The organism is Limnohabitans sp. Jir61, from assembly GCF_003063545.1.
Taxonomy (GTDB): Bacteria; Pseudomonadota; Gammaproteobacteria; order Burkholderiales; family Burkholderiaceae_C; genus Limnohabitans.
This window is the reverse complement of the sequence record NZ_NESD01000002.1, coordinates 560,624-671,806: the sequence shown is the minus strand read 5'-3', so window position 1 is coordinate 671,806 and position 111,183 is coordinate 560,624. Positions and strand designations below refer to the sequence as shown.

The window sequence follows — 111,183 nt, the reverse complement described above, 5'->3', positions numbered from 1 at the left end:
GATGAGGCGCTTCTAGTAACACTTGTGTGCGGGGCTCGTGTGCAAGCACATCCACAGCGTGTCCACGTTCGGTTGCTTTGGATGGCAAGAAGCCAACAAACACAAAGCCAGACGAATCATGTGCAGGTGTGCCACACGCACTCAGCAACGCAGTCACGCTGCTTGCGCCTGGCAGGGGGACCACGCGCAAGCCTGCACTCTGCACTTGCCAAGTCAAGCGCGCGCCAGGGTCACTCACGGCGGGTGTGCCTGCATCGCTCACGTAGGCAACACGTTGGCCAGCTTGTAGGCGACGAATGACTTCTTCAGCCGCTTCAGCTTCGTTGTGTTGATGCACGGCCAACCAATAGGCTGAAGACTTGTCGATGCCGTAGGCACGCAACAAAGTTTGTGAGTGACGCGTGTCCTCACAAGCCAGCGTGTCGCAAAGACTCAATACATGCAGAGCACGCAAGCTGATGTCGGCCAAGTTACCGATGGGCGTCGCCACCACATACAGCGCACCTGTTGGGTTATTTTGAGAAGCGGCAGCGGCGTGCGCAGCAGATAAAGCGGAATCAAAGTTGGCGTTCATCAAGGAGGTACTGTGAACAAACCTAATGGTCAAACGCAAAAGCAATCAACCACCAAGCAAAAAGGAGATGCGGCTGAAGACCGCGCGTTGCACTATCTACAAGGCAAAGGCTTGCAACTGGTGCAGCGCAATTATCGGACGCCTGGACGGGGTGGGGGCGAAATAGATTTGGTGATGAGGGATACAGATGGGACGTTGCTGTTTGTGGAAGTCCGAAAGCGGCAAAAAGCCTTGCATGGAGGGGCCTTAGCCAGTGTTACCTTAGTCAAGCAACGGCGAATCGTATTTGCCGCCCAGCATTACCTGTTGAAATTGCGCAAGGTTCCCCCATGTAGGTTTGACGTGGTCGCCGTCGAAGGCGATGAATTACAGTGGTTTAAAGCTGCTTTTGACGCCCAATGACCAATAGGCGGGCGAAGCGCACAAAAGGTATCATTCAGCCATGCTTGAGCAACGAATTGAACAACACTTCATCGACTCCGCCGACCTGAAATATCAGGCCGCCCAAGTCTTGTCTAAACCTATCGCCGCAGCTGTATCGGCCGTACTTGCTAGCGTCACCAGTGGCGGCAAAGTGCTGGCTTGCGGTAACGGTGGTTCTGCTGCTGACGCGCAGCATTTTGCGGCCGAATTTGTGGGCCGTTTTGAGCGTGAACGGCCAGAATTGGGTGCAATTGCCCTCACCACCGATAGCTCCATCATCACGGCGATAGCCAATGATTACAGCTACGAACAAATTTTTTCTAAACAGGTGCGGGCGCTCGGTCAATCTGGCGACGTTTTGTTGGCCATCACAACCAGCGGCAGTTCCCCCAACGTGTTGGCCGCGATTCAAGCCGCGCATGAACGTGACATGACCGTGGTAGCCCTTACCGGCAAAGGTGGTGGGAAGATGAGTCAAGCACTGCGTGAAACTGATGTACACATTTGCGTGCCACACGACCGCACGGCCCGTATCCAAGAGGTGCACTTGTTGGCCATCCATTGCATCTGCGATGGTGTGGATCGACAACTCCTAGGCGAACAAGAAGGTAAAGAATGACATCGAAATTTGTAAAGGCTGTCTTGGTCTTATTGGCTGCTTTTCAATTGGCAGCTTGCGCCCCCCTGATGTTTGGCGGCGTTCTTGGTGGCGCGATGGTGGCCAGCGACCGACGTTCAGCTGGTATTCAGCTAGAAGACGAAACCATTGAGCAACGCAGCTCTACGGCAATTCGTGAAAATTTTGGTACCAAAGAGCACATCAACATCACCAGTTACAACCGTCAAGTGTTGATCACGGGTGAAGCCTCTTCAGACACCGTGCGTCGTCAAGTGGAATCACTCATCAGCCGAGTTGAAAACGTCCGCGCTGTGGTGAATGAACTTGCGATTGGTCAGGCATCAAGCCTAAGCGAACGTTCCAACGACGCGTTAGTGGTCGCCAAAGTCAAAGCATCCATGGTGGATACCGAAGATGTGTTCGCCAATGTTTACAAAGTTGTTGGCGAGCGAGGCACTATTTATTTGATGGGCCGTGTCACTCAGCGTGAGGCATTGCGTGCCACGGAAGTGGTGCGCGGCGTGAGCGGTGTGAAGCGTGTTGTTCGTGTCTTCGAGTACATCACAGAAGATGAGTTACGAGCTTTGCAACCCAAGCGCAAGGATGAGCAAGTTCAGCGTACGCCGGTCATGACAGGATCTGGCAGCTCACTCTCAACCAGCCAGCCTGTTGTGACGCCAATCAAATAGAGCTAGCAGATCAACAGTCAAAAAAGCCCCGCTTCGCGGGGCTTTTTGCTGCGCGTTTGGTTTAACGCAAACGCTTGATCAAGCTAGATGTATCCCAGCGCTTGCCGCCCATGTCTTGCACGTCGCCGTAGAACTTGTCGACCATCTGCGTCACAGGCAACACAGCGCCATTGCGCTTGGCTTCGTCAAACACCAGTCCCAAGTCTTTGCGCATCCAATCTACGGCAAAGCCGAAATCAAACTTGTCGGCCACCATGGTCTTGCCACGGTTGTCCATTTGCCAGCTTTGCGCTGCGCCTTTGCCAATCACATCGAGCACGAGGTTCATGTCGAGGCCGGCTTTTTGGCCGAAGGCAATCGCTTCGCTCAAGCCCTGCACCAAGCCTGCGATACAGATTTGGTTGACCATCTTGGTCAGCTGGCCCGCGCCTGGTTCGCCCATCAACGTGAATGCGCGAGAGAAAGCCATGGCCACAGGTTTGACTTGTTCAAACACTGGCGCATCGCCGCCGCACATCACAGTCAGCATGCCGTTTTGTGCGCCACCTTGACCGCCGGATACAGGTGCGTCGATGAAGTGGATGCCTAGGTTTTTGGCGGCGGTGTAAATCTCACGGGCTACGTCAGCGGATGCTGTGGTGTGGTCGACCAACACGGTGCCTGGTTCCATGCCAGCCAGCATGCCGTCAGCACCAAACACCACCGAGCGCAAATCGTCGTCATTGCCCACGCAGCAAAACACAATGCTCGCCCCCTTGGCGGCTTCGCGTGGGGTCAGTGCGCTCTTGGGGGCTTTGCTGTTGGCAAACTCTTTCACCCAAGCTTCGGCTTTGGCGGGTGAACGGTTGTACACCGTCACCGCGTGGCCTGCGGTGGCCAAGTGGCCGGCCATGGGGTAGCCCATTACGCCCATGCCGATGAAGGCAACGTGGGCAGAGGTGGCGGGTTCGTAGGTTTTGGCGTTGATGCTAGACATGTGTGTATCAGAGGAGGGTTGAATTGCGCTGAATCATAGGGGCAGAACAGCGCCCCCACATGTCACGCAGGTAACCTGTGCGCGCCTTGTTAAAGTAGCCCCAACATGAGCAATACAGACACCGCTTTCAGCAACACCCTGCGCGATAAGCTTCACGCCGTGCAAGCCCGCATCACAGCGGCTTGCGTCGCCAGTGGCCGCGCTGCTGATAGCGTGCAGTTGTTAGCCGTGTCCAAAACTTTCAGCGCAGACGATGTGTGCCAAGTCGCTGCCAGCGGCCAACGCGACTTTGGCGAAAACTACATCCAAGAAGGCGTGGACAAGATCACAGCCTTGCAAGACAGCCAGCCCGCACTGGTGTGGCACTGCATTGGCCCCATGCAAAGCAACAAAACCAAACTCGTGGCCGAGCACTTTGACTGGGCGCACACAGTAGACCGCCTCAAAATCGCTCAGCGTCTGAGCGACCAACGCCCTGCGCACTTAGCGCCGCTGAACGTGTGCCTGCAAGTCAACATCGACGGCGGCGAAACCAAATCAGGCATCGCCCCTGCCGACGTGCTGGCGCTGGCCGCCGAAGTGGCCAAACTGCCCCGCTTGGTATTGCGCGGCCTCATGACCATCCCGGACCCAGTGGATGGCTTTGACGCGCAAGTAGCCGTGCACGCCAAAGCACGTGCCTTGTTTGACGAAGTGAAAACTGCGCTAAACCTGCCCCGGTTTGACACCCTGTCGATGGGCATGACGGGTGACCTAGAAGCCGCTGTGCAGGCGGGTAGCACGATGGTGCGGGTGGGGACGGCGATATTTGGGGGGCGTGATTACAGCAAATAGTTCTGTTATCTTTCGTTTGCAAAAATAAACAAAAGAGGCGACTGTGGACAAGAACGTTTTGGCTGAGGTAGAAAAGCTGGGGGTGGAGGGCGTATTGCTTGAGATGGCAAAAGGTGGATTTGGACATCCAGGTTCGCCGCTTCGATTTGATATTGAAAATTGGATCAAGCACGAGCAGGCAAAAAACAATCTCTCAGTGATTTAGTAAGAGATCAAAGGGAGAGAGAAACCTTAGAGATTGCCAAGCAGGCAAATGTAATTGCTACAGAGGCTAGGCAAGTTGCAAAAGACCAAGCTCGCTGGACGTTTTGGTCATTTTTTATCGCAATGATTGCTGCAGCTATCGCTGCAGCAGCTTGGATTTTCCCAAGAAGTAGCGGTTAAAACCTCGGCAAATCCGGATGCTTAATCTGCCCCGCACGCACCAACATCTTGCCGTATTCGGCACAGCGGTGCAGGGTGGGGATGACCTTGCCGGGGTTCAGTAAACCCTTGCTGTCAAAGGCTCGCTTCACGCCAAACATCTGTTCGTTTTCTTCGGCGCTGAACTGCACGCACATGCTGTTCACCTTCTCGATGCCCACGCCGTGCTCGCCCGTCACCGTGCCGCCCATGGCCACGCTGGTTTCCAAAATGTCTGCGCCAAACTGTTCGCAGCGGTGCATTTGGTCGGGGTCGTTTGCATCAAACAGAATCAGTGGGTGCAAGTTGCCGTCGCCTGCATGGAACACGTTCAAGCAGCGCAGTTGGTATTTCTTTTCCATCTCTTGAATGGCTTGCAGGATGTCAGCCAAACGCTTGCGCGGAATGGTGCTGTCCATACACATGTAGTCGGGGCTGATGCGGCCCGAGGCGGGGAACGCGTTTTTGCGGCCGCTCCAAAACTTCATGCGTTGTGCTTCGTCGCGGCTCACAGTGATGGCGGTTGCGCCGCAGCCGCGCAGCACGTCGCTCATGCGGCCAATTTCTTCTTCCACCTCTTCGGGCGTGCCGTCGCTCTCGCACAGCAAAATCGCGGCGGCGCTGAGGTCGTAGTCGGCGTGGACAAAGTCTTCCACGGCGGCGGTCATGGGGCCGTCCATCATTTCCAAGCCGGCGGGAATGATGCCTGCGGCAATCACTGCAGCCACGGCGTCGCCGGCTTTGCGCACATCGTCAAAGCTCGCCATGATGCAGCGGGCCAGTTGTGGCTTGGGCACGAGCTTGACGGTCACTTCTGTAGTCACTGCCAACATACCTTCGCTGCCCACGACGACGGGCAACAGGTCGAGGCCCGGGGTGTCTAGGGCGTCGCTGCCAAATTCAATTGGTTCGCCTTCAATGGTGAAGCCCTTTACTTTGAGCACGTTGTGCACGGTGAGGCCGTATTTCAAACAATGCACGCCCCCTGAGTTTTCGGCCACGTTGCCGCCGATGGTGCAAGCAATTTGGCTGGATGGATCCGGCGCGTAGTACAGCCCGTATTGCGACACCGCTTCGCTGATGGCGAGGTTGCGCACACCGCACTGCACCACCGCAGTTCGTGCAACGGGGTCGATGTTCAGAATTTGGTTGAACTTGGCCAACGACAGAGTCACGCCCATGGTGTGCGGCATCGCGCCACCCGACAGACCGGTGCCTGCGCCGCGTGCGACCACGGGCACGTCTAGCGCGTAACAGGCCTTGAGCACGGCTTGAACTTGGTCCACGGTCTCGGGCAAAGCCACACACATGGGGCGGGCGCGGTAGGCGGTGAGGCCGTCGCACTCGTAAGGCACGGTGTCCTCGGTGGTGTAGAGCAGGGCGTGCTGTGGCAGCACTTGCAGCAGGGCTTGCACCACTTGAGCTTGGCGCTCGGCACGGGCAAGGGTGTTTTGCTGGTCGGAGGTGAGTGGTGCGTTCATGCGTTGCACTTTACGGCAAAACTGGCGGTTGGCGTGTGAAGAAAGTTACAGCGTGCTTTGAAATGGTTTTGCGCCGTTAGATTTCACTCGCTGCCTTACGGGGTGAGCGTTACAAACCGCGGCTTACATCGCTTCGCGACGAATGGCGCCGCAATTTGCACCGCTCACCCCGCAAGGCGGAGGTATTGTGCGCAAAAGGGTATTTCGTCACGTTTTGTCGGGTGTCGTGAATGGGAGGGGTCGGTACCGTCATACGGCGCCATTCGTCGCGCAGCGATGTAAGCCGTGTGGCGGTAACGGCCCCTCACATTCACAGCGAGAACAAGGACTTAAGGAACAGCCTTCTTCAACCAATCCGCAAACGCCGCGCACTCCCACCGGTCCATCGCGCCTGTGCGCCAACACAGGTAATGCCCATGCGGGCTAGGCACTTGACGCGGGAAGATGCGCACCAGTGTGCCGTTCTCTAGCCACGGTGCACCCAGCTTCAAGCGCACTAGGCCCACGCCTAAGCCCTGAGCTGCGGCGTCGCACATCAAGCCAATGTCGTTGAAGCTGCTGCCGTCAATCGGTTCGGGCCAGTCTTGGTCATGCGCGGCAAACCAGGTGCGCCAAGGCTCTAAGGGGCTGCGCAACAATGTGGCGTCAGCCAAGTCTTCGGGGTTATCAAACGGACCGTGTTCGCGAATGTAGGCGGGCGAGGCCAAGGGCGTCACGTCGTCTTTCATCAAGCACATGTGTTCCACATCGGCGTAACGGCCCGTGCCAAAGCGAACGGTCAGGTCGGCGTCTTCGGCCACCACGTCCAACAGCGGGATGCTCACTTGAAGAGTGATGTCGATCTCGGGGTACGCATCAGCAAACTGGCGCAGGCGCGGCATCAGGATGGAGCGAGCAAAGGTGGGCGTCACGGCCAAGCGCAGTTTGCGCTTGCCGGGTGTGGCGCTGCCATCTTTGCCGGGGAAGCGTTCCAGAATGGCCAAGCCTTCGCGCACATGGGCGAGGTATTCGCTGCCTTCTGTGGTGAGCGAAAAATCCGCACGGCCAAACAGCTTGACGCCCAGCAACTGTTCCAACTGCTTCACACGGTGGCTCACCGCGCTGGGTGTCACGCATTGCTCTTCAGCGGCTTGTGTGACCGAGCGCAACCGCGCCAACGCCTCAAACGTGAGCAAGCACTGAATGGGCGGGATGCGGCTGGTCATGTCGCTTTATTTGAAGATGACGGTCTTGTGGCCGTTCAACAGCACGCGGTGTTCGCTGTGCCATTTGACAGCGCGGGCCAGCACTTGGCTTTCGGTGTCGCGGCCTTGGGCGGTGAAGTCTTCCACGGTTTTGCTGTGGTCCACGCGGGCCACGTCTTGCTCAATGATGGGGCCTTCGTCCAAGTCGGCGGTCACGTAGTGGGCGGTAGCGCCAATCAGTTTCACGCCACGGTCATGCGCTTGGTAATAGGGCTTTGCACCCTTGAAGCTGGGCAAAAAGCTGTGGTGAATGTTGATGGCGCGTCCTGACAGTTTCTTGCACAAATCGTCGCTCAAAATTTGCATATAGCGGGCCAGCACCACCAGCTCAGCGCCTTCGGCTTCGATCACCTCAAAAGCTTTGGCTTCGGCTTGTGCCTTGGTCGCTGCGGTGACGGGAATGTGGTGGAACGGCACGTTGTAGCTGGCCGCCAATTGGTAGAACTCGCGGTGGTTGCTGATGATGGCGCGAATGTCCAAAGGCAGCAGGCCGCTTTTGACGCGGAACAACAAGTCGTTCAGGCAATGGCCTTCTTTGCTGACCATCAAAACCGTGCGCATGGGTTGGGTGGTGTCGTGCAGCGTCCATTTCATGCCGAAGGTGTCTGCAAAGGTGGCGAGCTGCGCACGCAAGTCGTCTTGGCCCACGGCATCGCAGGCGAACTGCACGCGCATGAAGAACAAACCCGTGGCGGGGTCGTTGTACTGGGCGGCTTCTTCGATGTTGCCTTTGCGCTCCAGCAAAAAGCCAGACACGGCGTGCACGATGCCCTGGCGATCAGGGCAAGACAAATTCAGGATGTATGCAGTCATGTGCGCAATTGTAGGTAGGACTGGGCATGAAAAAGGGCACCGAAGCGCCCTAGGTGTCTTGTGTGCAGCTGGTTCAGTGCACCACAACTGGGTTTTGGGCCAGTTCGGCGTAGCCAGCCAAGGTGTCTTCCACCTCTTCTTGGCTGGGCGCGTTTTCTTGCCAAGCGCGCAAATGGGCTTGGAACTGTTCGGCCCATGAGCCTTCGAGGTAAATCTCTTTGCCTGAGCGCTTGTCTACGATCTCAAAGCCGTGGCGGGCCAAAGCGGGCACGTCGGGGCGGACAGGCACAGTTGCATCGTCCACCTGTAGGTGCATGACCGAATACGTGTCGGAGTTGTAGAGCATGTCCATGGGGATCTTTCGGCGGAAAACGAATTGCATCTAAGCATATCGGATTCAAAAGCCCAAATTCAAGGGCTGGGCTTTTCGGCTTTGCTTAAAAGTTGGTCCACAAAGTCGCCATTTGCATTGGTAATGCGTAAACGCACGGGCAGATAGCCCAACGTGGGGGCAAACCAGAGCTCAATGTGTTGGTCAAACTCGCGGCGCGGCTTACGGTTGAGTTTGATGGCGCTGATGTCGCCAAAGGGCAGTTGCAGCATTTCTTCTTTTTCAACCAAGAATTGCCAGACCTCGGCCTCACGCTGCGACACGGTTTGGAACGACAACATGGTGCCTGCTGGAAAGCGCGTGGGATCGGCCGCTAACAGGCTGCTGAGCTGCAACACCACGCTCAGGCGATCTTGCGCGCCTTTGAGCAGCGGTGCATCAGGCGAGTTGGCACTGAAGCTGATGATGCCTTTGTCGCGCTGAAAGTGGGCCGCTAGCTCGCTGCGGGTTTTGTCGCCAAAACGGATGGGCATGATGCCTTCGGCCCCGAGCGTGCCTTTGCTCACCTGTACCCGTGAGCCTAATAAAAAGGCGCTCACTTCTAAACGGGCTTCGTATTCTTTGCCGTCTTGTTGCCAGTTGAGCTCGGCCGAGGCCCAGTAGTTAAAGCCTTTGGCTTGGCCTTGCACTTGGTATTTCAGCAGGGCAGAGTCTGGCGCTTTGAATGCGGTGATGTCGGTCAAGCCTTCGCTACCGGCGCGTTTGTAGGGTGGCAAATCCACGCCAGAAGCGCTACGCGCTGGCAGACTGAGTGGGGCGGCGAGGTCGTGGCCGAACTCATCAAACTTCAAGGGCTTGGTGCTTTCGCTCGTCTCAGCGACGGCATCCGGTTGTGACACAGGGGCAGGTTTGGCTGGTGCGGGCTTGATGGGGTTAGGCACTTGAGGCGCGCGAGGTGCAGCCACCTCAATTTGCCGTGTGATCAACGCTTGCGTGCGCAGTGGCTTGCCCGCTTCGGGCGAAAACCACAGCGGCATGCCGGCCAACACCCACAGGTGCAAAAGCAACACGCCAGCTACCAACAGCACCGCATGTTTGCGTTGCAAATGGATGGGGCTTGATGGCAGGGCACGGGCGTGCATGGCGGGCAGCGTTCTTTCATAGAATCGTGGCATGAAATTAGCCACATACAAAGACGGTACACGTGACGGACAACTGGTGGTTGTATCGCGTGACCTGAGCACCGCGCATTATGCGACGGGCATCGCCACCCGCATGCAGCAAGCGCTGGACGACTGGGGCTTCATCGCCCCGCAGCTGCAAGACTTGTATGAAACCCTCAACAACGGCAAAGCGCGTCACGCCTTTCCGTTTGACCCCGCCATGTGCATGGCACCGCTGCCCCGCGCTTTTCAGTGGGTGGATGGTTCGGCCTATTTGAGCCACGTCACCACGGTGCGCTCCGCGCTTGACATTGATTTGCCCAACGACACGCTGGAAACAGACCCCTTAATGAGTCAAGGCAGTGGCGACTGTTTTGTAGGTGCGCAAGCCGACATCCATTGCACCAACGATGCCATGGGGCTCGACTTTGAAGCTGAGCTGGCCGTCATCACAGGTGACGTGCCGATGGGCGCATCTGTCGACGACGCGCTAGAGGCTGTGCGCTTGGTGGTTTTGGTCAACGACGTGTCACTGCGCATGGTGGCGAAAAACGAATTACCCAAAGGCTTGGGCTATGTGCAATCCAAACCCGCTACTGCGTTTGGCCCTGTGGCCGTCACGCTCGACGAGCTGGGCGACGCTTGGGACAACGGTCGCGTGCGATTGACGGTGCAGTCAACCGTGAATGGCCGCAAGGTGGGCATGTGTGACGCGGGTGCAGACATGGCGTTTCACTTTGGCCAGTTGATTGCACACGTCAGCAAAACGCGACCTGTTCGCGCTGGCGCTGTTGTTGGTAGCGGTGCTGTGAGTAACGCACCGATCGAGAACAATGGCAAACAAGAATGGCCCAAGGGTGTGAGCTGCTTGATCGAAAAACGCGCCATTGAAATGTTGCTGGATGGCAAAACCAGCACCGAATACCTCAAGCCGAGCGACAGTGTGCGCATTGAGGTCAAAGGCAAAGATGGTCAAAGCGTCTTTGGCGCGATTGACCAAACAGTTGTTGGGCCGGACGTTTAACTGATCCTCTCAAAGTAAAAAGCCCGCTTGCGAACAAGCGGGCTTTTTTGTGCGTGGCACAAACGCCAAGCAGCTTTATTTGACCAACGCTGGGTCAGCCGCCATGTTGTCAAACTTCTTGAAATATTGACGAGCCATGGCCACCACTTGTGCGTCGGTGGGGTGGTCGCTGGCGATGCTGTCCACTACTGTGACATGGGCGTGGTGCTGTTTGCACCAGTCACGGAACTCGTCGCGTGCCAAGCCTGGGCCGGTCACCAACACCTCGTGTGTGCCTTCTAGCGCTTTGGCAATGTCGGCATACAAATGCGCAACTTCGTTGGGCTTGCCTTGGTGCTTGTGATGGCTGCGTGATTTGACGCGTTGGCTCTCCACGTGCTCACGGTCAAACATCAACACATGGGCTTCTTTATGGTCCATCCAAACAACGGCGTGAAAAGTGGTCATGTTGTTTCTCTTTCTTAGTGGTGGTTGTGTTCGATTTTTTCTTGGCAGCCAATGCAACGAGCTGCTTCGGGTGCGGCGCTCAGGCGTGCTTCGGGAATCGTGGCGTCGCAGTCAATGCAGTGGCCATAAGTGCCTGCGCTCAAACGGGCTAAAGCTTCGTCAATTGCAGCCAGTTCGGCGGTTTCGTGTTCGTTGATGGCGAACTCCAAGTCGCGCGCGGTGTTGACCTGTGCGTCTGAGTCTTCGTTGTGCGCGAAATGTTCGGCAGCCACTTCTGCACGGCTAGCTTTGCCACCGCGTTGCTGTGCAATTTGCGCCAACAAGTTTGCGCGTTGGTGCTCAAGCTTTTGCTTGAAGGTGGTGGCGTGTTGTGCGTCCATCTGAGCTCCTTGGTTTTGTTGAGTTCATGTTGCGCCTATCTGGCGCATGGATCATTGACGGAGGTCAATAAAGCGTCGTATGACGGGCGTTAGCCGGACGCTTCGATTGGTTTTTCATATGCGTCATAATTCCGCGCATGCAACAGCTGCGCCATGCCATCCAACTCACCCGCCTCGTGCTGGTGTGGTTTGCGTTGTCTGTGGGTGTGGCCATTGCATCTCCCGTGCTCAACCCTAAGGGCATGGACATGGTGTGTACCGGCACTGGCGTGATGAAGCTGGTGGTGCAGGGCGACGATGACAGCGCCGCATCGGCCAAAACGATGGACTGCCCTTTGTGCACGCCCATGACCGCGCCGCCGCCCGAGCTCAACACCACGTTGACTCAACCCTCCCCACTGGCCCATGCCTTGCAGCCTCTCGCTGCTGCGCACATTGCGGCCATCACTGCGCCCCCGCTGCCATCGCGTGGGCCGCCAGCACTTTTCCTTTGATCTTTAAAGCGGGCGATCGGCTCTAACGAAGCCGCCGCCCAGTTTGTTGGCTTTGCATCGTCTTTTCACTGACGTGTAGCAGCCGAGATTTGTGGAAAGTCGAATGAGAAAATTAAAACTCACACCAATCGCGCTGATCGCTTTTTCAATTGGTAACCAAGCATTTGCTGACACGGCGATGCAATCTATCGAAGTCATCGCAGATAGAACAGCGGGGCAAAAATATCAGATGCCCAACACGGTGGAAAGCACGACGGCAGAAAAAATTTCTGAAACAGTGAACATCATCGATACGCCAGACGCGTTGAAATACATGCCTAGCTTGATGGTGAGGAAACGTGATTCGGCAGACTTTGGCGGCGCAACGCTTGCAACTCGTATTTGGGGTGTGTCTTACAGCGCCAAAAGTATCGTCATGGTAGATGGCATGCCGATTTCCAGTCAGTTGTACAACGATAACAACTATGGCCCGCCTAAATGGTTTGTGGTGTCACCGGATGAGATTGATCGCATCGATGTGATGTACGGCCCGTTTTCTGCGGCGTACTCGGGTAACGCTATGGGCGCCGTTGTGGACATCACCACGAAACGACCCTCCAGAGAGTTTGAGGGCTCATTCAGTGTGACGGATGCCTTCCAGAACTTCAGTCAATTCAAAACGGATGACACGTACAACACCAAGCAGGCGACAGTTTTGTTGGGTGGTAAAAATGAAGCGATGTCATGGCGTCTCTTGTTCAATCATCAAGATGCCAACACACAGCCACGCGCTTTTGGCACGGGTACCACCGTGACACCGTATCCGTATATCAAAAAAGATGGCACGAACGGCGGTTATTACTTGGGCGCCACCACGTTGCTGCATGGCGTCAGTGACAACGTGAATGCCAAATTAAAGTTGGACCTCAACCAAGACACGCAACTCTCATTGAGCTCAGGCGTGTTCATGGGTAATACAGACTCATCGTCTCAAACATATATGTCGAATGGGTTTTGCGCCACAGGCGCAGGCCCTTGTTCGACGCTTGCCAGTGGCGTTTACGGATACAAGCAAGAGCATTGGGTGAATGGGGTTGGTCTAAAGTCTGATACGCGAGGTGCATGGGACTACGAACTGAACTTGTCCAACGTGCGCTACGTGAACGATGTGCAACGAACGGCAGGTTATTTAAATAGCGATGGTTCTGCAGTTAACAATAATTCAAATTACAAAGGGCAGGTGAGAGACATGTCTGGTACGAACTGGACAAATTTCGATGCCAAGGCTATTTATCGCCCCGCCGAAGCACCAGCACATCAGCTGAGTTTTGGTTATCACCAAGACTTTGCCAAGTTGAACAACGTCACCAACAACGTGACCGACTGGCTTGGTGGCAACACGGGCACCGCTAGCGCGATCGCTCAAGGCATCAGTGAAACAAAAGCGATTTGGGCGCAAGATGCTTACAAGGCCAACGAGCGTGTTCGCTATACCGTGGGTGGCCGGTATGAAACGTGGACGTCGCATGATGGTGGCGTTTATGCAAGTTCAACCTCTGCGTTGAACCAGCCGCTTGTTTCTGTGAATCACTTCTCGCCCAAGTTTGCTGCGCTGTTTGATTTACAGGATGGCGGGCTGCTTAACTTGTCACTGGCCAATGCTTATCGTTTCCCCACCGTGGGCGAGTTGTACAACGTCTCCACTTGCACGGCTGGCACAGGAAGCCCAGCTTGCAGCAGCGGCTCGACGCAGCCCTTTAACATCAGTCCAAACGCCATCAAGCCAGAGAATGTGAATGCATTTGAGGCAGCGTATTCCAAGGTTGTAAACAGCGTGAGTTACAGAGTTTCATTCTTTGCAGAGGACACGAAGGATGCGTTGATTTCTCAGTACGGCTATCCCAACCCAGCCAACCCAACGGGGCTGTATTCCTATTGGCAGAATGTGGCTAAGGTCCGTTCGCGTGGCGTTGAGTTGAGCAGCAACATTGAAAAATTTATTTTCAATCAACTCGATTTGTTCTCAGCCATCACGCGCGTGGATTCAGTGATTGCTGCAGACGACGGGTATGGTTATGGCACGGGATCAGCAAAGTCGGTCGTTGGAAATAAAACCCCAGGTGTTTCGCCTTTGCGCGTGAAGTTTGTTGCCACCTATCGCCCAGACGAAAAACTGTCTATCTCTTTGGGTGGTAGTTATCAGAAACAGTTCTATTCAACCATTGACAACAACGATGTGAATCCAGCCACTTATCAAGGCTTTGAAGGCTACACGTTGTTTGACATTAAGGCCCGTTACAAGGTGGATAAAAACCTAACGGCATCTTTGGGCGTAGATAACTTGAACAACCGCAATTACTTCATGTATCACCCATTTCCGCAACGCACCTTTATTGGTAATTTGAAATACAACTTCTAATTAACGAATCAACCCGAAAGCAATTGACATGCGACACCTACTTTCACTCACGGCAGCGAGCTTGGTGCTAAGCACCTTGGTTACCTGCGCACAAGCGCACGTTGTTTTATCTGAACCTAAAGCAATTGCAGGCAGTTACTACAAAGCCACGCTTCGCGTGGGCCACGGCTGTAACGGCTCGTCAACCCATAGTCTCGTTGTGCAAGTGCCGGCAGGCTTTCAAGGGGCTAAGCCTCAGCCAAAGTTTGGTTGGACTGTCGCGGCACGTAAAGCCAAACTCGCCACCCCCTACAACAGCCACGGCAAAACCGTGATCGATGACGTAGTCGAACTGCGTTGGGTGGCTGTCAGCAAAGAAGCTGCGCTACCCGATGACCAATTTGATGAATTCGCCTTCATGGGCCGCTTGCCAGATGGCGCTGGTCCGATGTGGGTCAAGATATTGCAGACTTGCGAGAGCGGTCAAAATGACTGGTCAGAAATTCCCGCCAATGGCACATCGACGCGCGGCTTGAAATTGCCCGCAGCTTTATTGGATGTGCAGCCAGCACCCGCACACGAACACCACCATTAACCCCAAGGAGTTTTTATGAAGTTTGCCAAACACCTCATCGCCGCCGCACTCACCGCTGTTTGCTCCGTCAGCGCATTCGCGCAAAACGTCACCGTCACTGACGCATGGGCACGTGCCACTGTGCAAGGTCAAAAGGCCACGGGCGCATTCATGAAGATCACCGCCAAAGACAATGCCAAGTTGGTGGCCATCAGCAGCCCTGTTGCTGGCGTGGCCGAGATCCACGAAATGAAAATGGACAAGGACGTCATGAAGATGGCGGCCTTGCCCAATGGCTTAGATCTGCCCGCTGGCAAAGCGGTCGAGCTCAAGCCCGGCGGCTACCACGTGATGTTGATGGATTTGAAAGCGCCTTTGACCAAAGACACTACTGTCCCAATGACGCTCACTTTGCAAGACGCTAAAGGTGTGAAGTCGAATTTCGAGTTGAAGCTGTTGGTGGGCATGCAGCCACCCGCCATGCCTAGCCACGACCACAGCACGCACAATCACAGCGAGCATAGCCACGGCGATCACAAGCACTAAGCTGTCAGCCTAGTGTGGGTTGGGGTTTGGTTTAATGCGACATATACATATAGGAGACAGACATGACCAACCCCGCCGGTTTTGATTTCACCAAGTTCGTTCCGGGCTTCGATTTTTTAAAGAACCTCACGCCCGGAGGTGGAACCACATCGACTGCTGCGCCGGGCTGGGTTGCTCCCACGCTCGACCCTGAAGAGCTGGAGAAGCGCATTCAAGAGCTCAAGACCGTTCAGTTTTGGCTTGAGCAAAACAGCAAAGCCGTGGGAGCCACGATTCAAGCCCTTGAAGTGCAGCGCATGACCCTCAATACCTTGAAGGGCATGAACATGAGCTTCAACGACTTGGCCGACTCGCTCAAGGTCAAGCCCCAAGCGGTAGCGCCTGCTGAGCCAGCTCAGCCTAAGTACACCTTCACGCAAGCTGAGGCGGCGCATGAAGAGCCTGCACACGAAGAAACCGAACATGAAGAGGCCAAGCCCAAAGCCAGCAAGCCTCGCAGTAAAAAAACAGCAGGTGTTGATCCATCTCACTGGTGGGGTGCCCTGACCGATCAGTTTCAGCACATTGCCACACATGCCATGAAAGACATGGCCGACCGTGCGCACGCACATGCATCGACCGAAGCTGGAAAGCCCGCCGCAAAAAAGCCAGCAGCAAAAGCAGCCGTGCGCAAGCCTGCAGCTAAGAAGCCTGCTGCTCGAAAAACAGCTGCGCGTAAAACCCCAGCGCGTAAAACCGCGGCAAAATCGAAGCGATGAAACTCTTCCCCTACGGCCACGCCACCCACCCAAAGTGGGAGATGGCCGCAGGTTTGGTGCTCGCGCAGCTGCGCGCTCACATGGCCTTGGCCGAGTACGCCGATGCGCCGCACCTTGGGCTGATCTACATCACAGACCACTATGCTGCTGATGCTCAGCACATCTTGACGCACCTGAGCGCTGAGCTACCCGAAGTCACCGATTGGGCCGGCACGGTGGGTGTCGGCATTGCTGCTAACAACGTCGAGTACTTTGACGAGCCAGCCCTCAGTGTGATGCTGTGTGACATCTCGCCCGAGCACTACCGCGTGTTCAGTGGTGTGGCCCCGCTGGTGCAAGCGGGGATGAGCGGCAGTTCATTTGTGCCGCACACCGCGCTGTTACATGCCGATGCGCAAACGCCTGATGTACCTGAGCTGATTGCCGAGTTGGCCCATCGCACCGCCAGTGGTTATGTCTTTGGTGGCTTGTCGGCCAGTCGAACAGACGTGGTGCAGTTTGCGCAAAGTGGTGACGGCAACATGGCTGGTCAGGGCAAAGCCACGGGCGTGTTCCATGGTGGCTTGAGTGGTGTGGCCTTTGATGCAGATGTCGCCATGATCTCGCGTGTCACTCAGGGCTGTTTGCCCATTGCCAAAGTGCACACCATCACCAGTGCCGACAACAACGTGGTGCTCACCTTAGATGACGAGCCCGCGCTGCATGTGTTGGAGCGCGACTTGCAAATCAGCCTCGCCAATACCCAACCTGCCATTGCCAAAGTGCGTGCGACCTTGGTGGGCTTGTCCGCAGAGCATGACCCCGCTGTCAAGCGCACAGGCGAGTTTGATGACGAGGTGCTGGTGCGCCACATCATCGGCATCGACCCAGGCCGTGAAGCAGTGGCCGTGGCACAACCTGTAGAAGCGGGCATGCGCTTGACCTTTTGTCAGCGCAACGCAGCAGCTGCGAGAGCCGATCTCACGCGCATTTGCGCCGAAGTGCGCGAAGCCTTAGAGCCCGAGGAAATGACGGCCGATTTGGCAGGTGCATTGAATGCCGATACCAACATCAACCCATACCCTGCGCGTCGAATGGCGGGGGCGATTTACGTGAGTTGTGCCGGTCGAGGCGGCCCGCACTTTGGCGGGGAAAGCGCGGAGTTGCAAATCGTGCGCCGCGCCTTGGGCGATGTGCCCTTGGTGGGCTTCTTTGCCGGTGGCGAAATTGCGCACCAAGCGCTGCATGGCTACACCGGTGTGTTGACGGTGTTCACGACCGAGGCTTAACAAGCGCTAAGCCTCGACTTAGGGTTTAGTGCTTCGCAGCCATGTGCGCTTCTTTTTGGTCGAGGATGACCTCAGGCGCTTCCAATTCTTCAGGCGTTGGGTTATTTAAGCCGTCATGCAAGCGTTGCATGTCTAAGTCGCCCGTCCATTTGGCAACCACCAAAGTCGCCACGCCGTTACCCACCAAGTTGGTGAGCGCACGTGCTTCAGACATGAAGCGGTCAATCCCCAAGATGAGCGCCAAGCCCGCCACAGGCACGCCACCCACGGCTGACAGCGTCGCGGCCAACACAATGAAGCCGCTGCCCGTGATACCTGCTGCGCCCTTAGACGTGAGCAGTAAAACAGCCAGCAAAGTGAGCTGTTGCGTGAGGCTCATGGGGGTGTCGGTGGCTTGCGCAATGAACACCGCAGCCATCGTCAAGTAAATGGATGTGCCATCCAAGTTGAACGAGTAGCCGGTTGGAATGACCAAGCCTACGACAGATTTGCGAGCGCCAAGGTTTTCGAGTTTTTCCATCATGCGTGGCAAGACAGATTCAGACGACGACGTGCCCAACACGATGAGCAACTCTTCTTTGATGTATTTCACAAACTTCCAAATGCTGAAGCCGTGCAACTTGCTGATGATGCCCAGCACCACAAACACGAAGATCAAGCAGGTCAAATAGAACGTGCCCATCAACTTGCCCAGCGAGAACAAGGAAGCCACGCCGTATTTACCAATGGTGAACGCCATCGCGCCAAACGCGCCTATGGGGGCCACTTTCATGATGATGCCCACGATGTCAAACAACACGTGCGATAACTTCTCAATGAAGTCAAACACCATCGTGCCGCGGCCGCCGAACTTGTGCAATGCAAAACCGAACAGCACAGAGAACAACAGCACTTGCAAGATCTCGCCTTTGGCAAACGCATCCACCACTGAAGAGGGGATGACGTTCAGCAAGAAGTCGACCGTGCTTTGCATCTTGCCGGGCGCTGTGTAGGCGGCAATGCTCTTGGTGTCGAGCGTGGATGCATCCACATTCATGCCCACACCAGGTTGCACAAAGTTGACGATGACCAAGCCAATGATGAGGGCCAAAGTGCTGACCACTTCAAAGTACAGCAGCGCCAAGCCGCCGGTTTTGCCCACCTTCTTCATGTCTTCCATGCCGGCGATACCAATCACCACAGTGCAGAAGATGATCGGCGCAATGATCATCTTGATGAGCTTGATGAAGCCATCGCCCAAAGGCTTCATGTCAGTGCCGACTTGTGGGTAGAAGTGGCCAAGCAAAACGCCCACGACCACGGCGAACAGCACCTGGGCGTAAAGCGATTTGTAGATAGGTTTTTTGGTGGATGTAGTGGTCATGAAAAATTTCTAAGAATGAACCTTAGAAATTTAACCCCTCATACCCCTATTCATCATGTGGGTTCCCACATGATTGATCCGTATCAAACCCCGCGGGCGCGGTCTTCTTTGAACTTCGCGCGGAATGCACCAAACTGGCCAGCCTCTAAGGCCTCGCGCACTTCGCGCATGAGGTTGAGGTAGTAGTGCAGGTTGTGCACGGTGGTCAGCATGGGGCCGAGCATTTCGCCGCAGCGGTCCAAGTGGTGCAAGTACGCACGACTAAAGCCGCCGCTGGTTGTGCCGTCGGGGCGTGTGTGGCCCGCGCAGGTGTAGCAGGTGCAGGTGCTGTCGAGCGGGCCGTGGTCTGCCTTGTGGCGTGCGTTGCGCAGTTTCAAGTCGCCATATCGGGTGAAGATGGTTCCGTTGCGCGCATTGCGTGTGGGCATGACGCAGTCAAACATGTCCACGCCGTCAGCCACGCCTTGCACCAAGTCTTCTGGCGTGCCCACGCCCATCAAGTAGCGTGGTTTGTTTTCGGGCAAACGGTGCGGCGTGTGTGCCATGATTTCTAGCATTTGGTCTTTGGGCTCGCCCACGCTCACGCCGCCAATGGCGTAGCCGGGGAAGTTCATGTCTACCAACGCGTCGAGTGACTCTTGGCGCAAGTTGGTGAACATGCCGCCTTGCACGATGCCAAACAAAGCATTCGGGTTTTCTAAGCGTGCAAATTCATCCTTGCTGCGCACGGCCCAGCGGCGGCTCATCTCCATCGACTTGCGGGCTTCCGCCTCTGTGGTGAGGTGACCTTTGGTTTCGTAGGGTGTGCATTCGTCGAGTTGCATGACGATGTCGCTGTTGAGCGTGGTTTGAATCTGCATGCTCACCTCGGGCGACATGAACAGTTTGTCGCCGTTCACGGGCGAGGCAAACGTCACACCTTCTTCTGTGATCTTGCGCATGGCGCCGAGCGACCACACCTGAAAACCGCCGCTGTCTGTGAGGATGGGTTTGTTCCAACGCTCAAAGTCGTGCAGGCCGCCAAAGCTTTGCATCACATCGAGACCGGGACGCATCCAGAGGTGGAAGGTGTTGCCCAGAATGATTTGCGCGCCCATCTCTTCGAGGCTGCGAGGCATCACGCCTTTGACCGTGCCGTAGGTTCCCACGGGCATGAAGATGGGGGTTTGCACCACGCCGTGGTTGAGCGTGAGCGTGCCGCGGCGGGCATGGCTGCCTGCGTAGCTGCCGTCTGCGGCAGGGGTGTCTTTTTTGAGAACGTCAAACTTCAACATGGTCGGTCTTTCAAGCAGTTTTTCTCTCTAACAGCATGGCGTCGCCGTAGCTGAAGAATCGGTATTGGTTGGCAATGGCGTGGCGGTACAGCGCGTGCATGTGATCAAAACCTGCAAACGCACTGACCAACATGAGCAAGGTGCTCTTGGGCAAATGAAAGTTGGTGATCAACACATCCACCACTTGGAACGTGAAGCCAGGCGTGATGAAGATTTGCGTGTCGCCGCTCGTCAGCCCACTTTGCGCCCAGCTCTCCAACGTGCGCACGCTGGTCGTGCCCACCGCCACCACGCGGCCACCGCGCGCGCGGCAGTCGGCAATGGCTTGCACAGTTTCGGGTGGAATGTTGTACCACTCGCTGTGCATGCGGTGCTCGGCCAAGTTCTCGGTTTTGACTGGCTGAAACGTGCCCGCGCCCACATGCAGCGTGACGCTCGCGCGTGACACGCCTTGGGCCTCTAGCCCTTGCAACACGCCTTCGTCAAAGTGCAGCGCCGCGGTGGGCGCTGCGGCCGCACCTGGGTGCTTGGCAAACACGGTTTGGTAACGGCGCTCGTCCTCGGCTTTGTCTTCCTCGGTTTCGTGCTGTGCGTCAGCCGTGTTTTGGTGGCGCTCGATGTAGGGCGGCAGCGGCATATGGCCGTGCGCTTGCATCAGCGTGTGCGGCTCGTCGCTGAACTTGAAGCGAAACAGTTGGCCGTCTTCGTTGGGCCAGCGGCCCAAGAGCGTTGCCGTGTAGCCGCCCACCATCAACAGCTCGGTACCAACGGGTGGCTTTTTGCTCACCTTCATGTGAGCCACCACTTCGTGGTTCGTCAGCACGCGCTCCACCAAAAGTTCTAGCTTGCCGCCAGTGGGCTTCTCGCCAAACAAACGGGCTTTCACCACTTGGGTGTCGTTAAACACCAGCAAGTCGTCGGCTTTCAGCAACGAGGGAAGGTCTTTGAAGGTGCGATTGGCAAATTCAGCACGGCGGCCATCTAGCAAGCGCGAGGCGCTGCGTTCAGATGCGGGGTGCTGGGCAATCAGGGACTCAGGCAGTTCGAAATCGAAATCGCTGAGCGTGTAAGTGTGTGACATGTGCTTGAGGGCCGGACGGGCCCGTTCCAAGTTGAAGGGGATCAGATGACAGAGGCACAATTGTCCCATGACTCGCGCCAAGCCATCCGTGAAGCCTGAAGCCAAAACGGACAACAAACCCCTCTCCGCACCGCAAAAAGCGTTGCGCAAGCTTGGGCTGGACCGCGACATTGATTTGGCCTTGCACCTGCCCCTGCGCTACGAAGACGAAACGCGCATCGTGCGGTTGGCCGACACGCGCGAGGGCGACATGGCGCAAATCGAAGCCACGGTGGTGTCGTGCGACATTGCCTACAAACCACGCCGCCAATTGTTGGTGGTGGTGGACGATGGCTCGGATACGTGCACGCTGCGCTTTTTCAGCTTTTACCCATCCCAACAAAAAGCTTTGGCGGTGGGCAACCGCCTGCGTCTGCGTGGCGAGGTGAAGGGGGGCTTTATGGGCCGCACCATGATGCACCCCAGCTTTCACATGGCGGGTGGCGAGCTGCCCAATGCACTCACGCCGGTCTACCCCACGTCGGCGGGTTTGCCACAGGTGTATTTGCGCAAGGCGGTGCACAGCGGGCTGGTACATGCGGCACGGCATGGCGCGTTTGTCGAGACGATTCCACCTGAGTACATGCCGCGCTCTGCCATGAGCGCTGGCGCGAAGGCTTGGAGTCTTGAGCAGTCGCTGCACTTTTTGCACCACCCCACGCCCGACGTATCGCTGGCGCAGTTGGAAGACCGCACGCACCCCGCGTGGCAACGGTTGAAAGCCGAAGAACTGCTGGCGCAGCAGTTGTCGCAGCTGCAGTCCAAGCGTGCGCGTGACGAGCTGCGTGCGCCGGCTTTGGTTTTGACAAAGGACGGTTTGCACGAGCAGTTGTTGGGCGTGTTGCCATTTGGTTTGACCGGCGCGCAACGCCGCGTGGGCGAAGAGATTGCACAAGACTTGATGCGCCAAGTACCTATGCACCGCTTGCTGCAAGGCGATGTGGGTTCTGGCAAAACCGTGGTGGCGGCATTGGCCGCAGCTGTGGCGATGGATGGCGGCTGGCAATGTGCGCTGATGGCCCCGACCGAAATTCTGGCCGAACAACACTTTCGCAAACTCATTGGCTGGCTAGAGCCGTTGCTCACACCGCTGGGCAAGCGCGTGGCGTGGCTCACGGGTAGCCAAAAGAAAAAAGAACGCACAGAAATGCTAGGCCTCATTGCCAGTGGCGAAGCCGCCTTGGTGGTGGGCACGCATGCGGTGATTCAAGAACAAGTAGTCTTCAAAAACTTGGCGCTAGCCATCATCGACGAGCAGCACCGCTTCGGTGTGGCTCAGCGTTTGGCCCTGCGCGAGAAGATGCTCACGCACGACGGCATGCCACAGCAAGAGCCGCACATGCTGATGATGAGCGCCACGCCCATTCCGCGCACTTTGGCCATGAGCTATTACGCTGACCTTGATGTGTCCACCCTCGACGAGTTGCCGCCGGGCCGCACGCCTGTGGTGACCAAGCTGGTGTCCGAGTCACGCCGTGATGAGCTGATCGAGCGCATTCGCCATCAGCTGGACGAAGGCCGTCAGGTGTATTGGGTGTGCCCGCTGATTGAAGAAAGCGAAGCGCTCGATTTAACCAACGCCACCGAAACACATGCCCTGTTGATGGATGCGCTCAACCAACCCGGTACAAAGCCTGTGCTGGTGGGCTTACTGCATTCGCGCATGCCGCCCGCTGACAAAAAGGCGGTGATGGCGCAGTTTGAGAGCGGTGTAATGGGCGTGCTGGTAAGCACCACCGTGATTGAAGTGGGTGTGGATGTACCCAATGCCTCGCTGATGGTGATTGAGCATGCAGAGCGATTTGGCCTGAGTCAGTTGCACCAGTTGCGCGGGCGTGTGGGGCGCGGTGCGGCCGCATCTGCGTGTGTGCTGATGTATGCCACAGGAGAGAGTGGGCGAGTGAGCGAGACCGCGCGTGAGCGGTTGCGCGCGATGGTGGAAACCTCGGATGGGTTTGAGATCGCAAGGCGTGATTTAGAAATTCGTGGGCCCGGTGAGTTCTTAGGCGCGCGTCAATCGGGCGCTGCGTTGCTGCGTTTTGCGGACTTGGCCGAAGACGGCGAGCTGCTTCAATGGGCCAGAGAATTAGCGCCGCTGATGTTGGACAAATACCCAGAATTGGCCGATCGGCACGTGAGCCGCTGGTTGGGTGGAAAATCAGACTTCTTAAAGGCTTAAGAACATGACCCTCACCGAACTCAAATACATCGTGGCCGTGGCCCGCGAAAAGCATTTTGGCCGTGCGGCGGAGGCATGTTTTGTGTCGCAACCCACGCTGTCGGTGGCTATCAAGAAACTCGAAGAAGAGTTGGATGTGAAGCTGTTTGAGCGCGGCGCCAATGAAGTGGCAGTGACGGCGCTGGGCGAAGAAATCATTCGCCAAGCGCAAAGCGTTTTGGAGCAGGCAGCCAATATCAAAGAAATTGCCAAGCGTGGCAAAGACCCGCTGGCTGGCCCATTGAAGCTGGGGGTCATTTACACCATTGGCCCGTATTTGTTGCCAAGCTTGGTGCGACAAGCCATCTCAAAAACACCGCAAATGCCGCTGATGCTGCAAGAGAACTTCACAGTCAAGTTGCTAGAAATGTTGCGCACGGGCGAGATAGATTGCGCCATCTTGGCAGAGCCTTTCCCAGACACGGGCTTGGCCACCGCGCCCTTGTACGACGAGCCTTTCATGGCGGCCGTGCCCAGCAACCATGCACTGGCCACCTTGAAGCAGGTGAGTGCGGAAGAGCTGAAAAATGAAACCATGTTGTTGCTGGGAAATGGCCATTGTTTCCGCGACCACGTGTTGGAGGTGTGCCCTGAATTCGCACGCTTCTCTAGCAATGCTGAGGGCATACAAAAGAGCTTCGAAGGTTCATCGTTAGAGACCATCAAGCACATGGTGGCGGCTGGCATGGGTGTGACCTTGGTTCCGCGTTTGAGCGTGCCCAAGGAGGCATTGAACACACAAGCCAAACGCAAGAAGAGCGAAGAGACGTATGTGCGCTACTTGCCCATCACAGACGACAAAGGCGGTGAGCCGCCTACGCGTCGCGTGGTGCTGGCTTGGCGTCGCAGCTTCACGCGTTATGAGGCGATTGCTGCTTTGCGCAACGCCATCTATGCCTGCGAGCTGCCAGGCGTGAACCGTTTGTCGTGATGGGTGTGTGAATGCGTGAACGCTTGAACCTGTACTTAGATTTGATTCGTTGGAACCGCCCTGCGGGTTGGTTGTTGTTGTTATGGCCATCACTCTCTGCGTTGTGGGTGGCGGCTGATGGCTGGCCCGGTTGGCATTTGGTGGCGGTGTTTGTGTTGGGCACCATCCTCATGCGCAGCGCGGGTTGCTGCATCAACGACGTGGCCGACCGTGAGTTTGACCGGCATGTCAAACGCACGGCAGAGCGACCTGTGACACGTGGCGCAGTGTCTGTGCGCGAGGCCTTGTGGGTGGGGGCGATGCTGGCGCTGGCTGCTTTTGCCTTGGTGCTGACCACCAACCCTGCCGCCATCGTGTGGTCGTTTGCGGGCTTGGCCGTGACCTTGATTTATCCCTACGCCAAACGCTATGTATCCATGCCGCAAGCGGTGTTGGGCGTGGCGTTTAGCTTTGGCATTCCCTTGGCTTTTGTGGCGGTGGGAAGTGCAAACCTTGAGTGGCAAGACATCAACCTTCAATCCTTGGGCGATGCCGTACCCATACAAGCGTGGGGTTTGATGTTGTTCAATTTATTTTGGGTGTTGGCCTATGACACCGAGTACGCGATGGTCGATCGTGACGACGACATTCGCATTGGCATGAAGACCTCGGCCATTACCTTGGGTCGTCACGACATATCAGCCATCATGGCGTTTTATGCGGTGTATTTGTGCGGCTGGTATGGGTTGCTAGAGCAGGAGAAGTTAAGCGGGCATTGGACGCTTGCTCTGTGCTTGGCTGGGCTGCAAGCGGTGTGGCACTTTTTGCTCATCTTGGATCGTTCGCGGGACGGTTGCTTTAGGGCGTTTCGTTTGAACCATTGGTTGGGTGCGACGGTCTTTGCTGGGATTGCTGCGGGTTACGCCTTGCGTTGATGCTGGATTACGCATGAGCATGAAAAAAGCGCTTGGGCCGATGCCGCAAGCGCTTTGTGTTAAGAAGCTTTAAGCGCTTGGCTTAGTGAGCTTTTGACTTTTTAGATTTCTTCTTTTTCAGTTTCTTTTTCTTGGCTTTCTTAGCTGCTTTCTTCGCGGCAGCAGAGTCAGTGTTGTTCACTGCAGGTGTTGATGCTTGCTCAGGCTGAGCCACTGGTGCTGCAGGCATGGCAGGCGCTTGTGCCAAGGAAGTCAATGGCAAGCCCAACGCGGCTGCCGACAAAAGAGAGATGAGAAGTTTGTTCATGGATGCAAATGTATTAAAAGTCAACAAAGTGATTGTCGCACCAGTTGTATGGCCTATTCTTACGCGCCATATTCATTGCCAAGCTCGTGCGCACGATGCTGCGCCGCTTGTAACGCAATTTGAAATAGCTCGCCCACTTGCGCGCTTTGCATAGAGGTGAGGGCTGCGTATGTGGTGCCGCCTTTAGAGGTCACACGCTCGCGTAAAACAGAGGGGGGCTCGTTGGCAGTCTTGGCCAGTTGCGATGCGCCTTCAAAGGTTCCGATAGCCAGTTGAGTAGCTTGCTCGACGGTGAGCCCCATTTTTACGCCAGCATCGACCATGGCTTCAATAAAGAAAAACACATAAGCAGGGCCAGAGCCGGAGATGGCGGTGACCGCATCAAGAAGAGGCTCGTCTTTGACCCATAGCAGCGCACCTGTGGTGGCCACGACTTGTTCAATCCATGTCTTATCAGCGGCAGTGACGGCCGCACGTGCAAACAGGCCTGTTTGGCCAAGCCCCACGAGGGCTGGCGTATTGGGCATGGCGCGAACAACACGCTCGCTGCCCAACCAGCTCGCAATGCTATCGCTACGAATGCCGGCGGCCACGCTCAGATGTAGAGCGTTAGCGCAGAAATTACATGTTTGCTGGGCTGCTTCTTTGAATGTTTGGGGTTTCACTGCCCAAATGACCAAGCCAGCTTCGGTCAATGTGGCATCGGCTGCAGCCAAGACGCGAACGCCAAATTGGGCCTGCAGGCGCTGGCGCGCTTCTACAAAAGGCTCGACCACCAAGATGCGATCGGCAGGCGTGCCTTGCTTGATCAGGCCGCCAATGATGGCGCTGGCCATATTGCCGCCGCCAATGAATGCAAGGGTTTGAGGGGTGTTGGAGGGTATGGACATACCGGAATTGTCTGCGAAACCAAAAAGAATCGTAAAAATAGTTTGACGCGACCCAAAAAGTTATGGCATAATCTGCGGCTCCGCTAAAAAGCGGGGTTTATCTGCCCCAAGTTGAAGCGTTGCGAGTGGTTCGCGACGTGGATGACGGGCCCAAGACTGATCGGTTTGTTGTGCGGCGAAAGCTGTGTGCAAATTGATGCAAGTTGGGAATATTGAAATGATCCAAACTGAAACACGGTTAGATGTCGCTGACAACACCGGTGCGAAGTCCGTTTTGTGCATTAAGGTGCTCGGCGGTTCTAAGCGTCGCTATGCAAGCGTGGGCGACATCATCAAGGTGAGCATTAAAGAAGCCGCTCCGCGTGGCCGCGTCAAAAAAGGCGAGGTGTATAGCGCTGTTGTGGTCCGTACTGCCAAAGGCATCCGCCGTGGCGACGGTTCGCTCGTTAAATTCGATGGCAACGCAGCTGTGTTGCTCAATGCAAAGTTGGAGCCTATCGGCACCCGTATCTTCGGCCCAGTGACGCGCGAGTTGCGCACTGAGAAGTTCATGAAGATCGTGTCATTGGCTCCTGAAGTTCTGTAAGGACTAAACAATGAACAAGATTCGCAAAGGCGACCAAGTCATCGTCCTTACTGGACGCGACAAAGGTAAACGTGGCGTTGTGTCGCTGCGTAAAGATGACAGCCACTTGGTGGTCGATGGCATTAACTTGGTGAAAAAACACACCAAGCCAAACCCAATGGCTGGCACGCAAGGCGGCATCGTTGATAAAACAATGCCTATCCATCAGTCCAACGTAGCCATTTTCAATGCTGCTACTGGTAAGGCTGATCGTGTTGGCATCAAAGTCCTGGCAGACGGCAGCAAGGTGCGCGTCTACAAGTCCAGCGGCGAAGAAATCAAGGCGGCATAAATATGGCACGACTCCAACAACACTACCGCGAAAAAGTTGCGGCCGAATTGACTGCTAAGTTCGGTTACACATCGCCTATGCAAGTTCCACGTTTGACCAAAATCACGTTGAACATGGGTGTAAGCGAAGCTGTGGCTGATAAGAAAGTCATGGACAACGCTGTGAGCGACCTGACCAAAATCGCCGGCCAAAAGCCAGTGGTGACCAAGGCTAAGAAGGCTATTGCGGGTTTCAAAATCCGTGAAGGCCAGCCAATCGGTTGCATGGTGACTTTGCGTGGCGTTCAGATGTATGAATTCCTGGATCGTTTCGTGACCGTGGCTTTGCCTCGCGTTCGTGACTTCCGTGGTATCTCTGCCCGCGCCTTCGACGGCCGTGGCAACTACAACATCGGCGTTAAAGAGCAAATCATTTTCCCTGAGATCGAATACGACAAAGTTGACGCTTTGCGCGGTTTGAACATCAGCATCACCACGACGGCTAAGACTGACGAAGAGTGCAAGGCGCTTCTCGCTGGTTTCCGTTTCCCATTCAAGACAGAGGTGGCACGTGGCTAAACAAGCATTGATCGAGCGCGAGCTCAAGCGTGACCGTTTGGTTGCAAAGTACGCTGCTAAGCACGCAGAGTTGAAGGCTATCGCCAACGACTTCAAGCGTAGCGATGAAGAGCGCGCAGCTGCCCGTTTGGGTCTGCAAAAGTTGCCTCGCAACGCGAACCCAACACGTCAACGTAACCGTTGCGCAATCACCGGTCGTCCACGTGGCACGTTCCGCCAATTCGGCCTTGGCCGCGCCAAGATTCGTGAATTAGCCTTCCAAGGCAACATTCCCGGCATCACCAAAGCCAGCTGGTAATAGGCAGGGAGATTCAATATGAGCATGAGTGATCCAATCGCCGACTTGCTGACTCGCATCCGCAACGCGCAAATGGTGGCTAAGCCCACTGTGATGGTGCCTTCTTCCAAAGTGAAGATTGCCATTGCGCAAGTGCTGAAAGACGAAGGCTACATCGACGGTTTTCAAATTAAAAAAGACGCTGGCAAGACTGAACTTGAGATTACTCTCAAGTACTACGCAGGTCGCCCAGTGATCGAACGCATTGAACGTGTGAGCCGTCCCGGCCTGCGCGTTTACAAAGGCTGCGGCGCTATCCCCCAAGTCATGAACGGCATGGGTGTGGCAATTGTCACAACACCTCAAGGTGTGATGACTGACCGCAAAGCACGCGCTACCGGTGTCGGTGGCGAAGTGTTGTGCTACGTCGCTTAACCGCAGCCTAAAGGAAAGACTGAAATGTCCCGAGTAGGAAAAATGCCTGTGACCGTCCCCCAAGGTGTGGACGTGTCTATCAATAACACCCAAATCAGTGTCAAGGGTACCGGCGGTACGCTGTCGATTGCCGCTAACGCATTGGTGAAGGTTGTCAACGAAGCTGGTCAAGTGACTTTCACACCAGTTGATGACTCTCGCGAAGCCAACGCCATGAGCGGAACTTTGCGTCAATTGGTCAACAACATGGTGACCGGTGTGACCAAAGGCTTCGAAAAGAAGTTGGTTTTGGTTGGTGTGGGTTACAAAGCTGCTGCACAAGGTTCTAAGTTGAACTTGGCAGTGGGCTACTCTCACCCAGTCAACAAAGACATGCCTGAAGGTATCAAGGTTGAGACTCCAGCTCCAACCGAGATCATCATCAAAGGTGCTGACCGTCAACGCGTCGGTCAAGTGGCCGCTGAGATTCGTGCGATTCGTCCCCCAGAGCCTTACAAAGGCAAGGGCATCCGTTATTCGGATGAGAAGATCACGATCAAAGAGACCAAGAAGAAATAAGGAGCTGCAACATGTTGACCAAAAAAGAGCAGCGACTCCGCCGGGCACGTCAAACACGTATTCGCATCGCCAACCAAGGCGTTGCACGTTTGATGGTGAACCGTACCAACTTGCACATCTACGCTACTGTGGTTTCCGCTTGCGGCACCAAAGTGGTTGCGACAGCATCTTCAGCCGAAGCCGACGTGCGCAAGCAACTCGGCGCAGCAGGCAAAGGCGGCAACGTCAATGCAGCGCAAGTGATTGGCAAGCTGATCGCTGAAAAAGCGAAAAAAGCTGGCGTCGAAAAAGTGGCGTTTGACCGTTCAGGTTTTGCTTACCACGGTCGCGTCAAGGCTTTGGCCGACGCAGCCCGCGAAGCTGGCTTGCAGTTCTAATCGGATTGGAAATTACACATGGCTAAATTTCAAGCTAAAGCGCAGGGTGACGGTCCAGAAGACGGACTCCGCGAAAAAATGATCGCGGTCAACCGCGTCACCAAAGTGGTTAAGGGCGGCCGTATTCTCGGTTTCGCAGCTTTGACTGTGGTGGGTGACGGCGATGGCCGCGTGGGCATGGGCAAAGGCAAGTCGAAAGAAGTGCCAGCTGCTGTTCAAAAAGCGATGGAAGAAGCCCGTCGCAACATGACCAAAGTTACTTTGAAAAACGGCACGATTCACCACACGGTGCACGGTCGTCACGGTGCTGCAAACGTCATGATGATTCCAGCGCCTAAGGGTACCGGCATCATCGCGGGCGGTCCAATGCGCGCTGTGTTCGAAGTGATGGGTATCACTGACATCGTGGCAAAAAGCCACGGTACATCAAACCCATACAACATGGTTCGTGCAACCTTGGATGCTTTGAATAATTCAACTACGCCAGCAGAAGTTGCTGCTAAGCGTGGCAAAAACATCGAAGAAATCTTCGCTTAATCTCGGAGCATTCAATGACTACCCCTCAAACTGTGAAGATCCAATTGGTGCGCAGCCCAATTGGCACCAAAGAATCGCACCGTGCCACCGTTCGTGGCTTGGGCTTGCGCAAACTGAATTCTGTGAGCGAGTTGCAAGACACGCCTGCAGTGCGCGGCATGATTAACAAGATCAGCTATCTGGTCAAAGTGCTGTAAAAGGTTGAAGATGGAACTCAATAACATCACCCACGCACCTGGCGCAAAACACGCCAAGCGTCGCGTTGGTCGCGGTATCGGCTCTGGCCTCGGCAAGACTGCTGGTCGCGGTCACAAAGGTCAAAAGTCTCGTTCAGGCGGCTACCACAAGGTTGGTTTCGAAGGCGGTCAAATGCCTTTGCAACGTCGTTTGCCTAAGCGCGGCTTCAAGTCCACCACTTTGAAGTACAACGACGAAGTGACCTTGGCTGACTTGCAACAACTCGGCGCTGCTGAAGTTGATATGTTGACATTGAAGGCCGCTGGTCTCGTGGCATCTATCGCTCGCGTGGTCAAGGTTGTCAAGACTGGCGAACTCACAAAAGCTGTCAAGCTCAATGGCATCGGCGCGACTGCCGGCGCTAAAGCTGCGATCGAAGCCGCTGGCGGCTCTGTCGCTTAATACTAAGCTTCAACAGGAATAGCACTCCGTGGCAACTACCTCTCCATCGATTGGCAATACCGACAAGTTCGGCGACCTCCGTCGCCGTCTGGTCTTCTTGTTGCTCGCCTTGGTGGTGTACCGCGTGGGTGCGCACATTCCTGTGCCCGGTATCAACCCAGACCAATTGCAACAATTGTTCAAGGGCCAGCAGGGCGGTATTTTGAGCTTGTTCAACATGTTCTCGGGCGGTGCTTTGTCGCGCTTCACCGTGTTCGCGTTGGGCATCATGCCTTACATCTCTGCATCGATCATCATGCAGTTGCTGACTTATGTGTTGCCTTCATTGGAGCAACTCAAAAAAGAAGGCGAAGCAGGTCGTCGCAAGATCACTCAGTACACACGTTTTGGCACTTTGGGCTTGGCTTTGTTTCAGTCCATGGGTATTGCCTTGGCGTTGGAAGCATCAGCCGGTTTGGTCAACGTACCAGGCTTTGGTTTCCGCATGACAGCCATGGTCAGTTTGACCGCAGGCACCATGTTCCTGATGTGGTTGGGTGAGCAAATCACTGAGCGTGGTTTGGGTAACGGTATATCTATTCTGATTTTTGCTGGTATCGCAGCAGGCTTGCCCGGTTCTATCGGTGGCTTGCTTGAACTGGTGCGTACTGGCGCGATGAGCATCTTGGCTGCTATCGTCATCGTGATTGTGGTGGCCTTGGTCACTTACTTCGTGGTGTTCGTTGAGCGCGGTCAACGCAAAATCTTGGTGAACTATGCGCGTCGCCAAGTGGGTAACAAGGTGTATGGCGGTCAATCGTCTCACTTGCCCTTGAAGTTGAACATGGCGGGTGTGATTCCTCCCATCTTCGCTTCTTCCATCATTCTCTTGCCCGCAACTGTGGTGAGCTGGTTCAGCTCAGGTGACAGCATGCGTTGGCTCAAAGATATTTCTGCAGCACTTGCACCCGGACAACCTGTCTATGTGATGTTGTATGCAGCTGCGATTGTGTTTTTCTGCTTCTTTTACACCGCCTTGGTCTTTAACAGCCGAGAAACAGCGGATAATCTGAAGAAGAGCGGTGCTTTTGTTCCCGGTATTCGTCCCGGCGACCACACTGCCAAATACATCGACAAAATTTTGGTTCGACTCACGCTTGCGGGCGCCGTGTACATCACCTTTGTGTGTTTGCTACCTGAGTTCTTGATCTTGAAATACAACGTGCCTTTCTACTTCGGTGGTACTTCGTTGCTGATTATTGTGGTTGTCACCATGGACTTTATGGCCCAAGTACAAAACTACATGATGAGCCAACAGTACGAATCACTGTTGAAGAAGGCAAGTTTCAAAACAACGCTCTAACGGGCCAAGTAAAAAAGTCGTGTTTCATGCCAATGAGGGTGTGAAATGAAATGAGTTTTAGGAGAGTGAAATGAGAGTTTCGGCTTCGGTCAAAAAAATTTGCCGCAACTGCAAAATCATCCGCCGCAAGGGCGTGGTTCGTGTGATCTGTACAGATCCACGCCACAAACAGCGTCAAGGTTGATTGAACTGGTTTAAAGAGGACGCACATGGCACGTATCGCTGGCATTAACATTCCGCCGCACAAACACGCTGAAATCGGTTTGACATCGATTTTCGGTATTGGTCGCACACGCGCTCGCAAAATTTGCGAAGCATGTGGCATTGATTACGCAAAGAAGATCAAAGATCTGACTGACTCGGACCTCGAAAAGATCCGTGACCAGATCGCTGAGTTCACGATTGAAGGTGACTTGCGTCGCGAAACAACAATGAACATCAAGCGTTTGATGGACATCGGTTGCTACCGCGGCTTCCGTCACCGTCGTGGTCTGCCAATGCGTGGTCAACGTACGCGTACCAACGCTCGTACACGCAAGGGTCCGCGTAAAGCAGCCCAGTCGTTGAAGAAATAATAGGACTGAACAATGGCTAAATCTCCAAGCGGCGCAGCTTCACGCGTACGTAAAAAGGTTCGTAAGAACATTGCTGACGGTATCGCGCACGTGCACGCGTCGTTCAACAACACCATCATCACCATCACTGACCGCCAGGGCAATGCTTTGTCATGGGCTTCGTCAGGTGGTCAAGGTTTCAAGGGCTCACGCAAGTCCACGCCTTTCGCAGCTCAAGTGGCTTCGGAAGTCGCTGGCCGCGCAGCCGTTGATCAAGGCATCAAGAATCTTGATGTCGAGATCAAAGGCCCAGGTCCTGGCCGTGAATCTTCAGTGCGCGCTTTGGCCGCATTGGGCATTCGCATCAACTCGATTGCTGACGTGACACCAGTGCCGCACAACGGCTGCCGTCCACAAAAGCGTCGTCGTATCTAAGCGTTCTTCGCTTTTTACTGTTAACCACAAGCCCACCGCCGCTGGCTAACCCCCAGCGGCTCCTCGCTTCTAGCGAGCAGCTGATTAGATAAGGAAATTCAAGTGGCACGTTACCTAGGCCCTAAGGCCAAACTCTCACGCCGTGAAGGCACCGACTTGTTCTTGAAGAGCGCTCGCCGCTCTATCAGCGACAAGTGCAAATTCGACAGCAAACCAGGCCAACACGGCCGCACATCAGGTCAACGTACGTCTGACTTCGGTTTGCAATTGCGCGAAAAACAAAAAGTCAAACGCATGTACGGTGTCTTGGAGCGTCAGTTCCGCCGTTATTTCGCAGCTGCTGACCGCCAAAAAGGCAACACTGGTGCAAACCTGTTGACCATTTTGGAAACACGTTTGGACAACGTGGTGTACCGCATGGGCTTCGGCTCTACACGTGCTGAAGCACGTCAGTTGGTGTCACACAAAGCCATCACTGTGAACGGTCATCAAGTCAACATCGCTTCTTACCTGGTAAAAGCTGGTGACGTGGTGGCTGTGCGCGAAAAGTCTAAAAAACAAGGTCGCGTGTTGGAAGCCCTTGAGTTGGCAAAACAAGTGGGCATGCCTGCTTGGGTTGAAGTCAACCTCGAAAAAGCTGAAGGCGTCTTCAAGAAGACCCCAGACCGTGACGAATTCGCTGCGGACATCAACGAATCTCTGATCGTCGAACTTTACTCGCGTTAATCCTGGTTGAAGTTTTCAACCTAACGCACCCCACGCTGCCTGCTCGCGCAGCGTGGTCCAGACACCCAGCCTTACCGGTGTAACGAACCGGGGGTATTGAGAGGAACTCTGAATGCAAACGAACTTGCTGAAACCAAAAAATATTCACGTCGAGCAATTGGGTCACAACCGTGCCAAGGTTATCTTGGAACCGTTTGAGCGTGGCTATGGCCACACGTTGGGAAACGCCCTGCGTCGCGTATTGTTGTCATCCATGGTTGGCTATGCAGTGACTGAAGTCACCATCGCCGGCGTGGTGCACGAGTACTCGTCTATCGACGGCGTGCAAGAAGACGTGGTCAACATCTTGTTGAACCTCAAAGGCGTTGTGTTCAAAATGCACAACCGCGATGAAGTCACTTTGAGCTTGCGCAAAGACGGCGAAGGCGCTGTGACTGCTGCTGATATTCAAGTGCCTCACGATGTTGAAATCATCAATCCTGAGCACGTCATTGCTAACTTGTCTCAAGGCGGCAAGATCGACATTCAACTCAAAGTTGAAACAGGCCGCGGCTATGTGCCAGGTACTGTGCGTCGTTATGGCGAAGAGCCAAGCAAATCAATCGGCCGTATCGTTTTGGATGCTGCTTTCTCTCCAGTCAGCCGCGTCAGCTACAGCGTTGAAAACGCTCGCGTTGAACAACGTACCGACCTCGACCGCTTGGTCATGGAAATCGAAACAAACGGAGCCATCACTGCGGAAGACGCCGTGCGTGCTTCATCCAAGATTTTGGTTGAGCAATTGGCTGTGTTTGCACAGTTGGAAGGCGACGCCATTAATAGCTTGATGAGCGCTCCAGCTGCAAGCAACCAAACTTTCGACCCCATCTTGTTGCGCCCCGTCGACGAGTTGGAACTGACGGTTCGCTCTGCCAACTGCTTGAAAGCAGAAAATATCTATTACATCGGTGACCTGATTCAGCGCACTGAAAACGAGTTGCTTAAGACACCTAACTTGGGTCGTAAGTCACTCAACGAAATCAAAGAAGTGCTCGCTTCACGCGGCCTGACTTTGGGCATGAAACTCGAAAGCTGGCCACCTGCCGGTTTAGAGCGTCGTTAATTTAAAAAACCCCGACTTTTAAAGTCCCCTGGCCGTACCTGATACGGCGGCCGGCAAAACATCAAAGGAAATCAAAATGCGTCACGGACACGGACTTCGCAAACTCAACCGCACTAGCTCACATCGTTTGGCTATGTTGCGCAACATGATGAACTCGCTCATCGAGCACGAAGCCATCAAAACCACATTGCCAAAAGCCAAAGAATTGCGTCGCGTCATCGAACCGATGATCACTTTGGCCAAAGAGCCTACAGTTGCAAACCGCCGCTTGGCATTTGATCGCTTGCGCGATCGTGACAGCGTTGTGAAATTGTTCAACGAATTGGGCCCACGTTTCAAGACACGTCCAGGTGGTTACACCCGCATCTTGAAAATGGGTTTCCGCGTGGGTGACAACGCACCGATGGCATATGTTGAATTGGTAGACCGCGCAGAAGTTTCTGAGGCTTCTTCTACCGAAACAGCCGCTTAATAGGTTATACTAATCCTCTTGACGCGCGATGGAGCAGCCTGGTAGCTCGTTGGGCTCATAACCCAAAGGTCGTAGGTTCAAATCCTACTCGCGCAACCACTTTAAAACGCCCGCTGAATTTATTCAGTGGGCGTTTTTCTTGGAAAATTCACAAATGGAAATCAGCCGCGTCGAGGCACTGTCACAACGCATCGTGCAAAGTTATGCATGGGGCGATGTCGTGTGGCATGTTTGGGGCTCACAGAAGGTGCTGAAAGCGAGCGCTAAGGTAGGTGGGGCCAATGATGACGGCAGAGCGGTGCTCAGCCCTTTGGTGTTGCTGCATGGCGGTTCTGGCAGCTGGACACATTGGGTGAGAAATGTCGAACATTTCGCCCAGCAAAGAGAAGTGTGGGCGCTAGACATTCCGGGCTTTGGAGATTCAAGTCTGCCCAGTGGCGTCACTGACGCCGATGGCTTGGTGCCCTACATTGCTGACATTCTCAAGCAAACATTTCATGACACCGCAGTTGATGTGATAGGGTTTTCTTTTGGCGGCATGACAGCAGGTTTGGTAGCAGCCGAATATCCAGCACTGATACGCCAGCTGATTTTGGTGGGCGCGCCAGGCTTGGGTCTGTTTGGTAAAGAGTTACCCATGCGTGGCATGATCCCCAGCATGGACAAGGATGCGCAGCGCCAAGTACACAGACACAACCTCAACACAATGATGTTTGTGCATCCAGAGAGCGTGACCGAGGATGTGATTGACCTGCAAGAAGTCAATGTGTCTCGTGACCGTTTGCGCCGCCGACGTATTGCACGTACCAATGTTTTAGCGCAAGTGCAAACACGGTGGACATGCCCTGTGCATGGCGTGTGGGCTGAGTTTGATGCCTTGTATAAAGATTCTTTGCAAGAAATCCCACATGTACTTACAAGCATGGCGTCATTCAACGTCGTGCCCAATGCCGGGCACTGGGTGATGTTTGAGAACCCAGTGGCATTCCATGCAGTTGTAGATTCATTGCTCAAACAGTGAGATAAAACAAAGTTGACGCAGCGCCACATAAGCGCACAATGAAAACATGTTGTACAAATTCAAATCGAAAGCCACGGGCGACCTCATCATGTTAGAGCCCCAAGGTAAACACATACTCAAACTCATTGGTAAAGAGCCGGGCGCCAAAGGCATCATCTTGCCCAATGAAATACTGGCTGCCATTGATGCCTTGAACGCCGCAGTTGTTCAAGAAGAGCTGACCATTCAAGCCGCCAAGGATGCAAGCAAAGGTGAGGGCGAAGATGGAACAGCAGCGCCTAAAACTGAAGGCGCGCGCTCCATCAGTTTGAAGCAACGTGTCGTCCCCTTCATTGACATGCTGCGCCGCGCACACGCCGAAGACAAAGAGGTTGTCTGGGGTGTTTGACAGCGAGACCAAGCACCACGCCTATGAAGCACTGACACCCGATGTGGTGTTAGATGCCCTGTCGAATTTAGGGCTAGAAGTCGATGGCCGACTTACGGCGTTGAGCTCGTATGAAAACCGCGTGTACCAAGCCATGTTGGATGACAACAGCTCGGTGGTCGCCAAGTTTTACAGGCCGGAACGTTGGGCAGATGCGCAAATCCTGGAAGAGCACAGTTTCGCTGCAGAACTGATGGCGGAAGAAGTGCCATTGGTCGGCCCGTTAAATTTGCATGGCAAGACCTTGCATCATGCACATGGCTTTGCATTCAGCGTCAGTCCACGTCGCGGCGGCCGTATGCCAGAGCTAGACGATACAGAAGTATTGGAATGGATCGGCCGCTTCATCGCGCGCATTCACAACGTCGGCGCACAGCAAGACTTCGCGTCGCGCCCACCGTTGGATGTGAATACATTCGCTATTGACTCACGCGACTGGTTGATGGAACACAGCATCATTCCGATGGACCAGCAAACAGAATGGTTGGCCGTATGCAATCAAGCGATTGACATAGCGAAAGATAAATTCGCAGCGCATCCTGCCCATCACATTCGACTGCATGGCGACTGCCACCCAGGCAATATTTTGTGGACACCCACAGACCTGCCCAATGGTGGTCCACACTTTGTAGACCTAGACGATGCGCGCATGGGGCCAGCCATTCAAGACTTGTGGATGTTGCTCAGTGGGGAACGTGCTCAGCGCACACAACAGTTATCGATGTTGTTAGACGGCTATGAGCAAATGCGAGAGCTCAATCGAAATGAACTGGCGTTGATCGAGCCATTACGAACTCTGCGTTTGATCCATTACAGCGCTTGGCTGGCAAGACGCAAAGACGACCCCGCCTTTGTTCAGCACTTCTCGTGGTTTGGCAGCAGTGACTATTGGGCGGGGCAAACGCACATGCTGGTGGAGCAGTGCGAAGCCATGCAAGAAGAGCCGCTGTACGTTTAACAGCCGAGTAGGTCGGCCAGTGCGTGAATGTCACGCGCATGCAAATCGTTGCCCGCTTGAGGCGATACATCTTTTGGCTGAGCTGCACCAAATTCAAAAGGTCGCTCAATGTAGGCCGTGCGCAAGCCACATGCGCGGGCGCCCTCTAAGTCATCGTGGTGCGCGGCGCACAGCGTGACTTGATGCGGTTGTAAATCGAATGTAGAAGCAACACCCAGATAAGTCGCAGGGTCGGGCTTGTAGGCGCGGAACACCTCAGCAGACAACACACAGTCCCAAGGTAAGCCTGCGCGCTTGGCCATGTTGGTGAGTAAGCCAGTGTTGCCGTTTGAAAGTGAGCAAATGGTGAACTTGTTTTTCAATCTCTGTAAGCCCGCCACACTGTCGGGCCATGCGTCTAATCGATGCCACACGCGGTTGAGATGCACGCGCTCGGCCTCACTCAAATACGTTAAACCGAACTTCGGCAGCAAGTCATCCAGTATCAAACGGTGCAACTCATCAATGCGCGTCCAACCCAACTCGCCCGAGCGAACACGTGCCATCGCAGGCTGATAACCAGCACGCCAGGCCAGCGCGAATGCGTTGGCATCCACAGCAGGGTAAAGCGATTGCACTTCGCGCATGATGCTTCCGTGCCAATCGACCACAGTGCCAAAAATATCAAAGGCCAACACTTGCGTGTTGGCCTTCAAGTCGTCTAAAGACGCGGGGTGGGTTGTGTCCATGTAAGTCATGGACTTAGTTTTACACCAAAAGTGCGTTCACCCGTTTCACATAGGCGGCAGGGTCTTCTGGCAATCCACCCTCAGCCAACAAGGCTTGGTCAAACAAGATGTGCGCCAAATCGTTGAAGTGGGGGTTAGCGTCGCCGCTGAGCTTCTTCACCAATGCGTGCTCAGCGTTCACTTCCAAGATGGGTTTCATCTCTGGCGCTTGCTGGCCAGCTTGCTTGAGCATGCGAGCCAGTTGCATGGACATGCCGTGGTCTTTGACCACCAAGCAGGCGGGGGAGTCGACCAAGCGGGTGGTCACGCGCACGTCATCGGCTTTGTCTTTTAAAGCTTCTTTGAGCTTGGCCAACACGGGCTTGAAGTTTTCAGCCGCATCTTCCGCTGCTTTTTTCTCAGCTTCGTCTTGCAGCGAGCCCAAATCCACAGCGCCTTTGGCGACGGATTGCAATGATGTGCCATCAAACTCTTGCACAAAGTTCAATGCCCACTCGTCCACACGGTCGGTCATCAGCAAGACCTCTATGCCCTTTTTGCGGAAGACTTCGAGCTGTGGGCTGTTCTTGGCAGCCGCCAAGGTGTCAGCGGTGATGAAGTAGATGGCCTCTTGGCCTTCTTTCATGCGCGCCTTGTAGTCGGCAAATGACACGCTCACAGTGTCAGTGCTGGTGCTGGCAAAGCGCAGCAACTTGGCGATCTTGTCTTTGTTAGCAAAGTCTTCGCCCAAGCCTTCTTTAAGGACTGCGCCGAACTCGGCGTAGAACTGGCTGTACTTTCCTTGCTTGGCCTTGTCTTCGTCATCCAGCACATCCGTTACACCGTCATCGCAGGCTGCTGGGGCTTTGTCGTGTTTGGCCAAGTCTTCCAACACGGCCAACACGCGGCGGGTGTTGCCTTCGCGAATCGCTTTGACGTCTCGGCTCTCTTGCAGCAACTCACGGCTCACGTTCAGTGGCAAATCGGCCGAGTCCACCACGCCTTTGATAAAGCGCAGGTAAGAGGGCATCAACGCCTCTGCATCGTCCATGATGAACACGCGTTTCACGTACAGCTTCAAGCCCGCTTTTTTGTCGCGGTTGAACAAGTCCATCGGCGCTTTGCCTGGGATGTACAACAGCTGGGTGTACTCGGTGCTACCTTCCACGCGGTTGTGGCTCCAAGCCAAGGGGGCCTCAAAGTCGTGACTGATGTGTTTGTAGAACTCGTTGTGCTGCTCGTCAGTCACGTCCTTCTTCGGACGTGCCCACAGGGCGTTGGCTTGGTTGATGGTTTCCCATTCATCGGTGAGCACCATTTCGCCGGGTTGGTCGTTTTCTCCCTCTTTCCATTCTTCTTTGCGCATGCGGATGGGCAAAGAGATGTGGTCTGAGTATTTGTTGATGACGGACTTGAGCTTCCATGCGCTCAGGTATTCCTCGGCATCGTCGCGCAGGTGCAAGATGATCTTGGTGCCGCGCTCGGCTTGGGTGATGGTCTCCACCTCAAAGTCGCCCGTGCCGGTGCTGCTCCAGCGCACACCCTCGCTGGCCTTCAGGCCAGCACGGCGAGACTCCACTGTGATGCGGTCAGCCACGATGTAGCCTGAGTAAAAGCCCACACCAAACTGTCCAATTAACGCGCCTTGGTCTTTGGCATTGGCTTTGTCATCGCCACTGAGCTTGCCCATGAATTCGCGCGTGCCGCTCTTGGCAATCGTGCCAAGGTGGGCAATGGCTTCTTCTTGGCTCATACCGATTCCGTTGTCGGCAATGGTCAGGGTGCGAGCGTCTTTGTCAAAGCTCACGCGCACTTCGAGGTCTGACTGTCCTTCAAACAAGGCATCGTTGTTCAGGCCTTCGTAGCGCAGCTTGTCGCAGGCGTCAGAGGCGTTAGACACCAACTCGCGCAAGAAGATTTCTTTATTGGAATACAGCGAGTGCGTGACAAGGTGCAGCAGCTGTGAAACTTCGGCTTGGAAGGAATGGGTTTGTTTGGTCATGGTCTTCAAAAACTAAATTACAAAAAACAACGCCCCAAGTTGTGGGGCGCAGGCCTAAATTTCAAGAGGGATAAAACGAGAGAAATTAACGTTACTTAGAAGCGCTCGTGGGCGCCTAGGTAGCGCCACTGCCCCGCAGGCAGCTGCCCCAGTTGGACATGCCCAATGCGGATGCGCTTGAGGCCAACGACCTGAAGGCCGACTTGCTCGCACATGCGGCGAATTTGGCGCTTCTTGCCTTCGGTCAGTACAAAGCGAAGCTGCTCTGGGTTTTGCCATTCCACTTGTGCACGTTTGAGAGGTTTGCCATCCAAGCTCAAGCCGTGGCGTAAACGTTCGAGCTGAGTCTTTGGAAAGACCGATTGGACGTTGTTGGTCACGCGGTCGTGGTCACCAATGGCGCTGAGTTGGTTGGCTCTGCCGCCATAGGTGGCAGATGCAGCGGTGGCCGCGGCGATGTTTTCTTGGCCTGTATAGGTCACGCGCACCAAATATTCTTTTTCCATCTCCGAATCTTCGCCAATTAACTGGCGTGCGACTCGGCCGTCTTGCGTCAAGACCAACAAGCCTGTGGAGTCGATGTCGAGTCGGCCCGAAGGGGCGAGGCTTCGCAACTGTGTAGGCGTGAAGCGTCGCTTGGAAGAGTCGCCCGCCCAATGTGTTCGTGGGTTGATCAGCATGATCGCGGGCTCATGCCCGTCTTCGGCTTGGCCGCTCACATAGCCCATGGGCTTGTGCAGCAGGATAGTGACTTGTGTGTCTTGGTGGCCCTTGGCACGTGGATCAACCTCTACACGGTCATTGGAGCCAACTTTCACGCCCATTTCGGCAGGGCGACCATTCACCAACACCCAACCTTGATCTATCCAAGCATCGGCCTCGCGGCGTGAGCACAGGCCAAGTTCGGCCATGCGTTTGTTGAGGCGGATGAGTTCTGAAGGGGTGTCTGACATAAGGGGCAAATTCTACGTGCCGCTGGCACGCAGGGCGGCAAGGTGAAGCACGCGCATGCCGCCGTACTCAATGCGAATCGCGCCTTGCTCTTCGAGGCGGTTCAATGCCACATTTACGCGCTGACGTGACAAGCCAACCAGATAAGCCAGCTCTTGCTGCGTGATGCGTAACACCTCGCCCACGCCTGGGTAAAGCGTGGGGTTGAAGAGTGTGGCCAAGTTGCGTGCAACGCGCACATCGGGGTCGGTAGATCGGTCAATCTCACGTGCTTCGATGAATTGCGCCAAGCGCTCATTAAGCTGATTCATCACAAAGCGGTTGAAGCCGATCGAGTTGTCGAGCAACCAATGAAACGTGTCCACAGGAATGCCCGCCACCACGCTGTGCCGCAACGCCATGATGTTGTAGCGGTAGGTTTCGCGCTTGATGGCTGTGCCTTCGCCAAACCAACCGCCGGGCGGCACGCCCGTGAAGGTGATGGTGCGACCACTGGCGCTGTCGGTACTCATCTTCAACAAGCCTTCCACCACGCCAAACCAAAAGGTGGCTTGGCGACCCATGCGGCACACATAGTCGCCAGGCATCGGGTCGCTCACCACCACTTGTGATTCGATGCGTTTGCGCTCACTCGGCGTGAGCAATGCAAGCCATGGGATGGCTGCCAATTCTGCGGGCGTTGCGCTTCGGCGGCGTTGGTAAACACTGGGGGCTTGTGCCATAAATACTGATCAAGTCAAAAGTTTTATTGGGGTAATCACTGCTAGGTGACTACCCTAGATTGTCGTCGAAACGACAACTTGACGTCAAATCAGAACCTACGATCGCATCCAACATCAGAAACGCGTCACCTATGCGTCATGATTTTTTGTCGACACATCAAGCAAGGATTAGGAATGCAGACCACGTTCCCACGACTGTTACTCAAGCATGCCAGCGAGCGCCCCGCAGCGCCTGCCATGCGCGAGAAGGAATACGGCATTTGGCAAACCACCACTTGGGCCGACATGGCCAAGATGGTGGAACACATGGCGTGCGGTTTGCACCAAGCAGGCCTCACACGCGGTGAGCACTTGGTGGTGATTGGTTCCAACCGCCCCCGCCTGTACGCCACCATGTTGGCCGCGCAATCATTGGGCGCGATTCCAATTCCTTTGTACCAAGATGCCGCAGCACCCGAGTGCGTGTTCCCACTCAACAATGCCGAAGTGCGTTTTGCGGTGGTAGAGGATCAAGAGCAAGTGGACAAATTGCTCGAAATTCGTGAGCAATGCCCACAAATCGCACACATCTTCTTTGACGATCCTCGTGGTCTGCGTAAGTACGACGAGCCAGGCTTGGCCTCACTCGAAGAGTTGCTCGCTGCGGGCGCCGTATTTGCCAAGCAGCACCCAGATTTCTACTTGGATGAAGTTGAAAAAGCGCACACCGACGATGTGGGTGCGATGTTCTTCACCTCTGGCACCACAGGCAATCCCAAAGGTGTGGTGCACACGCACAACTCCTTGATCAACCGTGCTGAAGCTGGCGCTTTGTTTGACAAGCTCAGTTCGCATGAAGATGTGTTGGCTTATTTGCCACCCGCTTGGATTGGTCAAAACATCTTCAGCTATGCACAGTGGTTGTATTGCGGTTATGTGGTGAACTGCCCCGAGTCGGCCGCAACCGTCACCATCGACTTGAAAGAAGTCGGCCCCACTTACTACTTCGCGCCACCCCGCGTGTTTGAAGGCCTGCTGACCAGCGTGATGATTCGTATGGAAGATGCTGGCGCTCTCAAGCGCGGCATGTTCCATTACTTCATGGATGTGGCTCGCAAATACGGCCCAACCAAGATGGATGGCAAATCCATTGGCTTGGTAGGTGGCTTGCTCTACGCCTTAGGTAACTTCTTTGTGTATGGCCCACTGCGCAACAACCTCGGCATGAGCCGCGTGCGTGTGGCGTACACCGCTGGTGAAGCGATTGGCCCAGATTTGTTCAGCTTCTACCGCGCCATTGGCGTGAACTTGAAGCAGCTTTATGGCTCCACAGAAACCGCTGTGTTCGTCTGCTTGCAGCCCGACCACGAAGCACGCGCAGACACCGTGGGTGTGCCTTGCGCTGGCGTGGAAATCAAAGTCGCTGACAACGGCGAAATCTTGGTCAAGTCGCCAGGCTTGCTCAAAGGCTATTACAAGAACGACGCTGCCACAGCTGAAGTGTTGACCGCCGATGGCTGGTATCACACCAGCGACGCAGGCTTCTTGGATGCGCATGGCCATTTAAAAATCATTGACCGCGTCAAAGACGTGGGCCGCATCAAAGGCGGCACTAACGACGGCGCTATGTTTGCGCCTAAGTATGTGGAGAACAAGCTCAAGTTCTTCCCGCATATCAAAGAAGTGGTGGCCTACGGCGACCAACGCGAAAAAGTGTGCGTGATGATCAACATCGACATGGAAGCTGTGGGTAACTGGGCTGAGCGTCGCAACTTGCCTTACGCAGGCTATACCGATTTGGCGCAAAAGCCTGAGGTGTACCAGCTGATCAAAGAGTGCGTTGAGAAAGTCAACGCAGATTTGGCTGCTGACGAACTCTTGGCCGGTAGCCAAGTGAGCCGCTTCCTCGTGTTGCACAAAGAACTCGATGCAGACGACGGCGAACTCACCCGTACCAACAAAGTGCGTCGCGGCTTCATCGCTGAAAAATACGACGCCTTGGTCACTGCGCTCTACAACGGCGCAACCGAGCAATTCATTGAAACCCAAGTGAAGTTTGAAGACGGCCGTACAGGCAGCGTCAGCGCAACATTGAAACTGTCTGACGCGAAAACCTTCACACCTGTGGGGAAAGCAGCATGAGCAAGAAAATCGGCGACGTCATCCTCGACGTTAAAAACATCAGTTTGCGTTTCGGTGGCGTCAAGGCGCTGACCGATATTTCGTTTAACGTCAAAGAGCACGAAGTGCGCGCCATCATTGGCCCCAACGGCGCGGGCAAAAGCTCGATGCTCAACTGTATTAACGGGGTGTACACGCCGCAAGAAGGCTCCATCACCTTCCGTGGTCAAACCTTTGACCACATGGACAGCCACCAAGTGGCCACCATGGGCATTGCACGCACCTTCCAAAACTTGGCCTTGTTCAAAGGCATGAGCGTGCTCGACAACATCATGACCGGTCGCAACTTGCGCATGAAGAGCAATATCTTCATGCAAGCCTTGCGCATTGGCCCCGCCGAGCAAGAAGAAATTCGCCATCGTGAAAAGGTCGAACGCATCATCGACTTCTTGGAAATTCAAGCTTTTCGCAAAACACCTGTGGGTCAATTGCCTTATGGCTTGCAAAAGCGTGTCGACTTAGGCCGTGCGTTGGCGCTTGAGCCACAAGTGTTGTTGCTCGACGAGCCCATGGCCGGTATGAACGTTGAAGAAAAGCAAGACATGTGTCGTTTCATCTTGGATGTGAACGACGAGTTCGGCACCACCATCGTGTTGATCGAGCACGACATGGGTGTGGTGATGGATATTTCTGATCGCGTGGTCGTGCTCGACTACGGCAAAAAGATCGGCGACGGCACCCCCGATGAGGTGCGCAACAACGAGGAAGTGATCAGCGCTTACCTCGGCACTTCACACTAAGGACAAGAACATGGCATTTTTTCTTGAAACCCTGTTTGGCGGCCTCATGGCCGGCATGCTGTACTCGTTGGTGGCCCTCGGCTTCGTGCTGATTTACAAAGCCTCTGGCGTGTTTAACTTCGCACAAGGTGCAATGGTGTTGTTTGCTGCGCTGGCCATGGCCCGCTTTGGCGAATGGATTCCAGCACTCACAGGCATCGACAACTTCTTCCTCGTCAACTTGCTCGCTTTTGCAGGCGCAGCTGCTGTGATGTTCATCGTGGCTTGGGTGATTGAGTTCTTGGTGTTGCGCCACTTGGTCAACCAAGAAGGCACCACGCTTTTGATGGCAACTCTGGGCATCACATACTTCCTCGACGGTTTGGGTCAATCCATCTTTGGCAGCGACATCTACAAGATTGATGTGGGCATGCCCAAAGAACCATTGATGTTGCTCGAGTCCACCTTTGACGGCGGCATCATGATCAACCAAGAAGACTTGGTGGCAGCTTTCATTGCTGCTGCGCTGGTTGCATTGCTCAGTGTGTTCTTCCAAAAGACCACCACAGGTCGCGCGTTGCGTGCTGTGGCGGATGACCATCAAGCTGCTCAATCCATCGGTATTCCACTCAACCGCATTTGGGTCATCGTGTGGTGCGTGGCCGGTGTGGTGGCTTTGGTGGCCGGCATGATTTGGGGCTCTAAGTTGGGCGTGCAGTTCTCCCTCTCCACTGTTGCGCTTCGCGCTTTGCCTGTGGTGATTTTGGGTGGTTTGACATCCGTGCCTGGCGCCATCATCGGCGGCTTGATCATCGGTGTAGGCGAGAAATTGTCTGAAGTGTTCCTCGGCCCATACGTGGGCGGCGGCATTGAAATTTGGTTTGCTTATGTATTGGCCTTGGGCTTCTTGTTGATTCGTCCACAAGGTCTCTTCGGCGAGAAGATCATCGACCGCGTGTAAGGAAAAGAAACATGTTTTACAGAGAAAACGGTCAATTCAAAACGACATACAAGGAAGACCTGCAAATCTTCCCGATCACGCAAGACCGCATTGGCGTATTGCTGCTCATTGCATTTGCATTCATTGGTGTGCCGATGCTCGCTGACGAATACATGTTGCGTGCGATTTTGATTCCCTTCCTCATCTTGTCACTCGCCGCTTTGGGTGTAAACATCTTGGTGGGCTATTGCGGCCAAATCTCTTTGGGTTCTGGCGCGTTCATGGCGGTGGGTGCCTATGCTGCCTACAACTTCTTTGTGCGCGTTGAAGGCCTGCCTTTGATCGTGTGCCTGCTGATGGGCGGCTTCTTCGCCACATTGGTGGGTATGTTCTTTGGTATTCCTAGCTTGCGAGTGAAGGGGCTTTACTTGGCTGTGGCCACCTTGGCTGCGCAGTTCTTCTGTGACTGGGCTTTCTTGCGTATCAAGTGGTTCACCAATGATTCTGCTTCTGGCACAGCTTCGGTGGCTGATTTGCAAGTGTTTGGTTTCCCCGTCAACACGCCATTCGAGAAGTACATCTTCTGCTTGAGCTTCCTTGTGGTGTTCGGTTTGTTGGCCAAGAATTTGGTTCGCAGTGCCATCGGTCGCGAGTGGATGGCCATCCGCGACATGGATGTGGCTGCTGCTGTGATCGGCATTCGCCCCATGTACGCCAAGCTCAGCGCGTTTGCTGTGAGCTCGTTCATCGTGGGCGTGGCTGGCGCTTTGTGGGCCTTCGTTTACCTCGGCTCTTGGGAGCCTGCAGCGTTCTCCGTCGATCGTTCATTCCAGTTGTTGTTCATGGTCATTTTGGGTGGTATGGGCTCCATCATGGGCAGCTTCTTTGGCGCGGGCTTCATCGTGATTCTGCCCGTCATCATCAACCACGCATTGCCTTGGTTGGGTGACTTGGTGGGCATCCCTGTTAGCACCGCCGCGCTCACTCACGCTGAGCAAATGATCTTCGGTGCTTTGATTGTTTGGTTCTTGATCGTTGAGCCTCACGGTTTGGCCAAGTTGTGGAGCGTGGGTAAGCAAAAGCTGCGTCTGTGGCCTTTCCCTCACTGATTTGTAATTCGTTTTTCTGGTGTTCGTATAAATTTTCTAAGGAGACTTCAAATGAAAATCCGTTCCCTCATGATGGCTGTCGCCGTCGCAGCGACTGGCTTGGCCAGCGCCTTGGTCAGCACCACTGCCCAAGCGCAAGCCAAAGAGCAGTTCTTCCCTGTATTGCCATACCGAACTGGTGCCTATGCACCTAACGGTGTGCCATGGGCTAACGCTTATGTGGACTACCTCAAGCTCATCAATGCACGCGATGGTGGTATCAATGGCGTGAAGATCACTTTTGAAGAGTGCGACACCGCCTACGCCACAGACCGCGGCGTGGAGTGCTACGAGCGCCTGAAAGGCAAATCACAAGGTGCTGTGTTCCAGCCCTTGTCGACTGGTATCACGTTTGCTTTGACAGAAAAAGCCCCTAACGACAAAAACCCATTGATCACTGGCGGCTATGGTCGTTCAGAGTCCAGCGATGGTCAGGTGTTCAAGTGGAACTTCCCATTGCAAGGCACTTATTGGTCTGGCGCTGACATCATCATGCAGCACATCACCAAAAAAGAAGGTGGCAACATCAAGGGCAAGAAGATCGCTTTGGTCTATCACGACAGCCCATTCGGCAAAGAACCCATTCCGCTCTTGCAAGAGCGCGCCAAGATTCAAGGTTTTGACCTGCAACTCTTGCCCGTGACGGCACCTGGCGTGGAACAAAAAGCCACTTGGTTGCAAGTGCGTCAAGCCCGTCCTGACTACGTCTTGTTGTGGGGCTGGGGCGTGATGAACTCTGCCGCTTTGAAAGAAGCTGTGGCCACAGGTTACCCACGCGAAAAAATGTACGGCGTGTGGTGGTCAGCCGCTGAGCCAGACGTCAAAGACGTCGGCGAAGCTGCCAAAGGCTACAACGGCTTGGTCGCTACAGGCGAAGGCGGCAAAGTGATTGCCGACATCAAGGCCCTCATTCATGGCAAGAAGCAAGGTACCGGCCCAATCGAAGAAGTGGGCGGCACGCTCTACAACCGTGGCTTGGTCAGCGCTGCATTGGCTGTGGAAGGTGTGCGTCAAGCGCAATCTCGCTACGGCAAGGGCAAGGTCATGAACGGTGAACAAATCCGTTGGGGTTTGGAAAACTTGGCCCTGGATCAAAAAGCACTCGACAAGCTGGGCTTGGGCACGGTGATGCGCCCACTGAGCACATCTTGCTTGGACCACGAAGGCTCACGTTCAGCACGCATGCACACATGGGACGGCAAGAAGTGGGTGTTCAGCTCTGATTGGATCGAAGCTGATGACACCATCATCAAACCCCTCGTGAAGCAATTTGCTGACAAGTACGCTGCTGAGAAAAAACTCACACGTCGCTCAGCTGCAGATTGCGGCGCATAACAGCGACGCATGAGGTGACGCACATCAGCCCAGAGGGCTGATGATTTGGCGGCTCTCACGAGCCGCCAAACCTCAGAGGCAAACAACCGTTTGCTTTGAGGTTTGGTCCAGTCCAACAACGTTTTTATAGCAAGGTAAGTTATGAGCGCCAACAACATCGTTCTCAACGTCAATGGCATTGAAGTCATTTACAACCACGTCATCCTGGTGCTTAAGGGCGTTTCGCTCAGCGTACCCGAGGGCAGCATTGTGTCTTTGTTGGGCGGCAACGGCGCTGGCAAAACCACCACCTTGCGCGCTATTTCCAACTTGCTCCAAGGCGAGCGTGGTGCCGTGACCAAGGGCAGCATTGAGTTCCGTGGCGAGCGCATTGAAAACCTCACGCCGGCAGACCTCGTCAAGCGCGGCGTGGTGCAAGTCATGGAAGGCCGTCACTGTTTCGCCCACTTGACCATCGAAGAAAACTTGCTCACCGGCAGCTACACACGCACCAGCAAAGGCGAGATTGAAGCCAACTTGGAGAAGGTCTACAACTACTTCCCACGTTTGAAAACCCGTCGCACATCGCAAGCGGCTTACACCTCAGGTGGCGAGCAGCAAATGTGTGCGATTGGTCGCGCCATCATGGCCAACCCCAACATGGTGTTGTTGGATGAGCCTTCGATGGGCTTGGCCCCACAGATCGTGGAAGAGGTGTTCAACATCGTCAAAGATTTGAACGAAAAAGAAAAAGTCACTTTCCTTATCGCCGAGCAAAACACCAACATGGCTTTGAAGTACGCCGACTACGGCTACATCATGGAGTCAGGCCGTATCGTGATGGACGGTGCAGCTTCTGACCTCGCCAACAACGAAGACGTGAAAGAGTTCTATCTCGGCATGGGTGGTGGTGAACGCAAGAGCTTCAAAGACGCCAAGAGCTACAAGCGCCGCAAGCGTTGGTTGGCTTAAGAGGAGCGCTTCATGTCCAATCACTACGACGCGCTCGAAACGCGCAACCCCGTCGAGCGCGAAGCTGCGCTCATGGCTGCGCTGCCTGCGCAGATTGCGCACGCACAAAAAAATTCCCCCGCATTTGCCAAGTCATTGGCAGGTGTGAACGCTGCCAGCGTGACCACTCGCGAAGCGTTGGCCAAGCTGCCCGTGATTCGCAAGTACGAGTTGTTGGCGCAGCAGCAAGAGCAACGCGCCACCAACGTGTTTGGCGGCTTTGCATCCATTGGTTTTGGCAAAGCCATGCCACGCGTGTTTGCCAGCCCCGGCACGATTTACGAGCCTGAAGGTGCTCGATCCGATTACTGGCGCATGGCCCGTGCCATTTACGCTGCGGGCTTTCGCCCCAATGAGTTGATTCACAACTGCTTTAGCTACCACTTCACGCCTGCGGGTTCGATGATGGAAACTGGCGCGCACGCCATTGGTTGCACCGTGTTTGCAGGTGGTACAGGTCAGACCGAGCAGCAAGTGGGAGCGATGGCTGAGCTAAAGCCTGCGGGCTACATCGGCACACCGAGCTTCTTGAAAATCATTGTTGAAAAAGCGGCCGAGATGGGCGTGAAGTTGCCCAGCGTTACCAAGGCCTTGGTGTCGGGTGAGGCTTTTCCTCCCAGCTTGCGCGATTGGTTGGCAGAGCGCGGTGTGGCTGGCTACCAGTGCTACGCTACCGCCGACCTCGGTTTGATTGCCTATGAGACCGAAGCCCGTGAAGGCTTGGTGTTGGACGAAGGCGTGATTGTTGAAATCGTTCGCCCCGGCACGGGCGACCCTGTGCCTGAAGGCGAAGTGGGCGAGCTGGTGGTGACATCACTTAACCCCGACTACCCCCTCATTCGTTTTGGCACGGGCGACTTGTCTGCCGTTCTGCCCAGCCATTGCCCCACAGGGCGAACCAACGTGCGCATCAAGGGTTGGATGGGCCGTGCAGATCAAACCACCAAAGTGCGCGGCATGTTCGTGCACCCAGGTCAAGTGGCTGAAGTGGTCAAGCGTTTCCCCGGAATTAGGCGTGCGCGCTTGGTGGTGACGGGTGAGATGGCCAACGACCAAATGAGCCTCAAAGTCGAAGCTCAAGATGTGGATGGCTTGGTGCAAAAAATTGGTGATGCTGTGCGCGACATCACCAAGCTGCGCGCCGATGTGACCTTGGTTGCAGAGGGTAGTTTGCCCAATGACGGCAAGGTCATTGAGGACGCACGTACCTACCAATAAACGGCTTGGGGCATTTCGATTGACGTGCGTCAAGGAAAGCCCTTACGTGATAACCGAAATGACAGAAATGTCAATAGTGCTTTAGTATGGGGACTTATTTAGAGGAGTCCCCAATGAAACAACTATTCACATTGAGCTTGCTTGCAGTTGCCGCCTTGACAAACGCTAACGCTGCAGATTTCCCAGTCAAAGACAAACCCGTCACCATCGTGGTGCCGTTTACAGCTGGCGGTCCAACGGACCGTGTGGCACGTGATTTGGCTGAAGCTCTGCGCAAACCATTAGGTGCCAATGTGGTCGTTGAAAACGTGGCAGGCGCAGGTGGCACGATTGGCGCCAACAAGGTGGCCAAAGCACCGCAAGACGGACACACTGTGTTGTTGCATCACATTGGCATGGCCACATCGCCAGCGCTTTACCGCAAGATGCCTTACAACACGATGGACGACTTTGAATACTTGGGAATGGTCAACGATGTGCCCATGACATTGATCGGTCGCCCCACATTGCCAGCGACGAACTTCAAAGAGTTGCAAGGTTGGATCAACCAAAGCAAAGGCACGGTGAACTTAGGTAACGCTGGCTTGGGCGCTGCATCCCACCTGTGCGGCTTGTTGTTCCAAAGCGCGTTGAAGACCGACATGACGACCGTGCCCTACAAAGGTACAGCGCCGGCTATGAACGATTTGATGGGCGGCCAGATCGACTTGCTGTGTGATCAAACCACCAACACCACCAGCCAGATTGAAGGCAAGACCGTCAAAGCATTTGCGGTCACCACGCTCAAGCGTTTGAACACGCCCGCTTTGAAGAACTTGCCTACCTTGGATGAGTCAGGTCTCAAAGGTTTTGAAGTCACCATTTGGCACGGTTTGTATGCCCCCAAAGGGACACCCGCTGATGTGACCGCCAAGATCAACAAAGCCTTGAAGGCCGCATTGAAAGACCCAGAGTTCATTAAGAAGCAACAAGGCTTGGGTGCTGTGGTCGTGACCGACAAACGCATCGAACCCGCCGATCACAAAAAGTTCGTGGCATCTGAAATTGCCAAGTGGGGACCCATCATTCAGGAAGCTGGCGTTTACGCTGACTAAAAAAAGCCACCTTCGGGTGGCTTTTTTCATGGGGTAAATACGGACGCATTTCGATGCCGAAGTGACAGTTGCAAACGTGCGTGAATGGCACCATGGACATGTCAAACATCAAGGACCCACCATGCCCCTCCAACGCCGTCGATTCACGCAAGCCTCTTTGCTCAGCATTTTGTTGTTACTAGTCGTTACAGCACAAGCGCAGCAGGCTTGGCCCAGTAAACCCGTGCGAATCGTGGTCCCATTTGCCCCAGGTGGAACGACAGACATCTTGGCGCGCGCCATTGCGCCAGAGTTGACGCGGGCATTTGGGCAAACCTTTTTTGTCGAAAACAAAGCGGGAGCAGGCGGTAATTTAGGCGCCGACATCGTGGCCAAATCTCCCAGCGATGGTTACACGCTGCTCATGGGAACAGTGGGTACGCACGGCATCAACCGTGCTTTGTACAACAAGTTGCCGTTTGACCCGATCAAAGACTTTGCGCCGATCACTGTGGTGGCGGGCGTACCCAATGTGATGGTGATGAATGCCGAGATTGCCAAGAGCCGCAACATCAATTCAGTGGCTGACTTCATTGCGTATGCCAAAGCGAATCCGGGTAAGCTCAACATGGCATCGAGCGGCAATGGCACCTCCATCCATTTGGCGGGTGAGCTGTTTAAAAGTATGAGTGGCACCTACATGGTCCACTTCCCTTACAAAGGCTCTGGTCCTGCCATTCTCGACATGTTGGGTGGCTCGATGGACGTGATGTTTGACAACTTGCCTGCAGCGATGCCGCACATCAAGTCTGGCAAATTCAAAGCGTTGGCCGTCACCAGCGCTCAACGTTCTGAGGCCATGCCTGAGTTGCCAACGATCGAAGAAGCCGGTGGCCCCACATTGAAGGGCTATGAGGCCAGTTCATGGTTTGGTTTGTTAGCGCCTGCAGGCACACCACCTGAGGTGGTGCGTCGCATTCAGCAAGAAACAGCCAAAGCCATAAGTACACCCTCCGTGAAAGAAAAGTTGTTGGCACAAGGTGCGATTCCAGGCGGCAACACGCCTGAAGAATTTGCCAAGTTTATTGATGCCGAACACAAGAAGTGGGCGCAGGTGGTGAAGGTGTCGGGCGCCAAGGTCGACTGAAGCGCTGGTTTAGCCCATCAGGTGTTCAAAGGGCAGCGCTTGCTTGACCAAGATCACGGTGCAAGGTGCATCCATCGCCACCTTGATGGGGACGGTCGCGACAAAGCGTTGCATTTGTAGTCCGTGGGTGGCTGCGCCCATCACGATCATGCTCACGTTGTTGCCTTCGGCGTAACGCACGATGGCGTTGGCCACATCGCTGGCTTCAAGCACGTGGTACGAAGTTTGGTGATCATCCAAATCCAGTGGTTGCGCCCACTGCTGAAGCATGGTTCGGTACTGGCGGTGCAATGTGGTTTCGCTCTTGTCGTGCTCAGACGTGCTGCTGAGGTTGGGCGAGATCACCGTCACCACGGCCAAGCGTGCACCAGGGCGGATGCCCAGCGAACGTGCCACCGCTTGGCGCAGCGAATACAGCGTGGCATCACTCACATCATGGTTGGGCACAGCCACCATCAGAATCGGCACTTCATCAATTTGTTGCGATGGCAGAGGGCTAGGCTGGTAGTGCATACCAGCCGCTTTGAGCCAGCGTTTGAAGTGCGTGAAAAACGGCGTACCTTGCAGCTGCTTACCGCGTTTGGTGACCTTCACTTGCTCGGGGTGCTCAAGGTCAAACGCCAAGTGTGCGGCCGAGGGGTAACGCTTGGCCGCTTCGGGTTCCAAGCAGCGCAACACCACTTCTTGCAACCACTCGGGCAAGTCATCGCGCAAGCGGCGTGGCGGGGAGGGGTCCATCCACAAACGCTGGCGCATACCGCCTTGTGTTTGTGGGTTACCAAAGGGCAGTTCGCCCGTGGCGAGTTCGTACAACAACACGCCAATGGCAAAAATGTCGCTGCGCGGGTCACCGCGCACGCCCACCACTTGTTCGGGTGCAATCCATGCGGGTGAGCCAACGGCTTTGCGTAGCTCTTCGGCCAACAAGTCTGGGTAGTGCGCGTGGCACGACAAACCAAAATCCAACAACACAGCATGGCCGTTGGGGTGTAGCAGCACGTTGGCGGGCTTGATGTCAAGGTGGCAGGTGTTTTGCTGGTGCAAGCTGTGCGCGGCGCGGGCAATGGCTGCACCCAGCCGCGCGATGTCTGTCACTTCTGCAAGGGTGCGGTCATGTGTGTGTGCATCAAGCACTTGTTGCAAGGTCTGACCTTTGACATGCTCCATTACCAAGTAGGGCAGAGTCACCAAGTCGCCCGCCGCTACAAAGCGCGGCACATGTGTGCCGTTCAACACTTGCAAAATTTGGTGCTCGACCTCGAAGCCCACAATGTTTTCAGCGCCGTCACCTGCGGTCATGCGCGGTACTTTCATCACCATGTCAAACGGCGCGGGGCGCTCGTCGGCGTATGTGACTTCGTAGATGTGCGCCATGCCCCCGGCATGCAAGCAAGCGCCGATGCGGAACCCGTCCAGCTCGGTGCCTGCTTCTAGGCGTTTCATTTGCCGGTCTCCAAGCGCTGGGCAAAGAATTCAGGAAAGCCCTCTTCGCGCACGGCACTTGCAGCAGCGCGATGGTCATACGCCACGCGATGAAAGGTGAGCTTGGCTGCAGTGCTATCAAACACCGCATACATGGCGCGCGGGTTGCCATCGCGTGGTTGCCCAACCGATCCGATGGTGGCAATCCACTGGCGGTGTTTGGGGGTGGGAATGGGCACGCCCGAAGTGGGCTTGAAGGGCATCAACTGGCGGCCTGTACCTCGGTAGTACAACGACTGGTGGTGCACATGACCACCGAACACGTAGCGCACATCGGGGTGGCTGCATGCGGCGTCGAGGCTAAGGCCAGCAATGCGTTCGTCTTCTACATAGCGCCAACGCTCGGGTGCATCGGCACTGGCGTGCACGAAAAACATTTGGTCTACACGCTCGGTCAATGGCAAGGTTTCTAGCCAGAAACGTTGCGCTGGTGAAAGTTTGTCGTGTGTCCACTGCGCAGTTTGGCTGCCCAACGACGGGTTGGGTGTGTTGACGTTGTGTGTTTGCACCAGCTCTTCGTGGTTGCCACGAATCACCACAGCGCCTTCATCTTGCAGCGCTTGGCAACGTGCCACTACTTCAGAAGGAAATGCGCCATAGCTCACCATGTCACCCAAGATGGCAAAGCGCTCAACGCCTTGCGTTTGCGCATGTGCCAAGCAAGCGTCAAGCGCATGCAAATTGCTGTGGATGTCAGAGAGCAGGGCGTATTTCATGTCAACGCAAAGCGCTGTGGCTTAGTAGGTGTAAACGCCTTTGCCGGTCTTGCGACCCAACTGGCCTGCGGCCACCATCTCTTTGAGCAATGGGCATGCACGGTATTTGCTGTCGCCAAACTCTTGCAAGTACACGTCCATCACGGCCAAGCACACATCCAAGCCAATCATGTCGGCCAAGGCCAATGGGCCGATGGGTTGGTTGCAACCGAGCTTCATGCCTGCGTCGATGTCTTCGGCGGTAGCCACACCTTCGGCCAACACAAAGAAGGCTTCGTTGATCATGGGCACCAAGATGCGGTTCACTACAAAGCCAGGCGCGTTCTTCACGGTGATGGGGCTCTTGCCCAAGCGTGTGGACAGGTCATGCACCGCAGCATGTGTGGCATCAGAGGTTTGCAAGCCACGGATGATTTCAACCAAGGCCATCATCGGCACGGGGTTGAAAAAGTGCATGCCAATGAAGCGGTCAGCACGTGTGGTGACCGCGGCCAGCTTGGTGATGGAGATAGATGATGTGTTGGATGCGATGATGGCTTCTGGGGCCAACATGCCGTCGAGTTGTTTGACGATCTTGACCTTGAGGTCATAGTTCTCAGTCGCGGCTTCGATGACGAGTTGTGCGCCTTTGAGGTCGTCGTAGCTGGTGCTGGTTTTGATGCGCGACAAGGCGGCTGCTTTGTCGGCTTCGGTGATTTTTTCTTTCTTGATCAAACGGTCCAAGCTGCCCGACACAGTGGCGAGGCCTTTGGCCACAGCTGCGTCAGAGATGTCGACCATCACCACGTTCACGCCAGACACAGCACATGCTTGTGCAATGCCATTGCCCATGGTGCCAGCGCCGATGATGCCTACGGTTTGAATGCTCATTGGGGAATCCTTGTTTTACTGTTAAATCAAAAAAACGATATTAGCGGGGGAAGGGTTGCGTTTGGCTGACGTGCATCAATTTCTTGCGCTCCAGCGAATTGACTTGGGGCGGCTTCCTCATACTGGAGTACCAGAAATCGTCAGCCGCCCCAAGCCAACTCGCTTACGGGAGTTAGGCGCGAAAGCGCTTCTTCGTCAGGTGCAGGGCAATCTTCCAACCTATCAGTGCATATGCCGCCAGCACGCCTAGGTGCAGCGCAGGGTTGGCAGGCCACTGATCTAGAAACAATGGGCGCACGAGGTCGATGGCTTGGGTGAGGGGCAGCCACGCTGAGATGTCGCGCACGATGCCTGGCAGTTGATCGCGCGGGAAGAACACGCCGCTCAAGAACATCATGGGGGTGAGGAACAGCGTGAAGTAGTAGGTGAAGAAATCGTAGCCTTTGGCTAGCGCGTTGAAGATGAGTGCGATGCAGCTGAAGGTGATGCCCACGCACAAGAGGATGGGCCAGGCGGCCAAGAGCTTCCAGCTTTGGGTGATGCCCAGTGCAAACATCACGCCCAAGATGGCGGTGATGGTGAACAGGGCTTTGAAGGCTGCCCACAGCATTTCGGCCAAGAGCACGTCGTCCAAACGCATGGGCGCATTCAAGATGCCGTCCCACGTTTTTTGCACATGCATGCGTGAGAAGGCCGAGTACAGCGCTTCAAACGTGGCGGCGTTCATGGCGCTCATGCAGATGGAGCCGCTGGCCAAGAACAAGATGTAGGGCACTTTTTGTTCATTCAAAGTCACCTCGCCAACTAGCGCGCCTAAGCCATAGCCAAAGGCAACAAGCCACATCAAAGGTTCAGCAATGTTGGCCACGAGGCTAGGAATAGCGAGCTTGCGCCACACCAAAAGGTTGCGCATGAACACGGGCCAGAAGCGGAAATAGGTGTGCATCGCGTTTAGCCTTCCTCACGGATTTGGCGTCCGGTCATTTTCAAAAACAAGTCTTCCAAATTGGCTGGGCGGTGCAGCGTGCGCAGGCCCGTATGAGCGCTGAGCGCTTGCAGCAGTTGGGCTGCGTCTTGGGTGTAGAAGAACACGGTTTCGCCGCTGGTTTCAACGCGTTGTGCCAAGCTGGCGATGTGGCTGTCGACCAACGCTAGCGCGCCATTGCCGTACACCTCCACCACATCGGGTTCTAGGTGCTGCGCAATCAAATCACGCGGTGTGCCTTCGGCAATTTTTTTGCCGTGGTCGAGCACCAACAAACGGTTGCACAAGCGCTCAGCCTCGTCCATGAAGTGGGTGGTCAGCAAAATCGATTTGCCTTGTTGCAGCAGCTGTTGCAAACGCTCCCACATCAGGTGGCGCGCTTGCGGGTCCAGGCCAGTCGTTGGCTCGTCAAGCAGCAGCAAATCTGGGTTGTTGATCAGGGCGCGCGCTAGGCTGAGTCGGCGCTTCATGCCGCCCGACAACTCGCCGGGTTTGGCGTTGGCCTTGTGCGAGAGCGCAGCGAACTCCAGCAGTTGCGGAATACGCGCTTGGATGTCGGCCTTCTTCATGCCGAAGTAGCGGCCAAACACCATCAGGTTTTCGGCGCAAGTGAAGTCGGGGTCGAGCGTGTCGAATTGGCTCACTACCCCTAAGCGCGCTTTGATGGCCAGTGCATCGTCGGGCATGGACAAACCAAACGCGTTGATGCTGCCGCCATCGGGCTGCGCGAGGCCGAGACACATGCGAAGCGTGGTGGTTTTACCCGCGCCATTGGGGCCAATGACGCCCAAGCATTCGCCGGGGGCGATGCTGAACGACACATCGTTCACCACGGTGTTGTCACCGTAGCGTTTGAGAAGGTGGTTGCATTCAAAAAGTGGGGTGCTCATAGGTTTGATTGTGCCTGTGGCACGGCAGTTTCGCTGTGCGGTCTGTCGCTCGGGTGCATGGTGTGAAGCGCCTAAAATCTGCGCAACTTACTTCAAGGCTACGCTGTGTCCGATACTTTATTTGTTCTCTCCCAATATGTGATGCCCAAACAGTTGCTCACGCAGTTTGCGGGCGCTGTGGCGCGTGCGCGTTGCGGCAAATGGACACATGCCCTCATCCAATGGTTTGTGGGCAAGTACCAAGTGAACATGGACGAGGCAGCCCAGCCCGACATCACGCAGTACGAATGTTTCAACGACTTCTTTACACGTGCCCTCAAGCCCGGCGCACGCCCCTTGGCCGATGCCGCGTTTGTGTGCCCGGTGGACGGCGCGATCAGCCAGCTGGGTCACATCGATGGCGACCAAGTGTTTCAAGCCAAAGGCCACAGCTACAGCACGCAAGCGCTGGTGGGCGGTGATGCCACCTTGGCCGCGCAGTTCCAAGACGGCGAATTCGCCACGATTTACCTCAGCCCTAAGGATTACCACCGCATCCACATGCCCAGCGCAGGCCGCCTGCGCCGCATGATTCATGTGCCCGGTGATTTGTTCTCGGTCAACCCAGCCACCGCACGTGGCGTGCCCGGCTTGTTTGCGCGTAACGAGCGTGTGGTGTGCGTGTTTGACATGCCCGCAGCCTCAGGTGAAACACCTCAGCAATACGTGTTGGTGTTGGTCGGTGCGACCATCGTGGGCAGCATGGCCACACCATGGCATGGTGTGGTCAACCCACCTCGCCCAGGCACGGTGCGTGAATGGACCTATGACGACCAAGACCTGAGCCTGAACCAAGGCGACGAAATGGGCCGCTTCTTGTTGGGCTCGACCGTGGTGTTGCTGTGGCCTAAAAACACCATCGCGCTCAACTCTGCTTGGCAAGCCGCACAAGGTGTGCGCTTGGGCGAGAAGATGGGTGATGCAGTGCACGCTTAAAGCAGCGCCCTGCACACGTGAAAACCGCCTCTGTTGAGGCGGTTTCTTTTTGGGCGGTTGATGTGAGGCTTATTGAAACGCAACTTCCGCAAAGCTGCGCAACTTGCGGCTGTGCAGTTGTGCAGGCCCTTGCTGGCGCAGCAGCTCAATCGCGCGCATGCCGATGCGCAAGTGTTGGTCTACACGCTCGCGGTAGAAGTGGTTGGCCATGCCCGGCAGCTTGATTTCGCCGTGCAGCGGTTTGTCGCTCACGCACAGCAGCGTGCCGTAGGGCACACGGAATCGAAAACCGTTCGCGGCAATCGTGGCGCTTTCCATGTCGAGTGCCACAGCGCGGCTTTGGCTAAAGCGGCGTTGCGGTGTGTTGTCTGGCAACAGTTCCCAGTTGCGGTTATCGGTGCTGGCCACGGTGCCTGTGCGCAAGATGCGTTTGAGTTCTGCGCCTTCGCATTGTGTAACATCCTTCACCGCTTGCTCGAGCGCGACTTGAATTTCAGCCAGTGCAGGGATAGGCACCCACAGAGGCAGCTCTTCATCCAACACATGGTCTTCACGCACATAGCCGTGGGCTAGCACGTAGTCGCCCAGTTGCTGCGTGTTGCGCAGGCCTGCGCAGTGGCCCAGCATCAGCCACGCATGTGGGCGCAGCACGGCGATGTGGTCGGTGATGTTTTTGGCGTTGGCAGGACCTACGCCGATGTTCACCATGGTGATGCCCGTGTGGTCTGCGCGCACCAAGTGGTAGCCGGGCATTTGTGGCAAACGTGGTGGCACTTTGCCCAAGGCATCGTTGGCTTCTGCGGTTAGGCCAACGCGGCGCGTCACCACGTTGCCGGGTTCCACAAACGCGATGTATTCGCTCTTAGGGTCTTGCATGGCCTCATGGCCCAAGCGCACAAACTCGTCAATGTAGAACTGGTAGTTGGTGAACAACACATAGTTCTGAAAATGCTCAGGCGATGTGCCGCTGTAGTGGCGCAGGCGCTGTAACGAATAGTCCATGCGCGCAGCGGTGAACAGCGACAAAGGCTGTGGCTCGTTAGGTCTAGCCTCAAACGTGCCATTGGCAATCCCGTCGTCCATCGCAGTGAGGTCGGGCAGGTCAAACACCTCGCGCATGAGCTGGCGACGCTCGGCGCTCATCTCGCCTTCCACATGGTCGTGGTCGGCGAAGGAGAAATGCACAGGGATAGGCTGGTGGCTCATGCCCACCTCTAACGTACCGCCATGGTTTTGCAATAGCAGGCGGAATTGCTCGCGGCAATAAGCAGCAAACAAATCGGGGCGGGTGAGGGTGGTCTCGTAGCGGCCAGGCTCGGCCACAAAGCCGTAGCTCAAGCCTGCGCCTTCGCTGTTGGCTTGTAGCGCGCCGGTTTTGGTGTGGATGCGCACAAACGGGTAGAAGGCCCGCACACGTTGTTCAAACTGCTTGCCAGCCACAAACTCGCGCATGGCTTGGCGAAGGTGGTCAAGACTGGTTTGGTACAGCGCCTGCACTTGGGCAAGGGCGCTGTCGGCGTCGCTGTGACGGGTGGGGGCGGTGAAGGGCGGGCGAATACTCATGCCCCGATGTTACGAGCGCTTTGTGTCACTTTTGAGCGCGCTCGCAACAGCCCTATTACATATTGCGACGGTACTGACCACCCACCTCAAACAAGGCGTTGGTGATCTGGCCCAGTGAACACACACGCACCGCATCCATCAACACCTCAAATACGTTGGCGTTGTCGATCACGGCTTGTTGCAGGCGTGCCAGTTGCACCTCGGCTTCGGCTTTGTGGCGGGTGTGGAAGTCGTTCAAGCGGTTGAGTTGGCTTTGCTTTTCCTCTTCGGTCGAGCGGGCCAATTCCAGCTTGTCCATCACTTGCTCGCCGTGCGGGTTGCGGAAGGTGTTGACGCCGATGATGGGCAGCTCGCCTGTGTGCTTGAGCATTTCGTAGGTCATCGATTCGTCTTGAATCTTGCCGCGTTGGTAGCCGGTTTCCATCGCGCCCAACACACCGCCTCGTTCGGCAATGCGCTCGAACTCGGCCAGCACGGCCTCTTCGACCAACTCGGTGAGTTCTTCGATGATGAACGCACCTTGGTTGGGGTTTTCGTTTTTGGCCAAGCCCCACTCGCGGTTGATGATGAGCTGAATCGCCATGGCGCGACGCACAGAATCTTCGGTGGGCGTGGTGATGGCTTCGTCAAACGCGTTGGTATGCAGGGAGTTGCAGTTGTCGTAAATCGCAATCAGCGCTTGCAGCGTGGTGCGGATGTCGTTGAACTGAATCTCTTGCGCGTGCAATGAACGGCCAGAGGTTTGGATGTGATATTTAAGCTTTTGTGAACGCTCGTTTGCGCCGTACTTCTCTTTCATCGCCACAGCCCAAATGCGACGTGCCACGCGGCCCATCACGGTGTACTCGGGGTCCATGCCGTTGCTGAAGAAGAAGCTCAGGTTAGGTGCGAAGTCGTCAATGTGCATGCCGCGCGCCAAGTAGGCTTCCACAAAGGTGAAGCCGTTGGAGAGCGTGAACGCCAATTGAGAAATGGGGTTCGCACCCGCTTCTGCAATGTGATAACCGCTGATCGACACGCTATAGAAGTTGCGCACTTGGTTGTGCACAAAGTACTGCGCGATGTCGCCCATCACCTTCAGTGAAAACTCGGTGCTGAACAAGCACGTGTTTTGGCCTTGGTCTTCTTTCAAGATGTCAGCTTGCACCGTGCCGCGCACGTTTTGCATGACCCACTCTTTGATCTTGGCGGTCTCAGTTTCGGTCGGGTCGCGGCCGTTGTCCTTTTTGAACTTCTCAATGTTTTGGTCGATGGCGGTGTTCATGAACATCGCCAAGATGGAGGGCGCTGGGCCGTTGATGGTCATCGACACGCTGGTGGTGGGATTGCACAGGTCAAACCCGTCGTACAACACCTTCATGTCGTCCAGCGTGGCCACGTTGACGCCTGAGTTGCCTACCTTGCCGTAAATGTCTGGACGTGGGTCTGGGTCGTTGCCATAAAGCGTGACCGAGTCAAACGCGGTGGACAAACGCTTGGCATCCATGCCTTCGCTCACCAACTTGAAGCGGCGGTTGGTGCGGAAGGGGTCGCCTTCGCCCGCAAACATGCGGGTTGGGTCTTCGCCCTCGCGCTTGAAAGCGAATGTGCCAGCGGTGTAGGGGTAGCTGCCGGGCACGTTGTCGAGCATGAGCCACTTCAAAATTTCGCCGTGGTCTTCGTAAGTAGGTAAAGCCACTTTGCGAATCACCGTGCCGCTGAGGGACTTGGTGGTGAGCGCTGTGCGAATCTCTTTGTCGCGAATCTTCACCACGTACTCGTCGCCTGCATAGGCGGCTTGCATGTCTGGCCATTGGGCCAAGAGTTTGCGCTCTGCAGCACCTAAGTTTTCTTCGCGCGCAAAGGCCAAGTCGATGGCTGCTTCTGATGCTTTGGCGCGGCCTGGCTTGTCTTCGGACAACATGCGCGCAGCTTCGCGCAGTTGTTGAATTTCGCGAGCCAGTTTGGCTTGTGTACGTGCACGCTTTTTGTAGCCGCGCACGGTGTCGGTGATTTCGGCCAAGTAGCGTGTGCGTGCGGCAGGCACCACAGGCGTTTGGTTGCTGCTGTGGCGCACGTCCACCAATGGCAAACGGCCTTCTTTGAAAGTCAGGCCCAGCTCGGTCAAGCGGCCTTTTAGGGCTTGGTACAGCGCAGTCACGCCGTCGTCGTTGAAGCGCGCGGCCATGGTGCCAAACACCGGCATTTGCTCAGTCGGTGTGTGCCACGCTTCCTTGTTTCGTTGCACTTGTTTGGCCACATCGCGCAGCGCGTCGCTGGCGCCTTTGCGGTCAAACTTGTTGATAGCCACAAACTCGGCAAAGTCGAGCATGTCGATTTTTTCCAGCTGGCTGGCTGCGCCAAACTCAGGCGTCATCACATACATGGGCACATCCACATGCGGCACGATGGCGGCGTCGCCTTGGCCAATGCCCGAGGTTTCCACAATGATCAGATCAAAGCCAGCGCACTTGGTGGCGGCCAACACATCGGGCAGGGCCGCGCTGATTTCGCTGCCAAAGTCGCGGGTGGCGAGTGAGCGCATGAACACGCGTTGACCGCTATCTCCAAGGCCAGAATTAGAAGATTTCGCCCAAGGCGAAATGGCATTCATGCGAATGCGGTCGCCGAGCAAAGCGCCACCGCTCTTGCGACGAGAAGGGTCAATAGAAATGACAGCAATGCGCAGCGCGTCGCCTTGGTCCAAACGAATGCGGCGCACAAGTTCGTCGGTCAGCGAAGACTTGCCCGCACCGCCGGTGCCGGTGATGCCGAGCACGGGCACTTTGTGGTTCAGCGACTCTTTGCGAACGGCTTCAACCACTTTGGGGTCAGCCTTTTCGTTCTCCAAGGCGGTGATGAGCTGTGCCAGTTTGCGCCATGCCATTTCGTCGTGGCCTTGAATCTCTTTCACGGCAGAGGGGGCGTAGCTCGACAAGTCTTTGTCGCAGCGCATGATCATTTCGCCGATCATGCCTTGCAGGCCCATCTTCTGGCCGTCTTCTGGGCTGTAAATGCGGGTCACGCCGTAGGCTTGCAGCTCGCGAATTTCTGGAGGCACGATCACACCGCCGCCGCCGCCAAACACTTGGATGTGTTCGCCGCCACGCGCGCGCAGCAAATCGACCATGTACTTGAAGTACTCCACGTGGCCGCCTTGGTACGAGCTGATGGCAATGCCTTGCACGTCTTCTTGCAGCGCAGCAGTCACCACTTCGTCCACCGAGCGGTTGTGGCCTAAGTGAATCACTTCAGCGCCCATGCCCTGCAAGATGCGTCGCATGATGTTGATGGCGGCGTCGTGGCCGTCAAACAAAGAGGCAGCGGTGACGAAGCGCACTTTTTGCGTGGGCTTGTAGTTGGCAAGGGCTTGGAATTCGGCGGACAAGTCAGACATGCGGTGCTCCGGAAGACGGAAGGGAGGGTGAATTTACGTTTACGTAAACGTCAATCATAGCTGTGCTTCGTGAATTTTGCTCAACATCGCTTGCAAAGCGCGTCACGACTAGGGTTTGCACTAGTCCCACGCGCGACTAAATCGTAGTTTTACGTACAAAGAAAAGCGCCCAAAGCTGTCCAAGACGATCAAAATCGCAACCTGTATTTAGGTAAATTTTTTCATCCGACATCGAAGGAGACAACATGATTCGAACCCTCAAACTTACCGCCATTGCATCCATGATGTTTGCTGCTGGCTTGGCTACAGCGGCTGACACCATCAAAATTGGCGTGACTGGCCCCTATACCGGTGGCTCATCTTCTATGGGCGTGAGCATGCGCGATGGCGTTCGCTTGGCAGCACAAGAAATCAACAAAGCCGGCGGCGTGTTGGGCAAACAAATCCAGCTGGTCGAGCGCGATGACGAAGCCAAAAACGAACGTGGCGTGCAAATCGCCCAAGAGCTGATCAACAAAGAGCAAGTGGTTGCGACCATGGGCTTCATCAACACGGGCGTGGCTTTGGCCTCACAACGCTTCTACCAAGAAGCCAAGATCCCCGTTTTCAACAACGTGGCCACCGGCTCGATCGTGACGCAGCAGTTCAAAGCGCCTGAGTTCCCAGATAACTACATTTTCCGCAACGCCGCGCACGACAGCATCCAAGCACCAATGATTGTGGAAGAAGCTATCACACGTCGTGGCTTCAAGAAAGTTGCCATCTTGGCTGACTCTACAAACTACGGCCAACTGGGCCGTGATGACTTGGAAAAAGCCTTGGCTGTCAAAGGCGTGAAGGCTGTTGCAGTTGAGAAGTTCAACGTCAAAGACGTTGACATGACCGCTCAGTTGCTCAAGGCCAAAGAAGCTGGCGCTGAAGTGATCTTGACTTACGCGATTGGCCCAGAGTTGGCACAAATCGCCAACGGCATGACCAAGTTGGGCTGGAAAGTCCCAATGATCGGCAGCTGGACTTTGTCAATGGCCAACTTCATTGACAACGCAGGCCCTGGTGGTGAAGGTGCGCGCATGCCACAAACCTTCATTCAAGAGCCCAACACCATGAAGCGCAAAGCCTTCATCGAAAGCTACCTGAAGACCTTTAAGCCAAAGAACAACCGCATCGATTCACCCGTGTCCGCGGCTCAAGGTTACGACTCTGTGTACCTGTTGACTGCTGCGATCAAGCAAGCCGGTACCACAGACGGTCCAAAGGTTCGCGAAGCTTTGGAAAGCTTGCAAGCCAAAGTGGAAGGCGTTGTGACAACTTATGACAAGCCATTCACACACGACGACCACGAAGCCATCACTGCCAACATTCCAGTGTTCGGTGAAGTCAAAGGCAGCCGTGTGGTGTATGCCTACGAAGAAGATGCCAAGCGTGGCTCTGACATCCGTACAAAGGCAGCCAAGCAACCTGCCAAGAAGTAATTTCTAGGCACACCAGCACCGTACTATTTGCATAGCGAGCAGTACGGTGCTTTTTTTGTGTTGAGTATTTAATAAGAAACAAGAGCGCATTTATGGAAATTCTGCTGCAACTTATCTACAGTGGCATCGCGCTGGGCATGATTTACGCGGTCATCGCGTTTGGCTACCAGTTGACGTTTGCTACCTCTGACACCTTGAACTTCGGTCAAGGCGAGGCCTTGATGTTGGGCGCCTTGGTGGGCTTGACACTGGTTGACAGCTTGGGCGTCAATTACTGGCTGGCCCTCCCCGTGGTCGGAGCATTCGGCTTGCTGCAAGGCGCTTTGGTTGAACGCATTGGTGTGCGACCCGCCATCAAAATCAAGAGCGAGTTTGGTTGGATCATGTCCACCATCGCCTTGGGCATTATTTTTAAAAACGTGGCCGAAAACATTTGGGGCCGGGATGATTTGAAATTCCCATCACCTCTACCAGAAGCGCCCATGAAAGTCTTGGGCGCCAACGTGCTGCCGATGGAACTGCTGGTGATCGCTGGCGCTTTGGTGATGATGTTGGCGGTGGAGTTTTTCAACCGCAAAACCATTTACGGCAAAGCCGTGGTTGCCACGTTCAACGACCGTGATGCAGCTAAGTTGATGGGCATCAACACGGGCTTGGTCATCACCTTTTCGTATGCCTTGTCTTCTCTCACTGCTTCGTTTGCAGGTGTGTTGATTGCGCCGCTCACGTTGACTGGTGCCACCATGGGTGCGGTTTTGGGGCTCAAAGCTTTTGCGGTCGCCATCATTGGTGGTTTGACAAGCGGCATGGGCATTATCGTAGGCGGCATCATTTTGGGTGTGGCCGAAACAACAACAGGTTTTTACATTTCCACTGGCTACAAAGACGTGCCGGGCTTGGTCTTGTTGCTCTTGGTCTTGGCAGTCAAACCTGCGGGACTGTTTGGTAAATCTGCGATCAAGAAGGTTTAAACATGAATCGCAAATATCTACTCGCTTCTATCGTGGGCTTTGTGCTGTTGGCACTCGTGCCCGTGTTCACGCACAACCCGTACTACATTCACTTGGTCGAAACCATCATGATCTACGCGATCTTGCTGTTTGGTTTGGACATCGTGGTGGGCTACACCGGTCAAGTGTCTTTGGGCCATGCTGGTTTGTTTGGCATTGGTGCCTACACAGCAGGCGTGCTGTTCATGAAACTCGGTGCGCCTTTCTGGGTGATCGTGCCCGCCAGCATTGCCGTGACTGCTGTGTTTGGCGCATTGCTCGCGTTGCCCGCGCTGCGGGTTTCTGGGCCTTACTTGGCGATGGTGACCATGGCCTTTGGCACCATCATCCAAATCTTGATCAATGAAATGACCTTCCTCACCGAAGGCCCCATGGGTATCAAGATCCCTAAGCCGACTGTGGCTGGCTACAAGTTTGACGAACAAACCTTCTACTGGGTGGTCACGGCTTTGTTGGCCTTGTCGCTGCTGGTGGTGCACCGAGTGTTGCGCTCACAACTTGGCCGCGCGTTTGAAGCGCTGCGCGGTAGCCCTGTGGCGTCTGACTGTATGGGTGTGTCGGTTTACAAATACAAGGTGTATGCCTTTGTGATCAGCGCTGGTTTTGCTGGCTTGGCTGGTTGCTTGTATGCCTACTCTGAGCAATACATTTCTCCCAACACCTACAACAACGAACTCACCGTTATGTTCTTGTTGGCCGTCATCATGGGCGGTCGCAAGACACGCATTGGTTCGATGTTGGGTGCCACCATCATCGTGTTGCTGCCTAAGCTGCTGGATGATTTGGAAATGTTCCGCATGGTCGCCAGTGTGTTGGCTGTGTTGATGTTGATTGGCGCCATCATTGGCGTTGCTCGCAAAATCACCACGCCACAAACCATGGCTGTGCCAGTGGTGGGTACAGCTGCTTTGGCCGTGTTTGCTTTCTGGTTGGAAAGCATCACTGACTGGCGCTTGTCCATCTTCGGCTTGATGATTCTGTTCGTGGTGTATTACCTCCAAGACGGTATCGTGGGTTTTGTGCGTAGCTTGTGGGCGCATCGCAAACATGCCGCTGTGCAACACGTCGAGCATGTGACCAGCAGTGGCGACCCCATCATTCGTGCTGCCAAGCATGGCGGCGAAGACTTGTTGGTGGCCAAGCAAGTGTTGATGCAGTTTGGCGGCTTGAAGGCGATCAACCAAGTCGATCTGCGCATCAAGCGCGGCACCATTCACGGCTTGATTGGCCCCAACGGCTCAGGCAAGAGCACGATGATGAACGTGCTGACAGGCATCTATGTGCCAACTGCCGGCAGCATTGAGTTTGAAGGCACTTCAGTCGTTGGCCGTACCTCGTCAGACATCGCGTTGTCTGGCATTGCGCGTACTTTCCAAAACGTGCAGTTGTTTGGCGAAATGACCGCCTTGCAAAACGTGTTGGTCGGTTTGCACCACACCTTCCACAGCAATTTTGTGGATGTGGCGTTCAACTCTTCACGCTATGTAGGCGAAGACACAGCCGCTAATGAACGTGCCATGGGTCTGCTCAACTTTGTGGGCTTGTCTGAACTGGCTGATGAACAAGCGCGTAACTTGCCCTATGGCAAACAGCGCTTGCTCGAAATCGCCCGCGCTTTGGCGCTTGACCCACAACTCTTGTTGTTGGACGAGCCAGCTGCAGGCTTGACCGCACCAGACATCAAAGAGCTCATTCAAATCATCCGCAAGATTCGCGACCACGGCATCACCGTGATCTTGATCGAGCATCACATGGATGTGGTGATGGGTGTTTGCGACACGGTCTCGGTCCTCGACTTCGGTCAAAAGATTGCCGAAGGTTTGCCCGCAGAAGTGCAGGCTGACGAGAAGGTGATTGAAGCCTACCTCGGCGGCACAGCGGCCTAAGCGCATACGGAGAATTAGAGATGTTGACGATTAAAAACCTCGAAGCCGGTTACGGCAAAGTCCACGTGCTGCACGGCATTTCTTTGGAAGTGCCCAAAGGCAAAGTGGTGACCCTGATTGGCTCCAACGGTGCTGGCAAAACCACCACCATGCGCGCTATCAGCGGCATGATCGCGCCCACTGCCGGCGAGATCACCTTAAACGGAGAACGCATTGACGGCATGGAGTCTTTCTCCATCGCCAAGCGCGGCCTGGCCCACTCACCCGAAGGTCGCCGCGTGTTTGCCACCATGACCGTGACAGACAACCTCACCTTGGGCGCTTTCCCTCGTTTGACTGGCAGCCGCCCCAAAGGCGACGTGGCAGGTGACTTGGACCGCGCGATGGACTTGTTCCCTCGCCTCAAAGAGCGTCGCAACCAATTGGCCGGCACTTTGTCGGGCGGTGAGCAACAAATGTTGGCCATGGCCCGCGCTGTCATGCTCAACCCCGAAGTGGTGTTGCTCGATGAGCCTTCTATGGGCTTGGCGCCTATCTTGGTGGAAGAAGTTTTCAAAATCATTGAAAACCTCAAGAGTCAAGGTGTGACCATGTTGTTGGTGGAGCAGTTCGCTGCCGCCGCCTTGAACGTGGCCGACTATGGCTACGTCATGGAAAACGGTCGTATCTCTGTGCATGGTGAAGCCAGCAAGCTCAAAGACGACCCAGCGGTCAAAGCTGCCTATTTGGGCGGAGGCCATTGATCAGGCTTTAGGGTTTACGAAAAACCTTCTAGGGTTTTCCTCCGAAAGGGGCGGAAAACGTGGGTTCAGTCTCTATACTGCCCATGTTTTCACGCTCCTTCCTTATTTCATGCCTGTTTCTTCCTCTTCGCAAGTGCGCCCAGCCGATGGCTATGCGGGCGACGTCACGCCAGAAACTGCCAACGCGTGGATGCAGTCTGGCGAGGCTGTGATGGTGGATGTGCGCTCTGAAGCTGAGCTGGCTTGGGTGGGCTTTGTGCCAGGCGCAGTGCCCGTGCCGTGGAAGCAATGGCCGGGTATGGCCATGAACCCCGCGTTTGATGAGGCGGTGAAAACCGCGGCCAAAGGCAAAAAAATTGTGCTGCTGTGTCGCAGCGGTGTGCGGTCGATCGTCGCCGCCCAACGTGCCACAGAGCTTGGCCTTGAGGCCTACAACATCCTCGAAGGCTTCGAAGGCGATGCCAATGCCGACGGTCATCGCGGTACCCAAGGTGGCTGGCGCATGCGCGGTTTGCCATGGCGTCAAAACTGATTCACACCCTATGACATTCCTTGCACTCGATGTGGGCAACACGCGCCTCAAGTGGGGTCTGTACGACAGTCCCGCGCCCGGAGCCAAACTGCTGGGTAGTGGCGCAGTGTTTTTAGAAAACATTGACCGCTTGGCCGACGAAGACTGGCGCGAACTGCCAGAGCCCACGCACATGTTGGGCTGCATCGTGGCTGGTGAGGCCATTCGCCGTCGCGTAGAAGAACAAATGGAGCTGTGGGACATCACGCCACATTGGGCCGTATCGTCTGCCGCAGAAGCAGGGTTGACCAATGGCTATGACCACCCCACGCGCTTAGGTGCAGACCGTTGGGTGGCCATGATTGGCGCACATGCACGCATGCTTCGAAGCATTCACGGTGATGCCCCCAAGCCCATGGTGGTGGTCATGGTTGGCACGGCAGTGACCGTGGAGGCCATTGACGCGAGTGGTAAGTTTTTGGGTGGTTTCATCTTGCCCGGCCACGGCATCATGTTGCGTGCTCTGGAGTCTGGTACTGCGGGCTTACGCGTACCAACTGGCGAAGTTTGCGAGTTCCCAACCAACACCAGCGATGCCCTCACCAGCGGCGGCACCTACGCCATTGCTGGCGCGGTTGAACGCATGGTGCATCATGTGCGCCAACATTGCAGCGCAGAGCCCGCGTGCTACATGACCGGTGGCGCAGGTTGGAAGATGGCGCCCAGCATGTCGGTGCAGTTTGAGCTGGTTGATTCGCTGATTTTTGATGGCTTGCTTGAAATCGCCAAGCAGCGCTTGGACCATCCATCGCCTGTGTGGCCCTCACGTGCGCTTTATTAGTGCATTACTAACTTTGGTTTGAACGGGATAGCCCTTCATGACAGAGGGCCAGCGCTGCGGCTAGACTCAAGCCATGAAAGTCCTTGATTCACTCACCAAGCAAGCTTCCTCCATCGCGGCCATTCGCCGCGATATTCACGCCCACCCCGAGCTGTGTTTTGAAGAAATTCGCACCGCCGATTTGGTGGCGCAAAAGCTAACTGAGTGGGGCATTCCCATTCATCGCGGCATGGGCAAAACAGGTGTGGTGGGTATCTTGAAATGCGGCACGAGTGATCGCGCGATTGGCTTGCGCGCCGACATGGACGCCTTGCCCATGCAAGAGTTCAACCAATTCGCCCACGCCAGCCAACACGCCGGCAAGATGCACGCGTGCGGCCACGACGGCCATGTGGCCATGCTTTTGGCGGCGGCGCAATATTTGTCAAAGCACCAAGACTTTGATGGCACGGTGTACTTCATCTTCCAACCCGCCGAAGAGGGCGGCGGCGGCGCTCGCGAGATGATTCGCGATGGCTTGTTCGATAAGTTCCCCATGCAAGCCGTCTACGGCATGCACAACTGGCCGGGCCTGAAAGAAGGGCAGTTCGCACTCAGCGCTGGCCCTGTGATGGCATCAAGCAACGAATTCAAAATCACCATTCATGGCAAAGGCTGTCATGCCGCGTTGCCCCACAACGGCATTGACCCCGTAGTCATTGCTTGCCAAATGGTGCAAGCCTTTCAAACCATCATCAGTCGCAACAAAAAGCCAGTCGATGCAGGCGTGATTTCGGTCACCATGATCAACGCCGGCGAAGCCACCAACGTGGTGCCCGACCATTGCGAGCTGCAAGGCACGGTGCGCACCTTCAGCGTCGAAGTGCTCGACATGATTGAGCAGCGCATGCGCGACGTAGCCGCACACACCAGCGCAGCTTTTGGCGCAACCTGTAGCTTTGAGTTTGAACGCAACTACCCACCCACCATCAACCACCCCGCAGAAGCCAACTTTGCACGCGAAGTCATTGCCGACATCGTGGGTGCAGACAACGTGCTGGCGCAAGAACCCACCATGGGCGCAGAAGACTTTTCGTACATGCTGCAAGCCAAGCCCGGTGCGTATTGCTTCATCGGCAATGGTGATGGTGTGCACAGAGAAATCGGCCACGGCGAAGGCCCGTGCACCCTGCACAACCCCAACTACGACTTCAACGACGCACTCATCCCCTTGGGGGCGAGCTATTGGGTGAAGCTGGTCGAGGCATCGCTGCGCTGATCTTTCTAATTGGGGTCAGAACCTAATTAATGAAAATCAATAGTTGTTTCGATGTCTCTGGCTGAGTGAAGAACTCGTACAACAGTGATGCCGTTTGTGTCTGGTAAATAAAAAATCACGTAACGTCCAAATGGAAAAGACCGCAAGTCTTTGGCAAGTTCACGTCGTTCTCGTCCCATGAGGGGATGTGATGCGAGTAAGAAAAATTGCGCATCAAGTTTGTCAATCCAAGCATCTGCAGCGGCAATATGGTCTTCTGCGATGAAACTCCAAATATCGAATAGGTCTGCGTTTACCTTCGGGAGCTTATGAACAGTCGGCATTGATGCGGGCTTGCTGTTTAAAACTTGCAGCATCCCACTTTGACGACTCACCGCTGTTAAGTCCGAGTTGAATTTCTTGGCGTAACTGCTCAAGCTTGATAGATTGAGCGTGGTCGTTTTGCGCCATCAGGCGCAATGCGTCGCGTACCACTTCGCTTGCTGAGTTGTACATACCTGTTGCGACTTTGGCGCGAACGAGCTCTTCAAGTTGCGGCGTAAGGTTGACATTCATGCCCATGATTGACTCCAAGTTCTGCTACGAATTGTGGCGAAAGTGTCAATTTATGTCAATCTTAGACAATGGCTGGCTTAATAAGCCGATAGCAGCGCGTTTAAGTGTGCTTTGTGTTCTGCAGTTGCATACGGCAGTAGCAAACTCAACACACTCTTAGCCCCGCGCAACAGCGAAGCCTGCGCGCTTTCGGGCTCTAGAGCATGGCGCGGATCGCGCACGTATTCGTAGCTCAGCCACCACGTCAGCATCACCACCATGTGTGTGGCAGTGGCTTCGCGTTCGCTCACGGTGATGGCCAATGCGCCGTCGTGTTCAAGGCTGTCTAGCAGCGTGCGAAACGCGGTGGTCTTGTGCAGCAGCGCGTCTTTTATGTGCGTTTCAAGCTTGCGGTTCTTGCTGAGCAAGTCGTTCAAATCGCGGTACAAAAAGCGGTATTGCCACACCAGCTCAAACAACGTGTGCATGAAAAACCAAGCGTCTTCCACGTCGTGCACGCCGGGTGCAGCCTCTAGCAGTTCATCCAGCGCCGCTTCGTAGCGGTTGAACAGCGCCGTGACCAACTCCTCTTTGGCAGGGTAGTGGTAGTAGAGGTTGCCGGGGCTGATGTTGAGCTCGGACGAGATCAATGTGGTCGATACATTGGGCTCGCCAAAGCGGTTAAAGAGGTCAAGCGTGACCTCCAAAATCCGCTCTGCGGTACGGCGTGGCGCTTTCTTTGCCATCAATTATTTCTTGACTGTTTTCTTAGCTGGCGCTTTCTTTGCGGCAGTTTTAGTCGCAGGCTTGGCTGCAGTCTTTGTTGCGGCTTTAGGCTTCATACCTAGCTGCGCCTCCAGTGCCGCCACACGCGCATGCAGCGCTTGCAATTCAGCAGCCGATGGCACGCCCAAACCATGCATGGCCTTGGCCACGCGCTCTTCAAAAATGCCTTCTAGCTTGCCCCATTGGCCTGTGGCGCGTTCGCTCAGCGTGTGGGCCGCTTGTTGGGCCTTCTGTGTGGCCTCGGCCAGCTTTTCTTCAGCGGTGGTGTGCACCTTGCGTTGCATGGTGATGCCATCGCTCACCAGTTTTTCAAACGCTTTGGTGCCGTCTTGTTGTGCCTTGGCAAATGCGCCCAAACCAGCCAGCCAAATTTGCTGGGCTTGCTCTTTCACGTTGTCAGACATCGCTGCGGGATCAAACGGGTTTTTGGTAGACATGTGGGCACACTTTCAAACAAAACATAAAACCGCACTTTAACGCCGAGTGCAGCCAAACACCATATGAAGTTTAGTTAGACTTCTCTAACAATGAGTAGCGAAAAACCCGAGACAAACCACCAAGCTTGGTATGTGGTGCACACCAAGCCCCGTCAAGAAGCCCGAGCCCTTGAAAACTTGCAAAACCAAGGTTTCAACTGCTTCTTGCCCACCATGCAGGTGCAAAAGCTGCGCAACCAAAAAGTGCAGACCATCACCGAGCCCATGTTCAGCCGTTATCTGTTCATTCAGCTCGACGACCAAACCCAAAACTGGGGCCCCATCCGTTCCACCTTGGGTGTGAGCAAGCTGGTCAGCTTTGGTCCGCAGCCCGCCAAAGTGCCCCATGAGTTCATTGCATTCTTAAAAGAGGCCCCGCCCGAAACCCTAGAGCGCATGTTCGCCCCCGGCGACAGCGTGCAAGTCGCCAGCGGCCCCCTGCAAGGCTTAGAGGGCAAATACATCGCCCACGATGGCGAAACTCGAGCCTTTGTGTTGGTTGATTTGCTTGGGCAGCCACAAAAGCTGCGCATGGCGGTCGAGAGCCTGCGCGTGGTCTAGCTTCACAGCGATAATTCTCAAATGCATCAAGTAGTACCAGTCATTCTTTGCGGCGGTTCTGGCACGCGCCTGTGGCCCCTGTCTCGTGCGGGTTTTCCAAAACAGTTTTTGGTTTTGTCGGGCACCACCAGCTTGTTTCAGCAAGCGGTTGAGCGCGTGAACCAACTGGGTGCGGCAGACATCACAGTGGGCCGCACTTTGGTTGTGACCAACGAAGAACATCGTTTTTTGTCACTTGAGCAACTGCGCGAAATCAAAGGTGTGGATGCCACTTTGTTGCTAGAGCCCACAGGCCGCAACACGGCGCCCGCTCTCACCTTAGCGGCACTACAAGCGACCGAAGATGGGCAAGACCCAATTCTGGTCGTCACACCCGCCGACCAAACCGTGCAAAACCCAGTGGCGTTTCAACATGCGCTGCAACAAAGCATTCGTATCGCAGCAGATGGCAGCATCGTCATCTTGGGCATCACCCCTGATAAGCCCGAAACGGGCTATGGCTACATCCAGCAGTGGGGTGCAGCGGGCACGCATGGTGAATACACCGTAGCCCAGTTTGCCGAAAAGCCCAGCTTAGAAGTGGCCAAAGCCTATTTGTCTGGCGGCCAACACACGTGGAATAGCGGCATGTTTGTGCTGCGTGCCAGCACATGGCTCAAAGCGTTGCAGCACTTTCGCCCTGATATCGCTAAGGCTACACAAGTGGCGTGGCAATGTAAAACCATCGACACACCTTTCATTCGCCCTAACAAAGAGGCCTTCATCCAAGTGCCGTCTGAGTCGGTCGACTACGCTGTCATGGAAAAGTGCCCAAGTTCTAGCTACCCGATCCACATGGTGCCCTTAGACGCGGGCTGGAACGACCTAGGCGCCTGGGATGCCGTTTGGCAGGTCAACCAAGACGGCCACCAAGACGCCCAAGGCAATGTGGTGCAAGGCGACGCTTTGTTGGTCGATACATCCAATACCTTCATTCACGCCAGCAGCCGCCTGGTGGGCGCAGTGGGAGTGAGCAACCTTATCGTGGTGGAAACGGCCGATGCCGTGCTGGTGGCCGATCGCTCACAAAGCCAAAACGTCAAAAAGCTTGTGCAGCAACTCGAAGCTAACAAGCGCGAAGAGCTATCCTTACACCGCAAAGTGCACCGCCCTTGGGGCTGGTACGACAGCATTGATGAGGCCGAACGATTCAAAGTCAAACGCATCCAAGTTAAACCCGGTGCAAGCCTGAGCTTGCAAAAGCATCATCACCGCGCTGAGCATTGGATTGTGGTGAAGGGCACGGCTGAGGTGATGTGTGGCGACAAAGTCACCTTGTTGGGTGAAAACCAATCCATCTACATCCCTCTAGGCGAAGTTCACCGCTTGGCCAATCCTGGCAGCATTCCGCTGGAAATCATTGAAGTGCAAACAGGCAGCTATTTGGGTGAAGACGACATCGTGCGTTTTGAAGATACCTACGGTAGAGGATAGTGTAAGTCTACTTTTTATCTACTTCGACATATTTGTCGTAGTTGATAATTGAAGACTTTGCTAAAGCGCGAAAAGCGGTAGCGTGTCTGCGCCACTTTTGCTCTGATCTAGTGACATTTAACTCTTCCAATTTACCTGAGCACATTGCCATCATCATGGACGGTAATGGGCGTTGGGCGCAAAAGCGACACATGCCCAGAACTGTGGGGCATGCCAAAGGCGCTGCCGGCGTTCGCAGTTTGGTGGAGTTCTGTGCCAAGCAAGGCATTCCCTACCTCACCTTGTTTGCATTCAGTACCGAAAACTGGAAACGACCTGAAGACGAAGTGTCCACACTGATGGGGTTGTTTGTGCAGTACCTCGAAAAAGAAATGGAAAGCTTGGCTGCTGCGGGCGTACGCCTCAAAGTCATTGGCGATATTTCGGCTTTTCCTGCTGAGTTACAAGCTCGAATCCAATCGACAGAAGAGGCCACAGCCCATAACCACGCCATCACCTTAACAGTGGCTGCCAACTACGGCGGTCAGTGGGACATAGTTCAAGCCGTCAAAAACTGGCAGCAAGCCAACCCTTCTCTGCATGTGTCACAGCTGTCGCAAGATGCATTGGCTCAGCACCTCAGCACAGAGGGTATGCCTGATGTAGATTTGCTCATCCGAACAGGCGGTGAGCAGCGCATCAGCAACTTCTTGTTGTGGCAATCCGCCTATGCTGAGTTGTATTTTTCTGATGCACTGTGGCCTGAATTTGATGAGGCTGAAATCAGCAAGGCGCTGCATTGGTATAAAACGCGTGAACGACGCTTTGGCAAGGTGAGTCATTGAAATGAGTAGCATGGAAAAAATTTACATCGCTGGTCATCGAGGCATGGTGGGTTCTGCCATTGTTCGGGTCTTAGAAAAACAAGGGCAAGTAGACATCGTGACCCGCACGCATGCTGAGCTAGATTTAACCAATCAGTTGGCCGTGCATCAGTTCTTCGCGGCAGAAAAGCCCTCGCAGGTGTACTTAGCCGCAGCAAAAGTGGGGGGCATCCACGCCAACAACACCTACCCCGCCGACTTCATTTACCAAAACCTCATGGTGCAAGCCAACGTCATTGAGGCTGCATTTCAAAATGGTGTGCAAAAGCTTTTGTTCTTAGGCTCGAGCTGCATCTACCCGCGCATGGTGCAGCAACCCATGCGTGAAGACGCCCTGCTTACGGGCACGCTAGAGCCAACGAATGAGCCCTACGCCATTGCCAAAATTGCCGGCATCAAACTGTGCGAGAGCTACAACCGCCAATATGGCGCTAGCCACGGCGTGGACTACCGCAGCGTCATGCCCACCAATCTGTATGGTCCGGGCGACAACTATCACCCCGAAAACAGCCACGTCATTCCTGCACTCATTCGCCGCTTCCACGAGGCTAAGCTGGCCAATACGCACAGCGTAGCCATTTGGGGCACAGGCACACCACGCCGCGAGTTTTTGTATGTAGACGACATGGCGGCGGCCAGTGTGCATGTCATGCAGTTGCCCAAGGCCACTTACGACCAACACACCACGCCCATGCAAAGTCACATCAACGTGGGCAGCGGCTCGGATGTGACCATTGCCGAAGTGGCACACACCATCGCCCAAACCTTGGGCTACCAAGGCCAAATCGAATTCGATACATCCAAGCCCGACGGCGCCCCACGCAAGTGGATGGACAGCTCGCGCCTCAACGCCCTAGGCTGGCAAGCCAAGGTGGATTTACAACATGGCCTTGTTGCCGCCTATCAAGACTTTGTGAGCAAACTATGACCCAACAAAACCAACCCAAAGTAGCCCTCATTACGGGCATCACAGGCCAAGACGGTTCGTACCTTGCTGAGTTTTTGTTAGAGAAGGGCTACATAGTCCACGGCATCAAGCGTCGCGCATCGTTGTTCAACACCCAGCGTATTGACCACATCTACCAAGACCCGCACATTGAGCACGCCAACTTCAAGCTGCACTATGGTGACCTGAGTGACACCAGCAACCTCATTCGAATCGTGCAAGAAACGCAGCCGGATGAAATCTACAACCTCGGCGCACAAAGCCATGTGGCTGTCTCATTTGAGTCCCCTGAATACACTGCCGATGTGGACGGCATTGGCACCCTTCGCTTGTTAGAGGCCATCCGTATATTGGGCCTTGAAAAGAAAACCCGTTTTTACCAAGCCAGCACCTCAGAGCTGTATGGCTTGGTGCAAGAAATCCCGCAAAAAGAAACCACGCCTTTCTACCCGCGCAGCCCCTACGCCGTGGCCAAGATGTATGCGTATTGGATCGTCGTCAACTACCGCGAAGCCTATGGCATGTATGCTTGTAACGGCATTTTGTTTAACCACGAAAGCCCACGCCGTGGTGAAACCTTCGTCACCCGAAAAATCACCCGTGGCTTAGCCAACATCGCCCAAGGCTTAGAGCAATGCCTGTACATGGGCAACCTAGACGCGCTGCGCGACTGGGGTCATGCCAAAGATTATGTGCGCATGCAATGGATGATGTTGCAGCAGCCACAAGCCGACGACTTTGTCATAGCCACAGGCGTGCAATACAGCGTGCGCCAGTTCATCCAATGGAGCTCTGAGGAGCTGGGCGTGACATTGAAGTTTGAAGGCAAAGGCGTGGATGAGACGGCTACTGTCGCCGCTATCAAGGGTGATAAAGCCCCTTGTCTCAATGTGGGTGATGTGGTGGTCAAGATCGACCCGCGATACTTCCGTCCCACAGAGGTCGAAACTCTGCTGGGCGATCCATCTAAAGCCAAAGCCAAGCTGGGCTGGACGCCAGAAATTACCGTACAGCAAATGTGTGCTGAGATGGTGGCGACTGATTTAGAAGAAGCCAAAAAACACGCACTCCTAAAAAAGCATGGTTACAACCTTAATGTGAGTGTTGAGTAAAAGGGGGTTGATAAAAAATCAATTTAGCATCGTACTCTCTAGTGTGGATAACCCTACGCACCTGATAAACGAAAGCTTTGTTAACGGCCTATAGCGTGCCCACTTTATTTATTCATTAAGTTCGTGTCCGTACAAACTCTTGTCAGATGGCCTCAACATATTGCCATCATCATCATCATCATCATCATAGAAGGAAATAGTTGTTGGGCGGAAGCGCGTCAAATGCCTCGCCCTGTGGGGCATGCTGAGGGCTGGGCGGGCTTAAAGCGCTAGTTGAGCATTGCGCCAAGATAGGTATTAAGAGCATTACGCACTTTTTCCGCAGTGACAAAACTGGGGCCGCCCTGTAGGCGAGGTGTTCACCTTAATGGAGCTGTTTGTTTATTACCTTTAAAAAGAAATGGACGCACTCGCCGCTGCAGGTGTGCGTCTGAAGACCTTTGGGGGTAAGGAAGGTTTTTCGTCAGAGTTTCAAAATCGAACTCATCCCGCAGGAGATGTTGCTGTTGCCACATAAAAACAAACAAGCGATTACCCTGTACGTGGTTGATAGCTTCGGCGCTCAGTTGGATGAGGAAGCAGTGGCGGTCAGTTTAAAACTGGCATGTCACCAACCCGACACTCAATAGACATCGGCTAACAAGCCAGGAGGCCCAGCACTTCAGGCTTGACTGAAGGGGGCCGCTTATTCGTACAGTCGGCGAGCAATACATTTCAAATTTTTGAAATTGCAACCTGCCTATGATTCCATTCATCCGTTCCTTCAGTATGTGTTGCTAAAAGTAGTAGTCATCTTTCATTGAACACGTCAAACTGTGCTTCGTATGAATTGCTTGATAGTTTGGCAGCTTAAGGCGAATTTAGCTGATAGTCGAGATGCCTAGTTAAACTGCAGAATCAAGTAATGATTGAACGTGCCAACAAGCATCGCGCACTCTAACCTTATGCGAGGTCTGAAAACGAACTTGGATCCGTGTCAAACTATTTTCTTGAATACACATCCGTTATCGAATTCAAATACAAAACTGATTACGCATCAACAGCACGGGTGGTAGTCCAGATGTACCAAAGCGCTTTTTTAACTTTAAAGAGTTTTACAACAGAATTTATAGTCGGTAAAATTAAAGCATACATGTAGCTCTAATGATTCAACATAATCAAAATACCCAACTATAGCTCGATATTTAAAGAGCAAGCCTTTCAAATATTTTATTAAAAGACGGAGCCAACTTGTAGTAATTTATTAAGTGGGAATTGCTAAGTAAACAATGTCAATTAAAAGAAATATTATTGCGAATTACATCGGAACAGGTGTCGCAGTGTTGGCGCCAATTCTTGCTTTACCTTGGTATCTTTCGGAGCTCGGCTCCAAGCAGTTTGGCTTGATCGGATTTATTGCAATGTTGCAAGCGGTCCTTGGTATGCTGGATGCTGGCATGGGTCAAGCACTGGTGCGTGAGATTTCTCTTCGTTTTAACGCCACTGATCAGGGGCGAGACAGAGCTGCGTCGCTGCTTTTTGGTTTCGAACGAATATACTGGGGCATTGCGTTTTTTGTGGGTGTGGGCGGGGCGGTGTTTGCTGACACTTTTGCAAGCCATTGGTTAAATTTAGAAGGGCTGCCAGTTGCAACTGGTAGGAATGCAATTTATGGAGCAGCCGCCATCTTTGCAGCCCAGTTTCCAGGGTCAATCTATCGCAGTTTGCTGGTCGGGGCTCAGGCGCAAGTTGCTCTGAATGCTGTTATTTCGGGTGGAACCTTGATAAGGCATTTCGGCGGCGTAATCGTTGTATTTTTATGGCCAACATTTTCTGCGTATATCATTTGGCATGCATGCGCTGCACTTCTGGAAACATTGATACGGTGCAATCTTGCGTGGAGAGTTCTGGGTGTAAAGCGCGGACAGGTTATATGGGATAAACAAGAGTTTCAAGAGGTGTGGCGAGTGATTGCAAGCATGTCAGGGGTTGCGTTGCTTGGTGCACTTACAGTACAAATGGACAAGATCATTCTTAGTCGGATGGTGAGTATTGAACAATTTGGTTATTACACTGTCGCCGCTACAGTCGCAGCGGGACTGTTGCAATTGATTGGCCCCTTGGTTCAAGCGGTAATGCCACGTGCGATTCTATTGAGAGCAGCGCCTATTGCTTTGCGTGCGCTTTACGTTAAGTTGTCGATATTTATTTTGGTAATGACTAGCTTGGTAATCGTGATTTTTCTACTTGTCGGTAAATGGTTGCTTACTATTTGGCTAAGAAACCCGCAGGCGGCAGAGGTAATCTATCCATTGCTGACTGTCTTGCTGGTGGGCACCTGCTGCAACTACCTTTACAATGTTGGATATTTGAACTGGATTGTGAAGAAAAGAATTCACCGGATGCTTCTAGTAAATACTCTAGCTCTGGTGCTCTCAGTTCTTTTGATCCCGCCCCTTGTCGCGTGGCAAGGGCCAATCGGCGCAACCTTTGGGTGGTTGTCGATCAATTTTATTGGACTTTTAATCAGCTTAGAATGGCTAAAAAAAACAGATGAATGAAATAATTAAGAAAATTTATTGGATTGTCAGTGCGCAGTTCGGCTTTGATCCTAGGCGAATGGTGAGGTCATGCAGAGGTATTCCGCGCTACATAGTTGGATGGATTCGTTTTCGTAAGAATTACAAGGGGAATCTCAAGTTCCGTCCTTGTTTGTTTGATTGGTATGACGAAGGTGGATCCACCAAGGATGAGTATTTTTGGCAGGATCTGTATGTGGCTAAAGAGATTAATTATGCAAATCCTATTAAGCATGTGGATGTCGGTTCTCGCATTGATGGTTTTGTCGCGCATGTGGCTAGCTTCAGAGATATAGAAGTATTTGATATTCGCCCTATTACCTCTAAAATTCAGGGGGTCATATTTAGGCAGGCAAATCTTATGAGTCCAGAAGATTCGCTTATTGAGTATTGTGATTCTCTATCCTGTTTACATGCTTTAGAGCATTTCGGTTTGGGTCGTTATGGTGATCCGATAGACCCTAATGGATATGTGGCCGGATTGGGTAACATGGCTAAGATACTGAAGCGTGGAGGAGTATTTTATCTTTCTGTTCCTATTGGTCAGGAGCGCGTGGAATTTAATGCACATCGAATATTTGATCCACTTTCTTTGGTGAAGCTTGCCGCAGTTCATGGACTAGTACTAAGTAAGTTTTCTTGGGTAGATCCAAGTCGTACGCTTGTGCATGCCTCAAATCCTAAGCAGGATATGACGGACTTGTCCAAGTTGCGTTATGCATTAGGTATATTTACATTTATCAAAGAATGAGACAGCATAAATGATAAAAATAGTAAGGAAAGTCGCGGGACTTAGCATCAATGAAGACATGCGCAATAAGTGGCTTGAGCAGACACTGGCAGCCATCCCGGCAGGTGCACGCATACTTGACGCAGGGGCGGGTGAGCTAAGGAATAAACCACTATGCAACCATCTTGCCAATGTTTCGCAAGATGTGTGTCAATATGAGGGTATTGGGGACGAACTGGGTTTGCAAACTGGTGCTTGGGACACCAGCAAGATTGACTTGGTCTGTGATATTGTGAATATTCCAGAATCAGACGCCTCATTTGATGTAATTCTGTGCAGCGAGGTATTTGAGCATTTGCCTTGCGCGCTCAAGGCCTTGGATGAATTTCGGCGCCTTCTCAAACCAGGCGGCAAACTGATTATTACCGCTCCTTTTGCATCTTTAGTTCATTTTGCCCCCTATCATTACGCAACCGGATATAGCCGCTACTGGTATGAATATCATCTTCCATCACGAAGTTTTGAGATTCAAGAGTTGACTTCAAACGGTGATTGGTTCTCTTATGCTAAGCAAGAAATCCTAAGGCTGCCAGTAATGGCGAAGCGCTATGGTGACAGGTGCTGGCCGTTGGCTTATCTAGTTGCTGGTGTTGCTTTTGTATATTTCATGTTACGTGGCAAATCTCAATCAGCATCGGATGTTGCTTGTTTTGGCTGGCACTGCATTGCTATCAAGCGTCAAGAGGATTGAAATGTTTTTTCCTGAAAGAGTAAATTCAATTCGTCCTAAAGATAAGGTACTTGAAATCGGGCCGGGCGCCTCGCCTCATCCCAGAAGCAATGCATTTCTTGAGCTTAATTTTGATACGGTTCAAGATAAAATTTCTCAGCGTGGCGGAATTGTTAACGAAGCTAATTTCAATGGCCGACCTGTCTATTATTATGATGGGGGGGGGTTTCCTTTTGAAAATAATCAATTCGATTATGTAATTTGCTCTCACGTAATTGAGCATGTTCCTGATCCAGTTTATTTCCTAGGTGAGTTATTTAGAGTGTCTTCTGGACGTGGATATCTGGAATATCCCTTGATCACTTACGAATATTTATACGACTTCGATGTTCATTTAAATTTCGTTAAGTTTGATTTCGAACGGAATGTGTTGAGATATCTGCCCAAATTTGAAACTAACTTCAATGAGTTTTCTGCTGTAGCCTTATTCTTTCATAAAACACTCGAATTTGGTTGGGATGATATCTGCGCAACCAATAAAAAGCTTTTTTTTGAGGGTGTTGAATTTGATCGGCCTTTTTTTATTGAAAAAACTAGCGAAATCGATAGACTTCTTCCGTCGGTATCATTTATTAAAAATAAAACGCCTATTCGTAGGTTTCTTAATCGGCTTATGAATAAGCTTGGATTGTAAATTTAGGTGTTTGAAAAAATTAATTTGCAAAATCCTAGTGCCTAATATTTTTTGCAAATATTTATTGTAATTTAATTAAATGAAGTTTTTGTAATGAATTTTTTTCGTACTGCCGTTGTTAAACTTTCTCGTAAATTTGCTGCTTATTTTGGCGGTACACTACTGTCAAATATTATTTATAAACAAATACTGATCCAGCGAGCATGTGCTGTTAAAGAATTGGTCGAAATTGAATGCTGCAAGTTGGAGCAAGGGCTTGTTTGTGTGGTGTTCAGCAAGGATCGAGCGCTACAACTCCACGCTTTATTGAATACCTATTTCATTTGCGTGAAAAATCCAGTTCCAGTCTTCGTGATTTACGCTGTTAGTAGCGACGAACATGAGAAAGCCTATCGTGAGGTTGAGGAAATATTTTTCAATAGATCTGTAACAGTCACTTTCGTTAATGAATCTCATAATTTTCGCACTAGTCTATTATCTGTTTTGGATAATGTGAAAGTCACCTCGATTTTCTTTTTGGTCGATGATATTGTTTTTATCCGCCCATTTGATTTGAGTATTGTGGCAAATCTAGATTCGCGACACACAACTCTTAGTCTGCGACACAGTCCGAATCTTCGACGAAGTTATACAGCGAATGTAAGTCAATTACCTCCAAATTTTTTTCAAAGTGAAATCTCTCCGGATTTACTTATGTTTGCATGGTTTGAGCGGGGTTGCGAGTGGTCAGATCCATGGTCGGTTGATGGGCATATTCTTTCAACGGCAGAAGTGCGTGTTTTGAGTCGAATTTCAAAATTTAAAGCTCCAAATAGTTACGAGGTCGCCCTAAAAACATTTAATGATCTAATGACACAGCGTGTTGGAGTTTGTTTTAGGGAAAGCAAAATTCTTAATTTGCCGATCAACAGAGTACAAAATGAGATACAAAATCTAAGTGGTAGTGTATCTGCTCTATTTTTGTTAGAGCAATGGAATAATGGGATGATGATAGATACAAGTGTATTTAAAGATCATATACCTTTAGCGCCACACGAAGAGCATGTAATAAAATTCAAAAGGAGATCTTGATGCCAAGACTGGTGATAGTTGGTGCGGGTCTTGGTGGTTGTTTTTTGGCTGATGCGCTAGCTGAAATTTGGGATGTTACTGTTGTTGAGCTAGGGTCGCGATCAACACAGTTGCAGTCGCGAATTAAGGATATTGGAAAGGCGGCCATCACCTACCCACATGTCGGTTCTGGGCTAGGTGGCTCGACGACTGTTTGGCATAACGGTCTAATTGAGATTGAAGACGAGATCTTTGCAAAGAAATGGCCATTTAGTAAAACTGAATTGAGTGATTATTATGATGCTGCTTTTAATAAGCTATCAGGGGTTTCTCGGCATGCTGTTATGGATGCAACTCAGGCTTTGCGGAGTAAACTTATAGCTAATGGTATACCAGAAAATTTATTGCATCAGGGGCTGTATTATCCTAGTCGAAGGATAAATGTATGGAAAAAATTCAAACTTAAAAGCAGAGTAAAATTAATAAAGGGTGAGGTTACGGATTTTACTGTGGATTCATCTTTTAAAATACGCCAGTTAAAGCTGTCTTGCGCGAATGGTGAATTTCTTATTGAAGGTGATATTTTTGTAATTGCCGCTGGTGGTTTGAGTACTCCACTTTTGCTTCAGAAACTAAATGATGTGAAAAATTACAGTGGCTCAGACTTGGCGGGTTTTAATTATGAGGATCATCCAACAGGGTTTGTCGCTGAAGTGACGCTTGATGCTCCGATCTATAAATTATGGAATTTTCAAGTACTCGGTGGAAAAGGTACTTTGCGGCTGCCAATGGTTGTGTCGCAGGATGGATTACTTGTATCTTTTCAGCTTAGGCCGGCAGTGCAATTTCGGCCACGAAACAAAGTTTCTAGTGTGCTTAGCGATTTGAGAAATCAGCCCTATAAAATACGTAATTATTTTCGAATACTTTCACACTGGGATGATTTTCTTGATGTGCTATCCTTTAAATTTGGTATTCACCTCCCAACTCGCCATTACACATTACTAATGGTGGCAGAACAACCGACAGAAGCTGTTCGTAGCGTGTGGACAGATAACGAAAGACGGTTGATTTTCCGCAATTGGAAATTGGATAAATCTTATACCGATGTCCTGCAGAAAGCTATTAATCAAGTGATCAATAAACTTGGGGGCAAGCTTTTAAACGCACACGTATTTCCTTGCTGGAATAATGATCTTCAATCATCATCACATCACTCAGGAACAGCAAGAATGCATGTTTCACCAAGTCAAGGCGTTTGCAATGAAAACGGTAAAGTTCACGGTATTGATAATTTATATGTTTGCGATGGATCACTCATACCTGCAAGTGGTTATGCCAATACCGGACTTACAATTGCTGCTTTGTCACTAAGAATGGCCGATCATTTAGTAAAAAAACTATAAAAAAAGATTACAACCAATAATGAAAAGAATAGTTGCTAAGTTGTTTTTTTGTGTTTTCGCATATGCATTTTCTGCTATGTATTTTATACGCGAGTACTTAGTTGCTTTAATGCCATTGTCGACAAATGGAAACATCGGTGGCGATCCGCAGTATTATTTAGTTTTAGCTCAAAAAATCCTTACAGCCATAAACACTAATGGTTTCAATGCATATGAGCTTCGTCCAGAAGGGCAAGGAATTTCCGGCGTTGCTGCTTTGCTATTCTTAATTTATGATAATATCTATTCAATAGTATTGGTTAATGCCTTGCTACATGCTACATCAGTAGCAGTGATTGTTTTGCTACTTCGCATGTGGTTTACATTACATACATCTATAATAGCGTCTTTACCTCTAGCAATATCTCCATACATGATTGTTTGGTTTTCACAAATTAATAAGGAAAGTTTTGTTATAACTGGAGGGGTTTTATTTGTTTATGGTTTCGTAAAATTGTATGAATCTGCGAAAGATGACATATCGGGTAAGAGCGGGCTTCAATCATTAGTAATGGCGGTGTCTGGACTTTTCTTAATTTTTTTAATGCGCCCGTACGTCAATCAAATATTACTTCCAATAATATCTATTGTGTTTTTGATAAGGAGTGTTTATTGCGCATCAACAGGGCTTAAGCCATGGATATTAATTCGTTTTTTGTCCTATGCATCTGTTCTCATTGTTACGTGTTCTGCTTTAGGAACTGGGGCAGTTTCAGACAGCACGTTAAATGGATTTGATAACTATGCAGATGCTTCAATGCAATCACACAAGTCTGAGAAGATTTATGTGCAATGTCTTTCATTTATAGACGCGAGCGTTTGGCACGATGCTGAATTTATGCCTTCAATTGTAAATAAAAAAATAAAAGCATTGATGGCTAATCGTTGTCTAATCTTTTCTACTTTAGAAGGACAGAGAAATTTGGCAACAATATACTCGTTTACAGATACAAATATTTTCCCAAAAACCACTATTGAAGGACTTGAATATATTCCTCGCGGTGCATTAATTGGAGTTTTTTCACCTTGGCCAGATCATTGGTTCTATAATTTTAAAAATGAAATATCTCTTTTTTATACTATTGTTCCTTTTGAGGCACTATTTTTTTATATGGGCATGATTGCCTTAATTTTGTGGGGCGGGCGCAAAAGGGATGCATTAATTATAATCCCTGTTGGTTTGTCAGTATCAATGATGGCTGTTTATGGTGTTGCTGTTCCGTATTTGGGCGCACTCTATCGTTATAGATACACTTGGTGGATGCTAATTTTATGTTTCGGTTTTGCTGCATTGATTGATTTGTATAAAAGTTGGCATTCTCATCATGCTTATCAGGGTAAATAAGTGAATTTACAAGGGGTTTCTGTTGATTGAAGTATCCATACTTATCTGCACTAATCGGGTAGACTGTTTTTTCTATCGAGCAATTAACTCAGTTTTGCAGCAGGATTTCAAAAATAATTATGAAATAATTATTGTCTTGAATGGTGAGGCGTCACTCTCGTTGGATTTGGTTAAAGATACACTATTACCGTACGATCAGATCAAAATTATTAATTCGAGTGTATCTTATTTAAATCATTCTTTAAACTTGGGGTTGGACTTTGCGAGTGCAAAGTACATCGCTCGCATGGATGCGGATGATATTTCTTATCCTAATAGACTATCAACGCAGTTTGAATTTATGGAGAGCAATCCTGAAATTGCAGTATGTGGCTCTTGGTATTCGATGATCGATATAAATGATATTCCATTCGAAACTGTGCGGCTACCAACTGAAAATGAATTTATTCGACGTGCTTTATTTTTACGCAACCCTCTGTGTCACCCGACTGTAATGTTTCGACGCGAAATCGTCGCGCAGGCTGGCGGGTATTTAGGTGGCCTATATGCGGAGGACTACGATTTATGGTTGCGTTTAATGAATACTGTAGATATTAAATTTGCAAATATTCCTGAGGTTCTCCTAGGATATCGAGCTGAAGCTGGCGGTATAGCTAGACGTTCTGCAGTTGCTTATGCCGTCGTCGCAGGGGCACAATGGTCTAACTTCGTTCGAGGGGGGGATCCCCGTTGGCTGGTGTCTGCTTTGCTAACGTGTGCAAAACGTTGGTTTTTTTCACAGCGCAGAAAAGGTAATGATGATGCAGATAAATAATAACCATAAAAAAATTTGTTTTGTTTCAACAATTACAAACAGTCTGATTTTTTTTATGTCACCGCATGTTTTAGAATTGTCAAAAACTTACGTCATAACGCTGGTTGCACGTGGTGATGCCTCGGAGTTGGGGGGGGTGCTATCAAAGCAAGTCGCATTTCAACCGCTGAACATTGAGCGCGATATTTCTCCTTGGAGAGACTTTCTAGCGCTTATCAAGCTAATTACTATTTTTCATAAGCACAAGTTCGATTGTGTTCATTCGCTGACACCCAAGGCGGGATTGCTTTCAATGATTGCTGCTCGCTTCGCGGGGGTGCCTGTTAGGGTGCATACCTTCACGGGGCAGGTCTGGGTGAGTAAGACCGGTATTATTCGGTGGTTACTCAAACAATTAGACAAGATCCTTATTTGGGCGGCAACTGATTTGCTTGCAGATGGTCATGAACAAGTTGATTTCTTGGTGCATGAAGGCATTTCAAGTGCGGGAAGGATCAAAGTGTTGGCTAATGGATCGATCTGTGGTGTTGATACGACGCGATTTTCACCTAATGAGACAATGCGGAAGGCGCTTAGAAGTCGTTTTCAGATACCACAAGAGGGGGTTGTGGTTTTATACTTGGGGCGTCTCAAGCGAGATAAAGGGGTAGAAGATCTTTGTTCTGCTTTTAATCTGGTTGCTAAGTCTGACCCCTCCGTGTTCCTAATGGTGGTGGGGCAGGATGAAGATAGTCTGGAAGAGCGAGTGTCAGAAGTGGCAATCAAATTTCCAGGACGTGTTCATCGGGTAGTTGGAGTAACGCAAACACCCCAGCATTTCATGGCAGCAAGTGATATTTTTTGCTTGCCAAGCCATAGGGAGGGATTAAATGTGACATTGCTTGAGTCTGCTTCAATGAGTTTACCTGCGGTTGCGTCACGTATTTACGGTGTGACAGAAGTTGTGGTGGACGGAGAAACAGGTATGTTGCACGAGCAAAAAAATATTACTGATCTTGCTGCCAAGCTTCAAAAAATTGCGGCTGATCGTGAGATGCGGATTAAGTTAGGTGTAGCTGCGCGAAAGCGGGTGATGATGCTTTACCCGCAAACGCTTGTTGTGCAAGCAATGTCGACTTTCTATGCTAATAAATTAAATACTAAAAGAAGTTAAGATAATTCTTAAGCGTCCTATTTGTAAAGCGTTTGCAATCCTCATGAAACGGTTATTCGACTTGCTGCTAGTTGTCTTTGTAGGTTTATCTACATTAATTCCTATGCTTGTCGTTGCATTGCTTATTCGTTTGACTTCTAATGGCCCGGTGCTGTATTGGTCTGACCGGATTGGTCGAAACAATGTGATCTTCAAAATGCCGAAGTTTCGTAGCATGAAAGACGGCACACCTGCAGTGGCCACACACTTACTCAACAATCCTAAGCAGCACCTCACACCCATTGGTTCCTTTTTACGCAAAAGCAGCCTGGACGAATTGCCGCAACTGTGGAGTATTTTGATTGGCGACATGAGCTTTGTGGGTCCAAGGCCTGCCTTATTTAATCAAAAAGAATTGATTGATCTGCGAACACTAAACTGCGTGCACACCTTGGTGCCAGGTTTGACAGGTTGGGCTCAAGTAAATGGACGCGATGAACTGCCCATCCCGCATAAGGTGGCATTTGATGCTGAGTACTTGGAGCGTCAAAGCTTCTTGTTTGACATCAAGATTCTATGGATGACCTTTCTGAAGGTAATTCAACGTGATGGTGTGTCGCACTGATGAACAGGACTAGATTGTTGCTCTGTTGTATTCGAGCCAGAATATTTAGTGGCAAACGTTACTGTGCTATCGGGGACATTTGATGTGGTGTGGATTCTTAGCGATTTAATTTGGGCTGGTCTACTGGCGCTGATGTGTTTTAGACTGGTATGTCTTTGTAGGTAAGAAAGTGCAGCATGGTCAGCTGCCGTGGCGCATGAGGTAAAGATCACCGCCGTTGGCAACAGCTTTGTGCTTAGCAACTGATGCAGCAACTTGCGATAAATGCACAGGTCGATATTGCAACTCTCGTTGCTATGGGCGTATATAAAGCACGGTGGTTGGCAGCAGTTATGTCATGATGTCCTGTTGCATCATGGGGACCGAAGCTATTAAAGATTTGGGATTTGTTATGAAGGGCTGTAGTGGTGTACTTGTGCTGGTTTAAGACTATGCCCCTTGGCTTAAGGCTTGTCTGGTGCAACGCTGCTGGACCGGGTCAGGGATGCAGATGGAACCACTGAGATGGGAAAGTCGAAATCTCTAAAGATAACTAATGGATACCGTGTTACGCAGAAAAAATAAAATAACAATTAAAAAATGAACAATGATTTAGATAAAGATTCGGCAAAAATTCACAACAGTGATGAAATCATGATCCGAACTTTGAACCGTTTTGCAGCGCTTGCTTTGGAACTTCCGCGTCAAGTTAAACGCGGGGGAGTGTTGGTGCTTGATGCCGGCCTTTGTGTTCTGTCGGTCTGGCTGGCCATTTACTTGCGCATTGGCAACATTGAATCGCTATATGGTTCGGGCATTTGGCCTGCAATGGTATCTGTAGTGCTGGCTTTGCCCATTTTTATCACCTTTGGATTTTATCGTGCCATCTTCCGATACAGTGGTTTGTCTGCAATGGTGACCGTGGCGCGGGCCCTGCTGTTATACGGATTTGTTTTTGCCTCCATTTTCACGTTCTGGGGTGTGGACGGTGTTCCCCGGACGGTGGGGTTGATCCAACCCATTTTGCTGCTGCTGCTAGTGGGGGCTTCGCGCGGAGCAGCACGCGTGTGGTTGGGGGGACTTTATCGCCAGCAGTTGCGCAAGGCGTCTTTGCCGCAGGCGCTCATTTATGGCGCTGGTAGCGCCGGGCGGCAATTGGCCTCTGCGATGGCCAGCAGCCCTGAGATTCGGGTGCTGGGCTTTCTGGACGATGACGAACGTCTCCACGGCCATGTGCTCAACGGTTTGCCCATTCACAACCCTGCTAAATTGGCGGAGGTGATGAATGGCACGTGCATCAGTGATGTGCTATTGGCATTGCCCAGCGTTTCCCGCCAGCGGCGGAACGAGATTTTAATTACTCTTAAGCCACACAAAGTGGCGGTGCGAACTCTGCCAGGCCTCAGCGACATTGCCACAGGCAGGGTTAGCCTGTGCGATGTACGTGAGTTGGATATTGACGACTTGCTGGGCCGTGAGCCCGTCAAGCCCAACGGATTACTGCTCAACCTGAACACTCAAGCTAAAACCGTTTTGGTGACGGGTGCCGGGGGGAGCATTGGCAGCGAACTTTGCCGCCAGATCATCAAGACAAATCCAAAACAGTTGCTGTTGGTCGAGATGAGTGAGTTTGCGCTCTACCAAATTCACCAAGAGTTGCAGTTCATTTTGGCGAGCGAGAGGCTCAATGCCACTGTACCGATGAATGGGGAGTCTCCCGAAGTCGCTAATAAAGTGAATGATTCGGATATTGAAATCGTCCCTTTGCTGGCCTCGGTCTGCGATGAGATGCGCATACACGAGATTATGACTACATGGAAGCCGCACACGGTCTATCACGCGGCGGCCTACAAGCATGTACCCCTGGTGGAACACAACCCGGCCGAAGGTTTGCGCAACAACGTGTGGGGCACCCGCGTATGTGCCGAAGCTGCCATGCGCAACAGCGTGCGCAACTTTGTGTTGATCAGTACAGACAAGGCGGTGAGGCCAACAAACATCATGGGCGCAACTAAGCGCTTGGCCGAGATGGTGCTACAAGCCTTGGCCGAGGTAAACGCAGGGGTGACTGCCCAAGGGAGTAGTGCAACGGGTGTCAGAACCACATTTTCGATGGTGCGCTTTGGAAATGTGTTGGGGTCGAGTGGCTCGGTGGTGCCGCTGTTTCGTAGGCAGATCAAAAACGGCGGACCAATCACCCTGACGCATGTAGACATCACCCGCTACTTCATGACCATCCCTGAAGCAGCTCAGCTGGTGATTCAAGCAGATGCCATGGGGCAGGGCGGCGACGTGTTTGTGCTGGACATGGGCGAGCCAGTAAAAATTATTGACTTAGCCCGGCGCATGATAGAGCTATCAGGACTTGAGCTGAAAGACGAGACCAACCCAAATGGCGACATAGAAATACAAGTGACAGGATTGCGCCCCGGCGAAAAGCTGTATGAAGAGCTGCTGATTGGCACGAACCCGCTGGCTACCAGTCATGCCCGCATCATGAAAGCACATGAAGACTTTTTGCCTTGGTCCGAGTTACAAGGCAAGTTAGCAGCCTTGGGATTAGCAATGGACACCAACGATGTACCGCTGATTCGGACACTGCTTAAAGGTCTCGTGCCAGGCTACCAGGCCGATGGCGAGGTGGTTGACTGGATACATTTGGCAAACAATCCAACCAACACCACATCGCCATGACACACACAGTAGCAGCCACAGCAATGCCTCAAAAACCGCGCCATCCTCAAATTGCGATGGTCATGGTTTGTTTATTGGGCATGGCCGTATTCACCTCGGTGGCTTTTACCAATATTGCGGTGTTGGGGCTGGTGTTGTTGGCCCCTCTTGCTTGGCGTGATTTTTTGAAAACCAAGCAAGTGATAGAACCCGATGCCAAGCTATTTTGGGGCTTGGTAATGGCCCTGTGCGTTTGGGATGTCTGCACCAATGTGTTGGCAGGTTTTGCTTTGGGGGCTGCGCTGAAAGAGCTGCTGCATGACCTGCGCACACTGGGTTTTGTGGTGGTGCTGTGGGCTGTGTTTGTTAACCCACGCGTGGCGCGTGTGGCGTTTTGTGCATTTGCTGGCGGTGTGTTGGTGTTGGGCAGCTTGAACTTGCTGTTCACCTTAACGGGCTATGTGCCGCAAGGTGAATATTTCACAACAGGGCACATGCGTATGTCGCACATGTCGCATATGTATGGGCAGGCGCTGGTGGGCTTGGTGTTTGTGCTGGCTCAAATGTGGCTAGTGCGCCCTCAGTTGGCGTGGCGTGTGGCTGTGCCCTTGGTTTTACTGGTGGCTTCTTTGTTCTTGGCCAGCGAGCGCCGAACGGGTTGGCTGCTTATGGCCGCAGGCTTTGGAGTTTGGGGGCTGTTAAATGCCAAGCGTTTGTTTGTGGGTAAATACAAATGGTTGTTGTTGCTGGCCGTGGCGTGCGTTTTAAGCGTGGTGGCCACATCGGATGTGGTGCACCGGCGCATGGCCTTGGCTGCCGTTGAGTTTGGCCAATATCTGGACATGACCCCGCAAGAGCGATCAGGCAATGTTCTTGGCTCGGTTTCCGTTCGTATGCAATATGCAGCTACTGCATGGGAAGCTATCAAGCAAAGCAACTGGTGGGTGGGGGTTGGTAGTCTCGGCTTTTCGCAGGCTTATCAGACTGCTGCCACCGCGTTACAGGTGTCGCCGCAGTCTTGGGCTACATATAACTGGGGTAATCCACATAACGAGTACCTGTACATGCTGGCCACCAAAGGCGTGGTGGGTTTGGCTTTTTATTTGGCCATCTTCGTCCAAGCCTGCCGAGTGGCATGGGGCAAAACAGACGAGGTTCAACGCATTGGTTTGGTGATGTTTGTATTTTTGTTCATGCTCAGCATCACCACCAACTCCATGATGGTTGATATGGAGGAGGGGCACTTCACCTTGTTAATTTTGCTGGTGTTTTTAGCGCCCAAATCTCTAGGGCTGGATGGCTCAAAATCAGAAAACATTTAACCTCATATGACTATTCTCGTTACCGGCTGCGCCGGCTTCATCGGCAGTAATTTTGTTCACTCATGGCTGTCGTCGTCAGACGAACCTGTGGTTAATTTAGACAAACTCACCTACGCAGGAAATATTGCCAATTTGGACGCCCTGAAAGGCGACAAGCGCCATGTGTTTGTGCAAGGCGATATTGGTGACCGTGCTTTGGTTTCTAAGCTGTTGGCCGAGCACAAGCCCCGCACCGTGCTGAACTTTGCTGCCGAAAGCCACGTAGACCGATCCATCCACGGCCCCGGTGACTTTATTGAAACCAACGTGGTGGGCACTTTCAACTTGCTAGAAAGCGTGCGCGCTTATTGGCAAGACCTGCCTGCGGCTGAAAAGCAAGCTTTCCGCTTTTTGCATGTGTCGACCGACGAGGTGTATGGCACGCTGCTGCCCGCCGACCCGCCGTTTGCAGAAACTAAAAACTACGAACCAAACAGCCCGTACTCGGCTAGCAAGGCTGCTAGCGACCATTTGGTGCGCGCATGGCATCACACCTATGGCTTGCCTGTGCTGACCACCAATTGCAGCAACAACTATGGGCCGTATCACTTTCCAGAAAAGCTGATTCCTTTGGTGCTGCTCAACGCCTTGGCTGGCAAGCCACTGCCTATTTATGGCGATGGCCAGCAAGTGCGTGATTGGTTATATGTAGAAGACCACTGCCGCGCCATTGCCCGTGTACTAGAAGCTGGCAAAGTGGGCGAAACCTACAACATTGGCGGCTGGAACGAAAAGCCCAACCTTGAAGTGGTGAACACCTTGTGTGCCGTGCTGGACGAGCTGCAGCCCCGCGCAGACGGCAAACGCTACGCTGAGCAAATTACCTACGTCAAAGACCGTCCCGGCCACGACCGCCGCTACGCCATTGACGCCCGCAAGATCGAGCGCGACTTAGGCTGGAAGCCGCAAGAAACCTTTGAGACCGGCATTCGTAAAACGGTGCAGTGGTATTTGGCCAACCAAGCGTGGGTAGAGGGTGTGACCAGTGGTGCTTACCGCCAGTGGGTGGGTAAGCAGTACGGCGGTTGAATAGGTTTATGTTGAAAATTCTTCTCTTAGGCAAAAACGGCCAAGTGGGCTGGGAGCTGCAACGCAGCTTGGCCCCCTTGGGCGAGGTGCTGGCACTTGACCGCCACAGCACCACCTACTGCGGTAATTTATCTAAGCCCGAAGAACTGGCGCAAACGGTGTTGGCTTACAAGCCAGATTTCATCGTCAATGCTGCTGCGCACACAGCGGTAGACAAAGCCGAGTCAGAGCCCGAGCTAGCAAAGGTGTTAAATACAGATGCTCCTGCGGCCTTGGCCAAAGCTGCCGCCCAAGTGGGGGCATGGCTGGTGCACTATTCCACCGACTATGTGTTTGATGGCAGTGGCACACACGCCAGGCAAGAGGGCGAGGGCACAGGCCCGCTGAGCGTGTATGGCCAAACCAAGCTCGATGGCGAAAAGGCAATAGTGGCCAGTGGCTGCAAGTATTTAATCTTCCGCACCAGCTGGGTGTATGCCGCTAGAGGCGGCAACTTTGCCAAGACCATGCTGCGCTTGGCGCAAGAGCGCGACAAGCTAACCGTCATCAACGACCAGCATGGCGCGCCTACAGGCGCAGATCTGATAGCCGACGTTACGGCACATGCCATGCGCCGCGTGCTGAACACACAAAACATTTCATTTAGCGGGGTGTATCACCTCGTGGCTTCGGGTGAAACAACATGGCATGGCTATGCCAGCCATGTGATTGAGAAGGCTAAAGCCATCAAGCCCGAGCTTGGTTGGAAAGTGGTTGACATTGCGCCAGTGCCCACCAGCGCTTTCCCTACGCCTGCAGCACGCCCTTTGAACTCGCGCCTATGCACAGAAAAGTTGCAGCAAGCGTTTGGCCTGGTGTTGCCACCATGGGAGCAGGGCGTAGACCGCATGCTTGCCGAAATACTCTAAACAAGTAGAACAGATATGACCAAACAACGCAAAGGCATCATCCTTGCAGGAGGCTCCGGCACCCGTCTGTACCCCGTCACTCAAGCGGTCAGCAAACAGCTGATGCCCGTGTATGACAAGCCCATGATTTACTACCCGCTCACCACGCTGATGCTCAGCGGTATTCGTGAAGTGCTGATCATCTCCACCCCGCAAGACACCCCCCGTTTTACCGAGCTCCTAGGTGACGGCAGCCAGTGGGGCATGCACATTGAATACGCGGTGCAACCTAGCCCCGATGGTTTGGCTCAAGCGTTCATCATTGGTAAAAACTTTGTGGCCGACCACCCCAGTGCTTTGGTGTTGGGCGACAACATCTTCTACGGTCATGACTTGGTGAAGCAACTTCACAGCGCCGATGCCCGCAGAAGCGGAGCCAGCGTGTTTGCCTACCATGTGCACGACCCCGAGCGCTATGGCGTGGTGGAGTTTGATGGCCAGTTCCGTGCCTTGAGCATTGAAGAAAAGCCAGCCAAGCCCAAGAGCAACTATGCCGTAACTGGTTTGTATTTCTATGACGAGCAGGTGTGCGACATAGCTGCCGCCGTCAAGCCATCGCACCGCGGTGAGTTAGAAATTACCGATGTGAACAAGCGCTATTTAGAACTGGGCCAGTTGAATGTAGAAATCATGGGCCGTGGCTATGCGTGGCTAGATACTGGCACACATGACAGCTTGTTAGAAGCCGCTAGCTTTATTGGCACGCTGCAAAAGCGCCAAGGCTTGATGGTGGCTTGCCCTGAGGAAATCGCCTATGGCTTGAAGTGGATTGACGCAACTGCCTTGCAAAAGCTGGCTGCACCTTTGGCTAAAAACGGTTACGGTCAATACCTGCTAAATCTCTTGAAGTAACCGTCATGCCTTACCAAGTAACGACCACGCCCATTGACGGCGTGCTGGTGCTAGAGCCCAAAGTGTTTGGGGATGCACGCGGTTTCTTTTTTGAAAGCTTCAACGCCCGAGACTTTGAGCAAGCCACGGGGTTGAAAGAAACCTTCGTGCAAGACAACCACAGCAAATCGGCCAAGGGCGTGCTGCGCGGCTTGCACTATCAAAGTCAACACGCACAGGGAAAACTGGTGCGGGTGACGCAGGGTGCGGTGTTTGATGTGGCGGTGGATATTCGCAAAGGTTCGCCCACTTTTGGCCAATGGTATGGACAAGAGTTATCTGCAGAGAATAAAAAACAAATGTGGATACCTGCGGGGCTAGCACATGGTTTTTTGGTTATGAGCGATGGTGCAGAGTTTTTGTATAAAACTACAGACTATTACTATCCAGAGTACGAACGCAGCTTGTTATGGAACGATGCGACGGTGGGTATTGAGTGGCCGTTGCATTTGCTAGATGCACCACCTTTACTGGCCGCAAAAGATGTGGCAGCACATACTTTTGAGTAATCCAAGTTTGATGCCTGATGGGGCGTTAGCGCAAACGTGCCATCCAAACCGTCAGCCCAAATAGACCTAGGCTGCTGACTAACGCAAAAGCCGCCATGTGCTGCGCTGCATCGATAGGCTGCGCCAAACCTATCGGTGTTAACAGAACCACAGCTTGCAAAAGCCCCAGCGCCATGCATGCCCATGAATACGCGTTGGCAGATTGCGTCTGAAATGGGCGGTGGACGAAAGCGGCAGACAAGCATGCGCTGCCTTGCCACAGCACTAATGGCGCGATGCAGGGCCACACGCCGCTCCATCGAGGGTCTAACCACTCTTGGTAAAGCGCAGCTGCGCACGACATACCCAACACAATGACACAGGCGAATGCGCCTAGACCTAGCCACCACGGGCTAGCCCATGCGGTTTGTGAGTTGAGGGTTTGCTTACCTTGCGCCAAGGCCACCTGCGCCCACGCCATGTGAACCACGGCAGGCAAAAAGCCCAGCACGCGCAGCAGGGCGCTCATCCAACCGGTTTCCTCCGCACCATACAAGCGTTGCCACACCACGATGATGGCTGTGGCTAGCAGCGCATCTATCAGTTTGTGCGCAATGCGCAGGGTGGCACTGCGCTGGTCGGCATGATGGGTGTTTGCTGTGGCGGATGCCTCTGGCGTAGATGCATTTGATAAAGCCCTGTTGGCATGCGCAGCACGAGCGTGCAATGCTGGTACTAGCCATGCCGCACCCACGGCATAGCCCAGCAGTGCTGACAGTACTAATGTGGGGCCACTCCAGCCGACCGATGCGCCAAGCAGCACTAACGTGAGCGCCGATGCTGCTGCTGTTACAGGCGGTACCACACGCACAGCCGCTTGCTGCCAAGCGGATCCCGCGCGCAGAGTAAAGCTTTGCGCCAACATCCAGCCCATTTGGCAAAACGCCAGCAACAATGCCCACAGCAAGGCAGGCCAAATGCTGAGCTGACTGAACCACAAGGCCAGTGCTGCCACTGGCAGCAAGGCCAATCCTCGTAAAGCGCTGGCACGCCAGGCGTGTTGTGCTGCAATGTGTGCCGGCAAATGCTGGTTGGCCAACATCCCCAGTTGCGATTGCGCCAGAGCCAGTGTCATCTAGAAAAAACCGATTTGGCTGATGACTGAAAACTCGCCCACTTCTTGCGGCGAGAACAAGCGCAGCATGAGAAGCGCAAAGGCTACTTGCGTGGCAAATGCCACGGCACTCGACAGAGCCACAACGCGGCTGGTGCTGCTGAAGCGCTTAAACAGACTCAACGCTTACCGCCTTGCTGTCCTGCGATAGCCTGGGCAAGTGCGTGTGCATTTGCATAGGGGGCCGCCACTTCGGGCACGATGTGCAGATGTTTCCAAATCGCTAACTTGCCAAGCAAATTAGGCCACGCGAGTTCGCGCACATCAGGCACTACGTATGGGTAAGCATCTAGCGCCTCACCAAAGCTGAATTGCCAGCTGCCTGGATCGTCACGCAGAAAATGAAAGTTGCCTTGGTAGTGCGCCGCAAAGTAGCGCACCCAGGCGTAGTCGTTGCTCACCACGGGCAGGCCTACGGCGCAATACTCCAGCAGTTTGGTGGAGGTTTGTTGGTTGTAGGGCTCGATGTTGCCCACCAGGTTTAAGCCAAAGCGTGCACGGCGCAGTTGGTGCAGCACATCGGCATGGGGTACGCGGCCAGTGCAGGTCACGCTGGCGGGCAGCTGTGCGCGCAGTGCATCGGGCACATCGCCAACCAGTAGCAACGTGCGGCTTGCGTCATGAATGCTTTGCAGCAGCGGCACAAAGGGCAGCAGGCGATTCATTTCGCCCAAGTAGACCAAGTCAAACTCATTAGGCGGAATACGTATGGGGGCATCGTCTTCGTACGAGGCTTCAGGCAATTCAGGCGCTGCCGCATCGAAGAAGGCTTGTGCCACACCCATGTCGCGCAGGGCGTATGGCACGCCATCGTCAAAGCCCATGCGCTCGCGTACCCAGCCGTTTTGGAACAAACGGTAGTCAGGCTTGGGCTGTGCCCAGTGCTTGATGAAGTCTTTCAGCCATGCTTTGGGCGGGGCTGAGGTGGACGCGTATTCGTGGATATGGAATGCGTTTTTCAGGCGACGCGCCTCAGCGCTGGGCACGCGCCCGCACCTCCACCACACGACTTGCGCATTGAGAGGCACAGTGGCCCCGGCGTCGTGCACCAAGGCTTGGTGGCCGTGCGAGGTGATGAAGTCAACGTAAGCATCAATCTCAGGCAAGTAGGCTGGCCCGCCACGCACGAAGTGGATGCAGACGATGGCTTTTTGCGCATTAGCGCTGATGGGGGCTGCGGTATTCAACATGTGCGCAGCACCTCTTGCCAGTTGCCCACAAACCCATCGATGTGATGGTGCGCCACGATGCGGGCCATGTCGTCACGCACTTGTTGTTGGGGCAGACTCAGCACTGTCATCACGGCTTCTGCCAACGACACGGGTGCGTCGCCACGGGCCAGCAGATAAGGTGCGTCCAGGTCGTACAGTTCGCGCATGGCGGGGATGGGCAGTGACACGCAGGGCACGCCGCAGGCGAGTGACTCTAGAGCTGTCATGGGGCAGCCCTCGTAGCGGGAGGTGAGTAGCGTCATTTGCCAGGGTGTGTACAAACTTTTGCCGCTGGGGTGTTTGCCCAAGAAGTGCACGCGGCCGTGGTACATCAAGTCCATGCCGTCGTGAATCATTTTGCGATGCATGGGGCCTTCACCCACGATGCCTAGCTGCGCTTCTTCGGGCAAATAGCGGATGGTGTCTAGCAACAGAAGTGGGCGTTTTTCAGCCGACAAGCGGCCCACGTAGCCCAGAAGCAAAGGCGGAATTCCTTCACCACCATGGCCTGCGTGCACATGAATGGCTTGGCCTTCGGGCATGGGGGCGATGCCGTTGGATACGACGGTGCAGCGTTGTTGCTTGCCCAGTGTGATGAAGCTGAGCAGCGAGTCTTGCGTGGTGCGCGACACGCACACAAACTGACTGACTTGTTTGTAGAGTAGCCTGAGCCACAGCTTCTTGAGTGCCGATGTGCCTGCCTCGTGCAACACATCCATCAACGGGCCATGCACCCAACTGACCAGTGGTTTGCCCGTGATGGCTTTGAGCGCTGCGCCGCAGTAGGTGGGGCCAAAGTTGTGGGTGGCCACGATCACATCGTGTTGTTTGGCGGCACTCACCAAAGTAGTCCATTGCGTTTGTTGCCAAGGCAGGGCGGTCACTTGCAAGCCTTGCACACTAAGCGCATCGGCCAAGGTGCGCGTCATGGTGTGCACGCCGCCCCAAGTGGGCTCTTCTAGCAACAGGATGCGGCGGGTGCTCATACGTTGTTGAACAGCTCAGCGCGCGCCAAAACCTGTGCACACGGTCTTGACGGTTTTGGCCGCAATCAGCAAATCCAGTGCAAGCGAGTAGTGCGCCACGTAATACAAGTCGTAGCTGAGTTTGATGCGCGTGGTGTCTGCACTGTCTGCATAGCCCTGCTGCACTTGGGCCCAACCTGTGAGGCCGGGGCGCACCAAGTGACGATACGGATAGCTAGGAATGGTGGCGGCAAAGTCGCGTACAAACGCGGTTTGCTCGGGGCGCGGGCCAATCAGGCTCATGTGGCCCATGAGCACGTTGAAAAGTTGTGGCAGTTCGTCCAAACGGCTGCGGCGCAATAGGCGGCCTACGCGGGTGATGCGTGGGTCTTCAGCTTGCGCAAAGTGCACGCCTGGGGCTTGCAAACCGTGCACCATGTTGCGGAATTTCCACAGTGTGAACACGTGGCCATCGCGGCCCACGCGGGGCTGCGAAAACAGGGCTGGGCCTTTGGAGTCAAAGCGCACAGCGAGGGCCACGCCTATAGCGAGGGGCAACCACAAGGGTGCGAATGCAATGACGGTGATTACATCCAACAAACGTTTGGCGCGGTCGTAACTCGGGTCGTTGTCGATTTCCCAAAGCGAGTCAGCGGCGGTGGGCAGCATCTTGCGACCGCTGGTGAGCTCGGCCACGGCTTCCACGCTGTACAAGCGCAGGTGTTGCATCTTCAGCTCGCCCAACAAACGCGTGCGCTCGTCGGTGCTGCGCACATGGCGGTCGAGCACCACGCCGTCGCAGGCGGGCAGCGGTGTGTCGCTGTTGGGGTTCCACGCGATGAGTTGCACGGCTTGTGAGTCTAGCGTGTTGGGGCTCAGGCACGCGGCCAGCTGTGCGGGTACATTGGCGTCGAGGTGCACCAAACGCAAGGCGCGGTGTTTGACATGGCGGTGATAACCCCACCATAGCCATAGCGTGGTGGCGGCATAGGCCCAGACCACGGCGGCGCGTGAGTAGGGCTGCTGCAAGAGTGCAAAGCCCAAAGGCGTAAACAAAAACGGCGCGGTGGTCGATACCCACAACACACCGCTGCGCTCGGCCACGGGTAGGTTAGACGCGCGCATCAGCAAGTGCGTGGCGATGGCGTAGGGCAGCACGCACCACCAGAGGGTTTCGCCAAACTGGTAGGTCATGACGCCCGCGTCTTCAAACAACTGCGCAGCCATCAGACTGGGCAGCAGCATCCACACGCCCCACAAGGCCCAGCGTTGCAGGGCATCGCGGCGGCGCACCGATGCAGATACCAAACCAGCGCTGTTGTGCGTGCTTGTGTTTGCGTCATCTTGGGCAAGTGCTTTTGTTTCGGTGACTTCTTGCGTGCATTGGCGGTACACCTGCAGCACGCGTTCGGCCATGGGCTCTGCGGCAAAAGCGCTCTCGAAGGTTTGCTGTGCTGCGCGGCCTAAGCGTTTGCGCAAGTGCGGGTCGCGTACCAGTTGCAACAGTTTTTCGGCTACAGCGTCAGGTGTGTTGGCTGTCAGCACACCATCTTGGTAGGGGATGATTTGCTCGCGAATGCCGGGCAGGCTGCTGGCCAGCACGCACAGGCCCGCACGCATGGCTTCGAGCACGGTGATGGGCATGCCTTCATGGTCTGACAGCAGCACAAATACGTCGTGCTGAGCAAGCAGTTCGCTGACGTTGCTCACGTCACCCGCCCATGTGATGTTTTTGAGGTTGAGCGCTTTGGCCTCTGCACGCAGTTCAGCGCAGAGTGGGCCATCGCCCGCTAAGGTGACGGGCAGCTCGAACCCCAAGGTGTTGCGCACTTTGGCCAAGGCTTGCAGCAGTAAGTTATGCCGCTTCGGACTTTTCATTCGCGCCACCATGATGAGGCGCGGCGTGCTGGCGGCTTGTTGTGTTGGCTGTGCGTCTGCGTCCCTTGATTCGGAGGAGACGTCCGTGCCTGTCACTTCTGATGTGGGTAAACGCGCAATGCCGTTGGGGATGACGTGCACGCGGTCAGAGTCGATGGCGAGGTTCAGGGCCAGTTCGCGTTCGTACTTGGACACGCAAATCATCTGCGTGGTCCATCGTGCCATCATGCGTTCGGCCAATGCGGCAGCGGTGCGGCGCACCAGCGGCACTTCGGGTTTGAAGCCAAAGCCGTGCACGGTGTACACCGCAGGCACATGGGCGCGATGCGCAGCCACGCGTGCCACCAAACCACCAATGGCGCTATGGCCATGCACGATGTCTGGCTTGTGTGTGTGGATGAGTTCGGTCAGCTCCTGCACCGCAGGCCAAAGCTTGAGTGGGTTGAGCGACTCCAGCATGTCGGGCATGGGGCAGACGGTGATACCGAGTGCTGTGAGCTCGCGACCCAACACAGACTCTTCCACAGGTCCGCCAATGATCACGGTGAATTGCACACGCGCTTGCAAGGCTTGGCATAAGTCACGCACATGCGACTGAGCACCACCGGCTTCGCCGCGTGTGATGACGATCATCACGTGCGGTACTTGTGCGGCGGCTTGCAACGCTGCAAGGTCTAGGCTTGCCCATGGACTGTTGCGGCGGCGTTGGGGTTCGACGAGGCCAGCTAGGTGCAGCGTTTTTTCGACGTTTACGCCATGGTCAATCACAGGTTCATTAGGGGTGATTTCAATGACATCGTTCGATGAATTCGCAGTCTCGCCAGCGCTGGTGGCTGGTTCGTGACTGACGGGTGTCTGCTGTGAAGCGTCTTCCATGACAACTGCTGGTGCAGTTGGACTATGCGCTGCCTCATTGGCATTGGCGTCAGCAACTTCGAATTTAGGCTCTGCCGCCTTGCGCTTAGCGCGTAGTTTTTTTGCAGGCGCCGCAGGCGGCACAAAAGCCGGCGGGAAGTCGTCAAACAGGGACAGCGTGCCGTCGTCTTGATTTTTCATAGGGGGGTGTCAAAACCTTGTGGGTTCATGGATTGCCAGCGCCATGCATCGGCGCACATGCGATCTAGATCGAATCGGGTTTCCCAATTCAGTAAGGCTTTGGCCTGTCGTGGATCGGCCAAGCACTGGGCCACATCGCCGGGACGGCGTGGCACCACTATGTGGGGAATGGGCACGCCGTTGACGCGAGCAAAGGTGTCGACCATGTCTTGCACGCTCACGCCGCGGCCTGTGCCGAGGTTGACGGTGAGGAGTTTGGGCTCGTTCAAGGCACGCAGCGCAGCCAAGTGGCCTGCGGCCAAATCGCTCACATGCAGGTAGTCGCGCACGCCTGTGCCGTCGGGGGTGTCGTAGTCATTGCCAAAAATTTGCAAGTGCTCACGCTGGCCCAAGGCCACTTGTGTGATGTATGGCATGAGGTTGTTGGGAATGCCGTTGGGCGCCTCGCCCAGCAAGCCGCTTTCGTGCGCACCCACAGGGTTGAAGTAGCGCAGGATGGCGATGCTCCAGCGTGGGTCAGCTGCGTGCAACTCGCGCAGCGCGTCTTCGCACATGAGCTTGGTGCGGCCATAGGGGTTGGTGGCGGTGAGGGCTGCCGTTTCGGGGATGGGCACGCTCACGGGGTCGCCATACACGGTGGCGGATGAGCTAAACACAATGCGGCGCACATTGGCGCGGTCCATGGCTTGCAGCAGGTTGATGGTGCCGCTGACGTTGTTTTCTAGGTAGCGCAGGGGCTGGGCCACCGACTCACCCACAGCCTTGAGGCCAGCAAAGTGGATGACGCCTGCAAAATCATAGCGGGCAAATAGCGCGTCTAAGGCTGCGGAGTCGCGGATGTCGGCTTGCACAAACTCAATGGGGCTGGCGCCCAGCTTGGCCAAACGGTCCAGCACTTTGGGGCTGGAATTGCACAAATTGTCCAAAATGACGACGGGCTGGCCTGCTTCTGCAAGGGTGACGACGGTGTGCGAGCCAATAAAGCCCGTGCCGCCTGTGATCAAAATGGGTTGTGTCATGCCACGAAAAAAATGTGAAGTTTGACCATTATCCCCTGTAGATACGGGCTCTCGGCCCTAAAATAAATGCAGCTTGCCAGTGCGCACAGTTAGTGCTCTGGTGAGTGATTTCTATCTTTTTACCTTTTTAGTACTTTCATGAAACGCACACACTCTTCTCACGCTGCAGCGCAAGCAGGCGCTGAATCTTGCATCGCCCTGATCGACGCCCGTTTTTTGGCGTGGTTGCAAGGCCAAACCGACACAGCACAAGACCACGTTCGCCCACAACTGCACCAGTTGCTCAGCAACGCGCTTGCGCACAATAACCTCGATCTGAACCTGCGCCGCATTTATTGGTACAGCGATTCGACAGACGATCAAGCGATTGGTGGCCAAGTGAGCCGCGCCGTTTTGCCGCACAGCCAAGACGGTGGTTTGTCAATGTTGCGCACTTTGGGTGCTGACCTGAAACGTTTGGCCGAGCGCGGCGCGTGCGACCACCTCTTGGTGGGCAGCGATGACGAACGCTTGATCAGCCTGATTGACGAAGCCCAGTTGCACGGTGTGTCTGTGCACTTGTTGGCCGATGAAGCCTCGCGCAACATGTCGCAGCTCAATCGCGAAGACCCAGGTTGGGCACGCTTGTTGTCGCAAGCCGACCAACGTGTGGTGTTGGGTGCGCAGGCAGCTCGTGACGGTGGCGCGCGCCACGCCAGCTCGATGCACGCAGTGCCTCAGGTGGACCCCGAGCAGTTGCGCGAACAGCTCAACACCGTCATCAACACATGGTGGGCCGATGAGCCCGAAGACCTGCGTGAAGAGCTGCGCGAAGAACTGCAAAACACACGCGGTATTCCACAAGAGGTGGACCGCCAATTGCTATTGGGCGTGCGTCGCGTGTTGGAACGCGCACTGAGCTTCCAAGAGAAAAAGCTCTTGCGCGAAATGGTGCGTGAACTGGTGTTGGGCCCGCAGGCTGCAGCCGCTGCACCTGCGGTGGAACACGCTGAATAAACCACGTTGACGAAACCCATCACGGAGTTACACACCATGAGCGATTTTTCTCCCGCAGACATCTTGGCCCAGGCGCTGCCCTATATCCGCAAGTTCCATGGCAAAACCTTGGTCATCAAATACGGCGGTAACGCCATGACCGACCCTGCTTTGCAAAAAGCATTTGCCGAAGATGTGGTGTTGCTCAAGCTCGTGGGCATGAACCCTGTGGTGGTTCACGGCGGCGGCCCACAAATTGAAGGTTTGCTGCAACGCTTAGGGAAAAAGGGCGAGTTCATCGAAGGCATGCGCGTGACCGACGCCGAAACCATGGAAGTGGTGGAGTGGGTGTTGGGCGGCGAAGTGCAGCAAGACATCGTTGGCCTCATTAACCAAGCTGGTGGCAAAGCCGTGGGCTTGACCGGACGCGATGGCGCGATGATTCGCGCCAAGAAGCTGACCGTGCACGACAGCAAAGACCCTAGCAAAACCTACGACGTGGGCCAAGTGGGCGACATCGTCAGCATCGATCCCAGCGTGGTGAAAGCTTTGCAAGCCGATGCCTTTATCCCTGTGGTGAGCCCGATTGGTTTTGGCGAAGGTAATGAGAGCTACAACATCAACGCCGACGTGGTGGCTGCCAAGCTGGCCACTGTGCTCAGCGCTGAAAAGCTGTTGATGCTTACCAACATCCGTGGCGTGCTCGACAAACAAGGCGAGCTGATGACCGAGCTGACACCGCGTCGCATTGACGAGCTGATTGCCGATGGCACGATCAGCGGCGGCATGATTCCTAAGATTGCTGGCGCTTTGGACGCTGCCAACAGCGGCGTGAAAGCCGTGCACATCATCGATGGCCGCGTGCCCCACGCCATGTTGCTAGAGGTCTTGACCGAACAAGCCTTTGGCACCATGATTAGGTCGCACTAACTTCACCGCTAAGCCATGTCCGACAACGCCTTGCCCGACGAAGCCACTCCCAAACGTCAACGGATGAAGCCGGGCCAACGGCGTGAGCAAATTTTGCAAACGCTGGCGGGCATGCTGGAGCAGCCAGGCACCGAGCGCATCACCACGGCGCTTTTGGCTGCCAAGCTGGATGTGAGCGAAGCGGCGCTGTACCGCCACTTCGCCAGCAAGGCGCAGATGTTTGAAGGCTTGATTGATTTCATCGAGCACAGCCTGTTCAGTCTGATCAACCAAATTGCCGAGCGCGAAGGCGACGGCGCACAAAAAGCCGCGCGCATGGTGACGGTGTTGTTGCAGTTCGGCGAGAAAAATCCAGGCATGACCCGCGTGATGGTGGGCGACGCCTTGGTGTTTGAAAACGAGCGTTTGCACCAACGCATGAATCAATTGTTTGAACGCATCGAATCGGCCTTGCGCCAAGTGCTGCGCGCAGCGGCTGAGGCCAATAAATCAGCTACGCCCACGGCTGACGCGCACGTGCGTGCGGCGGCATTGGTAGCGTTTTCTTTGGGGCAGTTGCAGCGCTTTGCGAGATCTGGATTTAAGAGGTCGCCACTCGACCACTTAGATGCTTCATTGGCCTTGTTGATTTAAAGGCTCAGGCCTACTTTCGAGCCGGCATTTTGGATTTCTTGCCAAGTGGCATCGTCGACCACGATGCCATTTTTTTTGCGCGCTAGTCGAGCAGCGCGTTCTGGTTCACCAGCGAGCTGCACACCGTCGCTGCCTTGGATAGCGGGGCTTTGGCGTAGCCACTCAATGAAGGCTAGGGTTTCTTGTGCAAAGCTCATCTGTGTGCCCAATGCTTTTGGATCGATGATGATGCTGAGCATGCCGTTGTAAACAGCGCGTTTGCCGTCTGCCGCACCATGCCAACTGCCCCCACCGCTGAGTGCGCCGCCCAGAAGTTCGCACGCCACGGCAAGGCCAAAGCCTTTGTGTTCACCAAACGGCATGAGTGCACCAAACTTGCCATTGCTTTGCGGCACCACCACAACGCCTGGGTTGTTGGTGGGCTGGCCATGTTCGTCGATCAAGGTGCCGCTGGCCACCGTTTTGCCTTCGTTGTAGGCCACGCGCATCTTGCCTTGCGCGACGCGGCTGGTGGCAAAGTCGAGCACAAAGGGCTCTTGTGCGTTGTCACCTAAACCCACAGGAATGCCAATGCAGCAGGGGTTTGTACCAAAGCGTCCGTCCCCGCCATGCCAAGGCGCCACAGCTGGTGCTGCCATTACGTTGACAAACTGAAGCGATACCCAACCTCGCGCCACCGCCATCTCGGCGAAATGGCCGATGCGTCCAAGGTGATGCGCATGCGCCAACGACATGATGCAAGCGCCGTGTTGAGCGACACGTTCAAACGCAAGGTCCATGGCCTGCACGCCCACGGTTTGCCCAAAGCCGCGTTGTCCGTCTAAGCCCAGCAACATGCCACTGTCCACGCGCACAGCCACTTTGCTGTTGGGAATCAGGTTTTTCTCAAGCACGGCATCGATGTATCGCGGGGCCATGCCAACGCCATGAGAGTCATGCCCGCTTAAGTTGGCCATCACCAAATTGCTGGCGACTTCGCTCGCTTCTGCTTCGTGACAACCAGCAGCTAAAAAAAGTTGGGTGATGTGCTGGGTGAGCTCTTGGTCGTTAAAGGTGTGTGACATCAGGGACTTTACGGGGGGTTAATTGGCAATCGTCATACCATAATAGAACAACATTCACCTGAAAGGCAACCCATGAAATTGGTTCGTTACGGCAATCCTGGCAAAGAAAAACCGGGTCTGATTGATGCAGAAGGCAAGCTGCGTGACTTGAGCAAGGTCATCAAAGACGTCACCCCCGATCAGCTCGGCGACAAAGCGCTGGCCAAGTTGTCAAAACTCAAAGCAGACAAGTTGCCTTTGGTCAAAGGGAAGCCGCGTATGGGTTGCCCCATAAGTCATGTGGGCAAGTTCATTGCCATTGGTTTGAACTATGCCGATCACGCGGCGGAGTCGGGCATGCCCATTCCCAAAGAACCTATCGTGTTCACCAAAGCGACCAGTTGTATCCAGGGTCCTAACGACGACGTGATGTTGCCCAAAGGTTCAGTCAAAACCGATTGGGAAGTCGAGCTCGGCATCGTCATTGGTACAGAGGCCCGTTACGTGTCCCAAAAAGATGCGGTGAATCACGTGGCTGGTTACTGCTTGATCAACGACGTGAGCGAACGCGAATACCAACTCGAGCGCGGCGGCACATGGGATAAGGGCAAGGGTTGCGACACCTTCGGCCCCATTGGCCCTTGGCTGGTCACGCGCGACGAAGTGCCTAACCCACAAAAGCTACACATGTGGCTCGACCATAACGGCGTGCGCATGCAAGATGGCAGCACCAAGACCATGATTTTTGGCGTCGCCAAATTGGTGAGCTATGTGAGCCAGTTCATGACCTTGCTGCCAGGTGACGTGATCACGACTGGTACCCCTCCAGGCGTGGGCATGGGCGTGAAGAAAAATGGCAAACCTGCACCTGTGTATCTGAAGCGCGGTGACACGATGTCACTGGGCATTGAAGGCTTGGGTGAGCAGCATCAGAAGGTTGTGGCTTTTAAGCTTTAAGGGCTTATCTGTAGCCGCGATAATGAGCGGATGGTTAGTTCCAAAATAAATATCCATCCGCTCGTTGTAGATCTCGATGGCACGCTCATCCGCACCGACATGTTGGTGGAGAGTGCAAGCCAGTTTTTGATTCAACACCCGTTTCAGTTTTTTAAACCTTTGCTGTGGCTTTTACGCGGCAAAGCAGTTTTGAAAACCGAGCTGGCTCAACGTGTGCAGATGGACGTTTCTGCGCTCCCTTACAACGCCGACTTGTTAGATTGGTTGCGCGCAGAAAAACGCAGTGGTCGCCGCTTGGTGCTGGCGACAGCTAGCCATCGCGTATTGGCTGAGCAAGTGGCGCAACACCTGCAATTATTCGACGAGGTGCTGGCCACCGAGGGCGCAACGAACCTCAAGTCAACCGCCAAAGCTCAAGCTTTGACAGAGCGTTTTGGTGAAGGGGGTTTCGATTACGTGGGCAACGATTGGCCTGATATGCGGGTCTGGGCCAAAGCACACACCGCTCACGTGGTGGACGCGCCTGCATCGCTGCTGAGTCGCGCACAGGCGCAGGGCAATGTGGGGCAAGTGTTCAATACCCATATGCCTTCAAAGCTTGTCGCTGTGCTCAAAGCGATGCGCTTGCACCAATGGATGAAAAACCTGCTGGTGTTTGTGCCGCTAATGGCCGCACATCAATATGCAGATGTACAGCGCGACGTGTTGGCATGGATGGCGTTTGTGATTTTTAGCCTCACGGCATCCAGTGTGTATTTGTTGAATGATTTGGTGGACGTACAAGACGATCGCCACCATGCGCGTAAGCGCAATCGTCCTTTTGCGTCGGGTGCGTTGAGTTTGATCGCAGGCTGGGCGACATGGCCGGCGTTATTGCTGGTGGCTGTTGCGCTGTCGTTGTTAATCATGCCGCTGTTGTTTACGGCAAGCCTTGGCATTTACTTCGTGTTGACGGTGGCTTATTCGTTACATCTCAAACAGTTGGCTGTGGTGGATGTGCTCACGCTTGCTGCGCTTTACACCTTGCGCATCATTGCGGGCGCTGCAGCCATTGATGTGGCGGTGTCGTTTTGGTTGTTGTTGTTTTCCATGTTTATCTTCTTGAGCTTGGCTTTGATCAAGCGTTACAGCGAGCTTAAAGTCGCACGAGATGCTGGTAAGACGGGGGCGCTGCGTGGCCGAGGTTACGAACCCGATGATTTAGAGCTGGTGTCAAGCCTAGGTGGTAGTTCTGGGTTTATCGCTGTTTTGGTGTTGGCGCTGTATATCCAAGACGGACAGGCCGCTCATTTGTATGCCACACCGCAACTCATTTGGCTGGCATGTCCTGTGATGTTGTTTTGGATTTCACGCGCGTGGCTCATTGCCCATCGCGGCCGTATGCATGACGACCCGATTGTGTTTGCCTTGAAAGACAAAATCAGCTGGGGCGTGGGCGTCTTCATGTTGGCTGTGCTTGCTTTGGCTCGCGTGCTGTCATGAAGACGGCCGCTCGCATTGCGCTTGTTTATGCGCTGGTGTCTGCCTTTGCGACGGTGGCAAACATTGCGACGCAAGCTCTGTCGATGTGGATCTACAGCGGTGCTTATGCCGTTGAGCTGTCGGTGTTGGCGGGCACAGCGATGGGGTTTCCCATCAAGTACGTGTTGGAAAAAAAACACGTGTTTGATTTCAAGGCCGACAACCTAGGCCACGACACGCGTTTGTTCATCCTCTATGGTTTCATGGGCGTATTCACCACGGCTATTTTTTGGGGTGTTGAGTTTGGGTTTCACCATTTCTTTGGCACAGATGCCATGCGCTACTTGGGTGGCGCTATTGGTTTGACTTTGGGTTCGTTCATCAAATACCACCTCGACAAACGTTTTGTCTTCAAGCAGGAGCAGTCATGAAACCCGTGAGTGCTTGGGGACGTTTGTCGAATGACTTGCACGAGGTGCAGGTGTTGACGGACCGCACGCATGTGGCCCCTGTTTTTGCTGCACACCAATCCGGCTTGGCTTTTGGCAATGGTCGCAGTTACGGTGATGTGTGCCTCAATCCCAAAGGCAACTTGTGGCAAACCTCGGGATTGAACAAGCTCATCGCTTTTGATGAGGCCACAGGCCGTTTGGTGTGTGAAGCGGGCGTGTTGCTACGCGACATTCAGCGCTTATTTGTACCTCGCGGTTGGATGCTGCCGGTTACCCCTGGTACTCAACTCATCACCGTAGGTGGTGCGATTGCCAACGATGTTCATGGCAAAAATCACCACGCAGTTGGATCGTTTGGCGACCATATGTTGGGTGTGTCTTTGGCACGCACCACAGGTGAAGTGTTAAGGCTGGATTGGGCTAACACGCCAGATCTGTTCAGCGCCACGTTAGGCGGCATGGGGTTGACCGGCGTGATCGTTACAGCCGAGTTGCAACTGCGTCGTGTGGGCAGCCCTTGGCTACGCACCGAAACATTGCCTTACCAAGGGCTGTCAGAGTTTTTTGAACTGGCCGATGCCTCCGAGCACGATTGGGAGCACACCGTGTCGTGGATCGATTGCTTGGCTGGCAAGACAGCGCGTGGCATTTTCATGCGCGCTAACCACATGACGGCTCAAGAAGCCGCTGCAAAGCCTTCTCTTCGCCAAGCATTGGCTGCGCAGCAGC

General features: G+C 53.9%; 116 protein-coding genes and 1 tRNA gene (2 of these 117 only partly in view). 81 read left to right on the top strand and 36 right to left on the bottom strand.

What is annotated here, in order from left to right:
* A protein-coding gene (gene rsmI / locus B9Z35_RS09635; protein ID WP_108283455.1) for a 16S rRNA (cytidine(1402)-2'-O)-methyltransferase crosses the window boundary here: on the bottom strand, window positions 1-574 show its 5' portion. It extends 341 nt beyond the left edge of the window; 574 of the gene's 915 nt are visible here — the first part of the coding sequence; the start codon lies at window positions 572-574; the stop codon falls past the left edge of the window.
* 12 nt (window positions 575-586) lie between these two features.
* Between rsmI and B9Z35_RS09630 the strand changes: the two genes are divergently transcribed.
* From B9Z35_RS09630 to B9Z35_RS09620, 3 genes are read left to right on the top strand one after another with little or no spacing between them, the layout of a single operon-like run.
* Window positions 587-976, top strand: coding sequence for a YraN family protein (locus B9Z35_RS09630; RefSeq protein WP_108283454.1), 390 nt, complete (start codon window positions 587-589; stop codon window positions 974-976).
* Window positions 977-1,016: 40 nt separating this feature from the next.
* On the top strand, window positions 1,017-1,616 hold the full coding sequence (locus B9Z35_RS09625) for a phosphoheptose isomerase (protein WP_108283453.1): 600 nt from the start codon (window positions 1,017-1,019) through the stop codon (window positions 1,614-1,616).
* On the top strand, window positions 1,613-2,305 hold the full coding sequence (locus B9Z35_RS09620; protein WP_108283452.1) for a BON domain-containing protein: 693 nt from the start codon (window positions 1,613-1,615) through the stop codon (window positions 2,303-2,305). The genes B9Z35_RS09625 and B9Z35_RS09620 overlap by 4 nt, the downstream gene beginning before the upstream one ends.
* Before the next feature lie 61 nt (window positions 2,306-2,366).
* Here B9Z35_RS09620 and B9Z35_RS09615 read toward each other — a convergent pair whose 3' ends face one another.
* The gene (locus B9Z35_RS09615; RefSeq protein ID WP_108283451.1) at window positions 2,367-3,281 is read right to left on the bottom strand and encodes an NAD(P)-dependent oxidoreductase; all 915 of its coding nucleotides are present in this window, start codon (window positions 3,279-3,281) and stop codon (window positions 2,367-2,369) included.
* Between the two features lie 105 nt (window positions 3,282-3,386).
* Here B9Z35_RS09615 and B9Z35_RS09610 point away from each other — a divergent pair, with 105 nt between their 5' ends.
* Together B9Z35_RS09610 and B9Z35_RS12925 are read left to right on the top strand one after the other, a co-directional pair.
* On the top strand, window positions 3,387-4,115 hold the full coding sequence (locus B9Z35_RS09610; RefSeq protein WP_108283450.1) for a YggS family pyridoxal phosphate-dependent enzyme: 729 nt from the start codon (window positions 3,387-3,389) through the stop codon (window positions 4,113-4,115).
* 159 nt (window positions 4,116-4,274) lie between these two features.
* Window positions 4,275-4,499, top strand: coding sequence for a hypothetical protein (locus B9Z35_RS12925; RefSeq protein WP_146178985.1), 225 nt, complete (start codon window positions 4,275-4,277; stop codon window positions 4,497-4,499).
* Here the strand turns inward: B9Z35_RS12925 and B9Z35_RS09605 are convergent.
* The 5 genes from B9Z35_RS09605 to B9Z35_RS09585 all read right to left on the bottom strand — a co-directional run bounded on the left by B9Z35_RS09605 (window position 4,496) and on the right by B9Z35_RS09585 (window position 9,561).
* Window positions 4,496-5,998 (bottom strand): FAD-linked oxidase C-terminal domain-containing protein, encoded by a 1,503-nt coding sequence (locus B9Z35_RS09605; RefSeq protein ID WP_108283449.1) that lies wholly within the window; start codon window positions 5,996-5,998, stop codon window positions 4,496-4,498. The two genes, B9Z35_RS12925 and B9Z35_RS09605, sit on opposite strands and share 4 nt — an antisense overlap.
* A gap of 329 nt (window positions 5,999-6,327) precedes the next feature.
* Window positions 6,328-7,203, bottom strand: a complete 876-nt coding sequence (locus B9Z35_RS09600; protein ID WP_108283448.1) for a LysR substrate-binding domain-containing protein — start codon at window positions 7,201-7,203, stop codon at window positions 6,328-6,330.
* Between the two features lie 6 nt (window positions 7,204-7,209).
* Window positions 7,210-8,055 carry a formyltetrahydrofolate deformylase gene (gene purU, locus B9Z35_RS09595; RefSeq protein ID WP_108283447.1) on the bottom strand — a complete coding sequence of 282 codons (846 nt, stop codon included), beginning with the start codon at window positions 8,053-8,055 and terminating at the stop codon, window positions 7,210-7,212.
* Between the two features lie 73 nt (window positions 8,056-8,128).
* A complete protein-coding gene (locus B9Z35_RS09590) occupies window positions 8,129-8,407 on the bottom strand; it encodes a DUF3567 domain-containing protein (RefSeq protein ID WP_108283538.1) in 279 nt (92 codons plus the stop codon).
* 59 nt (window positions 8,408-8,466) lie between these two features.
* Window positions 8,467-9,561, bottom strand: a complete 1,095-nt coding sequence (locus B9Z35_RS09585; protein ID WP_233246528.1) for a DUF3108 domain-containing protein — start codon at window positions 9,559-9,561, stop codon at window positions 8,467-8,469.
* On the opposite strand from B9Z35_RS09585, the gene B9Z35_RS09580 reads away from it, so the two are divergent.
* Window positions 9,560-10,573, top strand: coding sequence for a fumarylacetoacetate hydrolase family protein (locus B9Z35_RS09580; RefSeq protein ID WP_108283446.1), 1,014 nt, complete (start codon window positions 9,560-9,562; stop codon window positions 10,571-10,573). The genes B9Z35_RS09585 and B9Z35_RS09580 overlap by 2 nt on opposite strands.
* A gap of 75 nt (window positions 10,574-10,648) precedes the next feature.
* Here B9Z35_RS09580 and B9Z35_RS09575 read toward each other — a convergent pair whose 3' ends face one another.
* Together B9Z35_RS09575 and B9Z35_RS09570 are read right to left on the bottom strand one after the other, a co-directional pair.
* Window positions 10,649-11,020: a hypothetical protein gene (locus tag B9Z35_RS09575; RefSeq protein WP_108283445.1), complete on the bottom strand. Its 372-nt coding sequence runs from the start codon at window positions 11,018-11,020 to the stop codon at window positions 10,649-10,651.
* A gap of 14 nt (window positions 11,021-11,034) precedes the next feature.
* The gene (locus B9Z35_RS09570) at window positions 11,035-11,400 is read right to left on the bottom strand and encodes a TraR/DksA family transcriptional regulator (RefSeq protein ID WP_108283444.1); all 366 of its coding nucleotides are present in this window, start codon (window positions 11,398-11,400) and stop codon (window positions 11,035-11,037) included.
* 137 nt (window positions 11,401-11,537) lie between these two features.
* Between B9Z35_RS09570 and B9Z35_RS09565 the strand changes: the two genes are divergently transcribed.
* The 6 genes from B9Z35_RS09565 to B9Z35_RS09540 all read left to right on the top strand — a co-directional run bounded on the left by B9Z35_RS09565 (window position 11,538) and on the right by B9Z35_RS09540 (window position 17,417).
* Complete coding sequence (locus tag B9Z35_RS09565; RefSeq protein WP_108283443.1) at window positions 11,538-11,894, top strand: DUF2946 family protein; 357 nt, start codon at window positions 11,538-11,540, stop codon at window positions 11,892-11,894.
* Window positions 11,895-11,997: 103 nt separating this feature from the next.
* Window positions 11,998-14,292: a TonB-dependent receptor gene (locus tag B9Z35_RS09560; RefSeq protein WP_108283442.1), complete on the top strand. Its 2,295-nt coding sequence runs from the start codon at window positions 11,998-12,000 to the stop codon at window positions 14,290-14,292.
* 28 nt (window positions 14,293-14,320) lie between these two features.
* Window positions 14,321-14,866 carry a YcnI family protein gene (locus B9Z35_RS09555; protein WP_108283441.1) on the top strand — a complete coding sequence of 182 codons (546 nt, stop codon included), beginning with the start codon at window positions 14,321-14,323 and terminating at the stop codon, window positions 14,864-14,866.
* A gap of 15 nt (window positions 14,867-14,881) precedes the next feature.
* Entirely contained in the window at window positions 14,882-15,391 is a 510-nt protein-coding gene (locus tag B9Z35_RS09550) for a copper chaperone PCu(A)C (protein ID WP_108283440.1), read from the top strand.
* Window positions 15,392-15,453: 62 nt separating this feature from the next.
* On the top strand, window positions 15,454-16,149 hold the full coding sequence (locus B9Z35_RS09545; RefSeq protein ID WP_108283439.1) for a PhaM family polyhydroxyalkanoate granule multifunctional regulatory protein: 696 nt from the start codon (window positions 15,454-15,456) through the stop codon (window positions 16,147-16,149).
* Window positions 16,146-17,417 carry an FIST N-terminal domain-containing protein gene (locus B9Z35_RS09540; protein WP_108283438.1) on the top strand — a complete coding sequence of 424 codons (1,272 nt, stop codon included), beginning with the start codon at window positions 16,146-16,148 and terminating at the stop codon, window positions 17,415-17,417. Before B9Z35_RS09545 ends, B9Z35_RS09540 begins: the two co-directional genes overlap by 4 nt.
* A gap of 25 nt (window positions 17,418-17,442) precedes the next feature.
* On the opposite strand, the gene B9Z35_RS09535 is transcribed toward B9Z35_RS09540, so the two are convergent.
* The 3 genes from B9Z35_RS09535 to queA all read right to left on the bottom strand — a co-directional run bounded on the left by B9Z35_RS09535 (window position 17,443) and on the right by queA (window position 21,135).
* Window positions 17,443-18,780: a dicarboxylate/amino acid:cation symporter gene (locus tag B9Z35_RS09535; RefSeq protein WP_108283437.1), complete on the bottom strand. Its 1,338-nt coding sequence runs from the start codon at window positions 18,778-18,780 to the stop codon at window positions 17,443-17,445.
* Between the two features lie 83 nt (window positions 18,781-18,863).
* The gene (gene tgt / locus B9Z35_RS09530) at window positions 18,864-20,054 is read right to left on the bottom strand and encodes a tRNA guanosine(34) transglycosylase Tgt (RefSeq protein ID WP_108283436.1); all 1,191 of its coding nucleotides are present in this window, start codon (window positions 20,052-20,054) and stop codon (window positions 18,864-18,866) included.
* 10 nt (window positions 20,055-20,064) lie between these two features.
* Complete coding sequence (gene queA, locus B9Z35_RS09525; protein WP_108283435.1) at window positions 20,065-21,135, bottom strand: tRNA preQ1(34) S-adenosylmethionine ribosyltransferase-isomerase QueA; 1,071 nt, start codon at window positions 21,133-21,135, stop codon at window positions 20,065-20,067.
* A gap of 67 nt (window positions 21,136-21,202) precedes the next feature.
* Between queA and recG the strand changes: the two genes are divergently transcribed.
* From recG to B9Z35_RS09510, 3 genes are read left to right on the top strand one after another with little or no spacing between them, the layout of a single operon-like run.
* A complete protein-coding gene (gene recG, locus B9Z35_RS09520; RefSeq protein WP_108283434.1) occupies window positions 21,203-23,353 on the top strand; it encodes an ATP-dependent DNA helicase RecG in 2,151 nt (716 codons plus the stop codon).
* A gap of 4 nt (window positions 23,354-23,357) precedes the next feature.
* Entirely contained in the window at window positions 23,358-24,323 is a 966-nt protein-coding gene (locus B9Z35_RS09515; protein ID WP_108283433.1) for a LysR substrate-binding domain-containing protein, read from the top strand.
* Window positions 24,324-24,334: 11 nt separating this feature from the next.
* Entirely contained in the window at window positions 24,335-25,237 is a 903-nt protein-coding gene (locus B9Z35_RS09510; RefSeq protein ID WP_108283432.1) for a 4-hydroxybenzoate octaprenyltransferase, read from the top strand.
* A gap of 82 nt (window positions 25,238-25,319) precedes the next feature.
* Here B9Z35_RS09510 and B9Z35_RS09505 read toward each other — a convergent pair whose 3' ends face one another.
* Together B9Z35_RS09505 and proC are read right to left on the bottom strand one after the other, a co-directional pair.
* Window positions 25,320-25,544, bottom strand: coding sequence for a hypothetical protein (locus B9Z35_RS09505; protein ID WP_108283431.1), 225 nt, complete (start codon window positions 25,542-25,544; stop codon window positions 25,320-25,322).
* 59 nt (window positions 25,545-25,603) lie between these two features.
* Window positions 25,604-26,434 carry a pyrroline-5-carboxylate reductase gene (proC, locus tag B9Z35_RS09500; protein WP_108283430.1) on the bottom strand — a complete coding sequence of 277 codons (831 nt, stop codon included), beginning with the start codon at window positions 26,432-26,434 and terminating at the stop codon, window positions 25,604-25,606.
* Window positions 26,435-26,651: 217 nt separating this feature from the next.
* On the opposite strand from proC, the gene rplN reads away from it, so the two are divergent.
* From rplN to B9Z35_RS09395, 21 genes are all read left to right on the top strand, one after another.
* Window positions 26,652-27,020, top strand: coding sequence for a 50S ribosomal protein L14 (gene rplN / locus B9Z35_RS09495; RefSeq protein ID WP_053172537.1), 369 nt, complete (start codon window positions 26,652-26,654; stop codon window positions 27,018-27,020).
* A gap of 10 nt (window positions 27,021-27,030) precedes the next feature.
* Window positions 27,031-27,351 carry a 50S ribosomal protein L24 gene (gene rplX, locus B9Z35_RS09490; RefSeq protein WP_104796737.1) on the top strand — a complete coding sequence of 107 codons (321 nt, stop codon included), beginning with the start codon at window positions 27,031-27,033 and terminating at the stop codon, window positions 27,349-27,351.
* Between the two features lie 2 nt (window positions 27,352-27,353).
* Complete coding sequence (gene rplE / locus B9Z35_RS09485) at window positions 27,354-27,908, top strand: 50S ribosomal protein L5 (RefSeq protein ID WP_108283429.1); 555 nt, start codon at window positions 27,354-27,356, stop codon at window positions 27,906-27,908.
* Window positions 27,901-28,206 (top strand): 30S ribosomal protein S14, encoded by a 306-nt coding sequence (gene rpsN, locus B9Z35_RS09480; protein WP_108283428.1) that lies wholly within the window; start codon window positions 27,901-27,903, stop codon window positions 28,204-28,206. Before rplE ends, rpsN begins: the two co-directional genes overlap by 8 nt.
* A gap of 18 nt (window positions 28,207-28,224) precedes the next feature.
* Window positions 28,225-28,620: a 30S ribosomal protein S8 gene (rpsH, locus tag B9Z35_RS09475; protein ID WP_104796734.1), complete on the top strand. Its 396-nt coding sequence runs from the start codon at window positions 28,225-28,227 to the stop codon at window positions 28,618-28,620.
* A 24-nt stretch (window positions 28,621-28,644) separates the two neighbouring features.
* The gene (rplF, locus tag B9Z35_RS09470; protein ID WP_108283427.1) at window positions 28,645-29,178 is read left to right on the top strand and encodes a 50S ribosomal protein L6; all 534 of its coding nucleotides are present in this window, start codon (window positions 28,645-28,647) and stop codon (window positions 29,176-29,178) included.
* 11 nt (window positions 29,179-29,189) lie between these two features.
* Window positions 29,190-29,555, top strand: coding sequence for a 50S ribosomal protein L18 (gene rplR, locus B9Z35_RS09465; protein WP_108283426.1), 366 nt, complete (start codon window positions 29,190-29,192; stop codon window positions 29,553-29,555).
* Window positions 29,556-29,573: 18 nt separating this feature from the next.
* Window positions 29,574-30,092 (top strand): 30S ribosomal protein S5, encoded by a 519-nt coding sequence (rpsE, locus tag B9Z35_RS09460; protein ID WP_108283425.1) that lies wholly within the window; start codon window positions 29,574-29,576, stop codon window positions 30,090-30,092.
* A gap of 14 nt (window positions 30,093-30,106) precedes the next feature.
* Window positions 30,107-30,289, top strand: a complete 183-nt coding sequence (gene rpmD / locus B9Z35_RS09455) for a 50S ribosomal protein L30 (protein WP_104796730.1) — start codon at window positions 30,107-30,109, stop codon at window positions 30,287-30,289.
* A gap of 10 nt (window positions 30,290-30,299) precedes the next feature.
* Entirely contained in the window at window positions 30,300-30,731 is a 432-nt protein-coding gene (gene rplO, locus B9Z35_RS09450) for a 50S ribosomal protein L15 (RefSeq protein ID WP_108283424.1), read from the top strand.
* Between the two features lie 28 nt (window positions 30,732-30,759).
* On the top strand, window positions 30,760-32,073 hold the full coding sequence (gene secY, locus B9Z35_RS09445; RefSeq protein ID WP_108283423.1) for a preprotein translocase subunit SecY: 1,314 nt from the start codon (window positions 30,760-30,762) through the stop codon (window positions 32,071-32,073).
* Between the two features lie 70 nt (window positions 32,074-32,143).
* A complete protein-coding gene (gene rpmJ / locus B9Z35_RS09440) occupies window positions 32,144-32,257 on the top strand; it encodes a 50S ribosomal protein L36 (protein WP_011481465.1) in 114 nt (37 codons plus the stop codon).
* A gap of 25 nt (window positions 32,258-32,282) precedes the next feature.
* Window positions 32,283-32,648, top strand: coding sequence for a 30S ribosomal protein S13 (rpsM, locus tag B9Z35_RS09435; protein ID WP_104796727.1), 366 nt, complete (start codon window positions 32,283-32,285; stop codon window positions 32,646-32,648).
* Between the two features lie 12 nt (window positions 32,649-32,660).
* Window positions 32,661-33,062 carry a 30S ribosomal protein S11 gene (gene rpsK / locus B9Z35_RS09430; RefSeq protein ID WP_100133809.1) on the top strand — a complete coding sequence of 134 codons (402 nt, stop codon included), beginning with the start codon at window positions 32,661-32,663 and terminating at the stop codon, window positions 33,060-33,062.
* A gap of 102 nt (window positions 33,063-33,164) precedes the next feature.
* Window positions 33,165-33,788, top strand: a complete 624-nt coding sequence (gene rpsD / locus B9Z35_RS09425; protein WP_104796726.1) for a 30S ribosomal protein S4 — start codon at window positions 33,165-33,167, stop codon at window positions 33,786-33,788.
* A gap of 112 nt (window positions 33,789-33,900) precedes the next feature.
* Window positions 33,901-34,890 (top strand): DNA-directed RNA polymerase subunit alpha, encoded by a 990-nt coding sequence (gene rpoA, locus B9Z35_RS09420; RefSeq protein ID WP_108283422.1) that lies wholly within the window; start codon window positions 33,901-33,903, stop codon window positions 34,888-34,890.
* Between the two features lie 76 nt (window positions 34,891-34,966).
* A complete protein-coding gene (gene rplQ, locus B9Z35_RS09415) occupies window positions 34,967-35,362 on the top strand; it encodes a 50S ribosomal protein L17 (protein ID WP_108283421.1) in 396 nt (131 codons plus the stop codon).
* Between the two features lie 22 nt (window positions 35,363-35,384).
* Window positions 35,385-35,461, top strand: a tRNA-Met gene (locus tag B9Z35_RS09410).
* A gap of 55 nt (window positions 35,462-35,516) precedes the next feature.
* Window positions 35,517-36,383 (top strand): alpha/beta fold hydrolase, encoded by an 867-nt coding sequence (locus tag B9Z35_RS09405; RefSeq protein ID WP_108283420.1) that lies wholly within the window; start codon window positions 35,517-35,519, stop codon window positions 36,381-36,383.
* A 46-nt stretch (window positions 36,384-36,429) separates the two neighbouring features.
* Window positions 36,430-36,771, top strand: coding sequence for a DUF1840 domain-containing protein (locus B9Z35_RS09400; protein ID WP_108283419.1), 342 nt, complete (start codon window positions 36,430-36,432; stop codon window positions 36,769-36,771).
* Window positions 36,764-37,768: a serine/threonine protein kinase gene (locus B9Z35_RS09395; protein WP_233246527.1), complete on the top strand. Its 1,005-nt coding sequence runs from the start codon at window positions 36,764-36,766 to the stop codon at window positions 37,766-37,768. Before B9Z35_RS09400 ends, B9Z35_RS09395 begins: the two co-directional genes overlap by 8 nt.
* Here B9Z35_RS09395 and B9Z35_RS09390 read toward each other — a convergent pair.
* The 4 genes from B9Z35_RS09390 to B9Z35_RS09375 form a co-directional block, all read right to left on the bottom strand.
* Window positions 37,765-38,496, bottom strand: coding sequence for a haloacid dehalogenase type II (locus tag B9Z35_RS09390; RefSeq protein WP_108283536.1), 732 nt, complete (start codon window positions 38,494-38,496; stop codon window positions 37,765-37,767). The two genes, B9Z35_RS09395 and B9Z35_RS09390, sit on opposite strands and share 4 nt — an antisense overlap.
* 19 nt (window positions 38,497-38,515) lie before the next feature.
* A complete protein-coding gene (htpG, locus tag B9Z35_RS09385; RefSeq protein WP_108283417.1) occupies window positions 38,516-40,477 on the bottom strand; it encodes a molecular chaperone HtpG in 1,962 nt (653 codons plus the stop codon).
* A 95-nt stretch (window positions 40,478-40,572) separates the two neighbouring features.
* Window positions 40,573-41,430, bottom strand: coding sequence for a pseudouridine synthase (locus B9Z35_RS09380; protein ID WP_199219799.1), 858 nt, complete (start codon window positions 41,428-41,430; stop codon window positions 40,573-40,575).
* A gap of 12 nt (window positions 41,431-41,442) precedes the next feature.
* A complete protein-coding gene (locus tag B9Z35_RS09375) occupies window positions 41,443-42,150 on the bottom strand; it encodes a Crp/Fnr family transcriptional regulator (protein WP_108283415.1) in 708 nt (235 codons plus the stop codon).
* 174 nt (window positions 42,151-42,324) lie between these two features.
* Between B9Z35_RS09375 and B9Z35_RS09370 the strand changes: the two genes are divergently transcribed.
* The 9 genes from B9Z35_RS09370 to B9Z35_RS09330 all read left to right on the top strand — a co-directional run bounded on the left by B9Z35_RS09370 (window position 42,325) and on the right by B9Z35_RS09330 (window position 52,880).
* Entirely contained in the window at window positions 42,325-44,271 is a 1,947-nt protein-coding gene (locus B9Z35_RS09370; protein ID WP_108283414.1) for a long-chain fatty acid--CoA ligase, read from the top strand.
* Window positions 44,268-45,050 (top strand): ABC transporter ATP-binding protein, encoded by a 783-nt coding sequence (locus B9Z35_RS09365; protein WP_108283413.1) that lies wholly within the window; start codon window positions 44,268-44,270, stop codon window positions 45,048-45,050. Before B9Z35_RS09370 ends, B9Z35_RS09365 begins: the two co-directional genes overlap by 4 nt.
* A gap of 10 nt (window positions 45,051-45,060) precedes the next feature.
* On the top strand, window positions 45,061-45,990 hold the full coding sequence (locus tag B9Z35_RS09360) for a branched-chain amino acid ABC transporter permease (RefSeq protein WP_108283412.1): 930 nt from the start codon (window positions 45,061-45,063) through the stop codon (window positions 45,988-45,990).
* 11 nt (window positions 45,991-46,001) lie between these two features.
* Complete coding sequence (locus tag B9Z35_RS09355; RefSeq protein ID WP_108283411.1) at window positions 46,002-47,078, top strand: branched-chain amino acid ABC transporter permease; 1,077 nt, start codon at window positions 46,002-46,004, stop codon at window positions 47,076-47,078.
* A gap of 51 nt (window positions 47,079-47,129) precedes the next feature.
* The gene (locus B9Z35_RS09350) at window positions 47,130-48,452 is read left to right on the top strand and encodes an ABC transporter substrate-binding protein (RefSeq protein WP_108283410.1); all 1,323 of its coding nucleotides are present in this window, start codon (window positions 47,130-47,132) and stop codon (window positions 48,450-48,452) included.
* A gap of 141 nt (window positions 48,453-48,593) precedes the next feature.
* Complete coding sequence (locus B9Z35_RS09345) at window positions 48,594-49,403, top strand: ABC transporter ATP-binding protein (protein WP_108283409.1); 810 nt, start codon at window positions 48,594-48,596, stop codon at window positions 49,401-49,403.
* Between the two features lie 12 nt (window positions 49,404-49,415).
* Window positions 49,416-50,660 carry a phenylacetate--CoA ligase family protein gene (locus B9Z35_RS09340; RefSeq protein WP_108283408.1) on the top strand — a complete coding sequence of 415 codons (1,245 nt, stop codon included), beginning with the start codon at window positions 49,416-49,418 and terminating at the stop codon, window positions 50,658-50,660.
* Window positions 50,661-50,773: 113 nt separating this feature from the next.
* Window positions 50,774-51,754: a tripartite tricarboxylate transporter substrate-binding protein gene (locus tag B9Z35_RS09335; RefSeq protein WP_108283407.1), complete on the top strand. Its 981-nt coding sequence runs from the start codon at window positions 50,774-50,776 to the stop codon at window positions 51,752-51,754.
* Between the two features lie 121 nt (window positions 51,755-51,875).
* Complete coding sequence (locus tag B9Z35_RS09330) at window positions 51,876-52,880, top strand: tripartite tricarboxylate transporter substrate binding protein (RefSeq protein ID WP_108283535.1); 1,005 nt, start codon at window positions 51,876-51,878, stop codon at window positions 52,878-52,880.
* 9 nt (window positions 52,881-52,889) lie between these two features.
* Here B9Z35_RS09330 and B9Z35_RS09325 read toward each other — a convergent pair whose 3' ends face one another.
* The 5 genes from B9Z35_RS09325 to B9Z35_RS09305 all read right to left on the bottom strand — a co-directional run bounded on the left by B9Z35_RS09325 (window position 52,890) and on the right by B9Z35_RS09305 (window position 57,823).
* Window positions 52,890-54,323: a bifunctional serine/threonine-protein kinase/universal stress protein gene (locus tag B9Z35_RS09325; protein ID WP_108283406.1), complete on the bottom strand. Its 1,434-nt coding sequence runs from the start codon at window positions 54,321-54,323 to the stop codon at window positions 52,890-52,892.
* Window positions 54,320-55,078: a metallophosphoesterase gene (locus B9Z35_RS09320; protein ID WP_108283405.1), complete on the bottom strand. Its 759-nt coding sequence runs from the start codon at window positions 55,076-55,078 to the stop codon at window positions 54,320-54,322. The genes B9Z35_RS09325 and B9Z35_RS09320 overlap by 4 nt, the downstream gene beginning before the upstream one ends.
* Before the next feature lie 21 nt (window positions 55,079-55,099).
* Window positions 55,100-55,948: a 3-hydroxybutyryl-CoA dehydrogenase gene (locus B9Z35_RS09315; RefSeq protein WP_108283404.1), complete on the bottom strand. Its 849-nt coding sequence runs from the start codon at window positions 55,946-55,948 to the stop codon at window positions 55,100-55,102.
* Between the two features lie 172 nt (window positions 55,949-56,120).
* The gene (locus B9Z35_RS09310) at window positions 56,121-56,894 is read right to left on the bottom strand and encodes an ABC transporter permease (protein WP_108283403.1); all 774 of its coding nucleotides are present in this window, start codon (window positions 56,892-56,894) and stop codon (window positions 56,121-56,123) included.
* Window positions 56,895-56,899: 5 nt separating this feature from the next.
* Window positions 56,900-57,823 (bottom strand): ATP-binding cassette domain-containing protein, encoded by a 924-nt coding sequence (locus B9Z35_RS09305; RefSeq protein ID WP_108283402.1) that lies wholly within the window; start codon window positions 57,821-57,823, stop codon window positions 56,900-56,902.
* Between the two features lie 141 nt (window positions 57,824-57,964).
* On the opposite strand from B9Z35_RS09305, the gene asd reads away from it, so the two are divergent.
* Complete coding sequence (gene asd, locus B9Z35_RS09300; protein ID WP_199219798.1) at window positions 57,965-58,798, top strand: archaetidylserine decarboxylase; 834 nt, start codon at window positions 57,965-57,967, stop codon at window positions 58,796-58,798.
* A gap of 69 nt (window positions 58,799-58,867) precedes the next feature.
* Here the strand turns inward: asd and B9Z35_RS09295 are convergent, their stop codons facing one another.
* Window positions 58,868-60,361: an AMP nucleosidase gene (locus tag B9Z35_RS09295; protein WP_108283400.1), complete on the bottom strand. Its 1,494-nt coding sequence runs from the start codon at window positions 60,359-60,361 to the stop codon at window positions 58,868-58,870.
* Window positions 60,362-60,416: 55 nt separating this feature from the next.
* A complete protein-coding gene (gene icmF, locus B9Z35_RS09290; protein ID WP_108283399.1) occupies window positions 60,417-63,737 on the bottom strand; it encodes a fused isobutyryl-CoA mutase/GTPase IcmF in 3,321 nt (1,106 codons plus the stop codon).
* Window positions 63,738-63,982: 245 nt separating this feature from the next.
* On the opposite strand from icmF, the gene B9Z35_RS09285 reads away from it, so the two are divergent.
* The 7 genes from B9Z35_RS09285 to B9Z35_RS09255 all read left to right on the top strand — a co-directional run bounded on the left by B9Z35_RS09285 (window position 63,983) and on the right by B9Z35_RS09255 (window position 71,458).
* Entirely contained in the window at window positions 63,983-65,209 is a 1,227-nt protein-coding gene (locus tag B9Z35_RS09285; RefSeq protein WP_108283398.1) for an ABC transporter substrate-binding protein, read from the top strand.
* A gap of 92 nt (window positions 65,210-65,301) precedes the next feature.
* The gene (locus B9Z35_RS09280; protein ID WP_108283397.1) at window positions 65,302-66,180 is read left to right on the top strand and encodes a branched-chain amino acid ABC transporter permease; all 879 of its coding nucleotides are present in this window, start codon (window positions 65,302-65,304) and stop codon (window positions 66,178-66,180) included.
* A 2-nt stretch (window positions 66,181-66,182) separates the two neighbouring features.
* Window positions 66,183-68,105 carry an ATP-binding cassette domain-containing protein gene (locus B9Z35_RS09275; protein WP_108283396.1) on the top strand — a complete coding sequence of 641 codons (1,923 nt, stop codon included), beginning with the start codon at window positions 66,183-66,185 and terminating at the stop codon, window positions 68,103-68,105.
* Window positions 68,106-68,125: 20 nt separating this feature from the next.
* A complete protein-coding gene (locus B9Z35_RS09270; protein WP_108283395.1) occupies window positions 68,126-68,848 on the top strand; it encodes an ABC transporter ATP-binding protein in 723 nt (240 codons plus the stop codon).
* A gap of 109 nt (window positions 68,849-68,957) precedes the next feature.
* Entirely contained in the window at window positions 68,958-69,380 is a 423-nt protein-coding gene (locus tag B9Z35_RS09265; RefSeq protein WP_108283394.1) for a rhodanese-like domain-containing protein, read from the top strand.
* Between the two features lie 10 nt (window positions 69,381-69,390).
* Window positions 69,391-70,200 (top strand): type III pantothenate kinase, encoded by an 810-nt coding sequence (locus tag B9Z35_RS09260; RefSeq protein ID WP_108283393.1) that lies wholly within the window; start codon window positions 69,391-69,393, stop codon window positions 70,198-70,200.
* A gap of 73 nt (window positions 70,201-70,273) precedes the next feature.
* A complete protein-coding gene (locus B9Z35_RS09255; protein ID WP_108283392.1) occupies window positions 70,274-71,458 on the top strand; it encodes a M20 aminoacylase family protein in 1,185 nt (394 codons plus the stop codon).
* A 26-nt stretch (window positions 71,459-71,484) separates the two neighbouring features.
* Here B9Z35_RS09255 and B9Z35_RS09250 read toward each other — a convergent pair whose 3' ends face one another.
* The 4 genes from B9Z35_RS09250 to B9Z35_RS09235 all read right to left on the bottom strand — a co-directional run bounded on the left by B9Z35_RS09250 (window position 71,485) and on the right by B9Z35_RS09235 (window position 73,215).
* Window positions 71,485-71,814, bottom strand: a complete 330-nt coding sequence (locus B9Z35_RS09250) for a type II toxin-antitoxin system RelE/ParE family toxin (protein ID WP_233246525.1) — start codon at window positions 71,812-71,814, stop codon at window positions 71,485-71,487.
* A complete protein-coding gene (locus tag B9Z35_RS09245; RefSeq protein WP_108283534.1) occupies window positions 71,765-72,013 on the bottom strand; it encodes a type II toxin-antitoxin system ParD family antitoxin in 249 nt (82 codons plus the stop codon). The genes B9Z35_RS09250 and B9Z35_RS09245 overlap by 50 nt, the downstream gene beginning before the upstream one ends.
* A gap of 77 nt (window positions 72,014-72,090) precedes the next feature.
* Complete coding sequence (locus B9Z35_RS09240; RefSeq protein WP_108283390.1) at window positions 72,091-72,738, bottom strand: TetR/AcrR family transcriptional regulator; 648 nt, start codon at window positions 72,736-72,738, stop codon at window positions 72,091-72,093.
* Window positions 72,739-72,741: 3 nt separating this feature from the next.
* The gene (locus tag B9Z35_RS09235; protein ID WP_108283389.1) at window positions 72,742-73,215 is read right to left on the bottom strand and encodes a phasin family protein; all 474 of its coding nucleotides are present in this window, start codon (window positions 73,213-73,215) and stop codon (window positions 72,742-72,744) included.
* A gap of 90 nt (window positions 73,216-73,305) precedes the next feature.
* Here B9Z35_RS09235 and rfaH point away from each other — a divergent pair, with 90 nt between their 5' ends.
* From rfaH to rfbC, 21 genes are all read left to right on the top strand, one after another.
* Complete coding sequence (gene rfaH, locus B9Z35_RS09230) at window positions 73,306-73,815, top strand: transcription/translation regulatory transformer protein RfaH (protein ID WP_108283388.1); 510 nt, start codon at window positions 73,306-73,308, stop codon at window positions 73,813-73,815.
* 21 nt (window positions 73,816-73,836) lie between these two features.
* Window positions 73,837-75,288 (top strand): mannose-1-phosphate guanylyltransferase/mannose-6-phosphate isomerase, encoded by a 1,452-nt coding sequence (locus B9Z35_RS09225; RefSeq protein ID WP_108283387.1) that lies wholly within the window; start codon window positions 73,837-73,839, stop codon window positions 75,286-75,288.
* Window positions 75,289-75,398: 110 nt separating this feature from the next.
* Window positions 75,399-76,112 carry an isoprenyl transferase gene (locus B9Z35_RS09220; RefSeq protein ID WP_255416686.1) on the top strand — a complete coding sequence of 238 codons (714 nt, stop codon included), beginning with the start codon at window positions 75,399-75,401 and terminating at the stop codon, window positions 76,110-76,112.
* Window position 76,113: 1 nt separating this feature from the next.
* Window positions 76,114-77,079, top strand: coding sequence for a GDP-L-fucose synthase (locus B9Z35_RS09215; protein ID WP_108283385.1), 966 nt, complete (start codon window positions 76,114-76,116; stop codon window positions 77,077-77,079).
* The gene (gene gmd / locus B9Z35_RS09210; protein WP_108283384.1) at window positions 77,076-78,209 is read left to right on the top strand and encodes a GDP-mannose 4,6-dehydratase; all 1,134 of its coding nucleotides are present in this window, start codon (window positions 77,076-77,078) and stop codon (window positions 78,207-78,209) included. Before B9Z35_RS09215 ends, gmd begins: the two co-directional genes overlap by 4 nt.
* 1,268 nt (window positions 78,210-79,477) lie before the next feature.
* A complete protein-coding gene (locus B9Z35_RS09205; RefSeq protein ID WP_108283383.1) occupies window positions 79,478-80,749 on the top strand; it encodes a lipopolysaccharide biosynthesis protein in 1,272 nt (423 codons plus the stop codon).
* Entirely contained in the window at window positions 80,742-81,518 is a 777-nt protein-coding gene (locus B9Z35_RS09200) for a DUF268 domain-containing protein (RefSeq protein WP_108283382.1), read from the top strand. Before B9Z35_RS09205 ends, B9Z35_RS09200 begins: the two co-directional genes overlap by 8 nt.
* A gap of 10 nt (window positions 81,519-81,528) precedes the next feature.
* A complete protein-coding gene (locus B9Z35_RS09195; protein ID WP_108283381.1) occupies window positions 81,529-82,248 on the top strand; it encodes a bifunctional 2-polyprenyl-6-hydroxyphenol methylase/3-demethylubiquinol 3-O-methyltransferase UbiG in 720 nt (239 codons plus the stop codon).
* The gene (locus B9Z35_RS09190) at window positions 82,196-82,921 is read left to right on the top strand and encodes a class I SAM-dependent methyltransferase (RefSeq protein WP_108283380.1); all 726 of its coding nucleotides are present in this window, start codon (window positions 82,196-82,198) and stop codon (window positions 82,919-82,921) included. Before B9Z35_RS09195 ends, B9Z35_RS09190 begins: the two co-directional genes overlap by 53 nt.
* A gap of 93 nt (window positions 82,922-83,014) precedes the next feature.
* Window positions 83,015-83,992: a hypothetical protein gene (locus tag B9Z35_RS09185; protein ID WP_108283379.1), complete on the top strand. Its 978-nt coding sequence runs from the start codon at window positions 83,015-83,017 to the stop codon at window positions 83,990-83,992.
* Window positions 83,992-85,377, top strand: a complete 1,386-nt coding sequence (locus B9Z35_RS09180; protein WP_108283378.1) for a GMC oxidoreductase — start codon at window positions 83,992-83,994, stop codon at window positions 85,375-85,377. Before B9Z35_RS09185 ends, B9Z35_RS09180 begins: the two co-directional genes overlap by 1 nt.
* A 19-nt stretch (window positions 85,378-85,396) precedes the next feature.
* On the top strand, window positions 85,397-86,761 hold the full coding sequence (locus B9Z35_RS09175; RefSeq protein ID WP_146178984.1) for a hypothetical protein: 1,365 nt from the start codon (window positions 85,397-85,399) through the stop codon (window positions 86,759-86,761).
* A 22-nt stretch (window positions 86,762-86,783) separates the two neighbouring features.
* Entirely contained in the window at window positions 86,784-87,575 is a 792-nt protein-coding gene (locus B9Z35_RS09170) for a glycosyltransferase (protein WP_158268136.1), read from the top strand.
* Window positions 87,556-88,728 (top strand): glycosyltransferase, encoded by a 1,173-nt coding sequence (locus B9Z35_RS09165; protein ID WP_108283375.1) that lies wholly within the window; start codon window positions 87,556-87,558, stop codon window positions 88,726-88,728. Before B9Z35_RS09170 ends, B9Z35_RS09165 begins: the two co-directional genes overlap by 20 nt.
* A 43-nt stretch (window positions 88,729-88,771) precedes the next feature.
* Window positions 88,772-89,332, top strand: a complete 561-nt coding sequence (locus B9Z35_RS09160) for a sugar transferase (protein ID WP_108283374.1) — start codon at window positions 88,772-88,774, stop codon at window positions 89,330-89,332.
* Between the two features lie 579 nt (window positions 89,333-89,911).
* The gene (locus B9Z35_RS09155; protein WP_370444121.1) at window positions 89,912-92,005 is read left to right on the top strand and encodes a polysaccharide biosynthesis protein; all 2,094 of its coding nucleotides are present in this window, start codon (window positions 89,912-89,914) and stop codon (window positions 92,003-92,005) included.
* Window positions 92,002-93,306, top strand: coding sequence for an O-antigen ligase (locus tag B9Z35_RS09150; protein ID WP_108283373.1), 1,305 nt, complete (start codon window positions 92,002-92,004; stop codon window positions 93,304-93,306). Before B9Z35_RS09155 ends, B9Z35_RS09150 begins: the two co-directional genes overlap by 4 nt.
* 6 nt (window positions 93,307-93,312) lie before the next feature.
* Window positions 93,313-94,374 (top strand): dTDP-glucose 4,6-dehydratase, encoded by a 1,062-nt coding sequence (gene rfbB / locus B9Z35_RS09145; protein ID WP_108283372.1) that lies wholly within the window; start codon window positions 93,313-93,315, stop codon window positions 94,372-94,374.
* Between the two features lie 11 nt (window positions 94,375-94,385).
* The gene (gene rfbD, locus B9Z35_RS09140; protein ID WP_108283532.1) at window positions 94,386-95,282 is read left to right on the top strand and encodes a dTDP-4-dehydrorhamnose reductase; all 897 of its coding nucleotides are present in this window, start codon (window positions 94,386-94,388) and stop codon (window positions 95,280-95,282) included.
* A gap of 15 nt (window positions 95,283-95,297) precedes the next feature.
* Window positions 95,298-96,173: a glucose-1-phosphate thymidylyltransferase RfbA gene (gene rfbA / locus B9Z35_RS09135; RefSeq protein WP_108283371.1), complete on the top strand. Its 876-nt coding sequence runs from the start codon at window positions 95,298-95,300 to the stop codon at window positions 96,171-96,173.
* A 5-nt stretch (window positions 96,174-96,178) separates the two neighbouring features.
* Window positions 96,179-96,721 carry a dTDP-4-dehydrorhamnose 3,5-epimerase gene (gene rfbC / locus B9Z35_RS09130; protein ID WP_108283370.1) on the top strand — a complete coding sequence of 181 codons (543 nt, stop codon included), beginning with the start codon at window positions 96,179-96,181 and terminating at the stop codon, window positions 96,719-96,721.
* Window positions 96,722-96,746: 25 nt separating this feature from the next.
* On the opposite strand, the gene B9Z35_RS09125 is transcribed toward rfbC, so the two are convergent.
* From B9Z35_RS09125 to galE, 6 genes are read right to left on the bottom strand one after another with little or no spacing between them, the layout of a single operon-like run.
* Window positions 96,747-97,835 carry a hypothetical protein gene (locus tag B9Z35_RS09125; protein WP_108283369.1) on the bottom strand — a complete coding sequence of 363 codons (1,089 nt, stop codon included), beginning with the start codon at window positions 97,833-97,835 and terminating at the stop codon, window positions 96,747-96,749.
* The gene (locus tag B9Z35_RS12975) at window positions 97,836-97,997 is read right to left on the bottom strand and encodes a hypothetical protein (RefSeq protein WP_158268135.1); all 162 of its coding nucleotides are present in this window, start codon (window positions 97,995-97,997) and stop codon (window positions 97,836-97,838) included. It lies immediately after the preceding gene.
* Window positions 97,994-99,064, bottom strand: coding sequence for a glycosyltransferase (locus tag B9Z35_RS09120; protein ID WP_108283368.1), 1,071 nt, complete (start codon window positions 99,062-99,064; stop codon window positions 97,994-97,996). Before B9Z35_RS09120 ends, B9Z35_RS12975 begins: the two co-directional genes overlap by 4 nt.
* Window positions 99,058-100,071 carry a glycosyltransferase family 4 protein gene (locus B9Z35_RS09115; RefSeq protein WP_108283367.1) on the bottom strand — a complete coding sequence of 338 codons (1,014 nt, stop codon included), beginning with the start codon at window positions 100,069-100,071 and terminating at the stop codon, window positions 99,058-99,060. Before B9Z35_RS09115 ends, B9Z35_RS09120 begins: the two co-directional genes overlap by 7 nt.
* 15 nt (window positions 100,072-100,086) lie before the next feature.
* Window positions 100,087-102,984 carry a sugar transferase gene (locus tag B9Z35_RS09110; RefSeq protein ID WP_108283366.1) on the bottom strand — a complete coding sequence of 966 codons (2,898 nt, stop codon included), beginning with the start codon at window positions 102,982-102,984 and terminating at the stop codon, window positions 100,087-100,089.
* Window positions 102,981-104,003, bottom strand: a complete 1,023-nt coding sequence (gene galE, locus B9Z35_RS09105) for a UDP-glucose 4-epimerase GalE (RefSeq protein WP_108283365.1) — start codon at window positions 104,001-104,003, stop codon at window positions 102,981-102,983. The genes B9Z35_RS09110 and galE overlap by 4 nt, the downstream gene beginning before the upstream one ends.
* A 138-nt stretch (window positions 104,004-104,141) precedes the next feature.
* On the opposite strand from galE, the gene B9Z35_RS09100 reads away from it, so the two are divergent.
* The 3 genes from B9Z35_RS09100 to slmA are packed head-to-tail and all read left to right on the top strand — an operon-like array spanning window position 104,142 to window position 106,541.
* Window positions 104,142-104,999, top strand: coding sequence for a hypothetical protein (locus tag B9Z35_RS09100; protein ID WP_108283364.1), 858 nt, complete (start codon window positions 104,142-104,144; stop codon window positions 104,997-104,999).
* 36 nt (window positions 105,000-105,035) lie between these two features.
* Window positions 105,036-105,908 (top strand): acetylglutamate kinase, encoded by an 873-nt coding sequence (gene argB, locus B9Z35_RS09095; RefSeq protein ID WP_370444120.1) that lies wholly within the window; start codon window positions 105,036-105,038, stop codon window positions 105,906-105,908.
* A 15-nt stretch (window positions 105,909-105,923) separates the two neighbouring features.
* A complete protein-coding gene (gene slmA, locus B9Z35_RS09090) occupies window positions 105,924-106,541 on the top strand; it encodes a nucleoid occlusion factor SlmA (protein ID WP_108283363.1) in 618 nt (205 codons plus the stop codon).
* On the opposite strand, the gene B9Z35_RS09085 is transcribed toward slmA, so the two are convergent.
* A complete protein-coding gene (locus tag B9Z35_RS09085) occupies window positions 106,538-107,605 on the bottom strand; it encodes a malate/lactate/ureidoglycolate dehydrogenase (RefSeq protein ID WP_108283362.1) in 1,068 nt (355 codons plus the stop codon). The two genes, slmA and B9Z35_RS09085, sit on opposite strands and share 4 nt — an antisense overlap.
* 72 nt (window positions 107,606-107,677) lie before the next feature.
* Here B9Z35_RS09085 and B9Z35_RS09080 point away from each other — a divergent pair, with 72 nt between their 5' ends.
* The 4 genes in view from B9Z35_RS09080 to B9Z35_RS09065 are tightly spaced (at most 30 nt apart) and all read left to right on the top strand, a layout consistent with a single transcriptional unit that may run on beyond the window.
* Window positions 107,678-108,541, top strand: a complete 864-nt coding sequence (locus B9Z35_RS09080; protein WP_108283361.1) for a fumarylacetoacetate hydrolase family protein — start codon at window positions 107,678-107,680, stop codon at window positions 108,539-108,541.
* A 30-nt stretch (window positions 108,542-108,571) separates the two neighbouring features.
* Window positions 108,572-110,023: a UbiA family prenyltransferase gene (locus B9Z35_RS09075; protein ID WP_108283360.1), complete on the top strand. Its 1,452-nt coding sequence runs from the start codon at window positions 108,572-108,574 to the stop codon at window positions 110,021-110,023.
* On the top strand, window positions 110,020-110,433 hold the full coding sequence (locus tag B9Z35_RS09070; RefSeq protein WP_108283359.1) for a GtrA family protein: 414 nt from the start codon (window positions 110,020-110,022) through the stop codon (window positions 110,431-110,433). Before B9Z35_RS09075 ends, B9Z35_RS09070 begins: the two co-directional genes overlap by 4 nt.
* On the top strand, window positions 110,430-111,183 hold the 5' portion of the coding sequence (locus B9Z35_RS09065; protein ID WP_108283358.1) for an FAD-binding oxidoreductase. The gene runs 587 nt beyond the window's last position; only the first 754 of its 1,341 coding nucleotides appear in the window; the start codon lies at window positions 110,430-110,432; the stop codon falls past the right edge of the window. The genes B9Z35_RS09070 and B9Z35_RS09065 overlap by 4 nt, the downstream gene beginning before the upstream one ends.

Excerpts from the sequence above, each read along its gene's own strand:
- B9Z35_RS09180 (WP_108283378.1), top strand. The coding sequence starts at position 83,992 with ATGCCAAGACTGGTGATAGTTGGTGCGGGTCTTGGTGGTTGTTTTTTG.
- B9Z35_RS09315 (WP_108283404.1), bottom strand. The coding sequence starts at position 55,948 with ATGAGCATTCAAACCGTAGGCATCATCGGCGCTGGCACCATGGGCAAT.
- B9Z35_RS09330 (WP_108283535.1), top strand. The coding sequence starts at position 51,876 with ATGCCCCTCCAACGCCGTCGATTCACGCAAGCCTCTTTGCTCAGCATT.
- argB (WP_370444120.1), top strand. The coding sequence starts at position 105,036 with ATGAGCGATTTTTCTCCCGCAGACATCTTGGCCCAGGCGCTGCCCTAT.
- rpsK (WP_100133809.1), top strand. The coding sequence starts at position 32,661 with ATGGCTAAATCTCCAAGCGGCGCAGCTTCACGCGTACGTAAAAAGGTT.
- B9Z35_RS09600 (WP_108283448.1), bottom strand. The coding sequence starts at position 7,203 with ATGACCAGCCGCATCCCGCCCATTCAGTGCTTGCTCACGTTTGAGGCG.
- slmA (WP_108283363.1), top strand. The coding sequence starts at position 105,924 with ATGTCCGACAACGCCTTGCCCGACGAAGCCACTCCCAAACGTCAACGG.
- B9Z35_RS09270 (WP_108283395.1), top strand. The coding sequence starts at position 68,126 with ATGTTGACGATTAAAAACCTCGAAGCCGGTTACGGCAAAGTCCACGTG.
- B9Z35_RS09505 (WP_108283431.1), bottom strand. The coding sequence starts at position 25,544 with ATGAACAAACTTCTCATCTCTCTTTTGTCGGCAGCCGCGTTGGGCTTG.
- B9Z35_RS09380 (WP_199219799.1), bottom strand. The coding sequence starts at position 41,430 with ATGTCAGACACCCCTTCAGAACTCATCCGCCTCAACAAACGCATGGCC.
- B9Z35_RS09360 (WP_108283412.1), top strand. The coding sequence starts at position 45,061 with ATGGCATTTTTTCTTGAAACCCTGTTTGGCGGCCTCATGGCCGGCATG.
- B9Z35_RS09075 (WP_108283360.1), top strand. The coding sequence starts at position 108,572 with ATGGTTAGTTCCAAAATAAATATCCATCCGCTCGTTGTAGATCTCGAT.
- B9Z35_RS09325 (WP_108283406.1), bottom strand. The coding sequence starts at position 54,323 with ATGAAACGCCTAGAAGCAGGCACCGAGCTGGACGGGTTCCGCATCGGC.
- B9Z35_RS09275 (WP_108283396.1), top strand. The coding sequence starts at position 66,183 with ATGAATCGCAAATATCTACTCGCTTCTATCGTGGGCTTTGTGCTGTTG.
- B9Z35_RS09305 (WP_108283402.1), bottom strand. The coding sequence starts at position 57,823 with ATGAGCACCCCACTTTTTGAATGCAACCACCTTCTCAAACGCTACGGT.
- B9Z35_RS09265 (WP_108283394.1), top strand. The coding sequence starts at position 68,958 with ATGCCTGTTTCTTCCTCTTCGCAAGTGCGCCCAGCCGATGGCTATGCG.
- galE (WP_108283365.1), bottom strand. The coding sequence starts at position 104,003 with ATGACACAACCCATTTTGATCACAGGCGGCACGGGCTTTATTGGCTCG.
- asd (WP_199219798.1), top strand. The coding sequence starts at position 57,965 with ATGCCCAAACAGTTGCTCACGCAGTTTGCGGGCGCTGTGGCGCGTGCG.
- B9Z35_RS09575 (WP_108283445.1), bottom strand. The coding sequence starts at position 11,020 with ATGACCACTTTTCACGCCGTTGTTTGGATGGACCATAAAGAAGCCCAT.
- B9Z35_RS09225 (WP_108283387.1), top strand. The coding sequence starts at position 73,837 with ATGCATCAAGTAGTACCAGTCATTCTTTGCGGCGGTTCTGGCACGCGC.
- B9Z35_RS09235 (WP_108283389.1), bottom strand. The coding sequence starts at position 73,215 with ATGTCTACCAAAAACCCGTTTGATCCCGCAGCGATGTCTGACAACGTG.
- B9Z35_RS09165 (WP_108283375.1), top strand. The coding sequence starts at position 87,556 with ATGATGATGCAGATAAATAATAACCATAAAAAAATTTGTTTTGTTTCA.
- B9Z35_RS09605 (WP_108283449.1), bottom strand. The coding sequence starts at position 5,998 with ATGAACGCACCACTCACCTCCGACCAGCAAAACACCCTTGCCCGTGCC.
- rplR (WP_108283426.1), top strand. The coding sequence starts at position 29,190 with ATGTTGACCAAAAAAGAGCAGCGACTCCGCCGGGCACGTCAAACACGT.
- B9Z35_RS09285 (WP_108283398.1), top strand. The coding sequence starts at position 63,983 with ATGATTCGAACCCTCAAACTTACCGCCATTGCATCCATGATGTTTGCT.
- B9Z35_RS09515 (WP_108283433.1), top strand. The coding sequence starts at position 23,358 with ATGACCCTCACCGAACTCAAATACATCGTGGCCGTGGCCCGCGAAAAG.
- B9Z35_RS09620 (WP_108283452.1), top strand. The coding sequence starts at position 1,613 with ATGACATCGAAATTTGTAAAGGCTGTCTTGGTCTTATTGGCTGCTTTT.
- B9Z35_RS09155 (WP_370444121.1), top strand. The coding sequence starts at position 89,912 with ATGAACAATGATTTAGATAAAGATTCGGCAAAAATTCACAACAGTGAT.
- rfbC (WP_108283370.1), top strand. The coding sequence starts at position 96,179 with ATGCCTTACCAAGTAACGACCACGCCCATTGACGGCGTGCTGGTGCTA.
- B9Z35_RS09195 (WP_108283381.1), top strand. The coding sequence starts at position 81,529 with ATGATAAAAATAGTAAGGAAAGTCGCGGGACTTAGCATCAATGAAGAC.
- rplN (WP_053172537.1), top strand. The coding sequence starts at position 26,652 with ATGATCCAAACTGAAACACGGTTAGATGTCGCTGACAACACCGGTGCG.
- B9Z35_RS09085 (WP_108283362.1), bottom strand. The coding sequence starts at position 107,605 with ATGTCACACACCTTTAACGACCAAGAGCTCACCCAGCACATCACCCAA.
- B9Z35_RS09335 (WP_108283407.1), top strand. The coding sequence starts at position 50,774 with ATGAAACAACTATTCACATTGAGCTTGCTTGCAGTTGCCGCCTTGACA.
- B9Z35_RS09260 (WP_108283393.1), top strand. The coding sequence starts at position 69,391 with ATGACATTCCTTGCACTCGATGTGGGCAACACGCGCCTCAAGTGGGGT.
- B9Z35_RS09355 (WP_108283411.1), top strand. The coding sequence starts at position 46,002 with ATGTTTTACAGAGAAAACGGTCAATTCAAAACGACATACAAGGAAGAC.
- B9Z35_RS09340 (WP_108283408.1), top strand. The coding sequence starts at position 49,416 with ATGTCCAATCACTACGACGCGCTCGAAACGCGCAACCCCGTCGAGCGC.
- B9Z35_RS09610 (WP_108283450.1), top strand. The coding sequence starts at position 3,387 with ATGAGCAATACAGACACCGCTTTCAGCAACACCCTGCGCGATAAGCTT.
- B9Z35_RS09625 (WP_108283453.1), top strand. The coding sequence starts at position 1,017 with ATGCTTGAGCAACGAATTGAACAACACTTCATCGACTCCGCCGACCTG.
- B9Z35_RS09585 (WP_233246528.1), bottom strand. The coding sequence starts at position 9,561 with ATGCCACGATTCTATGAAAGAACGCTGCCCGCCATGCACGCCCGTGCC.
- rfbA (WP_108283371.1), top strand. The coding sequence starts at position 95,298 with ATGACCAAACAACGCAAAGGCATCATCCTTGCAGGAGGCTCCGGCACC.
- rplQ (WP_108283421.1), top strand. The coding sequence starts at position 34,967 with ATGCGTCACGGACACGGACTTCGCAAACTCAACCGCACTAGCTCACAT.
- B9Z35_RS09320 (WP_108283405.1), bottom strand. The coding sequence starts at position 55,078 with ATGAAATACGCCCTGCTCTCTGACATCCACAGCAATTTGCATGCGCTT.
- B9Z35_RS09255 (WP_108283392.1), top strand. The coding sequence starts at position 70,274 with ATGAAAGTCCTTGATTCACTCACCAAGCAAGCTTCCTCCATCGCGGCC.
- B9Z35_RS09350 (WP_108283410.1), top strand. The coding sequence starts at position 47,130 with ATGAAAATCCGTTCCCTCATGATGGCTGTCGCCGTCGCAGCGACTGGC.
- B9Z35_RS09110 (WP_108283366.1), bottom strand. The coding sequence starts at position 102,984 with ATGAAAAATCAAGACGACGGCACGCTGTCCCTGTTTGACGACTTCCCG.
- B9Z35_RS09125 (WP_108283369.1), bottom strand. The coding sequence starts at position 97,835 with ATGACACTGGCTCTGGCGCAATCGCAACTGGGGATGTTGGCCAACCAG.
- B9Z35_RS09535 (WP_108283437.1), bottom strand. The coding sequence starts at position 18,780 with ATGACCACTACATCCACCAAAAAACCTATCTACAAATCGCTTTACGCC.
- rpmD (WP_104796730.1), top strand. The coding sequence starts at position 30,107 with ATGACTACCCCTCAAACTGTGAAGATCCAATTGGTGCGCAGCCCAATT.
- B9Z35_RS09295 (WP_108283400.1), bottom strand. The coding sequence starts at position 60,361 with ATGAGTATTCGCCCGCCCTTCACCGCCCCCACCCGTCACAGCGACGCC.
- htpG (WP_108283417.1), bottom strand. The coding sequence starts at position 40,477 with ATGACCAAACAAACCCATTCCTTCCAAGCCGAAGTTTCACAGCTGCTG.
- B9Z35_RS09390 (WP_108283536.1), bottom strand. The coding sequence starts at position 38,496 with ATGGACACAACCCACCCCGCGTCTTTAGACGACTTGAAGGCCAACACG.
- B9Z35_RS09560 (WP_108283442.1), top strand. The coding sequence starts at position 11,998 with ATGAGAAAATTAAAACTCACACCAATCGCGCTGATCGCTTTTTCAATT.
- B9Z35_RS09370 (WP_108283414.1), top strand. The coding sequence starts at position 42,325 with ATGCAGACCACGTTCCCACGACTGTTACTCAAGCATGCCAGCGAGCGC.
- B9Z35_RS09510 (WP_108283432.1), top strand. The coding sequence starts at position 24,335 with ATGCGTGAACGCTTGAACCTGTACTTAGATTTGATTCGTTGGAACCGC.
- rfbB (WP_108283372.1), top strand. The coding sequence starts at position 93,313 with ATGACTATTCTCGTTACCGGCTGCGCCGGCTTCATCGGCAGTAATTTT.
- gmd (WP_108283384.1), top strand. The coding sequence starts at position 77,076 with ATGACCCAACAAAACCAACCCAAAGTAGCCCTCATTACGGGCATCACA.
- B9Z35_RS09175 (WP_146178984.1), top strand. The coding sequence starts at position 85,397 with ATGAAAAGAATAGTTGCTAAGTTGTTTTTTTGTGTTTTCGCATATGCA.
- rpmJ (WP_011481465.1), top strand. The coding sequence starts at position 32,144 with ATGAGAGTTTCGGCTTCGGTCAAAAAAATTTGCCGCAACTGCAAAATC.
- B9Z35_RS09545 (WP_108283439.1), top strand. The coding sequence starts at position 15,454 with ATGACCAACCCCGCCGGTTTTGATTTCACCAAGTTCGTTCCGGGCTTC.
- B9Z35_RS09080 (WP_108283361.1), top strand. The coding sequence starts at position 107,678 with ATGAAATTGGTTCGTTACGGCAATCCTGGCAAAGAAAAACCGGGTCTG.
- B9Z35_RS09365 (WP_108283413.1), top strand. The coding sequence starts at position 44,268 with ATGAGCAAGAAAATCGGCGACGTCATCCTCGACGTTAAAAACATCAGT.
- rplE (WP_108283429.1), top strand. The coding sequence starts at position 27,354 with ATGGCACGACTCCAACAACACTACCGCGAAAAAGTTGCGGCCGAATTG.
- B9Z35_RS09310 (WP_108283403.1), bottom strand. The coding sequence starts at position 56,894 with ATGCACACCTATTTCCGCTTCTGGCCCGTGTTCATGCGCAACCTTTTG.
- purU (WP_108283447.1), bottom strand. The coding sequence starts at position 8,055 with ATGACTGCATACATCCTGAATTTGTCTTGCCCTGATCGCCAGGGCATC.
- rpsH (WP_104796734.1), top strand. The coding sequence starts at position 28,225 with ATGAGCATGAGTGATCCAATCGCCGACTTGCTGACTCGCATCCGCAAC.
- B9Z35_RS09345 (WP_108283409.1), top strand. The coding sequence starts at position 48,594 with ATGAGCGCCAACAACATCGTTCTCAACGTCAATGGCATTGAAGTCATT.
- queA (WP_108283435.1), bottom strand. The coding sequence starts at position 21,135 with ATGTCACACACTTACACGCTCAGCGATTTCGATTTCGAACTGCCTGAG.
- B9Z35_RS09215 (WP_108283385.1), top strand. The coding sequence starts at position 76,114 with ATGAGTAGCATGGAAAAAATTTACATCGCTGGTCATCGAGGCATGGTG.
- rplF (WP_108283427.1), top strand. The coding sequence starts at position 28,645 with ATGTCCCGAGTAGGAAAAATGCCTGTGACCGTCCCCCAAGGTGTGGAC.
- B9Z35_RS09590 (WP_108283538.1), bottom strand. The coding sequence starts at position 8,407 with ATGGACATGCTCTACAACTCCGACACGTATTCGGTCATGCACCTACAG.
- B9Z35_RS09115 (WP_108283367.1), bottom strand. The coding sequence starts at position 100,071 with ATGAGCACCCGCCGCATCCTGTTGCTAGAAGAGCCCACTTGGGGCGGC.
- B9Z35_RS09205 (WP_108283383.1), top strand. The coding sequence starts at position 79,478 with ATGTCAATTAAAAGAAATATTATTGCGAATTACATCGGAACAGGTGTC.
- B9Z35_RS09250 (WP_233246525.1), bottom strand. The coding sequence starts at position 71,814 with ATGCTGCAAGTTTTAAACAGCAAGCCCGCATCAATGCCGACTGTTCAT.
- rpoA (WP_108283422.1), top strand. The coding sequence starts at position 33,901 with ATGCAAACGAACTTGCTGAAACCAAAAAATATTCACGTCGAGCAATTG.
- B9Z35_RS09240 (WP_108283390.1), bottom strand. The coding sequence starts at position 72,738 with ATGGCAAAGAAAGCGCCACGCCGTACCGCAGAGCGGATTTTGGAGGTC.
- rpsM (WP_104796727.1), top strand. The coding sequence starts at position 32,283 with ATGGCACGTATCGCTGGCATTAACATTCCGCCGCACAAACACGCTGAA.
- recG (WP_108283434.1), top strand. The coding sequence starts at position 21,203 with ATGACTCGCGCCAAGCCATCCGTGAAGCCTGAAGCCAAAACGGACAAC.
- icmF (WP_108283399.1), bottom strand. The coding sequence starts at position 63,737 with ATGTCTGACTTGTCCGCCGAATTCCAAGCCCTTGCCAACTACAAGCCC.
- tgt (WP_108283436.1), bottom strand. The coding sequence starts at position 20,054 with ATGTTGAAGTTTGACGTTCTCAAAAAAGACACCCCTGCCGCAGACGGC.
- B9Z35_RS09245 (WP_108283534.1), bottom strand. The coding sequence starts at position 72,013 with ATGAATGTCAACCTTACGCCGCAACTTGAAGAGCTCGTTCGCGCCAAA.
- rpsE (WP_108283425.1), top strand. The coding sequence starts at position 29,574 with ATGGCTAAATTTCAAGCTAAAGCGCAGGGTGACGGTCCAGAAGACGGA.
- rplX (WP_104796737.1), top strand. The coding sequence starts at position 27,031 with ATGAACAAGATTCGCAAAGGCGACCAAGTCATCGTCCTTACTGGACGC.
- B9Z35_RS09375 (WP_108283415.1), bottom strand. The coding sequence starts at position 42,150 with ATGGCACAAGCCCCCAGTGTTTACCAACGCCGCCGAAGCGCAACGCCC.
- B9Z35_RS09405 (WP_108283420.1), top strand. The coding sequence starts at position 35,517 with ATGGAAATCAGCCGCGTCGAGGCACTGTCACAACGCATCGTGCAAAGT.
- B9Z35_RS09570 (WP_108283444.1), bottom strand. The coding sequence starts at position 11,400 with ATGGACGCACAACACGCCACCACCTTCAAGCAAAAGCTTGAGCACCAA.
- B9Z35_RS09120 (WP_108283368.1), bottom strand. The coding sequence starts at position 99,064 with ATGTTGAATACCGCAGCCCCCATCAGCGCTAATGCGCAAAAAGCCATC.
- B9Z35_RS09070 (WP_108283359.1), top strand. The coding sequence starts at position 110,020 with ATGAAGACGGCCGCTCGCATTGCGCTTGTTTATGCGCTGGTGTCTGCC.
- B9Z35_RS09540 (WP_108283438.1), top strand. The coding sequence starts at position 16,146 with ATGAAACTCTTCCCCTACGGCCACGCCACCCACCCAAAGTGGGAGATG.
- B9Z35_RS09550 (WP_108283440.1), top strand. The coding sequence starts at position 14,882 with ATGAAGTTTGCCAAACACCTCATCGCCGCCGCACTCACCGCTGTTTGC.
- B9Z35_RS09190 (WP_108283380.1), top strand. The coding sequence starts at position 82,196 with ATGTTGCTTGTTTTGGCTGGCACTGCATTGCTATCAAGCGTCAAGAGG.
- rfaH (WP_108283388.1), top strand. The coding sequence starts at position 73,306 with ATGAGTAGCGAAAAACCCGAGACAAACCACCAAGCTTGGTATGTGGTG.
- B9Z35_RS09400 (WP_108283419.1), top strand. The coding sequence starts at position 36,430 with ATGTTGTACAAATTCAAATCGAAAGCCACGGGCGACCTCATCATGTTA.
- B9Z35_RS09615 (WP_108283451.1), bottom strand. The coding sequence starts at position 3,281 with ATGTCTAGCATCAACGCCAAAACCTACGAACCCGCCACCTCTGCCCAC.
- B9Z35_RS09160 (WP_108283374.1), top strand. The coding sequence starts at position 88,772 with ATGAAACGGTTATTCGACTTGCTGCTAGTTGTCTTTGTAGGTTTATCT.
- B9Z35_RS09150 (WP_108283373.1), top strand. The coding sequence starts at position 92,002 with ATGACACACACAGTAGCAGCCACAGCAATGCCTCAAAAACCGCGCCAT.
- B9Z35_RS09565 (WP_108283443.1), top strand. The coding sequence starts at position 11,538 with ATGCAACAGCTGCGCCATGCCATCCAACTCACCCGCCTCGTGCTGGTG.
- rplO (WP_108283424.1), top strand. The coding sequence starts at position 30,300 with ATGGAACTCAATAACATCACCCACGCACCTGGCGCAAAACACGCCAAG.
- proC (WP_108283430.1), bottom strand. The coding sequence starts at position 26,434 with ATGTCCATACCCTCCAACACCCCTCAAACCCTTGCATTCATTGGCGGC.
- B9Z35_RS09555 (WP_108283441.1), top strand. The coding sequence starts at position 14,321 with ATGCGACACCTACTTTCACTCACGGCAGCGAGCTTGGTGCTAAGCACC.
- B9Z35_RS09280 (WP_108283397.1), top strand. The coding sequence starts at position 65,302 with ATGGAAATTCTGCTGCAACTTATCTACAGTGGCATCGCGCTGGGCATG.
- B9Z35_RS09185 (WP_108283379.1), top strand. The coding sequence starts at position 83,015 with ATGAATTTTTTTCGTACTGCCGTTGTTAAACTTTCTCGTAAATTTGCT.
- B9Z35_RS09200 (WP_108283382.1), top strand. The coding sequence starts at position 80,742 with ATGAATGAAATAATTAAGAAAATTTATTGGATTGTCAGTGCGCAGTTC.
- B9Z35_RS09100 (WP_108283364.1), top strand. The coding sequence starts at position 104,142 with ATGAAACGCACACACTCTTCTCACGCTGCAGCGCAAGCAGGCGCTGAA.
- B9Z35_RS09580 (WP_108283446.1), top strand. The coding sequence starts at position 9,560 with ATGAAATTAGCCACATACAAAGACGGTACACGTGACGGACAACTGGTG.